Genomic DNA, 112,457 nt, shown 5'->3' with positions numbered 1-112,457 from the left:
TGTCGAAGTGACCGATGTTGCCGACGATGGCCTGGTGCTTCATCCGGGCCATGTGGGAGGCCATGATGATGTCCTTGTTGCCGGTCGTGGTGATGAAGATGTCGGCGGTCTCGACGACCTCTTCCAGGGTGGTGACCTGGTAGCCGTCCATCGCCGCCTGGAGCGCGCAGATCGGGTCGATCTCGGTGACGATGACCCGGGCGCCCTGGCCGCGCAGCGACTCGGCGCAGCCCTTGCCCACGTCGCCGTAGCCGGCGACGAGGGCGACCTTGCCGCCGATCAGGACGTCGGTGGCGCGGTTGATGCCGTCGATCAGCGAGTGGCGGCAGCCGTACTTGTTGTCGAACTTCGACTTGGTGACCGAGTCGTTGACGTTGATGGCCGGGAAGAGCAGGTTGCCGTCACGGTGCATCTCGTACAGGCGGTGGACACCGGTGGTGGTCTCCTCGGTGACGCCCTTGATGGTGGCGGCGACCTCGGTCCACTTGTTCGGGGTGTCCTTGAGCGTGCGGTTGAGCAGCTCCAGGATGATCCGGAACTCGTCGTTGTCCGCGGTGGACGGGTCCGGCGCGACGCCCGCCTTCTCGAACTCGACGCCCTTGTGGATCAGCAGGGTGGCGTCGCCGCCGTCGTCGAGGATCATGTTCGGGGTCTGGCCGTTCGGCCAGGTGAGCGCCTGCTCGGTGCACCACCAGTACTCGTCCAGCGTCTCGCCCTTCCAGGCGAAGACCGGCACGCCCTGCGGGTTCTCCGGGGTGCCCTCCGGGCCGACCGCGATGGCGGCGGCGGCGTGGTCCTGGGTGGAGAAGATGTTGCAGGAGCACCAGCGGACCTCGGCACCGAGCGCGGTGAGGGTCTCGATCAGGACGGCGGTCTGCACGGTCATGTGCAGCGAGCCGGTGATCCGGGCCCCGGCCAGCGGCTGGGCCGCGGCGTACTCGGCGCGGATCGTCATCAGGCCGGGCATCTCGTGCTCGGCCAGCTGGATCTCCTTGCGGCCGAACGGCGCCAGGGAAAGGTCGGCGACCTTGAAGTCACCGGTGATGTCGGTCGACATGCGTCTGCTCCTCGCTGATGGGGTGGGGCATGGCCAAGGTCCTCGGGGTGCGTCACAGCGCGGCGGGCCGCACAGGTGGGCGGCGACGCCGGGACGGTACCGGTCCGGGAGGGACCGGTGCCCCGCTGTTCGCACAAACCGTCGGAGGACCTCTGTCCCTCGACCGGCGCGTGCCCGTGCGGACACGGGCCGCCGATCGACCGCCATCAGCAGCGACGTTCTGGCTCTGAGGACGAATCTACACCGCAGGCCCCGGACGGCGGCCCGGTACGACCGTTTTTCGGCCTCGCCCCCTGCGGCGCGCACGTCCTGTGCACGCCCCGTACGAGCCCCGCACGTGTGCCGCCCGGTCCGGCCCCGCGGCGCTGCGCGGTGGCCGGTACGCGGCGGTCAGTGCGCGGCGTCCGGCACCGGCCCGCCGGGCGTGGCGTTCGGGTCGTCGCCCTCGGCCTCCTTCTCGGCGCTGAAGATGTCCGGCTCCAGGTAGATCACCCGCGCGATCTTCACGGCCCGGCGGACCCGCGCCTCGGCGGCGTCGATGGCCTGGGCCACCTCGGCGGCGGTGACGTCGGCGGGGACGGCGATCTTGGCGGCGACGAGCAGCTCCTCGGGGCCGAGGTGCAGCGTGCGCATGTGGATCACGCGGGTGACGGAGTCGTGGTCGACCAGCGCGTCGCGGATCTCGGCCACGACCTCGGGGTGGGCGGACTCGCCGATCAGCAGCGACCGGGTCTCCAGTGCCAGCACGATCGCGATGGCGATCAGCAGCACGCCGATCGAGAGCGTGCCGATGCCGTCCCAGACGGCGTCGCCGGTGATCACGGTCAGACTCACGCCGAACAGCGCCAGCACCAGGCCGATCAGCGCACCGGTGTCCTCCAGCAGCACGACCGGCAGCTCGGGGGCCTTGGCCCGGCGGATGTAGGCGGTCCAGCCGTGCTTGCCCTTGTCCTTCACGGCCTCGCGGTACGCGGTGTAGAAGGACCAGGCCTCCAGGCCGATCGCGAGGACCAGCACGCCGACCGGCCAGTACCAGTTGTCCAGCTCGTGCGGGTGGGCGATCTTCTCGTAGCCCTCGTAGATCGCGAACATGCCGCCGACGCTGAACAGCACGATCGAGACCAGGAACGCGTAGATGTACCGCTCCCGCCCGTAGCCGAACGGGTGCTCGGGGGTGGCGATCCGCTTCGAGCGCTTGCCGCCGACCAGCAGCAGCACCTGGTTGCCGGAGTCCGCGACCGAGTGGACGCCCTCCGCGAGCATCGACGAGGAGCCCGAGAACGCGAAGGCGACGAACTTGCTCACCGCAATGCCCAGGTTCGCGGACAATGCCGCGACGAGTGCCTTGGTACCGCCTTCGGTGCTCATGCTCGGGGTGGTCCCTCCGTCGGGGGCCGCCCACGCAGCCCGCGCCCAGTCGTTGTCGAGCGCATACGGTACCGGGCCGGGCCGGACGCGTTCAGGACTGTGCCGCGAGCCCGAGGTAGACGGCGGCGAAGTCGGTGAGCGCGACCAGGTCGGCCAGCGCGTGCAGCGGGTCGGCCCGGCGGCTGGCGTACTCGGTGAGCCGGACATCGTGGGCGGCGGCGAGCCGGTGCGCCCGGGTGGCGCCGAAGCTGCGCGGGCCCTCGTCGTCGGCCGGTACCTCGGTCGGGCCGTCGTCCGGCTCGCCGGGCCCGGCCGGAGCCGCGGACGGCTGGTCGCCGGGGATGTGCCGCAGCAGCAGGACCTGGAGGTGCAGCGGGTCCGGCTCCTCCACCCGGTCGCGGAAGAAGTCGTCCGGGTCGGCCCCGGCGCCGAGCTGGCCGGTGAACATGCCGCGGTGCGCGGTGAGCACCTGCGGCAGCGGGCCGGCGAGGGCAGGGCGGCCGGCCCGGTCGGCGAGCTGGGCGGCGAACCGGCCGGCGGCCGCCCCGGCCACCGGGCCCTCGGCCCACAGCAGCGGTACCGTCCCGGCCAGCCGGGCGGCCAGCCCCTTGGCCGGGTTGGTGTACGCGGCGGCGTCCGGGCGGCAGCGGACGGCGCTCTCGTCCAGCAGGTCCGCGGTGGCCGCCAGCGCGTCGTACGGCAGTTGGGTGACGCCGAGCTTCTGGCAGAGCGCGAGCAGCGGCGTGAGGTGGGACCAGAGCGCGGCCGGGTCCTCGGCGGGCAGGTCGGGCTCGGCGGCGTACGCGGCCGCGGGCGGGGTGCCGTCGTCAGGGGAGTCGGACGACAGGGCGGACGGCACGAAGGGCAGCGGCAGGGCGCGGACCTGGAGCGCGGCCCCGGCGAGCGGACTGCCCTCGGGCGCGACGACCACGATCGCGCAGCCGCGCGCGTAGGCCTGCTCGGCGAGGGCGACCAGGCCCTGTTCGCCGCCGTCGGCGGAGCTCACCACCAGCAGGTCGAGCGGCCCGGCCCAGCCGGGGAGCTGCCAGGCCAGGCCGGCCGTGAAGACGGGCGGCGCGGTGGCCCGGTCGGTGCGCGGGACGGGCGCGGCGTCCGTGGGCGGCAGCGGGGAGACCAGGCTCGCGGTCCCGGCCAGGGCCGCCAGCATCTCGGCGGCGGTCAGCGCGCTGCCGTGGCCGGCGACCAGGACGGCACGCGGGCGGCCGTCGGGGCGGAGCCGGTCGATGCCTGCGGCTTCGGCGAGCCGCAGCGCGGTGCGGACCCGGGCGCCGGAACCGGCCAGGGCCAGCAGGGCGCGGTCGTGGTCGGCGCGCCGGAGGGCGGCCGGGTCGTCGAGCAGGGTGTCGTCGAGCATGCGGCGGGCCTCCGGCTGCTGGCTGGGCGCTGAGGGCTGCTGGCTGAGGGGTGTGCGGCGGGGTGGTGCGGCGGAGTGCCACCGCGGGCACTGCCGGTACTGCCGGTACTGCCGGTACTGCGGAGACTGCGAGCAAGGCCGGTACGGCGGGTATGCCGGTACTGCGGGGTGCGGGTCGGGCCCGGTGGCGCCCGACCCAAGGATCACGCGGGGCGGCGGGCCTCGTCCACCAGCAGGACCGGAATGCCGTCCCGGACCGGGTAGGCCAGGCCGCAGCCCTCGCCGGCGCAGACCAGCTCCGGCTGCTCCTCGGTGCCGCCCTCGGTGAGCGCGGACCGGCACTGCGGGCAGACCAGGATCTCCAGCAGGAAGGCTTCGAGCTTCATGGGGTTCGGGCTCCAGTTCAGAGGGGTGGCACGGCGGTGCCCCGGCCGAGAGGAAACCCTACCGGCCGGGGCACGACGGGTGTGCGTCAGGCGCGGACGAGCGCGAGGACGCCGTCGCGCAGCTCGGCCATCCTCGCCGGGTCCTTCGCCTCGACGTTCAGGCGCAGCAGCGGCTCGGTGTTGGAGGCGCGCAGGTTGAACCACCAGTCGGGGCCGGTGACGGTCAGGCCGTCCAGCTCGTCGACGGTGACGTCCTCCGGGCCGGCGTAGGCGGCGCGGACGGCGGCGGTCCGGTCGGCCTGGTCGGCGACGGTGCTGTTGATCTCGCCGGAGGCCGCGTACCGGTCGTACTCGGCGGTGAGCTCGGAGAGGGTGCGGTCCTGTCCGCCGAGGGCGGCCAGCACGTGCAGCGCGGCGAGCATGCCGGTGTCGGCGCGCCAGAAGTCGCGGAAGTAGTAGTGCGCGGAGTGCTCGCCGCCGAAGACCGCGTCGGTGACGGCCATCTCCTGCTTGATGAAGGAGTGGCCGACCCGGGTACGGACCGGCTTGCCGCCGAGCTCGCGGACCACCTCGGGGACGGTCCAGGAGGTGATCAGGTTGTGGATGACGGTCGGCTCGTCCTCGCCGGCGGCCCGGGCGCGGGCGATCTCGCGGACGGCGACCAGCGCGGTGATGGCGGACGGGGAGACCGGCTCGCCGCGCTCGTCGACGACGAAGCAGCGGTCGGCGTCGCCGTCGAAGGCGAGGCCGAGGTCGGCGCCGACCTCGCGGACCTTGGCCTGGAGGTCGACCAGGTTCTTCGGGTCGAGCGGGTTGGCCTCGTGGTTGGGGAAGGTGCCGTCGAGCTCGAAGTACATCGGGACGAGGTCGATCGGCAGACCGTCGAAGACGGTCGGGACGGTGTGCCCGCCCATGCCGTTGCCCGCGTCGACGGCGACCTTGAGCGGGCGGACGGTGGTGAGGTCGACCAGACCGAGCAGGTGGTCGGCGTAGCCGCGCAGGGTGTCCTGCTCGGAGAGGGAGCCGGGCTCGACGTCCCGGACCGGCACGGTGACGGTGTCGTCGGCGGCGGTCCAGGACTCGACCAGCTCGCGGATCTCGGAGAGCCCGGTGTCCTGGCCGACCGGGGCGGCGCCGGCACGGCAGAGCTTGATGCCGTTGTACTCGGCCGGGTTGTGGCTGGCGGTGAACATCGCGCCGGGCAGGTCGAGCGAGCCGCTGGCGTAGTACAGCTGGTCGGTCGAGCAGAGGCCGATCCGGACGACGTCCGCGCCGTAGGCGGCGGCGCCCTCGGCGAAGGCCAGGCTGAGCGACGGGGACGAGGGCCGCATGTCGTGGCCGACCACGATCGCGGTCGCCCCGGTGACCTGCACGAACGCGGCGCCGAAGGCGCGGGAGAGGCTCTCGTCCCACTGGTCCGGGACGACGCCTCGGACGTCGTACGCCTTCACGAGCTGCTTGAGGTCGCGCACTGCGGCTCCACCCTGGTTCTCCGTCTGATCGACGGGTCGGTCGACGGGCTGGTCGCCCATGGTCACGATACGTCCGGGCTCGGCAGCGGCCGGTACCCGGTCATGGGGCAGCGTACCGGGGCCGGTGGAGGCGTTCGTGCGAGGCGGGTGGTGCCCGGGGGGTGGGGACCGGGTGTCAGTTGTCGGGCGAGCGGAGCACCCGGAGGTGGCCGCGGCGGCCGGCCTCGGTGGATTCGCCCTCGGGGCCGCGGCCCTGACGGGGGGGCTGCGGGCGGGCGGCCTCGCGGACGGCGTTGGCGAGCGCTTCGAGGTCGTCACTGCTGCGGCGGAGCGGGCCGGCCTCGGCGACGAGCCGGACCACCTCCCAGCCGCGCGGGGCGGTGAGGCGCTCGGCGTGCTGGGCGCACAGGTCGTAGCAGTGCGGCTCGGCGTAGGTGGCGAGCGGGCCCAGGACGGCGGTGGAGTCCGCGTAGACGTACGTCAGCGTTGCGACGGCCGGCCGGCCGCACGCGGTCCGCGAACAACGACGTACAGAGCTCACGAGGGTGGACGGTACAGCACTCCCCGCCGGGGAGCGAAGACCGCCTGCCCGGAGGGCGTCCCGTGTCGCGGCCGCGCGCCCGTGCGTGCACCCGCCGCCCCTGGCGATTAGGTGCGGGGGTGGTCCACTTCCGACCGCCCAAGGACTACCCTCGGCAGTGATATGGACAGCTCCGCACCGCAGTCATCGACGGGTCCCTCGCGCCGCCCCCGGCACCGTGACCGGCACGGCAGGGGGCTGCGCGGCCCGCTGGCGCCTCCGCAGGTACCGATCTCGCTCACGCGCTCCGAGTTGTTCGACGACTACGTGCGCGAATCGGTGGAGCGGCTCGAACGGCGTTGGCCGCAGTTGATCGAAGTCGAGTTCGCCGTCCAGGAGGTGCCGCTGCACGAGCCTGACGGCACGGCCGATCCCGACGGCGGGGTGCCGTTGGGCCGGGTCTCACCGGGCCGGCAGGGGCGGAAGAGTCAGATCGTGGTGTACCGGCGGCCGGTGGAGATCCGGGCGAAGTCGCGGGAGGACCGCGCGGCGCTGGTGCACGAGATCCTGATCGAGCAGGTCGCCGAGCTGCTGGGCCTCTCGCCGGACGCCATCGACCCGCGCTACGACGAGGACTGACGGTCACCGGCCCGACGGCGGCGGGGGCGGTACCCGAAACCGGGTACCGCCCCCGCCGCCGTCGTCGGGTCCGTCGGTCCGCGCTCAGCGCAGGACCACGCCCGGGTCCTGGGCGGCCTTCGGGACCTGCACGCTGCTGCGGTCGTCGCGGAGTGCCTGGATGGTGAACATCGGCACGTCCTTGGTGGTGATCGCGAGCATCCGGGCGGCGGTGACCGGACCGCCGGTGACGGTCTCCACGGTGAGCGCGTAGGAGCCGTTCAGTCCGGTGGGCTCGGGTGCCGGGAGGGCGACCGTGCCGCCGGCCGGCAGCTCGACGTCCTTGGTGGCGGGCGTGCCGCCGCCGGTGCCCGCCGAGGCGGTGACCCGGACGGTGGCGGCCTCGCCGGTGGAGGTGAGGAAGAGCGTGGAGGCGCCGCCGCCGCGGTTGTCGGCCACGGTGGCGCGGGCGCCGACCGGCACGGTGCCGCTCAGCCAGGCCGCGTCGGACTTGCCGTTGGCCGCGGCGCGGTCGATCCGCAGGCCCGCCACCACCTTGGTGGGGTGCTTGTCGTCGGTGGGCGACAGGCGCAGGCCCGCCACCTCGTCCCGGGTGACCTTGCCGAGGTCGACGGCGACCACCGTGCCGGCCTTGACGTGGACGGACTCGTTGCCGGCCGGGGTGAACCAGCCGTTCTTGCCGGAGAGTTGGATCTTCAGGTCCGCGTCGTCCTCCGGCGGGGCCCACACCACCAGCCGGGCGGCCGAGGTGTCGGCGGGAAGCCCGGGGAGCACCTGGGTGGGCGCCGGATCGGCGGAGGCCGGCACCCAGTCGGCTCCCTTGGCGCCGTCGGCGGCGTGCAGGGCGGCGCCGACCCGGCCGGTGCGGGCGACCACCTGGACGACCAGGTCGGCGACCTGGCCCCTGCTGATCGTGGGCAGCAGCACCGACTGCGAGCTGCCGGGGGCGACGGTGATGCCGTTGGCGGCGTCGTTCTCGATCAGGCCCTTGTCGCCGTAGAGCTTGAGGTCGACCACGGCGGCGGTGGACTCGGCGTTGACCAGGCTGACGTAGTCGGTGCGGTCCCCGGCCGTGGAGGCGCCGGCGAACCAGAAGCCGGTGCCCGCCGGTGTGCAGGTGAGACCGGAGAGGCCGAGGCCGCGCTGCTCGGTGACGGTGGTGGTCTGGGTGACGGTGAAGCCGGGGGCGAGTGCCCCGGTGGCGACGGCTCCGGCGCCCGGGGCGGTGTCGCCGTTGGAGGCCGGGGCGGTCACCGGGGTGCCCGGCTTGGCCAGGGTGAGCCGGGCGTCGGCGGGCGCGGCGTTCTTGTCGACGGCGGGCGCGGCGGTCGCCGGCGCACCGGTCGCGGCCGGGGCCGGGGTGGCCGGGGCCGCAGACGGCGGGGCGGCGGCGGGCGCGGCCGCCTCGGAGATCCAGCCGGCCCCGCCGGCGGCGGGCGCACCGGCACCCGGCGGGGTGTAGGCGGTGAACGCGGTGGAGCCGGTGAGGCCCTGGATCGGCTGCGGGCAGACCACCGAGGTCCGCTCGACCTGCGCCGAGGCGGCGGTGGCGGTGGTCGCGGCCGGGGTCGCCGGCGGGCGGAGCGAGGCGATCCCGAACACCGCCGCCAGCACCACGGCGGCGGCCAGCAGCGACTGGGTGGTCCTCGCCGCGCCGGAGCCCTTCGGAGCGGCGCCGGACTGCCCGGCGGCCCCCTCGGTCTGCGGGTCGGACTTCTTCTTGAACGCGGGCTTCTTCATCGCGGGTCAGCTCCCCGATCCGTGGTGGTGCGGGTACCGGCCCGGCCCGTGCGGATCGTTCGGGTCATTCGGACTGTTCGGGTCGTAGTAGGGCTCGGGCTGCGGCTGCCCCGGCACCCACGGCTGCTGCTCGGCCTGCTGGTACTGGTCGTAGCCGTACGCCGGGTCCTGCGGGTCCTGCTGCTGGTACGGGTCGTAGCCCGGGGTCTGCGGGTAGGACTGCGGCTGGTAGCCGTCCTGCCCGTAGCCCGCCCCGCCGCCGTACGGCGCGGCCACCGGCTGCTGCGCGGTGTAGGGGTCGTAGCTGTACGGGTCGGCCTGCTGGTAGGCCTGGTACGGGTCCGCGTACGGCTCGGACTCCTGGGCGGCGGCGGCCGCCCGGACCGCGCCGCCCGACGGGTCGCCGGCGGCCTGGGCCGGGACCGCGCCCGGCCGGCCCTCGTACACGCCGCCGTCCGGGTCGCCGTGCTCCGGGCCGTCGCCGGCCTCGCCGCCCTCGGCGCGCTCGGCCATCCGGCGGGCCCGGCGGCTGCCGGGAGCGGGGGCCTGCGCCTGCGCCGCGGCGGCCAGTGCGGCGGCGGCCACCACGTCCTCCGGGAGGTCGTCGTCCTTGTGGCTGCGCCGGCCGGGCAGGGCCAGCACCAGGACGGTCAGGCCGAGCAGCAGCTGGGCCCAGATCCAGCCGGTGTGCAGCAGGCTGCCCTCCCGGGTGACGGCCAGCTTGCCGCCGGCCGCCGGGAGCTTGAAGCCCTGCGCCCATCCGTCGACGGTGGTCGCCTCCAGCGCGGTGCCGTCCAGGGTGGCCTGCCACTCGGGGCCGACGGCCTCGGCGAGCCGGAGGACCCGGCCCTCGGGACCGGCCGGGACGGTGGTGGCGATGTCGCGTTCGCCGGACGGGACCACCACCGGGACGGCGCCCGGGGCGGTGATCAGGGCGCGGGTCGCCGGGGTGCCGTCGACCTGCCAGAGCGCGGCTCCACCGTCCTGGTTGGCCTTGACCAGGCCGGGGGTGGTGTCGAGGACGTCCTTGAAGGCGCCGATCAGCGGCTGGTCGACCAGGACGTAGGCGATGCCGTACCCGGCGAGCGCGACCGCCTGGTCGGCGCCGGATCCGGCCAGCAGGCTGCCGACCGTCCGGTCCAGGCCCGCGGTGGTGCCGGTGGCCGGATCGACGGTGGACTCGGCCTGGCCGAGCGTCAGCCCGGCGCCGCGGACCACGGTGTAGCTGACCGAGCCGCCCTTCCGGTCGCCGGTGACGACCAGGGTGCGGGAGCGGTCGGAGGTGCCGGCCTGCTCCGCGATGAAGGCGGGTACCTGGGCGGAGCGGTCCCGGTGCAGCGGTCCGTCGGCGCCGGTGACCGCCCACCAGAGGCCGGTGCCCAGCGGGGCGAGCACCGCGGCGGCCACCACCAGGGCGGCGACGGGCTGGCGCCAGCCGAAGGCGATGCCGGCCACGCGGGTGTTGGCGCCGTCGGCGCCGATCGCGGCGGCGGCGAGCAGGGCGATGCCCGCCAGCAGGGTGGCCGGGCCGGACCACGCGGGGATGTCCGGGCCGCCGGAGGCCGGGGTCACCGAGGTGCCGGCGACCGCGACCGCGAAGAGCAGTCCGGCCCCGGCCGCACCCCAGGCGGCGAGCACCGCGCGGCGGCGGTCGGCCCGGAGCAGGGCGGCCAGCGCGGCGAGCACCACGCCGGCGGAGAGCCAGACCGGCGGCACCCCGGCGCCACCCGGGTTGACCATGAGCAGGCCGGCCGCGGAGGGGACGGCGCCGTGCGGGCCGGGCAGGCCGGCCTCCAGCAGCAGCCGCTGGGGGTGCGACAGCACCTGGAACGACCAGGGGGCGAGCACCGCCACCGGAAGCGCGAGGATCACCAGGACGCGCAGGCCGAGCAGGCGCAGCGCGGCGACGCCGGAGCCGAAGGCACCGCCCCGGACCACCGCGGCGACCAGCATGGCCAGGCAGAGCGGGACGGCCAGGGCCCAGGCCAGCGGGACGAACGCGGTGGCCAGGGTGAGCAGCAGGACGGTCATCCAGACGGGGCGCCAGCCCGGCCGGGCGCCCTTGGCGGCGCTCTCGGCGCGGATGCCGAGGCCGGCGCCGATCGCGGCGGCGCGGGCCAGCGGCGGCAGCAGGACGGCGAGGACGGCGGTGCCGATCCGGCCCTGGGCGAGTGCACCGGTGGCGGCGGGCAGCAGCGCGTAGGTGGCGCTGGCCCAGGCGCGGACCAGCTTGGAGTCGATCAGCGGCCGGGAGACCAGGTAGGCGCTGACCGCCGAGAGCGGAACGGCGAGGACGACCAGCAGGGTGACCGCGAGGTCGGCGTGGTCGAACAGGATCCAGGAGAGCACCGACAGCACCGCGAGGTAGGGCGGCGCCGCGGAGGTGGAGCCGGTGCCGACCGGGTGCCAGGCGTCGGCGTACATCGACCAGAGGCCGGCGGCGCCGTCGGACGCGGGCAGCAGGGCGCCGCCGAAGAGGGCGCCGCCGCCGAACAGGCCGCGGCAGGCGACCAGGGCGAACACCAGCAGGGCGGCGAACAGGACCGGCGCGGGGCGCCGGGCCAGCTTCTTGATCAGCGTGAACTGCTCGACGACCAGGTCCTCGGCGTCCTCGTCGCCGGGGCCGGCCTCGACCGAGCCGTGCCGGCCGGCTCCGGCGTCGTCCGCTCCCCCTATGCCGAGCGAGCCGACCACACTTTCGACGGCGAGGCGGGCGGTGGCGCCGGGTGCGGGGAAGAGCGTCCGGTCGTCCAGGGCGTCGGCGGCGCGGGCCCGGGCCCGGCGTTTGCGGGCGGCCAGCAGACGGGGGAAGCGGACCAGCTCGTGGCCGAGGCCGGCCAGCTCGTCGAAGGCCTGCTTCGGGTCCTTGCCGAGCAGGTTGGCGACCACCCGCAGCACGGTGCCGAGCACCAGCCGGAGCAGGACGTAGGGGAAGAGCACGCCCTTGGAGTTGGCGAGCAGGGTGTAGACGGCGCCGGCCTTGTCCATCCGGTGCGGGTGGGCGGGGCCGCAGTCGATGGCGCGGCGCTCGCGGCTGGCGGCCTCGGCGTGCCGCAGCACGGCGTCGGGGGCGACGACGACCCGGTGGCCGGCCGCGTTGACGCGCCAGCAGAAGTCGGCGTCGTCGCGCATCAGCGGCAGGGCCTTGTCGAAGCCGCCGAGCTCCTCGAAGACGTCGCGGCGCACCAGCATGCCGGCGGAGGAGACGGCGAGCACCGGGCGGACCTGGTCGTGCTGGCCCTGGTCCTGCTCGCGGCGGTCGAGACCGGTCCAGCGGCGGCCGGAGCGCGCGATGCTGATGCCGACCTCCAGCAGCTGGCGCCGGTCGTACCAGCTGCGCAGCTTGGGGCCGACCACGGCGGCGCTGGGGGTGGAGTCGGCGACCTGGAGAAGGCGGCGCAGCGCGTCGGTCTGCGGCTCGCAGTCGTCGTGCAGCAGCCAGAGCCACTCGATCGGCTGGGTCTCCCGGGGGCCGCCTCGGCCGAGGTCGTCGTCCTGGCCGAGCGGGTCGCCGAAGTCGTCCCAGCCGCCGGTGACCGGGTCGTAGCCGGAGGGGTCGAGGCGGTAGGGCAGGTCCTCGGGCCGCAGCGGCGGGCTGTTGAAGACGGCCTCGGCGACGGCGGTGCCGAAGCCCGCCCGGCGGCCGAGGACGGTCGGGCCGCTCTCCGGGAGCCAGTCGGCGAGGGTGTCGGCGAGCAGTCGCGGAGAGTCGTCGGTGGAGCCGGTGTCGACGGCGAGGATCCGCTGGACCTGGCGGTCCTGGCCGAGCAGGCCCGCGAGGGCCTGGGGCAGCCAGCGGGCGCCGTCGTGCGAGACGATCACGGCGGTGACCAGGTGACGCGGATAGGCGGGCGGCCTGCTGGCGGAGAGTCCGCTCTGGTGGCTGTAGACGGTCATCGCGTGCGCGGGCCCCAGTTCTCGGTGGACACAGCCGGTGAACGGCAACCGGATGGCGCACCACACTAACGGCTCCGGGTGGCCGCTCCGTCCACGGAGTCCGTGCGAGCGGTGCAGGGGCCGTGGAGAAAGGGCCGGGAACGCGAAGGCGCCTCACCACCGGGGTGAGGCGCCTTCAGGGCGGTGCGGGTGTCCGGCCGCGGTCGCCGCCGGGGTTCGCGGAGGGTCGGGAGGGTCCGGAGCGGTGGCCGGGCCCGGAGGCCGGACCGGTCAGACGGCGCTCTTCTTGAGCCGACGGCGCTCGCGCTCGGAGAGGCCGCCCCAGATGCCGAACCGCTCGTCGTTGGCCAGGGCGTACTCCAGGCACTCGGAACGGACCTCGCAGGCGAGGCAGACCTTCTTGGCCTCGCGGGTCGAGCCGCCCTTCTCCGGGAAGAAGGACTCGGGGTCGGTCTGGGCGCACAGCGCGCGCTCCTGCCAGCCGAGTTCCTCCTCCTCTTCGATGCCGTCACCGATCAACAGCTCAAAGAGCTCGCTCATGTGGCGCGCCTCCTCTGCCCCTATTGGCGTCCCCGTGGTTGCCGTTGCCTCGTGCGGCCGACGACACGAGTGAAATTACAGTTGCGTCACTCTGGCCCAGTCAAGCCGAGCTCTGGTATTGGGGCCAGGATTCACTCCCCGGCACCAAGCCGTTACGAATAGTGTACATAACCGGACACATGGGACCTGTCGCCTGATTGCCTCGAACGTTCATGAACCGTTCGCCATCAGGGGCCGAATGACGCGCACTCACCTGCACAGGCCGGTCATCGGGCTGCCTTCCCGGCGATCTTCTCATCGAAACATAGAGGGTGATTTATCACCCCATCGGTTAGTTCATGGCCGATATCACCTGAATGTCCGCTCTCCGGAGTTGACACCGCACCCGCGGATGCGGTCTCCTTTCCCCTATGTCAGAGTTCGCCAGCCCCCGGAGCGGTTCCACGCTCCGCCGTGCCGTGAACTCCTGTTGTCGCCTCTGTTCCTGCCGCTGTATCTAGGCGCCCGCCGTCCCACCGCGCGCCGCCCAGGAAGCACAGAGGCCGCCCGCGATTCCCGCCCCAGGACATCCCGGATCCGGCTGATCCCCTGACGAACCAGCCATCCGAGGACGACTCCCGTGCGAATGATCCGCATCCGCAAGCGGAACCGCGACCGCAACAAACTCATCCACCGCGGTCCCGGTGCCGCACACCCGGCTACCCCGGTCCGCCCGACCCATGCCTGGACGGACGGACTCAGCGACGTTTCCATCGCCGGCGACCCGCTGGCCTTCCCGCACCTCGCCCGCACCGACCTGCCCAGCCACCCCACCACCGTCGCCGGCTACGCCCAGCTGGTGCGCGAGATCGCCGCCGACCGCTCCCGCTGGGAGCCGCTCGTCCGCTACGACGCGCTCACCCGCTGGTACGCCCGGCTGGAGACCGGCCCCGGCTACGAGGTCTGGCTGCTCAGCTGGCTGCCCGGCCAGAGCAGCGGCTTCCACGACCACGGCGAGTCCAACGGCGTCATGACCGTCGTCCGGGGCGAGCTGGTCGAGCGCTCGCTCACGCACGCGGGCGAGGGTGCCCGAACGCTGCGCCCCGGCGGGCAGCGCGTCTTCTCCTCCGGCTACCTGCACGAGGTGGTCAACGGCTCGCTGGAGCCGGCCGTCTCCATCCACCTGTACACCCCCGGTCTGACCGCGATGAACCAGTACGGCGGCGCCGCGGTCCCCGAGCAGCACGCCGAGCAGCACGCCGACCGGGAACCGCAGCAGCACCCGCAGGAGCAGGCCGGAGCCCACTGACCCGGGACCCGGCCACGGACGGTCGAGGGTCGGGCTGACGACCCGTCGGCGCGTGGCAGGATGGGCGCATGCGCATCGTGGCACTGGCAGGCGGGATCGGCGGAGCGCGTTTCCTGCGCGGACTCCGGGAGGCCATCGGTCCCGAGGACGAGATCACCGTCATCGGCAACACCGGTGACGACATCCACCTCTACGGACTGAAGGTCTGCCCCGACCTCGACACCGTGATGTACACCCTCGGCGGAGGAATCCACGAGGAACAGGGCTGGGGCCGCACCGACGAGACCTGGTCGATCAAGGCCGAGATGAAGGAGTACGGCGTCGGCCCCGAGTGGTTCGGGCTCGGCGACCGCGACTTCGCCACCCACCTCGTCCGCAGCCAGATGCTCACCGCCGGCTACACCCTCAGCCAGGTCACCGAGGCGCTCTGCGTCCGCTGGCGGCCCGGCGTGCGGCTGCTGCCCATGAGCGACGACCGGATCGAGACCCACGTCCGGATCACCGACGAGCAGGGCACCCGGGCGATCCACTTCCAGGAGTACTGGGTCAGGCTGCACGCCGCCGTCGACGCCGAGGCCATCGTCCCGGTCGGCGCCGACACCGCCAAGCCCGCACCCGGCGTGCTGGAGGCCATCGCCGCCGCCGACGTCATCCTCTTCCCGCCGTCCAACCCGGTCGTCTCGATCGGCACCATCCTCGCCGTGCCCGGCATCCGCACCGCGGTGGCCGCCGCGACCGCCCCCGTGGTCGGGCTCTCCCCGATCATCGGCGGCGCGCCCGTCCGGGGCATGGCCGACAAGGTGCTCGCCGCCGTCGGCGTCGAGGCCACCGCCGAGGCCGTCGCGCTGAACTACGGGAGCAGGGCGGCGCTGCGGGACGGCACGGACGAGGGCGGCCCCGGACACCGGGAGGGCCTGCTCGACGGCTGGCTGGTCGACACCGCCGACGAGTCCTCCGTGGCCGCCGTCGAGGCGGGCGGCATCGCCTGCCGGGCCGTCCCGCTGCTGATGACCGACGTCCCCACCACCGCCGAGATGGCCAGGGCCGCCCTCGCGCTCGCCGAGCAGGTGCGCGCGTGACCCTGACCGTCCTCCCCGTCACCGGACTGCCCGAGATCGACGAGAGCTCCGACCTCGCCGGACTGATCGCCAAGGCCGCGGCGTACGAGGACGGCGACATCCTGCTCGTCACCTCCAAGGTGATCAGCAAGGCCGAGGGCCGGGTGCTCCGGGCCGCCGACCGGGAGGCCGCGATCGACGCCGAGACCGTCCGGGTGATCGCCCGGCGCGGCAGCATCCGGATCGTCGAGAACCGCAACGGCCTGGTCATGGCCGCAGCCGGCGTCGACGCCTCCAACACCGCCCCCGGCACCGTCCTGCTGCTCCCCGAGGACCCGGACGGCTCGGCCCGCGCCCTGCGCGCCCGCCTCCAGCAGCTGACCGGCCGCCGGCTCGCCGTCGTCGTCACCGACACCTTCGGCCGCCCCTGGCGCAACGGGCTCACCGACGTCGCCATCGGCGCCGCCGGGCTGCCCGTCCTGGAGGACCACCGGGGCCGCACCGACTCGCACGGCAACGAACTGGCCCTCACCGTCACCGCCACGGCCGACGAGCTCGCCGCCGCCGCCGACCTGGTGAAGGGCAAGGCCACCGGCACCCCGGTCGCCGTGGTCCGCGGCCTCGGCCACCTCGTCACCGCCGAGGACGGCGAGGGCGTCCGGCCGATCATCCGCCCCGCCACCGAGGACATGTTCCGGCTCGGCACCTCCGAAGCGGTCCGACAGGCCGTCACCCAGCGGCGCACCGTCCGCGCCTTCACCTCCGAACCCGTCGACCCCGGCGCCGTCCGGCGCGCCGTCGCCGCCGCGGTCACCGCACCCGCACCGCACCACACCACACCCTGGCGGTTCGTCCTGCTGGAGACCCCCTCGGTGCGGACCGAGCTGCTGGACGCGATGCTCGCCGCCTGGCGACGCGACCTCGCCGGACTCGACGGCTGGGACGAGGAGAAGATCGCCCGCCGTACCGCCCGCGGCGACGTCCTGCGGGCCGCGCCCTACCTGGTCGTGCCCTGCCTGGTGATGGACGGCTCGCACGACTACCCCGACGCGCGCCGGACCACGGCCGAACGGGAGATGTTCACCGTCGCGATCGGCGCCGCCGTGCAGAACCTGCTGGTCGCCCTGGCCGGCGAGGGCTACGGCTCGGCCTGGGTCTCCTCCACCATGTTCTGCCGCGACACCGTGCGGGAGGTGCTGGACCTCCCCGGTCACTGGGACCCGATGGGCGCCGTGGCCGTCGGCCGCCCCGCGGAGCCGCCGCGCAGCCGCCCGGAGCGCACCGCCGACGCGTTCGTCGAGGTGCGGTAGCCGCACCTCGACACGGGAGCGGCCGACGCCGGGATCAGCTGCCGAGGTCGTCCGGCAGCAGCCGGAAGCGGAGAGTCCGCGTCAGCGGTGGCGGTGGTCGTTGGGGGCGAGGCGGGGGCCGAAGCGGGGTGCGTGGGCGCCGGTGGAGGCGAGCAGGCGGCAGAGCCGGTGGCGGTGCGGACGGTACGGCTCCAGCAGGGCCAGCATCTGGGCGTCGTCGCTGCGCACCCGGCCGGCCAGCGCCCAGCCGACCGTGTTCGGGAGGTGGAAGTCGCCGACCGAGACCGCGTCCGGATCCCCGTTGCTGCGCTGCAGCGTCTCGGCCGCCGTCCAGACACCGATCCCGGGGACGGCGGTGAGGCGGGCGAAGGCGGCGGTGTGGTCCATCGCGGACGCCTCCTCCAGCCGGGGTGCCAGCCGGACGGCCCGCTGGACCGTCGCCGAGCGCTTCGGGTCCACACCCGCACGGTGCCACTCCCAGCTCGGCACCATGGCCCACTCCCGCGCCGACGGCGCCACCCACATGTCCTCGGCCGGGCCCGGCGCCGGGGTGCCGAAGTCGCGCAGCAGGGTGCGCCAGGCCCGGTAGGCCTCCCTGGTGGTGACCTTCTGCTCCAGGATCGCCGGCACCAGCGACTCCATGACCAGGCCGGTCCTGGCCAGCCGCACCCCCGCCGCCGCGCGCTGGGCGTCGCGCAGCGCACCGGGCGGCAGCACCAGGCCCGCCGGGTCGTCCTCGGCGCCGAGCAGGACGGGCAGCCGGTCCAGCAGCCACTCGGCGCCCGGACCCCAGGCGTTCGCCTCGACCGCGCCCTCGGCCGGGCGGGCCAGCACCCGCAGGGTGCCGACACCCGCCGGAGTGCGGGACGCCCGCCAGACCGCGCCGTCCCCCGTGGTCCGGTACGACGGGTCGGCGGGGCCGCGGCGCAGCGGGAGCAGGGTCCGGGCCGCGTCCAGCGGGAAACCGGGCCGCCAGCGGCGGGCGGTGCCCTCCACCGTCGCGACTGCGCCGTTCATCGCCGTGCACCTCCATCGCTCGCCCCCGACCATGGGGGTATGAACGATACGCGGCTGCCGGAGCTCTCCCCGGGGGACCGGAACGCGGTCCGGGCCCTCTACCGCCGGGCCCTGGAGGGGTGGAACCTGCGGGACGGTTCGGCGTTCGCCGGACCGTTCGCGGCGGACGGCGAGGTGATCGGGTTCGACGGGACCCGGCACAGCGGGCGATCGGTGATGGCCGCCGAACTGGGCCGGATCTTCACGGACCACGCCACCCCTGAGTACGTCGCCAAGGTGCGGCGGGTGCGGGCGCTGGGGCCGGGAGTCGCGCAGCTGGACGCGGTGGCGGGGCTGGTACCGGACGACGCGGAGGACCCGGACCCGGCGCTGAACGCGGTGCAGACGGTGATCGCGGTGAACGCGGGGGCGGGGTGGCGGATCGCGCTGCTGCAGAACACCCCCGCCCGGTACGACCTGCGGCCGGACCTCGCGCAGGCGTTGACGGCGGAGCTGCGGGGGCTGACCGGGCAGGGGCCGGGGCCGGAGTGACACCGGGGCGGACCTGATCGCCGTCTCCTTCGCCCTGCCGCCCGCACCCCGGCGGTGGGGCGCGCGGGGGTGCGGGCGGCGGAAGGGTCCGGCGGGCAGCGGGGGGTCAGCGGCCCTGGAGCGCGGCGGCCCGGGTCCGCAGGTCGGGCAGCAGCGGGTAGAGGGCGGCCCCGGGGCACTCGGTGTTGAAGCCGTCGCGGTGGCCGGAGACGGCGTCGAAGCCGACCCTCGTCCCCAGGGGGTAGCGGCTGGCGTTCGACCCGGACACCAGCTGGGTACGGCCGGCGGCGTCCTGGTCGGTGAGACCGAGCTTCCAGGCGGAGATCCCGGCCAGGCCGTCCAGCAGGGGCTGCGGCGGGACGTCGGTGACGTAGGTGCCGATCGCCGCGACGCCGGCCGAGTCGGTGTTGAATCCCAGGGTGTGCGCGCCGTGCACCGGCAGGTCGGTGCCGCCGGCGCGGCCCTCGTAGACGGTGCCGCAGCGGTCGACCAGGAAGTTGTAGCCGATGTCCCGCCAGCCGTTGCCCTGCACGTGGTACTGGTAGATCGCCCGGATCACCCTGGGCGCGTCCGCGCACTCGTACGCGGTGGCCGTGGCGGTGTGGTGGACGAAGACGACCCGGACCGCACCGGTGTACGCGAACTCCGCCTCGCGGATGGACTCGTCGGCGCCCCAGCCGGCCCGGGTGACGATCCCGGGCCGCGGCGCCTGGTGACCCATCCGTCGACCGCCGCCCGGGGGCTCGGCGGGCAGCGTCCGGACGGCCGCGGAGTCGGCGCCGTGCCCCGGGTCGACCAGGTCGACCCGCAGTCCGGCCGGCAGACCGCCGGGACCGGGCAGTACCTCGACGGCCACCCCGTCGCTCGGCCCGGTCCAGAGCGGTGCCGTCGCACCGCGCGGCAGACGGTCCGGGCCGTGGGCCGTGCCGTCCGGACCGTCCTCGCCATCCGTCTCCAGCTCGTGCCAGCCGCTCCACACCCGGGTGGCCGCGTCCCGGGTGCGGACCCGGACGGTACCGCCGGCCAGCGAGCTCGCGGGGCCGTCCCAGCCGACGCCGAGCAGTTCGAACCGCGGGGTGGTGCGCGGCGTGAGGAGATGACCGGCGGTCAGCGGCAGGGTGGTGACCGAGCCGCCGCCCGCCGAGGTCCGGATCCGGGCGGACGGGCCGGCCGAAGCGGCGGATGCCGCCGGTTGGAGCAGCAGGGCGGCGGTGCAGCCGGCGAGCAGGGCGGCGGGGACGGCGCCGCGGAGGGAACTGACGGGTCGGCGGGCGGCACGGGCGGGCGGCGGTCGGTACGCGGACGGGGAACGGCGGGCGGCCGGGGGGTGGTGGGCCGACGGGCGCCGGAGGACCGGCAGGGAACGGAGGCCGGGCAGCGAACGGAGGGCGGCGGGCAGGACGATCGGGGAAAAGATGCGCATAAACGGGATGTTCACCTCAAACCGCCCCGAGCGCCACGCCGCTCCGCACCTGCTCCACCACCCTCCCGGTCGTCCACCCGAAGGCCGTAGGCTGGGGCGCACCATGACTGCGCCTTTCGCTGCCGATGCCCAAACCCCCGTCGAGCTGCTGCACGCATTCCTGCGAGGTGGCACTCCCTCGGTCGACCCTGCGGCCCCGCTGGTCACCTTCTACGACGACGCCACCGGCGAACGGGTGGAGCTGTCCGCCCGGACCTTCGACAACTGGGTGGCCAAGACCGCCAACCTGCTCCAGGACGAGCTGAACGCCGGCCCGGGCGACCGTGCCGCCCTCCTGCTACCGGCCCACTGGCAGAGCGCCGTATGGCTGCTGGCCTGCTGGTCCGTCGGAGTGGTGGCGCTGCCCGCCGGAGACCCGTCGACCACCGACCTGGTGGTCAGCGGACCTGACGGCCTGGAGGCCGCCCACGCGTGCGAGGGCGAACGGGTGGCACTCGCCCTGCGCCCGCTCGGCGGCCGGTTCCCGCAACGCCCGGACGGTTTCCTCGACTACGCCGCCGAGGTGCCGGGCCAGGGCGACCGGTTCGCCCCCTACTCCCCCGTCGCCCCGGACGCACCGGCGCTGGAGACCTTCGTCGACGGTCTGCCGCTGAAGCTGTCCGGGGACCAGACCGTCCGGCTCGCCCGCGAGGGCGCGGCCCGGCTCGGCCTGCAGCCGGGCGACCGGGTGCTCTCCACCCTCTCGTACGACGGCTGGACGGGCCTGGAGGCCGGCCTGCTGGCTCCGCTGGCGGCCGGCGCCTCGGTGGTGCTCTGCCGCAACTCGGACGGCCTGAGCGCCGAACAGTGGGAGAAGCGGGTGGAATCCGAACGGGTGACACTGCGCCTCGGGTAACCGCCGGTCCGGGCCCGGCGGGTAGGGATCCCTGCCATGGCCGAGGACGACACCGAGCACCCCCCGACCGAGAACCCCGACGATCCGGGCCCGGGCACTCCGGGCCCGGACGCTCCTGACACTCCGACCGCGCCCCGGCGACGGCGCCGACGGTGGTTGATGATCACCGCCGGCGCCCTCGCCTTCGTCCTGGTCGCCTGCGGCACCCTGCTCTGGATCGCCTACCGCAAGCTCGACGGCAACATCCGGACCGACTCCACCACCGACCAGCTGCTGGCCCGGCTGGAGGCCGAGCGCCCCAGCCGGACCGCCGGGGCCCGGGGCGCCGAGAACATCCTGCTGATCGGCAGCGACGACCGGACCGGTGCCAACGCCACCTACGGCACGGCCGGCGGCCAGCGCTCGGACACCACGATCCTGCTGCACCTGGCGGCGGACCGGCACCACGCGACCGCCGTCTCCATCCCGCGCGACGTCATGGTGACCGTCCCGGCCTGCCAGAAGCCGGACGGCACCCGCAGCCGCCAGAGCCTGATGCAGTTCAACGCGGCCTTCGAGACCGGCGGCCCGGCCTGCTCGATCCGGACCGTCGAACAGCTCAGCGGCATCCGCATCGACCACTACGTGATCCTCGACTTCGCCGGGTTCAAGCGCATGGTGGACGCCGTCGACGGGGTCGAGGTGTGCGTCCCGCAGGCGATCCACGACAAGGACGCCAAACTGGACCTGCTCGCCGGGCGCCAGACCCTGCGCGGCGAGCAGGCCCTCGGCTACGTCCGGGCCAGGGAGACCCTCGGCGACGGCAGCGACACCCAGCGGATGGGGCGTCAACAGCAGTTCCTGGCGGCGCTGATCCGCAAGGCCCAGTCGCAGGACGTGCTGCTCAACCCCACCAAGCTGTGGCCGGTCCTGGACGCGGCCACCTCCTCCGTCCAGGCCGACGGCGGGCTCTCCTCGCTCGGCGCGCTGTACGACCTCACCCAGGATCTGCGCGGCATCCCGTCGTCGGACGTGGTGTTCCTGACCGCCCCGCGCCGGCCGTACCGGTTCGACTCGGACCGGGACGAGTTCGTGCAGCCGCAGACCACGCAGCTGTTCACGGCCCTGCGGGACGACCGGCCGGTGACCGTCCGGCCACCGGGGTCGACCCCTTCGGCGGGGGCCTCACCGGGGGCCGGGACCGGCCCGTCGGCGGCGGCCCTCGCGTCGGTGACGGCCCTTCCGTCGGCAACGGCCCTTCCGTCCCCGGGGGCCGGCGCGTCGGCGGGCGCCCCGGCCGCTGCGGCGGCGGACTCCGCGGCGGAGGCGGCGGCCGGTGCGGCCGGTGCGGCAGTCGGTGCGGCGGCCGGGGCGGAGGCGGACGCTGCGGCGGCCGGGCCGGGCGGCGGCGCGGAGCGGGCATCCGGGGCGTCGCCGACCGCGACGGCTCCCCCGTCCTTCGAAGGGCGGACCGCCGACGTGGACGCCTGCACCGTGCATTGACCTCGGGTCAGGTCACACTTTCGTGTACGGATCATGATCTTCGCAGGTTCTCCCCGGCAATTCCCAGGACTCGATTTACCTGCGGAATTGCGGTGCGCGGACATGGCGGAGATCACACCAGGAACAATTCCCCCACCCGGCTCGTCTAGGGTGTCCGAGTCGGTCGCGCAATTCGCGAACCGCCGGTGGACCGGTCGGAGGGAGGGGAAAGCCCGTGCAGCAGGACAGCCACGACGTCGACCCCGCCGACCAGTGGGTGCTCGACCCGGACACCGGCCAGTACCGGCTCGACCCGGCCGCAGGCATCCCCGCCCAGCGCCGTCGTGCCCGGCCCGGACCGACCGCGGCGGACGGGGCGGGCGGGACGCCCGCGACCGTCCCGCACCAGGCCCGCACCGGCGGGCGCGCCACCCACCGCCGGGCCGGCGCCAGGAAGCGCAACCGTCGCCGGCGGCTGCTGAAGTGGACCGGCGGGATAGGCGCGCTGGTCCTGGTGGCGGGCTGTGGCGGCGCCTACTACGCGTACCAGCACTTCAACAACAACATCACCGCCGTCAAGGTGCAGCTGGGCGACGAGGCGGAGCGGCCCAAGGCCACCAGTGACGCGCTCAACGTCCTGGTCATCGGCACCGACAGCCGGGAGGGCCTGGGCCGCGAGTACGGCGACGAGGGCAGCGCCGGGCACGCCGACACCACGATGCTGTTCCACGTGGCCAAGGACCGCAGCAATGCGACCGCGATCAGCATTCCGCGCGATCTGATGGTGGAAGTCCCGGAGTGCCGGACCGCGGACGGAAAGACGATCCCCGGCTCTGCGCGCACGATGTTCAACAACAGCCTCGGCCAGGAAGGCCGCGACCCGGGCTGCACCTGGAAGACCGTCGAGAAACTGACCGGGATCCGCGTCGACCACTTCGTGATGGTCAACTTCGACGCCGTGAAGACGCTCTCCACCGCCGTCGGCGGCGTCGAGGTGTGCGCGGCCAAGGACATCAACGACCCGGACTCGCACCTGAGGATGAGCAAGGGCCGGCACGTCGTCCAGGGCGACGAGGCACTCGCCTTCGTCCGCACCCGGCACGCCGTCGGGCTGGGCGGCGACCTCACCCGGATCCCGCTCCAGCAGCAGTTCATCAGCTCGATGATCCGCTCGGTGAAGAGCAGCGACACCCTGACCAACCCGGCCAAGCTGTGGAAGCTCGCGGACGCCGCCACCAAGGCGCTCACCGTCGACTCGGGGATCGGCAGCGTCGACAAGCTGAAGGACCTCGCACTGGACGTCAGCAAGGTCGACACCGAGCACATCACCTTCGCCACGGTGCCGGTGGTGGACGACCCGGCGGACGAGAACCGGCTGGTGGCCAAGCAGCCGGACGCCGGGCAGCTGTTCTCGATGATCGGGAACGACCGGTCGCTGACCGGGGCGGCCGCACCCGCGACTCCGGAGACCGCACCCGCGGCCGGGGCACCGTCCGCCGCCCCGTCGTCCGCTGCCGCGGCGGCTCCCTCGACGGCCGCGGCAGCAGCGGACGCGAAGAACGTCCGGGTGACGGTGCGCAACGGCACCGGGACGCCGGGACAGGCACAGCAGGCCGTGGACCGGCTCCGGACGCAGGGCTTCGCCAAGGCCGCGACAGGTGCCAACGCCACCACCGTGCCGACCACCACGGTCTCCCACCCGGCCGGGAAGGCCGACGAGGCGGCCGCGCTGGCCACCGCGCTGGGCCTGCCGGCCGACGCGGTCGAGGCGGACCCGAAGGCGGGGGCGAAGGACGGGCTGGTGGTGGTGCTCGGCAAGGACCTGCCGACGGCCCAGGCCCAGGTCGGGACCCCGAGCGCGGTGCCGACCGAGGCGCCCAAGGACCTCCAGCGGGTCCAGGCGGACGACACCGACGTCTGCGCGAAGTAGCACTCCTGCGGCCGCGTGGACCAGGACCTGCGCCTGGGCCCGCGTCCTGGCCCTCGCCCGGGTCCGTGCCTGGACCGTCGGGTTGCTCGGCGCTCCCGGAGTGCGGAGCGCCGGGGATGCTGCGGGTGTTACGGCTGATGTGGCGGCGGCGCTTCCGGGGCCGGGTCCGGGTCCGGGTCCGGCTCCGGCTCCGGCTCCGGCTCGCCGGGCGTGAGCACGCCGTCCGTCTCCCGGTACTCCTCACCGGTGCGCGGGCAGCGCCACCGGCCCTCGCCGGCCGGCTCCAGCGGCTCGCCGGCCCGGCCGACCCACTTGATCCGACGGGCCGGGACACCGGCCACCAGCGCGAAGTCCGGGACGTCCCGGTGCACCACCGCACCGGCGGCGACCAGCGCCCAGCGGCCGACCGTCACCCCGGCGACGAGGACGGCACGACCGCCGATCGAGCAGCCCCGGCGGAGCGTCACCCCACGGGCGTCCCAGTCGTCGCCGCGCTTGAGCCGGCCGTCGACGTCCACCGAGCGCGGGTAGAGGTCGTTGGTGAGCACCGCGGCCGGGCCGACGAAGACGCCGTCCTCGACCACCGCCGGCTCGTACACCAGCGCGTGGTTCTGCAGTTTGACCCGGTCGCCGATCCGTACGCCGGGGCCGACGTAGGCACCCCGGCCGATGATGCAGTCGGCGCCGATCACCGCGTCCTCACGCACCTGGGCCAGGTGCCAGACGGTGGTGCCGGGGCCGAGCACGGCCCGGTCGTCGACGTCGGCGCTGGCCTCGACCCGGGCAACGGCGGCGGACCCGCCCTCGACTGTCCCCATGGCGCCCGACGATAGCGCCGGGCGGGGGGACGGGAGGGCGGGTCCGCGGGATTGGCCGGATCACCGCGCGGGGCAGTGGGGCGGTGGGGCGGTGGGGGCCGGCGGCGCGGTCAGCGGCGCTCGGCGACGACGTTGCCGGGAGACGGGGCGCTGCTGCCGATCACCTTGCGGGCCAGCGAGCGCGGCGAGGTGAGGAAGCCGAAGCCCCAACTGAGGTGCATGGTGGCGAAGGCCACCGGAAGCATCGCCTTGGCCTTGGCGGAGAGGCCGCGCCCCTCGACCAGCGCGCCGCCGGTGATGCCCAGCAGGTAGGCGCCGGGCGCCGCCAGGAAGGCCGGGTGGACGGCCGCGCCGAGGACCAGCCCGAGCACCACGCCGAGGAAGGCGGCCGGCGGGGCGAGGTAGCGGAGGTTGACCGAGCCCTTGTGGTACCGGGTGACCACCCGGCGCCAGCGGCCGTAGTCCTTGTACTGCTTGGCCAGCGCCCGGACGTCGGGACGCGGCCGGTAGGTGACGCGCAGCTGCGGGGTGAACCAGATCAGGCCGCCGTCCTGCCGGATGCGATAGTTCAGCTCCCAGTCCTGGGCGCGCACGAACTCCTCGTTGTAGCCGCCGAGCCGCTCCAGCACCTCGCGCCGGAACACCCCGAGGTAGACGGTGTCCGCCGGACCGGCCAGGCCGCCGGTGTGGAAGGCGGCGTTGCCGACGCCGATCTTGGAGGTCATCGCGGCGGCGACCGCGTTCTCCCACTCGGTCTCGCCCTCGGCGTGCATGACGCCGCCGACGTTGGCGGCCTCCATCTCGCCGAGCAGCCGGACCGCCGTGGTGATGTAGCCCGGGGTCAGCAGGCCGTGGCCGTCGACGCGGACCACTATCGGGTGGCTGGAGCCGCGAATGGCGGCGTTCAGCCCGGCGGGCGTACGACCGGTGGGGTTCTCCACGGTGCGTACCCGCGGGTCCTCGGCGGTCAGTTCGGCGGCGATCTCCGCGGTGCGGTCGGAGGACGGACCGAGGGCGATCACCACCTCCATCGGGCCGGCGTAGTCCTGTTCCAGGATGTGCCGGACGGCCGTGCGCAGGTGTCGTTCCTCGTTGAGCACCGGCATGATCACGGAGACCGCCGGCAGCTCCTCAGCAGCCTTGGTGTTCATCGGGGCCAACCGTACCGGTGCGGGCGGGCCGCCGTCCTGTCCCGGTCCGGGCTGCTCCGCAGGCCCCGGGGTCCGGGGCGCCGGAGGAACGTTTCACCGATCGAGGCCCACCGTACTCCCAGGCCACGGCGCGCCCTCACCCGGCCCGGGGGAGGGCGCCCCTACCATCCGAGAGATGCCCGTCTCCCCCCTCTACGCCCGGTCCGGGGCCCAGCCCCGACGGCACCGTCCATGGCCCCGCCGGCTGGCCACGGGCATCGCCCTCAGCGTCCTCGCCACTTCCGGCGGCGGCTGGGCGCTCCTGCACGGCCTCGGCTCGATCGACCGGGTGGACGCCTTCAGCAACGACCAGGCCCGGCCGGCCGACGACGGCTCCACCACCTTCCTGGTGGTCGGCACCGACGAGCGTGACGGCATCCCGGAGCGGACGCTCAAGGACGTGCTGCACGCCGGCGGCGAGTCCTGCCACTGCACGGACACGATGATGATCGTCCAGCTCTCCGGGGACGGTTCGCGGGCCACTGTGATCAGCATCCCCCGCGACTCCTACGTCGACATCCCCGCCCACCGGGACCGGGTCACCCGCAAGGAGGTCCCGGCCGGCAAGGGAAGGATCAACGCCGCGTACGGGCTGGGCGGGCCGCAGCTGACCGTCGCCACCGTCGAACAGAACACCGGGCTGCGGATCGACCACTACCTACAGGTGAACTTCGCCGGGTTCGTCTCCGCCGTGGACGCCGTCGGCGGGGTGCGGGTCTGCACCGCCAAGCCGCTCAAGGACGAGTACTCCGGCCTCGACCTGCCCGCCGGCACCAGCACCCTGGACGGCGCCGGGGCACTCAAGTACGTCCGGGCCCGGCACCTGGACGGCAGCTCCGACCTGGGCCGGATGCACCGGCAGCAGAAGCTCGTCGCCCAACTGCTGCACCAGCTGACGAGCGGCGGCACCCTGCTCAGCCCGGTCCGGCTGGCCCGGGTGACCGACAGCGTCCTCGGCTCGGTCAAGGCCGACAAGGGCCTCACGGCGGACGACCTGATCACCCTGGCGACCCGGATGAAGGACCTCACCGCCGGGCGGGCCGACTTCGCGACCGTGCCGCTGTCCGCGGTGGACCACCAGGTCCCCGGGTGGGGCTCGACGGTGCTCTGGGACCGGGCCGGGGCGCGGGCGCTGTTCGACGCGGTACGGGCCGGACGGCCGCCGACGGAGGCGACGGCCTCCGCCGCGCCGTCCGGCGCTTCCGGGCCGGCCGCGGTGACGCCGCCGGCGACGCCCACGGCGGTGCCGGCCGTCGTCCCCGAGCAGGTGCACGTCCAGGTGTTCAACGCGGCGGGGGTCGCCGGGCTGGGGGCCCGGGCCGACGCCGATCTGCGGCGGGCCGGTTTCGCCACCACCGGTGCGCCGTCCAACGCCCCGGTCGGGACGGCGGGCGGACGGAGCGTGATCCGGTACGACCCGCGCTGGGCCGAGTCGGCCCGGACGCTGTCCGGCGCGCTGCCGGAGGCCGAGCTGACGCCCGTCCCGGGGCTGGGGCCGACGCTGCAGGTGTACGTGGGAGGGGACTACCCGGCGGCCGCAAGCCCGCCGCCCGCAAACCCCTTGCTCGGGAGCCCGCCGCCCGCAAGCCCCTCGCTCGGGAGCCCGCCGCCCGCAAGCCCCTCGCTCGGGAGCCCGCCGCCCGCAAGCCCCTCGCTCGGCGCGAAGGCGGTGAGTCCCTCGGTCGTGAGTCCCTCGGCGGCGGTGCCGGCACCGCCGCCGCCTGCGCCGACTGCCCAGGCGCCCGGCGCGGGAACCGGCGCGGCGGCGGCCGACACGGCCGCGGGGGCCGGGCGGGCGAGCGACATCATCTGCCCCTGAGTCGGGCCCGAACCGCCACTCCCCCGCCCCCCGGAGGTGCGCGGGAGGCAGGGAAGCAGGGCAGCCGCGGACGGACGGGAAGGGGCAGGGTGCGCGTCGGCACCCTGCCCCTTCCTGCCGGGCGTCCCCCCGGCCCCCCGACCGGGGGGACGCCCTCGGGAGTCCGTCCGGGGTCGGACCGGTCCGACCCCGAACGGACCGGGTCAGTCCGTCGCGATGGCCGAGAGGACGTTCATCCGACCGGCCCGGAAGGCCGGGACGAGGGCGGCCAGCAGGCCGATGACCACCGAGGCGGCCAGCGTGGCGACGATCGTCCCGACCGGGACGGCGAGCGCCTCCAGCCCCTGCGACTTGAGCACCTGCTGGCCGGTGATCCCCCAGGCCAGGCCGAGGCCGGTGCCGAGCACCGCGCCGAACAGCGCGATCACCACGGATTCGAGGCGGATCATCCGGCGGAGCTGGCGGCGGGAGAGCCCGATCGCCCGGAGCAGGCCGATCTCGCGGGTCCGCTCGACCACCGAGAGCGCCAGGGTGTTGACGACGCCGAGCACCGCGACCACGATCGCCAGGCCGAGCAGGCCGTAGATCATGTAGAGCAGGGTGTTGACCTGCTCCTGGACGAGCTCCTTGTAGCCGGCCTGGTCGCGGACGGAGGCCTGCGGGTACTCCTTGAGTGACTCCTCCAGTGCGGCGAGCGTCTTGGTGACGTCCGCCCCGGAGACGGCCTTGCCGAAGAGCACCGCGTCGACCGGCAGGTCGGCGGCCGGGACCGCCTTCGTCACGGCGGCGAGGTCGGCGAAGGTGGAGCCGTCGAAGAGCGAGTTGCCCTTGGTCATGACGACCCCGACCGGCAGCGACTGGGTGCGCCCCTTGCCGTAGTCGATCCTGACGGTGTCGCCGACCTTGAGGCCGTGCTCCTTGGCGTAGTCCTCACCGACGGCCAGCGAGCCCTGCTTGAGCGACTCGGCGGTGCCCGCCTTGACCGGCAGGCGGAAGTCGTCGGCGAAGGTGGCGGAGACGGCGGAGATGCCGTCCTCCGTGGTCTTGCCGTCCGGCGTGGTGAAGACCGCCGGGAGGAACTTCTGCTCGGTGACGTGGTCCACGCCCGAGGTCTTCCGCACCGCGTCGACCATGCCCGGGGTGATGCCGGTCTGCCCGGCCGAGATGATGTAGTCGGCGCCCACCGAGCGGTCGATCTGCTGGTTGGTGGACTCGATCACCGACGAGGTGAAGACCGAGGCACCGATCACCAGCGCCAGTCCGATCATCAGCGCGGCGGCCGTGGCGCCGGTCCGCCGCGGGTTGCGCATCGCGTTGCGCTGGGCGAGCCTGCCGGACGGACCGAACAGCGAGGGCAGGAACGCCCCCAGCACCCGGACCACGGTGGTGGCCAGCAGCGGGCCGAGGACCACGAAGCCGACCAGGGTGAGGAACACTCCCAGGCCCAGGTACTGGCCGCCGGTGGCGGCCTTCTCGGCCTTCGCGGCCAGGACCAGCAGGCCCCCGCCGCCCGCCGTCAGCACCAGGCCGAGGACCGCCCGGACGGTGTTGGACCGGGCCTCGGCCGGGGTCCCGTGGTCGCGCAGGGCGGCGATCGGCGCGATCCGGCTGGCCCGGCGGGCCGGGATCCAGGCCGCGAGCACGGTGATCACGATGCCCACCGCGTACCCGGCGAGCGGGACGTTCAGCCCGATCTTCAGGTCCGAGGCGCTGAGGTGCATGCCGGCGGCGTTCATCAGCTGGATCAGCCCGACCGCGAGGCCGAGCCCGGCACCGATGCCGAGCGTCGAACCCACCGCGCCGAGGAGCAGCGCCTCCACCAGCACCGAGCGGTTGACCTGGCGGCGGCTGCCACCGACGGCACGGAGCAGGCCGATCTCCCGGGTGCGCTGGGCGACCAGCATCGAGAAGGTGTTGATGATCAGGAAGCCGCCGACCAGCAGCGAGACACCGGCGAACCCGAGCATGGCGTACTTCATGAAGTCGAGGAAGGACCCGACGTCCTTGGCCCCCTCCTCCTTCTGCTCGGCGGCCGTCTTCGCCTGGTAGCCGCCGCCGAGCTTGGCGAGGGCGTCGGCCTTGAGCTGGTCGTCGGAGCGGCTGCCGTCGCCGAACAGTTCGACGGAGGTGTAGGCGGCCTGCCCGAGCAGGAGGCCCTGCGCCGTCGGGGTGTCGAGGAAGGCCAGTGCCGCGCCCGGGTTGGTGGTCCTGAAGGTGGCGATACCGGCGATGGTGAGGTCGTGCTTGCCGTCCGCGGTGAGCACGCGCAGCTTCCCGCCGAGGGCGAGACCGGCCTTCTTCGCCGTGTCTGCGTCGAGCACGACCTGGTCGGCGCCCTGCGGCGCGTGGCCGGAGGTGATCTCGACCGGGTTGCGCGGGGTGTCCGCCCAGTTGCCGGTCATCGTCGGGGCGCCGTTGGTCGGGCCGACCTTCTTGTTGGTGGCCGGGTCGACCAGGACGGCGTTGGTGACGAAGATCTGACCGATCGCGGACTTCACACCGGGGACGGCGGAGACCTTCTGGACAGTGTCGACGGGTATCGTGCGCGCCTTGCCCCGGGCATCGTCGTCGTCGCCCTCGCCGAACTCGGTCTTGGCGGGCTGGACGGAGAGGTCGGAGGCGGTCGAGGCGAAGAGCTTGTCGAAGGTGCTGGTCGCGGTGTTGGAGAACACCAGCGTCCCGGAGACGAACGCGACCGACAGCACGACCGCGACCAGGGAGAGCAGCATCCGGCCCTTGTGGGCGAAGAAGCTTCTGAGTGACGTCTTGAGCAGCATGGTCCGGTGTCCCCCGCGCTCAGCTGGTGCGCTTGCCGTCGAAGCGACGCATGCGCTCCAGGACGGAATCGGCGGTCGGAGCGTACATCTCGTCGACGATCACGCCGTCGGCGAGGAAGAGCACGCGGTCCGCGTAGCCGGCGGCGACCGGGTCGTGGGTGACCATGACGATGGTCTGGCCCAGCTCGTCGACCGAGCGGCGCAGGAAGGAGAGCACCTCGGCGCCGGAGCGGGAGTCGAGGTTCCCGGTGGGCTCGTCCCCGAAGATGATCTCCGGGCGGGCGGCCAGCGCCCGGGCCACCGCGACGCGCTGCTGCTGGCCGCCGGAGAGCTGGGTCGGACGGTGCTTGAGGCGGTCCGCCAGGCCGACGGTCTCCACCACCCGGTCGAGCCAGGCGGCGTCCGGCTTGCGGCCGGCGATGTCCATCGGGAGCGTGATGTTCTCCAGCGCGTTCAGCGTCGGGAGCAGGTTGAACGCCTGGAAGATGAAACCGATCTTGTCCCGGCGCAGCTTGGTGAGCTGCTTGTCCTTCAGGCCGGTGATCTCGGTGTCGCCGATCCAGATCCGCCCCTCGGTGACCGTGTCCAGCCCGGCCAGGCAGTGCATCAGGGTCGACTTGCCGGAGCCCGAGGGCCCCATGATCGCGGTGAACCGGCCGCGCTGGATGTCGACGTCGACCGCGTCCAGCGCGGTGACCCTGGTCTCGCCCGAACCGTAGGCCTTGGTCACCTGACGCGCCGAGGCGGCGGCGGCAGGGGCACCGCCGGGAAGCTGGGGGTCGTACACGGCTGCTGCTGCCGTCGTCACGTGCGTCTCCTAAGAAGTGGGCCCACCCGTTGCCCCCAGCCTCGTCCTCACCACCTGCCCTGCGACATCGCGCAGGGGATAGTTCTTGACCGGGAGTTAGCCCCACCCTCCCGGTGTACCGGAAGCCCGGACCCGACAGAAGCGGGCCCGTTTCGGACGGGTGGGGACAGGAACCACGTTAGGAGTCGGGGCCCACCGTCCTCGTCATCCGACGGGAGGAAGAGGCCCAACCGTAGTTGTACGGGGCGCGGCACCCCTCCCCCTAGGGGTAGCCGCGCCCCACCTCAGGGTGGGCCCGTACGGGAACGCTTCTGACGCTCGGTCAGTCCGTTTCGGTTCGCATCCGCACCGGCCGCGGGGAGCGGCCCGGGACGCCCGGTCAGGATGCCAGGACCGGCGTGGCGAGCCGCTCCAGCGCGGTGGCGAACCCGTCCACCACCGGGCGGAGCAGCACGTCCGTCTCACGCTCGATCACGGTGGCGCCGTCCTCCCGGACGGTGATGTGGCGGTCGAGCACGAACCAGCCCTGGGTGATGTGACCCGCCCCCATCGAGCTGAGCACCGGACGCAGCGCGTAGTCCACCGCCAGCACGTGCGCGGTGGAGCCGCCGGTGGCGAGCGGCAGGACGGCCTTGTCCCGGAGCGCGAACTGCGGCAGCACGTCGAGCAGCGTCTTGAGCAGGCCCGAGTAGGCGGCCTTGTAGACCGGGGTGCCGATCACCACGCCGTCCGCCTCGGCGAACAGCTCCAGGGCGGCCACTATCTCCGGATGCGAGAAGTCGGCGGTGAGCAGCGCGTGCGCCGGGAGGCTGCGCACCTCGAAGGGGACGACGCGGTGGCCGCGCGACTCCAGCTGTGCGTCCACGTGGCGCAGCAGGCGGGTGGTGCGGGAGGTGGCGGACGGGGAGCCGGAGACGGACAGGACGGTGGCCATGGGTTCACCTCGGGGAGGAAGCGGGCGGAACTGCGGGCGGCACGGCACCTCGGCGGCGTCGGACCCGCCGGCCCGGCGGCGTGCCGGACGGACGGCGGGCCGGGCGGGGCAGCGGTCAGCGCGCTGCGCGGGCAGCGTCGAGAAGGGGGAGAAGAGGAGGGAGTGGCGGGTTCGACGGTCGAGCGTCAGCCACAACAGAGCGAACAGGACACACGCAGAAGGTCGACGTGACGCCGACGCGTGAGGGTCCATCGCTGATCCATGGCATTCATGCAAACACGCAGCGTTCCGGACGGTCAAGGATCGTCCCGGCAGCCGAACACCAGGTGAGACGGATGGTGAGACGGCAGGTGCGGCGGGTGGCGGCCCGGAGGCCCCGCGGGCGGTGCGGCGGACGCCCCGCGAGCGGCTCGGCGGGTCCCGCGGAGGACGGCGCGGCGGGGCCGGACGGTGCATGGCGGGCGAACGACCGGTGCGCGGCGCGGCGGTGGCGTGCGGTGGCGGGCCGGGCACCCCGCGTACGCCCGTCCGGGACCTTGCCGCGGAACGATCCGGCGCGTGCATCAAAACTGCTACAAGGGTCCTGGTGAGGGCCCCGGGGGGAGTCACCGCACCCGGCGTCGGGCATCCTCTCCCACATGAACACGTGGCAGGAGGGCCGCCCCGGTGGCGGCGGGAACTCGTACGGCAGCGGCAACGGTGGCGGTGGCGGCGCGTACGGGCAGAGCGGTGGCGGCGCCCAGGCCGAGCCGCCGCTGCCCTCCTCGATGAACCCGCGGGGTCCGGGCGCCCCGGCGCCCCGGCAGCCGCAGTCCCCGCCCCAGCAGTACGGGCAGCCGGCGGGCGGCGGGCGGCCGGGCGGCGGTCAGCCGCAGCCGCCCGGGTACGGGCCGGCCCAGGGCTACGGCCGGCCGCAGCAGTACGGGCAGCCCGACGGGCGACCGGGGGTACCCCCGCAGGGGACGCCCGGCGGCCCCGGCGCACCCGGGGGGCCGATAACCCCCGGCGGCTCCCAGCCGCCCGCGGCCGCCCGTCCGTCGCGTTGGCCGCGGCGCCGGATCGTCAAGTGGTCGGTCTTCGGCGTCCTGATCGCGCTGATGGTCACGACCGTCTCCACCTGGTTCTGGGCGGACTCCAAGCTCAATCACGAGAACGTGCTCGCCGACTACCCCGGCCGCCCCGCCGCGGGCAAGGGCACCAACTGGCTGATCGTCGGTTCCGACAGCCGCAACGGCCTCTCCGACTCCCAGGAGGAGGACCTTCACACCGGTCACGCGGGCGGCAAGCGCAGTGACTCGATGATGGTCCTGCACGTCGGGGAGAACGGGAACACCCTGATGAGCATCCCGCGCGACTCGTGGGTGCCGATCCCGGACCACCCGGGCGACAACGGCAAGACCGTCAAGTCCGCTCCCGCGAAGATCAATTCGGCCTTCGCGCTGGGCGGCGGGAAGCTGCTGGCGCAGACCGTCGAGATGAACACCGGCATCCGCATCGACCACTACGCCGAGATCGGTTTCGCCGGCTTCGTGGGCATCGTCGACTCGGTCGGCGGCGTGGACATGTGCATCGAGCAGGACGTCAAGGACAAGGACTCCGGTCTCGATCTCAAGGCCGGCTGCCAGACCCTCAGCGGCACCCAGTCGCTGGCCTTCGTCCGCCAGCGCCACCAGATGGCCGACCAGGACCTCGGCCGGATGCGCAACCAGCAGCAGTTCCTCGGCGCCCTGGCCAAGCAGGCGGCCTCCCCCGCCACGGTGCTCAACCCGTTCACCTTCTACCCGCTGGTCTCCTCCGGCCTCGGCACCCTGATCGTCGACGAGGACGCCGGACTGACCGACCTCGGCTCGCTGTTCCTCGCCATGAAGGACGTCAACGGCGGCAGCGGCAAGAGCATCACCGTGCCGATCGCCAACCCGGACTTCAGGACCAGCACCGGGGAGTCGGCGGTCAAGTGGGACACCGCCAAGGCGAAGCAGGTCTTCGAGGCCTTCAAGAACGACACGGCCGTGCCCGAGGTCAAGTGACCGCGGGTCCTGCGTGACGCCGTGTAACACGCCCGACACAATGGGTGGATGTCTCTCGTCACCGCGCTGATCTACCGCCGCCGTCACCGCCTCCTGGGCCGCCTGGTCCAGGAGGCGCTCGCCGTCTACGGGATGGAGGTGCCGGCCGCCGCCGAGATCGGGCCCGGCCTGGTCGTCTTCCACCGCGGCTTCGGCACCGTCCTGCACCCGTACACCACGCTCGGCTCGGGCGTGACGCTGTACAACGGCGTGACCGTCGGCCGGGCCGACCCGTGGGTGCCGCAGGAGCTGAGCCCGATGCGCCGCGTGGTGGTCGAGGACGGCGCGGTGCTCTGCGCGGGCGCCAAGGTGGTCTGCAAGGAGGGCGTGCTGACCGTGGGGGCGGGCACCGTCGTCGGCGCCAACGCGGTGCTCACCCGTTCCACCGGCCCGGGCGAGGTCTGGGCCGGCGCCCCCGCCCGCAAGGTGGGGACACGGGCGGGATGGGACGGTGAGCGACCGCGCGTGGCGCCGCAGGCGGTGGCGGCGGTGACGGGACCCTAGGCGCCGGTGCCCGGTGACCCGGCGGCGCGGTCCGGACCGGACCGGACCGGACCGATCAGGGGACGACGATCTGCCGGAGGTGGCCCGTGGCGCACTCCGCGTACCGCTGGACCGGCTCGCCCTCCCCGTCGCACCCCTCCGTCTCGCCGGCGAACCCGTAGTGGATCTCCGACCCACCGGCGCCGCCGGTCCACCAGGCATCCGCCAGGTGCACCACGAGGGTGGCCGGGTGGTGCGGCTCGGGGCGCTCCAGGACGAGCTCGCGGAGGGTCTCGCCGGGCCGGAAGGCGATCACCGTCTCGCTGGTCCGGACCCGCGCCCGGCCGTCCCCCCGGTCACAGGCCCAGTAGGCGGCCACCTTGACGTCCAACCGGCCCTCGACGCTGCCCTCGCCCGGGCGGACGTACTCCTCCTCGGGCACCCAGCGGGCGTGGTTGCGGATGTCGTCCGGCCCGAACCACTCCGCCCAGGTGACCCAGTAGCCGGCGACCCGTTTGAGCGTCATGCCCTCGCGCACGATCCGCACCGGGATGCGGGTCAGGTTCGCCGGCTCGTCGACGAGCAGCACGCGGCCCTGGCGGTCGACACGGGTGCCACTGTGCGCCTCGAAGGACAGGACGGTCACCTGCTCGAACGTCACCTCGGCGTCGTCCCTGCGTCGACTCGACTGACTCATGGGTGGAACCACCTTGCCGGAGAGCTGAGTTGGTCGGCAGCGGGCACCCCGGAACCGGTGATCCACCCGCGCCAGGGCAGCCTACGGTGCACGGACGGTCGCGATCCGTGATTCCGGCGAACCCGCCCGAACCGGTCGGTGCGCGGCTATTCTGCGCGTGCACACCACGTGGAGGAGGTCGGTCCCGAATGGGCGACGCACACTGGCGGGAGCTCCGCCGGGAGCCGATCCACAGCGCGTACGGACGCGGCACGGACCGGGTGACCTTCGCCCTCCCGGACGGCCGCGAGGGCGTCTACCACCTCGCGAACGAGTACTCGGCCGCCACCGTCGTCGCCCTGACCCCGGACCGGCGGATCCTCCTGACCAGGCAGTTCAGGCCCGGCCCGCAGGCCCTGCTGTACGAGCTGCCGGGCGGTGTGGTGGAACCCGGCGAGGCGCCGGAGCACGCCGCGGCCCGCGAACTCGCCGAGGAGACCGGCTACCGGGGCACCGTCGAACTCGCGGCCGCCGCCTGGCACGACGCCTACTCCAACGCCCGCCGCTACGCCTTCGTCGCCACCGACTGCACCCCCGCGTCCCGACCGGCGCCCGACCGGGACGAGTTCATCGAGGTCGTACCGATGCCGCTGGCGGAGTTCAGGGCCACCGTGCTGCGGCGCGGGCTGCTCACGGACGTCGGGCCGGCCTACCTGGGCCTGGACCACCTCGGATTGCTGTAGGCCGATCCCGCGGAGCTCGCCGGAGGGCCACCGGGCCGTGGCAGGATCGGGCGGACGTTTCCCCACCACTCCCGGAGGCATCCCGTGGCCGAGCAGCTGTACGCCGTCCTCAAGACCAACCACGGTGACATCACCGTCAAGCTCTTCCAGTTCCACACCCCGAAGACCGTGCGCAACTTCGTCGAACTCGCCGAGGGCGCCCGGGAGTGGACCGATCCGGCGACCGGGGAGCCGAGCACCGCCCGGCTCTACGACGGCACCACGTTCCACCGGGTCGTCCCCGGCTTCATGATCCAGGGCGGCGATCCGCTCGGCACCGGCGCCGGCGGTCCCGGCTACTCGTTCCCGGACGAGTTCCACCCCGAGCTCTTCTTCACCAAGCCCTACCTGCTGGCGATGGCCAACTCGGGCCCCAACTCCAACGGCTCGCAGTTCTTCATCACCGTCCGCGCGACCCCGCATCTGAACCGCAAGCACACCATCTTCGGCGAGGTCGCCGACGAGGCCGGCCGGAAGGTCGTCGACTCCGTCGCCGCCACCCCCACCGGCCCGGGCGACCTCCCGCTCGACGCCGTGGTCGTCGAGTCGGTCGTGATCGAGCGCCGCTGACGTCGCACCGTCGCCGCGCCGCTCCGACGACGCACTCTGCTTCGCAATCGACTTCGCGCTCGACGGCTCGCGGGCGGCCCGCCGAAGGCTCCGGAGCGGGGGCCGCCCCGTCCGGCCTCCCGCTTCCCGCTCCCTACGCCGGGCGGGCGAACACCAGCTCCAGCACCGCCCGCGCCAACTCCTCGACGTCCGCCTCGCCCCGGCTCTCCGGCAGGGCACCGTTCAGCCAGAGGGCGGCGAAGCCGTGCGCCAGCGACCAGGCCGCGATCGTCGACAGCCGGTCCGCGCCCCCCGACGGCGACAGCTTTCGGCCACTCGCCGCCAGCACCGCGCCCGCCCGCTCTCTCGCCGCGGCCATCTCCGGGTCGTCCGCCCGGTACAGCTCCGGCCGGAACATCACCTCGAAGTACGCCCGGTGGTCGACCGCGAACCGCACGTACGCCACCCCCGACCCGAACGGGTCCCCCGCCGCGCGCTCCAGGCCCTCCGCGAACAGCTCGAACCCCTCCGCCGCCACCGCGGTCAGCACGCCCGCCTTGTCGCCGAAGTGGTGCGCCGGCGCGGCGTGCGACACCCCCGCCCGCCGCGCCAGCTCGCGCAGGCTCCACCCCGACGGCCCGGACTCGGCGATGGCGGCCAGCGCGGCGTCCAGTACCGCCCGCCGCAGGTTCCCGTGGTGGTAGCCCGGTCGCTCCTGGTCGGTCGCCGCCATGTCCGTTCCTCTCCTGGGTGATCCCCCCACCTTATCTAGTCATTGACAAGTTTACCTCCGGGGGGCAATCTTTCCAGTGACAAGATTGGAGTCCGACCATGGCCCCCCTGATCGCGCTCGTCGGCGGCTTCGCCGTCCTCCGCCTGCTCGGCCTGATCGCCGTCGACGGCCTCGACGCCTGGCAGCCCGCCGTCCGCGGCGCCCTGGCGCTGATGTTCGTCACCACCGGCGTGCCGCACTTCGTCCCGTCCTGGCGCCGCCAGTTCGTCGCGATGGTCCCGCCGGCGCTCCCCGCCCCCGCGCTGCTCGTCACCGTCACCGGCGTGCTGGAGCTGGCCGGCGCCGCCGGACTCCTGGTGCCCCCGCTCGCGCCCTTCGCCGCCGCCGGACTCGCCCTGCTGATGCTCGCGATGTTCCCGGCCAACGTCCACGCGGCCCGCCACCGCCTGACCCTCGCGGGGAGGCCGGTCACCCCGCTGCCCGCCCGCACCGCGCTCCAGGTGCTCTTCGTCGCCGCGGCCGTCGCCGCAGCCGTCTGACGGGCCGGGCGGGGCCGGCCGGGCCGGAAAAAGCGCGGACGCGGCCCGCATGGTGCGGGCCGCGTCCGATTGCGGTGAAAGGGACCGGCCCCTACTCCACGATGCCGGAAGCGGCGATGGTGACCTTGGCCGACGGGCGGCCGCTGGCCGAACCGAGCGCCTCGATCGTCTTCACCAGGTCCAGGCCCTCGACGACCTCGCCGAAGACGACGTGCTTGTCGTCCAGCCAGTTGGTCACGATGGTGGTGATGAAGAACTGCGAGCCGTTGGTGTTCTTGCCCGCGTTGGCCATCGAGAGCTGGCCCGGCTTGGTGTGCTTGAGCTTGAAGTTCTCGTCCGCGAACTTCTCGCCGTAGATGCTCTTGCCACCGGTGCCGTCACCACGGGTGAAGTCGCCACCCTGGAGCATGAAGGCCGGGATGATGCGGTGGAAGGACGAGCCCTCGTAACCGAAGCCGTGCTGGCCGGTGGCCAGCTCGCGGAAGTTCTGGGCGGTCTTCGGGACGATGTCGTCGAAGAGCGTGAAGACGATGCGGCCGGCCGGCTTGTCGTCGATGGTGATGTCGAAGTAAACGTTGGAACCCATGCAGGGATCATGGCATGTCGCGCGCCCGGGCGCGCGGCACCCCCCGGAGCCCGGGCACGCCGCGCAGAGGAGGGCGACGCGCCTCGGGCCGGTCCACGGGCCGTGCCTCAGCCCGGCCTGTGCGCGAGCAGGAACGCCTGCGGGGTCTTGTCCTCGCCCACCGGCTCGCGGACCAGGCGGGCGGCGACCGTCAGGCCCGCCCCGGCGGCCAGTGCCGTGACGTGGTCGGGCTGCCGGCGGCGGAAGTCCAGGACCACCGGGTGGCCGAACGGCCGGTCGACACGCAACGGCCGGTCGCCGACCTGGAAGGCCAGCAGGAGGTGGCCGCCGGGCGCGAGGACGCGGTGGAACTCGGCGAAGACCCGGGGCAGGTGCTCCTCCGGGGTGTGGATGATCGAGTACCAGGCCACCGCTCCGGCCAGCTCGCCGTCGGCGTAGGGGAGTTCCAGCAAGGAGCCGACCTCGAACCGGAGCCCGGGATAGGTGGCCCGGGCCAGCTCGACCATGCGCGGGGAGAGGTCGAGGCCCGAGACGTCCAGGCCCAGCCGGGCCAGGTGATCGGTCACCCGGCCCGGTCCGCAGCCGAGTTCGACCGCCCGACCGTCGCCCACCAGCTCGGCGAAGGCCGCCAGCATCGCCCGGTCCAGCGGCTCGGCCGCCAGCTCGTCGCGGTAGCGGTCGGCGTAGTCGACGGCCACCGCGTCGTAGAACGCCCGGGCCGCGGTCAGAAACTCCGGTTCGGTCATGGTCCCCGACCCTATCGGGGCTAGCATCGCCGCCAGAAACAACCGGCGCGGGGGAAAAGGGACATGATGCGGATCGGGGTCTATCTGGCGCACCCTCGGACGGGCAGCTTCAACCACGCGCTGTTCGGGGCCGTCGTCGACGAGCTGCGGGAACGGCGCGGCTGCGAGGTCGTCGCGCACGACCTGTACGCGGAGGGGTTCTCCCCGCTGCTGACCCCCGAGGAGACGGAGACCGTGGCCGAGCACGGGCCGCAGCGGCCGGGGGCCGGTGATCCTCTACTCGCCCTCCACCGGGCCGAGGTGGCCGCCCTGGACGCGCTGGTCCTGATCCACCCGAACTGGTGGGGCATGCCGCCCGCCGTGCTCACCGGCTGGGTGCAACGGGTGCTCGTCCCGGGAGTGGCCTACAAGCTGGGCACGGCGGACGGCGAGCCGGTCGGGCTGCTGCGGGCCGGACGGGCACTGGTGCTGAACACCTCGGACACCCCGGAGGACCGCGAACGCGAAGAGTTCGGGGATCCGCTGCAACGGATCTGGGCGGCCTGCGTCCTGCCGTACGTGGGCGTCACCGACGTGCGCCGGCGGGTGTTCCGCACCGTGACGGACTCGTCCGACGACGTCCGCGCGCAGTGGCTCCGCCAGGCGCGGCAGGAGGCCGCGGCGCTGATCGGCTGAGGCCGGCCGGAGGAACCGTGCGTCGCGCGTAGACGGCGGACCGGGGAGTGACCGTCCGGACCGGGACGTCCGGGTACCGGTGTGCGCGGGCGTGCTAGAACCGGCATCGGGTGTGAACGCTCACCCTGCACCGCACCCCGGCACCACCGCGCAACCCGCGCCCGTCCGTGGCGCGTCGTGCCACCCGTGCCACCTGCGTCACCCGTGCGATTCCGTGCAACCCCGGCCACCCACCAAGGGAGACCCATGTTCACCGCACACGCCCCCCGCCGCGCCCCCGTGCGCCTGCTGCTCGCCGCCTTCGCCGCCCTGGCGCTGCTGCTCTCCGGCGCCGCCGCCGCGACCACCGCCTCGGCCACCACGACCGGGCTGGACGGCGCCTGGGCCTGCTCCGTCCCGTCCGGGTACACCTACGACCAGGTGTCCATGAACCGGACCTGCAGCTCCGGCAGCTGGAACGCGCCGCAGTTCCACCTGCGCACCCCCGTCGACGGCCTGACCGCCTGTACCAGCGCGCCCGGCTTCGTCTACGACGCCATCACCTGGGGCAGCGCCTGCAGCCAGCAGCCCGGCGTGACCTCCAACGCGTACCGCCTGCGGACGCCGTACGACGGCCTCACCGCCTGCATGGGCACCCCCGCCTTCACCTACGACCTGATCACCTACACGAGCGGGTGCAGCCTCAACCAGGGAACCCAGGCCACGACCTTCCGGCTGCGCAAGCCGGTCAACGGCCTCTGGGCGTGCCAGGTCCCGAACGGCTTCACCTACAGCGCCACCACCCAGAACTGGGACTGCAGCCACATCCAGGGCGTACCGTCCACCAAGTTCCTGCTGATCGGCTGAATACGGCCGTGGGGGCGGGCCGCCCGGCGGACGCCCGGTAGCCTGCCCCCATGGAGAACGACACGACGCCGGACGCCGAGCCGCTGCACTGGCAGAAGGGGACACTCGACCCCGACGCGCCCGTGCCCTGCCTGGAGATCGCCGCCGACGGGGACCTGATCCGGCTCCGCGAGTCGGACGCCCCCGCGCTCGTCGTCACCACCAGCAAGGCGAAGCTGCGCGCCTTCATCCTGGGCGTGAAGGCGGGCGAGTTCGACCACCTGGTCTGAGGGCCGGCACCCGGTCCGGGGGCCGGGGCGGTCGGGCCCGCCCGCCGTCAGGCGAGGTCCAGCTCCGCGACGGCCTGGTCCCCGCTGAACTCGCCGGTCGGCCGGAAGCCGAGCTTCGCGTAGAACCCGCCGGGCCCGTCGTCGTCCGGTACGTAGGTGACGGTGACCCTGCTGCCGCCGCGCCGCCGGATCTCCTCGCCGACCTGCGCGACCGCGAACCGGCCGTAGCCCCGGCCCTGGGTGTCCGCGGCGATGTTGAGCCGCCACAGACCGGAGCGCGGGAGCTCGCCGGGCCGGTCCGGGTGGAAGGTGACGTCGAAGAAGGCCATCACGAACCCGACCAGCCGGTCGCCGTCGAGGATCAGCCGGGGCCAGGCGATCTCCCCGTGCGCGTAGGCCTCGGCCAGCGACTTGGCCACCGGCGAGACGAAGCGCTCCTGGTCGGGGCGGACCTTCAGTTCCAGTGCCGCGTCGATGTTCTGCGGGGTGATCGGTTCCAGGCGCAGCGACGGTGATGACGTAGACATGGCGGCCACCCTAGTGAGCGGTTCCCCGGGCCGTCGCCCGGATTTCACGGCGCCGGCGTGAACACCAGCGACGCGTTGTGCCCGCCGAACCCGAAGGAGTTGGTGAGCGCGGCGGTGAGCCGCCCCCGGCGCGGGGCACCGGCGACCACGTCCAGCTCGACCGCCGGGTCCGGCACCTCCAGGTTGCGGGTGGCCGGCACCACCCCGTCACGCAGGGCCAGTACGGCGGCGAGCGCCCCCACCGCCCCGGCCGCGCCGAAGAGGTGACCGGTCATCGACTTGGTGGCGGTCACCACAGGGTGCCTCCCGATCGCCTCCAGGACGGACGCCGCCTCGACCAGGTCGCCCAGCGGGGTGGAGGTGGCGTGGGCGTGCACGTGGGCGACGTCCCGGGGCGAGAGCCCGGCCTCGGCCACCGCCCGGCGCATCGCCCGGACCTGCCCCTCGGCGGCGGCCCCGGTGATGTGGTGGGCGTCCGAAGTGACCGCCGCGCCGGCGAGGGCGGCATGGGCGCGGGCCCTGCGGGCGGCGGCGAAACCGGCCCGCTCCAGGACGACGACCGCCGCGCCCTCGCCGATCACGAAGCCGTCGCGGCCGACGTCGAACGGCCGGGAGGCCCGCCCGGGCTCGTCGTTGCGGGTCGAGTGGGCCCGGGCCTGGGCGAACCCGGCCAGCGGCAGCGGACAGATGCACGCCTCGGCGCCGCCGGCCACCACCACGTCGGCCCGGCCGAGCCGGATCAGGTCCAGACCGAGCGCGATCGCCTCCGCGCCGGACGCGCAGGCGCTCACCGGGGTGTGCGCGCCGGCCCGCGCGCCCAGTTCGATCGACACCCAGGCCGCCGGACCGTTGGCCATCAGCATCGGCACGGTGTGCGGCGAGACCTTCCGTACGCCGGAGGCTTCCAGGACGTCGTCCTGGCCGAGCATGGTGAGGGCCCCGCCGGTGCCGGTGCCGATCACCACGGCCAGCCGCTCGCCGTCCACCTCGGGCGCCCCCGCGTCGGCCCACGCCTCACGGGCGGCGATCAGTGCGACCTGCTGGCAGCGGTCCAGCCTCCGGGCCTGCACCCGGTCCAGCACCCCGGACGGCTCGACGGCGAGCTGCCCGGCGATCCGGACGGGCAGACCGGACGCCCACTCCGCCTCGATCGGGCGGATCCCCGAGTCGCCGGCCAGCATCGCGGCCCAGGTCGAGGCGACGTCGCCGCCGAGCGGGGTCGTGGCGCCGAGGCCGGTGACGAGCACCGGTTCGGCGACGAGGCCGGGGGCACGGCCGGTGCGGTCGGCGTGGCTAGTGCGGTCGGCGTGGTCGCGGTGGTTGTCGGTACCCATCCAGGACACTCCGTGGTTGTGGTGAATGTTGTGAGGTCGACACAACCCGCCACATCGATGAATGCGGGTCGCTCTCGCCTCTTCAGTCACACTGTCACGGTCGTGACGGGTGTTCAGGCGCGCAAGCCGACCGATTCGACCGGTGGGATTTTGTCAGAATCCTCCACATCGGCACGGATGTCCCCATGGCCGGCGGAGGTCAGTCGACGTCCGTCCCGAGGAGGTCGCCGGTCCGGTGCTCCTGGAAGTACTGCGCCGTCCGGTCGTTGCGCACCGCCTCCCAGAGCTGGGCGGCCGGGCCTTCGTCCAGCAGCACGACGCTCTGCCCGTCCCGGGTGTCGAAGCCGCCGAAGGGCGCGTTCATGAACCGCACGTCGTCGGCGCGCAACGAGCGCAGGCTCCAGGCGAGCTGGTACAGGTCGGTGTTGGAGAGCCGGTCGTCGACGCCGACCACCTCGCCGACCGTGCCCAGCAGGCCGCCGAGCCTGGACGGGCTGGTCAGCGTGCCGGAGTCCATGACCTTCAGCATCAGCGCGCGCAGGAAGTTCTGCTGGCGCTTGGTGCGGTCGAGGTCGCCGCCGGGGAGGCCGTAGCGCTCGCGGACGTAGAGCAGCGCCTGCGCGCCGTCCATGTGGTGGGTACCGGCCTCCCAGGCCCGGGCCTCGCCGACGCCCTCGATGGTGCGCGGGACGGTGATGTCCACGCCGCCGACGGCGTCGGTCAGCGCGCGGAAGCCATTCCAGTCGATCACGGCGACGTGGTCGATACGGATGCCGGTGAGGTTCTGCACGGTCTCGGTCATCAGCGCCGGGCCGCCCCAGGAGTAGGCGGCGTTCAGCTTGGCTTCGCCGTGGCCGGGGATCGGCACCCAGGTGTCGCGGGGGAGCGAGACCAGGGTGGCGGAGCGGCGGTCGTCGGAGAGGTGCAGCAGCATCATGGTGTCGCTGCGGGCCGCACCCGCCTGCCAGGCCGGGCCCTTGGCGGCGCTGCCGGTGGTCGGTGCGTCGGAGCGGGCGTCCAGGCCCACCAGCAGCAGGTTGAGGCCGCTCGCCGGGACCGGCCGGGGCTGGGCGGACTCCGGCGCGGTGGGGAAGGCGTCCGGGATCCGGTGGACGGAGGAGGCGTAGTGCTCGGCGGTCCAGTACAGGGCGCCGCACCCGCCGACGACGAGGACCAGCAGCATGGAGAGCGTCCAGAGCAGGACGCGCCGGGTACGGCGGCGCCGGGCCGGCGGCTCGGGAGTCTCAGGGCTCTCGGGGCTCTCGGGACCGGAGGCAGACGCGTCAGCCTCCCGGGCGTCAGGATCCCGGGCGTCGGGACCGGGGGGACCGGTCGGCGGGGCGGTGGAGGCGCGCGGCTCGAACAGGCTCAGCCCGGACGGGGCCCGCACCTCCCCCGGACGCTCCGCCCCCGCCCCGCCCGTCACTTCGTCGTCCGTCCGACCGCCCACCCGTTCGCCATCCGCCGCCATGCGCGCATTGTGCCGCCGGTCACAGTCGCCGCGCGGGGTTTCCGCCGAGCCCGCGCCCGCGTACGCGCCCCCTGCCCGGAAAGTGAGGCTGCGGCGGCCGAAACCGGAGGTCACACGGGACGGCATGGGCCCGGCTCGTGCGGCCGGATAGCATCGGTGGGCGCGGCCCCCACCGGGACCGTCACCCTCAGCTCGTTCCGAAGGGGAAACCGTGACCCTCCGCATCTCCGTGATCGGCACCGGCTATCTCGGTGCCACCCACGCCGCCGCCATGGCGGAGTTCGGCTTCGAGGTGCTGGGCCTGGACATCGACCCGGAGAAGATCGCCACCCTGACCGCGGGCCAGGTGCCGATGTACGAGCCGGGCCTCTCCGAGCTCCTGCTCAAGCACGTGGCGGGACACGAGGGTTCGACCGGCCGGCTGCGGTTCACCACCTCCGCGAAGGAGGCTGCCGAGTTCGGCGACGTGCACTTCGTCTGCGTCAACACCCCGCAGCGCAAGGGCGAGTTCGCCGCCGACATGTCGTACGTCGACGCGGCCGTCGACGCGCTCGCGCCGCACCTGACCCGCCCGGTGCTGGTGGTCGGCAAGTCCACCGTCCCGGTCGGTTCGGCGAGCCGGCTGGCCGAGCGGCTGGCCGCACAGGCACCGGTCGGCGAGGCCGCCGAACTGGCCTGGAACCCGGAGTTCCTCCGTGAGGGCTTCGCCGTCCAGGACACCCTGCGCCCGGACCGGATCGTGATCGGCACCCGCGACGGCCGCGCCGAACAGCTGCTGCGCCAGGTGTACGCGGAGCCGATCGCCGCCGGGGTTCCGTTCCTGGTCACCGACTACGCCACCGCCGAGCTGGTGAAGACCGCCGCCAACTCCTTCCTCGCCACCAAGATCTCCTTCATCAACGCGATGGCGGAGGTCTGCGAGGCGGCCGGCGCCGACGTCACCCAGCTGAGCAAGGCGCTCGCGCTGGACGAGCGGATCGGCGGCAAGTTCCTCAACTCCGGTCTCGGCTTCGGCGGCGGCTGCCTGCCGAAGGACATCCGGGCGTTCATGGCCCGGGCCGGCGAGCTGGGCGCCGATCAGGCGCTGACCTTCCTCCGCGAGGTCGACTCGATCAACATGCGCCGCCGCTCCCGGATGGTCGAGCTGGCCCGCGAGCAGTGCGTCGGTGGCTTCCTGGGCCGCCGGGTCGCCGTCCTCGGCGCCGCGTTCAAGCCCAACTCCGACGACATCCGGGACTCCCCCGCGCTCAACGTCGCCGCCCAGATCCAGCTGCAGGGCGCACAGGTCACCGTCTACGACCCCAAGGCGATGGACAACGCCCGCAAGATGTTCCCCGGCCTGACGTACGCCGGCTCGCCGCTGGAGGCCGCCGAGGGCGCGCACGTCGTCCTGCACCTCACCGAGTGGCAGGAGTTCCGCGAGCTCGACCCCGCCGAACTGGGCGCGGTGGTCGCCGAGCGCCGCCTCCTGGACGGCCGCAACGTGCTCGACGCCGACGCCTGGCGTGCCGCCGGCTGGACCTACCGGGCCCTCGGCCGCCCGAGCTGACCCGACCGGGACGGCGCCCCGGTCAGTGGGCCGCCCCGGTCAGTGCCCGATCGGCGCCCCGCCCGCATCCGGACGGGGCACCGGCTGCTGCTACAGGTAGACGTCCGAGACCTCGAACGTCTGGACGCTCAGCGCACCACAGCCCGACCAGAAACGGCCGCCCTGGATCAGGGTGTCCTCGTAGTACCGGTAGCGCTGGCCGTCACCGACGCCGGTGACCCAGCGCTTGACGAGGGCGCCCTCCACCCCGGGCCCGCCGAACCGGGACAGGTCGAAGGTGAGCCACTGCGCGTTCTGGTAGTTGGCGGCGACGATGACCAGCTTGTGGTTGACGCCGTCGTACGCGGCGACCGCGTCGGGGTGCCCGGCGTCGATGATCCTCATACCGGGGCGGATGTGCCGCATGTACTGGGCGAGCACGTAGTACTTGGGGTTGACCTCCACGATCACTCCCTCGTCGAAGTTGATCGCACCGTGGCCGCGCCAGTCGAGGATCTGCCAGGCGACCCACGCGGTCGGGTGGAGCAGGCGCAGGTCGGCGTTGAGGTTCTGCGCGAGGGCCAGGCCGTGCCCCCACTCGTCGCCGTACTCCGAGAGCCAGATCCGCTTGCCGTCGGCCGACACGGCGTCGTACAGCCCGGCCCGGTCGCCGCCGAGCGCGTCGTAGCCGTGCACGTTGACCCGCCCGGTGGCCGCCTTCGTCGCGGCGTCGAAGGACGGGCTGGTCCAGGTGTTGAGCGCCAGCGCGGTGCCGTTCTCGTCGAGTCCCGCCACCAGCGTCCCGGTCAGGCCCCGGGCGTCGAGCTGGGCCCGCGTCAGCCGGATGAGCTCGGCCTGCTGGGCGTGCGTGTAGAAGCAGCCCTCCTGGATGGTGTCCATCAACGGCTTGTACCCCCAGTTCAGGCCGGGCTCGTTGACCGGCTGGACCGAGGCGAAGTCGATGCCCCAGTGGTCCCGCGCGTAGCGGGCCACCGTCGCCAGGTAGGCCGCGTGACGGTCGAAGTTGCCGTCCTGGAGGTTGCAGAGGCCGTCGGCGGCACCCTCGGGGTTGTCGTTCTTGAGCATCCACCACTGCGGCGAGTTGGCGAAGAGCTCGAAGGTGTCCACGCCGCGCTGCTTGGCCTGCTGGAGCACGGCCCGCTGTCTGGCGTCCACGGTCCAGTCGAAGCTGGACGAGTCCGGGTCGGCGGAGGACCAGTCGCGCTGGAAACCCTCGATCTTCTTGAGCCCGTCGAGCCCGCTGGTCGACTGCATCTGCCGACCGCCGACCGCGTAGTCGCCCGAAGCCCCGGCGCAGTACCGGACGATGTTCATGCCCAGACCCGGCAACTGCTGTCCCAGGTACGGGACGGTGTTCCGGGTGAACAGGACGTCCGCCAGGTCCTCCCGCGGGCCGAGCTTGTTCGCCCACCAGGCCAGACTGGTGCCCCAGCCCTCCCACGTCCCCCACTGGACCGTCGGGTCGACGGTCGTACTGAAGTCCGCCCAGGCCCGGCCGGTTCCCGCCGCCATGGCCATCGCACCGAGTGGCGCTGCCACGAGACCGCGCAGAATCGTACGACGCTCCATCAAATCCCCCCAAACGTGCGCGCACGGACCCCCGGCGCGATCTGCATCGTGCACTACCGAAACCGCTGGAGCCTAGCCCACCGGAGAAGGCGGACGGGCGAGGGGCCGGTGAACGGGCGGAGAGCGTTCGACCGGCTCGCGCCGCCAGGTCGGCCGCCTTGTGCCGGGCCGTCACCACTCCCACACTGTGGAGGCGGCGGCCGGCCGGGCCGCCTCGGAGCGGGGGTGCCGTGGGAGCCGTGACCGTCCTGTTCATCGCCTCCGTCGTGGTGGTGGGCTACAACGTGTTCAGGGCCGCCACGGCCGTGGCGGCCCTCCGCCGGGCCGAACGGACCCCGAGGCGCTCGGGCTTCACCACGGGGCCCTACGAACTCGCCTACCTGGCGGAGCACCTGGCCGAGACCGCGATCGCCGTGATGCACCAGGAGGGCCGGCTGACGGCGTCCCGCTCGGGCACGGTCACCGTCACCGATCCGGCCACCGCCGCCGAGATCGAGGTGCCCGCCGAGGCCACCGTGGTCCTCGCCGTCGGCCCGACCCGGACCCGCGGCCTGGCCGACCTGCTCGACGACCGGCGGCTCTCCGGGTGGCAGCTCTCCGAGGCGTCCGCGGAGCTCCACGACCGCCTGGTGGCGTCCGGTCTGCTCCGGGACCAGCGGCTGTACGCGAAGGCGCGGGCCGGTTACCAGTCGGCGCCCTTCGCGCCGGTCCTGGTCGGGCTGGCAGGGGCGGTCGCACTCTGGCAGGCGGATCTGCACGAGGGTCCGGTGCGACTGGTCCAGGTGGGCTTCGGGGTCGTGCTCGCGGCGGCCCTCGCTGTCGCCCTGTGGCCGCGGCCCCGGCCGAGCCGCACCACCGAGCTCGGCCGGAAGGTGCTGGCGCGGGCCCGGTCCTCCTCCGCGGGGGACTCCCCCGCCGTCCTCGTCGCGCTCGGCGGGCTCGCCGCGCTCCCGCCGGACCACCCGCTGGCGACGGCCGGGGCGGCCACCTACGTCCCGCCCGGGACCGCCCGGTAGGGGCCGGACGACCGGGGCCGAAAGGGCAGGGCCGGAAGGTCAGAGCCGGAAGGTCAGGGCCGGACAGGGCCTATCGGGTGGCCGGGCCGAGCCTCGGGATCTCGATGGCGGGGCACCTGTCCATCACCATCTCCAGCCCGCCGGCGCGCGCCCGCTCGTACGCGCCCTCGTCGATCACGCCGAGCTGGAACCAGACGGCCTTGGCGCCGATGGCCGCGGCCTCGTCCACGACCGGCCCGGCGAGGTCGGAGTTGACGAACACGTCGACCACGTCGACCTCGAAGGGGATCTCCGCGAGGGAGGCGTACCCCTGCTCGCCGTGCACCGTCTCCGCCTTCGGGTGCACGGGCACGATCCGCTTGCCGAAGCGCTGGAGCACCTCGGCCACCCCGTAGGCCGCGCGCCGCCGGTTGGACGAGAGGCCGACGACGGCCCAGGTGTCGCCCGTCTCGGTCAGGATCCTGCGGACCGTCTCCGGGTCGCCGTACATGCCGTGCCTCCTCGTGTCCCGCTGTGCCGGTGCTCTCGGGCTGTACCCGGCGCTCCGGGCGCCGGGGCCTCGTCATGCCCAGCGCAGCCCGGCGCCGGGTCATTCCCGCTCGCGGACGCCCGGGAGCCGGGCACGGCGGGCGGACCCGCCAGGACCCGGCTCCCGGGCACGGGCCCGGGCCTGGGCACGGGCCCGGCGCGGGGTCAGGAGCCGTCGAGCTGCCCGATGGTGGCGATCGACGGCGTCCGGCCGGCTGCACGCAGCCGGGCACCGGCGGCCTCGGCGTCGCGCAGGACGCGGACCGCGTTGTGCCAGGTCAGCTTCCCGAGATCGGTCTCCGACCAGCCGCGGCGCAGGAGCTCGGCGATCAGGTTCGGGTACCCGGCGACGTCGTCGAGGCCGGACGGGAGGAAGGCGGTGCCGTCGAAGTCGCCGCCGATGCCGATGTGGTCGATGCCGGCGACCTCGCGCATGTGGTCGAGGTGGTCGGCGACGGTGGACGCGGTGGCGATCGGACGCGGGTAGGTCTCCTCGAACGCGCGCTGGCAGGCCATGCCCGCGGGCGTCGTGTCGAGGTGGTCGAAGCCGTGGGCAACCATGTTCTCGTCGGCGGCGAGGGTCCAGTCGATGGCGGCGGGCAGGATGAACTTCGGCACGAAGGTGGCCATCGCCACGCCGCCGTTGCCGGGGAGCAGGCCGAGCACGTCGTCCGGGATGTTGCGCGGGTGGTCGCAGACCCCGCGGGCGGAGGAGTGCGAGAAGATCACCGGCGCCTCGGCGACCCGCAGGGCGTCGCGCATGGTGTCGGCGGAGACGTGCGAGAGGTCGACCAGCATGCCGAGCCGGTTCATCTCCCGGACGACCTCCTCGCCGAAGGCGGTGAGGCCGCCGGCGACCGCCTTGTCGGTGGCCGAGTCGGCCCACGGGGTGTTGTCGTTGTGGGTGAGCGTCAGGTACCGGACGCCGAGCGCGTACAGCGCGCGCAGGGTGGCGAGCGAGCAGTCGATGGAGTGGCCGCCCTCGGCGCCCATCAGGGAGGCGATCCGACCCTCGGCGCGCGCGGCTTCGAGGTCGTCGGCGGTGACGGCGAGCCGCAGCCGGTCGGGGAAGCGGTCGACCAGCGCGTGGACGAAGTCGATCTGCTCCAGGGTCGCGCTGACGGCGTGGTCCCCGGCGAGCCGGGAGGGTACGTAGACGGACCAGAACTGCGCACCGACCCCGCCCGCGGTGAGGCGGGCGAGGTCGGTGTGCAGACGGGCGCTCTGGTCGGCCGCCAGGTCGAGCGCGTCGAGGTCGTAGCCGACCTGCTCGCGCATCGCCCACGGGAGGTCGTTGTGACCGTCGACCACGGGGGTGTCACGGAGGACGGCTCCGGCGCGCTCCAGCAGGGCCGGGGAGGCGGTGGAGGCGGAGGGATCCAGCAGCTCAGAGGTCATACGAGCTGTTGTATCCGATTTGCCTACTTCCCAAAGCCGAAGGAGGGGGAACCCGCCACCTTGGCCCGAAGCTTCCGGCCCTTCTCGGTCGCCTGGTTGTTCAGCTCGGCCTGGAAGTCCGTCATCTTCTCGGCCAGCTCCGAGTCGAACGCGGCCAGCATCCGCACCGCCAGCAGGCCCGCGTTGCGCGCGCCCGCCACCGAGACGGTGGCCACCGGCACGCCGGCCGGCATCTGCACGATCGACAGCAGGCTGTCCATGCCGTCCAGGTAGCGCAGCGGCACCGGCACGCCGATCACCGGCAGCGGGGTGACGGAGGCGAGCATGCCCGGCAGGTGGGCGGCGCCGCCGGCCCCGGCGATGATCGCCTTCAGCCCGCGCCCGTGGGCGCTCTCGCCGTACGCCACCATCTCGCGGGGCATCCGGTGCGCCGAGACGACGTCGACCTCGTAGGGGATCTCGAACTCGTCGAGGGCCTGGGCGGCGGCCTCCATCACGGGCCAGTCGGAGTCGGAGCCCATGACGATGCCGATCAGGGGCGCGGTGGGGGAGGTCATTCGGTGATCGTTCCTCGCAGGTAGGCGGCCGCGTGACGGGCGCGCTCACGGACGTCGTCGAGGTCGTCCCCGAAGACGTTGACGTGGCCGACCTTGCGGCCGGGCTTCACGTCCTTGCCGTACATGTGGATCCGCAGGCCGGGATCGCGGGCCATGCAGTGCAGGAAGGCGTGGTACATGTCCGGGTAGTCGCCGCCGAGGACGTTGACCATCACGGTCCACCGGGCGCGCGGGCGGGGGTCGCCGAGCGGCAGGTCGAGGACGGCCCGCAGGTGGTTCTCGAACTGCGACGTGACCGCGCCGTCCTGGGTCCAGTGGCCGGAGTTGTGCGGGCGCATGGCCAGCTCGTTGACCAGGATCCTGCCGTCCCGGGTCTGGAACAGCTCGACCGCCAGGTGGCCGGTGATGTCCAGCTCGCCGGCGATCCGCAGGGCCAGCTGCTGGGCCTCGTCGGACAGGGCCGGGTCGAGGTCGGGCGCGGGGGCGGTGACCTCGGCGCAGACGCCGTTCTCCTGGACGCTCTCCACCACCGGGTAGGCGACCGCCTGGCCGCTGGGCGAGCGGACCACGTTGGCGGCCAGCTCGCGGACGAAGTCGACCTTCTCCTCGGCGAGCACCGGGACGCCGGCCCGGAACGGGGCCGCGGCCTCCGTCTCGTCGTCGACGACCCAGACCCCCTTGCCGTCGTAGCCGCCGCGCACGGTCTTCAGGACGACCGGGTAGCCGGCGCCCTCCGCCGCGAACGCGGTCACGTCGGCCGGGTCGGCGACGAGCCGGTGCCGCGGGCAGGGCACGCCGATGGAGTCGAGCGTCGCCCGCATCACGCCCTTGTCCTGGGCGTTGACCAGCGCCTCCGGGCCCGGCCGGACGGCGATGCCGTCGGCCTGCAGGGCCCGCAGGTGCTCGGTCGGCACGTGCTCGTGGTCGAAGGTGATCACGTCGCAGCCGGCCGCGAAGCGGCGCAGGGTGTCGAGGTCGCGGTAGTCACCGAGGACGGTGTCGGAGACGACCTGTGCGGCCGAGTCCTGGGGGGTGTCGGCGAGGAGCTTGAACCGGATCCCGAGCGGGATACCCGCCTGGTGCGCCATGCGGGCCAGCTGCCCGCCTCCGATCATGCCGACCACTGGAAAATTCGCATTGCCCGGAGAAGTCACCCCGCCAGGATATCCGGGCCGGTCGGAGGGTGTGGAACCGCTCCGGCAGTCGGGGCGTCTACGGTTCGGGGCCCTTCGATACCGTACGGAGGGGCTGAGCCGATCGGCGGAACCGGGTAGCCTGGACGGCCAGGTCCTGGTACGCGTGATCCGATCATGTGCGTGCACGCAGGGCTCAAGGGGCCGACCGCGTTCACGCGCCGGGCCCCTTTCGTCCGCAGGCACATGGAGGCAGCCCGGTATGGCGACGACCACGGCGTCGAACCCCTCACTGGCGCAGAAACTGCGCGGCATGTCGGGCGAGGTGGTGAAGTTCGGCCTCGTCGGCCTCAGCGGCGTGGTGGTCAACTTCGTCGTCTTCTGGGTCTGCCTCAACGGCCTGCACCTCGCCTCGCTGCGCTCCAACATCGCCGCCACGCTGGTCGCGATCGCCACCAACTACCTGGGCTACCGCTACTGGCTGTACCGGGACCGCGACGCCGCCTCGCGCAAGCGCGAGATCACGCTCTTCCTGGTGTTCAGCGGCGCCGGCATGCTGATCGAGACCGGGGTGCTCGGCATCACGGTGTACGCGCTCGGGTTCTCCTCGCACTTCGAGCAGCTGGCCGCCAAGGTGGCCGGCCTCGCGCTGGGCACGGTGTTCCGCTTCGTCTCGTACCGGACCTGGGTGTTCAAGGCCGTCCCCGAGTCGACGACCGCGCCGTCGGCCGCGCCCGGGACCGTGCCCGCGCCCCTGGCCGAGGCGCTGGCCGAGACCGTCGCCGGGACGGCTCCGGCGGCCGGTGTGGTCGCCCAGGCCGAGCTGATGCTGGCCGCCCAGGAGATCCGGTACGCCAAGGCCGAGTAGCGGCCACACCCGGCCCGCCCGGGTCCCGCTCGCCCGCCCGCGTCTCGCCCGCCCGGGTCCCGCTCGCCCGCCCGGGTCCCGCTCCTCCGCTTGCCCCGCCCGCTCCGGCAAGAGGAGAGTGGTGACCGAGGGCGAGCACGGCCGGCGAACGATCGAGTCCGAGGGGGAACCCAGGAGGCTCGTCATGGCGTTCGTCCAGATCATCGACTGCAGGACCGACAGGGTGGACGAGCTCAACGGTCTGCTGGACCGCTGGGCCGAGCAGACCGAGGGCCGGCGGACGGTCGACCACGCGGTGCTGGCCACCGACCGGTCGGACCCCCGGCACGTCGTGGAGATCGTCGAGTTCGCGTCGTACGAGGACGCGATGCGCAACTCCCGGCTGCCGGAGACGGACCGGATCTTCCGCGAGATGGTCGCGCTCTGCGACGAGCCGCCCGCGTTCACCGATCTCGACGTGGTCCGGGAGGCCCGGTTCTGACCCGCCCCGTTCCCCGGGTCGCCGCCGCCGCCCGCCAGGCCCCGTCCGGGCCTAGACGTCGCGCCGGCTGCGGCCGAGGAAGAGTGCGAAGACCGCAGGCCGCAGCGAGAGCAGCTCCAGCCGGCCGCCGTCGGCCTCCGCGAGGTCGCGGGCGACGGCCAGCCCGATCCCGGTCGAGTTGCGGCCGCTGACCGCGCGTTCGAAGACCCGGTTGCCCAGTTCGGCGGGCACCCCGGGGCCCTCGTCCTGCACCTCGACCACCGCCGACGTCCCGGACGGCCGGACCCGCAGGGTGATCGTCCCGGCGCCGTGCATCAGCGAGTTCTCGATGAGGGTGGCCAGCACCTGGGCGACCGTGCCGGGGGTACCGACCACGGTCACCCCGTGCAGGCCCTCGACCTGGAGCACCCGTCCGGTGCCGCGCAGCGACGCGCCCCACTCCTCCACCTGCTGCTTGACGACGTCGTCGAGGTCGAAAGCCACGGCGGTGGGGCTGCGCGGGTCGCGCTGGGTGGTGAGCAGCCGCTGGACGACGTCGGTGAGCCGCTCGACCTGCTGGAGGGCGATGGTGGCCTCCTCCTTGACGGTGTCCGGGTCCTCGGCGAGCGCGGTGATCTCCTCCAGCCGCATGGAGAGTGCGGTCAGCGGGGTGCGCAGCTGGTGGGAGGCGTCGGCGGCGAGGCGGCGTTCGGCGGTGAGCATCCGGGCGATCCGCTCGGCGCTGACGTCGAGGACCTCCGCGACCCGGTCGAGTTCGGGCACGCCGTAGCGGCGGTCGCGCGGGCGCGGGTCGCCGGAGCCGAGCCGTTCGGCGGTCTCGGCGAGGTCGGTGAGGGGGCGGGCGAGCCGTTTGGCCTGCCAGACGGCGAGGGCGACGGCGGCCTGGACGGCGAGCAGCGCGACCACGCCGAGCAGCAGCAGCATGTTGGCGATCTCGTGGTCGACGGCGGCCCGGGACTGCTCGACGGTGACGGTCTCGCCGCTGACGCCCCGCTCGACCGCCTTGAGCAGGTGGTTCCCGTCGGGCCGGTGTCCGCTGGAGACGGTCGACTGGCCGGGGATGTCCACCTCGACGTACTGGCCCTCGGAGACCTGGTTGGCGAACTTGTCGCCGGTGACCGGCTCGTTGGCCGCCAGCCGGTTCTCCACCAGGGAGAGCACCCGGACGGCGGCCGCGTCCACCCGGTCCTGGGCGGAGCTGACGATGGTGCGCTTCTCCACCAGGGCGAGCGGGACGCAGAATACCACGACCACCACGAGGACGACGCCGAGCAGCGAGTTGATCATCCGGCGTTTCACGCTGGCGCTCCCCGTGGTGGTGCGAAGTGGTGGTGCCTGCCCGGGTGCCGGGGCATCGCGCCCCCCCGGGCCCTAGTTCTTCTCGAAGCGGAAGCCCACGCCGCGCACGGTGGCGATGTAGCGGGGGTTCGCGGCGTCGTCGCCGAGCTTCTTGCGCAGCCAGGAGATGTGCATGTCGAGGGTCTTGGTGGAGGTCCACCAGGTGGTGTCCCAGACCTGGCGCATGATCTCCTCCCGGGTGACCACCCGGCCGGCGTCGCGCACCAGGACCCGCAGCAGCTCGAACTCCTTGGCGGAGAGGGTGAGCTCCTCCTCGCCGAGCCAGGCGCGGTGCGACTCGATGTCGATCTTGACCCCGTGCGCCCCGGTGGTCAGCTGGTCGACGTTGCCGCGCCGGAGCAGGGCGCGGACCCGCGCGAGCAGTTCGGCGAGGCGGAACGGCTTGGTGACGTAGTCGTCGGCGCCGGCGTCCAGGCCGACCACCGTGTCGACCTCGTCGGCGCGGGCGGTGAGCACCAGGACGGGGCAGCTGCGGCCGTCGGCGCGCAGCCGGCGGCAGACCTCCAGCCCGTCCATCTCGGGCAGGCCGAGGTCGAGGACGACGAGGTCGACCTCCTCGCCGAGTCCGGCGGCGAGCGCGGAGGGGCCGTCCTCCCGGACGAGCACCTCGTAGCCCTCGCGGCGCAGGGCCCGGGCGAGCGGTTCGGAGATCGCCGGGTCGTCCTCGGCGAGCAGCACACAGGTCATGTGGTGATGGTAGTCCGCCCGGGTACGGCCGTTGCGGCCGTGAGGTAGTTCACAGTGCGTGATCGTTATACGGAGTGCGATCAAGCCTCAACCGACACGCCCGGCCCGGTCGTTCGGCGAAGATTCTGCTCTTGGATCTTGCAACTGAAGGAATTAAGGCTGGTCTACCATGGATAGATCCAGCGAATCTGTCGCCGCCTTTGCTATCGGCATACCTAATTGCCATGTTTTGTCAGCTGATGACGCCAAATATCGCCACGTAGAGTGGTTCCGTCCACGTCCGCCGCCACCCCCCTTGGCGGACGCTGTCAGGCAAGGAACCCACTACACATGGCGTCTACGACCCTGGAGTCCGGCGTACAGCCGGCCTCTCCCAGCGGCAAGACCTTCCTCGGGCACCCCCGGGGCCTCGCCACGCTCTTCATGAGCGAGATGTGGGAGCGCTTCAGCTACTACGGCATGCGTGCCCTGCTGGTGCTCTACATGACCGCCTCCGTCACCGACGGTGGCCTCGGCATGAAGCTCGCCGTCGCGAGCGCCGTCTACAGCGTGTACACGGCCATGGTCTACCTGCTGGCTCTCCCGGGCGGCTGGATCGCCGACCGCTTCCTCGGCGCCCGGAAGACCGTCGCCCTCGGTGGCTCGATCATCATGATCGGCCACTTCATGCTGGCCCTTCCGGCGAGCGTGTCGTTCTTCGCCGGCCTCGCGTTCATCGCGGTCGGCTCCGGTCTGCTCAAGGCCAACATCTCGACGATGGTCGGCCACCTCTACGACGGTCCCAACGACCCGCGTCGTGACGGCGGCTTCACCATCTTCTACATGGGCATCAACCTCGGTGCCTTCGCCGCCCCGCTGATCATCGGCACCATCGGCCAGGAGGTCGACTGGCACCTCGGCTTCGCCCTCGCCGGCGTCGGCATGGCCCTGGGCCTCACCCAGTTCCTGCTCGGCACCCGCCACCTGAGCGCCAAGAGCGACGTGGTGACCTCGCCGATCCCGCCCGCCGAGAAGAGCGCCATCTTCAAGAAGGCCGGCCTCTGGCTGGCGGTGGCCGCCGTCTTCTACGCGGTCGTCGCGCTGACCGGCCACTTCACCATCAACTGGGCGATCTGGCCGCTGTCGATCGCGGGCATCGCGCTCCCGGTCTTCGTCTTCGCCAAGGTGAAGCGGGACAAGGACCTCGACGAGACCGAGCAGTCCCGGATGAGCGGCTACATCTGGTTCTTCGTCGCCGCCGCCGTCTTCTGGATGATCTACGACCAGTCCGGCTCGACGCTGAACATCTTCGCCCAGGACAACACCTCGTCGACCCTGTTCGGCTTCGACTTCCCGTCCAGCTGGTTCCAGTCGCTCAACCCGCTGTACATCATGGCGCTGGCCCCGGTCTTCGCCTGGCTCTGGGTCCTGCTGTCCCGCAAGGCCAAGAACCCCAGCACCACCATGAAGTTCGCCTTCGGCCTGCTCATGATCGGTGCCTCGTTCATGGTCATGATGCTGGCGATGGCCGCCGCCTCGGGCGGGGCCAAGGTCACCCCGCTCTGGCTGGCGATGGTCTACCTGATCCAGACCGTCGGCGAGCTCACCCTCTCCCCGGTGGGCCTCTCCGTCACCACCAAGCTGGCCCCGGCCAAGTACGCCAGCCAGATGATGGGCGTCTGGTTCCTCGCGGTCACCGCGGGCGACTGCGTCGCCGCCATCTTCCAGCTCGTCCTCGGCGACGGGGTGGTCGGATCCACCTGGTACTTCGCGGTCCAGGGCGGCATGGCGATCGTCGCCGGCGTGGCCCTCGCGATGTACCGCAGGAAGGTCGTCCGGCTGATGGGCGACGTCCACTGACGACGCCCGGCCGCACCGCCTGACCGTCTGCCTCCGGGGCCGGCACGGAGTCCCGAGCTCCGTGCCGGCCCCGGTAGCCGTTCCGGACGGCCCCGGGTGACCGGACCGGCACCGGCGTGTCAGTGTGCCGACCATGACCCATGGCCCCGTACACGAACGCCCGCCGACCCTCCCCCGCCAGCTCGCGCGCACCCGGCGCTTCACGCTCGGCGCACCCGCCCGGCCGACGATCTCCGCCGACGGCCGGACCGTCCTCTTCCTGCGCAGCCGCTCCGGCGACGACCCGGTCTCCTGCCTCTGGACGCTCGACACCGGCAGCGGCGAGGAACACCTGCTCGCCGACCCCGCCGCGCTCGGCGTCGACGAGAGCGACCTGCCCGACGCCGAACGCGTCCGCCGCGAACGCGCCCGCGTCCTGACCGGCGGCATCACCGCGTACGCCACCGACACCGCCGGCCGGCTCGCCGCCTTCGCCCTCGGCGGCACCCTCTGGCTCGCCGACACCGGGACCCGCGAGGTCCGGCCCGTCCCCACCGGCGGAGGGGTGTACGACCCGCGCCCCGACCCCACCGGCCGCCGGATCGCCTATGTCCGCGCCGGCGCCCTGCGGGTCGTCGAGGCCGACGGCACCGGCGACCGCGCGCTCGCCGAACCCGAGCACCCCGAGGTCGGGTACGGCGTCGCCGAACACGTCGCCGCCGAGTCCATGCACCGCAGCCGGGCCCACTGGTGGTCCCCGGACGGCACCCGGCTGCTGGTCGCGCGGGTCGACGAGCGCCCGCTGCGCCGCCTGCACCTCGCCGACCCGTCCGACCCGGCGAGTCCCCCGCGCACGATCCGCTACCCGCTGGCCGGCACCGCCAACGCGGACGTCTCGCTCCTGCTGCTCGGCATCGACGGCTCCCGCACCGACGTCCCCCGGGACGGCGCCGCCTCCGAGTACCTGACCGCCGCGGGCTGGGACGGCCACGGCCCGTTCGCCGCCGTCCAGAGCCGCGACCAGCGGACGGTGCGCACCCTCGCGATCGACCCGGCCGACGGGTCCACCCGGGTCCTCGCCGAGCGGCACGACGAGCACTGGGTCGAACTCGTCCCCGGCCTGCCCGTGCGCACCGCCTCCGGCCGCCTGATCGACGCCGCCGACATCGGCGACACCCGGCACCTCACCGTGGACGGCCGGCCCGTCACCCCGCCCGGCCGGCAGTTGCACGCGGTCCTCGGCGTCGACGGCGACGAGGTGCTCCTCACCGCCTCCGAGGAGCCGGTGGAGTCCCACCTCTGGGTCTGGAGCCCCACCACGGGCGCCCTCCCGCTCAGCGACGAAGCCGGCGCGCACACCGGCGTACGGCGGGCCGGCACGCTGGTCCACACCGCGCGCACGCCCGGCGCCCCTGGCCCGGTCACCACCGTCCGCCGGGACGGGCATCCCGCCCTCACGATCGCCTCCCGCGCACAGACCCCGGTCCTCACCGCGCGGCCCGAACTGCTCCGGCTCGGCCCGCGCGAACTGCGCGCCGCGCTCTTCCTGCCCGCCGGCCACCGCCCCGCGGACGGGCCGCTGCCCGTCCTGCTCGATCCGTACGGCGGACCGGCCGGCACCAAGGTCTCGGCCGGCGGCGGGTGGCCCGACCTGGTCTCCCAGTGGTTCGCCGACCAGGGCTACGCCGTGCTGGTGGTCGACGGCCGCGGCACCCCCGGACGCGGCCCGCGCTGGGAGAAGAGCGTCTTCGCCGACGTCGCCACCCCCGCCCTCGACGACCAGGTCGAGGCGCTCCACGAGGCCGCCGGCGCCCGCCCCGGTCTGCTCGACCTCGACCGGGTCGGCATCCGCGGCTGGTCCTACGGCGGCTTCCTCGCCGCACTCGCCGTCCTGCGCCGCCCCGACGTCTTCCACGCCGCCGTCGCCGGGGCGGCCCCGACCGACCACCGGCTCTACGACACCCACTGGAAGGAACGATTCCTCGGCCACCCGGACGAGCACCCCGACCGGTACGACGCCTGCTCACTCCTCCCCGACGCCCCCGGACTGCGCCGCCCCCTGCTGCTGATCCACGGCCTAGCCGACGACAACGTGCTCCCCGCCCACACCCTGCGCCTCTCCGCCGCGCTCCTGGCCGCCGGGCGCCCGCACGAAGTCCTCCCGCTCGGCGGCACGGCCCACTCGCCGAGCGACGAGACGGTGTCGGAGAACCTGCTCCACCACCAGTTGGACTTCCTGAAGCGGTCGTTGAAGCGAGCCTGAGCGGCAGGCCCGGGCAGCGGACCCGAACGGCGGCAGGCCCCGGACACGCCGGAGGGGCCGGCGCGTGAGCACCGGCCCCTCCCCCGCCCGGCCGCCCGTCGGGCAGGCTCTCGGGCGGCCCGTCAGACCTCCCGGACGCCCGCCCGCCAGACCGCCGCCGTCAGCGGCACACCCGGACGGTACGCCAGGTGCACGGGAGAGGGTGCCTCCAGCAGCTGGAGGTCGGCCCGGGTCCCCACCCGCACCGTGCCCACGTCCGACCGCCGCAGCGCCCGCGCACCGCCCGCCGTCGCGGCCCAGACCGCCTCGTCCGGCGTCATGCCCATCTCCCGCACCGCCACCGCGATGCAGAAGGCCATCGAACTGGTGAAGCTGGAACCGGGGTTGCAGTCGGTGGAGAGCGCCACCACCGCCCCCGCGTCCAGCAGCCGGCGCGCGTCCGGGTAGACGGCCCGGGTGGAGAACTCGGCGCCCGGCAGCAGCGTGGCGACCGTCGCCGAGCCGGCCAGCGCGGCCACGTCCTCGTCGGTGAGGTGGGTGCAGTGGTCGGCGGAGGCCGCCCCCAGCTCGACAGCCAGCTGCACGCCCGGCCCGTAGGTGAGCTGGTTGGCGTGCACCCGGGGGGTGAGCCCCCGCTCGATGCCGGCGGTCAGGATCGCCCGGGCCTGGTCGCCGTCGAAGGCGCCCTTCTCGCAGAACACGTCCACCCAGCGGGCGTACGGCGCGCAGGCGTCCAGCATCGGCCCGGTGACCAGGTCGACGTACCCGGCCGGGTCCTCCGCGTACTCGGGGGCGACCACGTGCGCGCCCAGGTAGGTGGTCTCCGGCGTGTACGAGGAGGCGATCCGCAGCGCCCGGGCCTCGTCGGCGACGGTCAGCCCGTACCCGGACTTGCACTCGACCGTCGTGGTGCCCTGCCGCAGGGCCTCCCGCACCAGCCGGGCCAGGTTGGCGTCGAGTTCGGCGTCGGCGGCGGCCCGGGTGGCGGCGACCGTGGTGCGGATGCCACCGGCGGTGTAGGACTGGCCGGACATCCGGGCGTTGAACTCGGCGGTGCGGTCGCCGGCGAAGACCAGGTGGGCGTGCGAGTCGACGTAGCCGGGCAGCAGGGCGCGCCCCGCCGCGTCGAAGCGCTCGTCGGCGGCGGGCGCCTCTGCGGCCGGACCGACCCAGGCGACGGTCGCGCCGTCGATCACCACGGCCGCGTCGGTGAGCAGGCCGAGCGGCCCGGTCCCGTGCGCGGGGTCGTTGGTGACCAGGCTTCCGATGCCGGTGATCAGCGTGCTCGGGATGCTCGGGGTGCTCACGTCGTGCCTTTCGGGAACGGGGCCGGGGGAGCGGGCCGAAGCGGCCCGCTCCCCCGGCGTCGACAAGGAGGCGACGACCGGGAGAGGACTCCCGGTCGTCGGCTCGGCGGTCCAACGGCTCAGCAGTTCAGCAGTTCAGCAGTTCAGCGCGGTGATCGAGGTGTGCAGCGCACCCGGCACGTCCGGCACCAGCTGGTGCACGCCGTCCTTGACCACGTGCCGCCCGCCGACCACCACGTGCCGCACGTCGGCCGCCGAGGCGGCGAAGACGGCGATCTCGGCACCGAGCCGGAACGCCGGCCCCGCGGTCCGCACCGAGTCCAACGCGATCACCGTGAAGTCGGCGAACGCACCGGCCTCGATCCGCCCGGCCTCCGGCCAGCCGAGCGAGGCGTGCCCGTCCTCCGTCCCCGCCCGCAGCAGCGAGTTCGCCGTCCAGTGGCCCCGGGTGCGGGTCCGCAGCCGCTCGTTCAGCTCCAGCGCGCGGGCCTCCTCGAACGGGTCGATGACGGCGTGGCTGTCGCTGCCGAGGGTGACCGGGCAGCCGCCGGAGGCGAGGGTCCGGGCCGGGCCGATGCCGTCCGCGAGGTCCCGCTCGGTGGTGGGGCACATGCAGATGGTGGTGGAGGAGTCGGTGAGCAGCTTGACGTCCTCCTCGGTGAGGTGGGTGGCGTGCACGGCCGAGGTGCGCGGCCCGAGCGCGCCGTGGTCGGCGAGCAGCCGGGTCGGGGTGACACCGTGCGCGGCGAGGCAGGCGTCGTTCTCGGCGGTCTGCTCGGAGAGGTGGACGTGCAGCGGGGCCTCGCGCTCCGCCGCCCAGCGCGCGACGGTGCCGAGCTGCTCCGCGGGGACCGCCCGCACCGAGTGGATCGCGGCCCCGATCCGGGCGTGCTCGCGGGCCTTCAGCCCGTCGGCCCGGGCGGCCCAGGTCTCGGCGTCGCCGTCACCGAACCGGAGCTGCGGCCTGGTCGGTTCGGCGCCGAAGCCGGACGACAGGTAGCAGGTGTCGAGCAGGGTGATCCGGATGCCGGCCCGGGAGGCGGCCTCGATCAGCGCCTCGCCCATCGCGTTGGGGTCGTCGTAGCGGGCGCCGCCGGGCGCGTGGTGGAGGTAGTGGAACTCGCCGACGGCGGTGATCCCGGCGAGCGCCATCTCGGCGTAGACGGCGGTGGCGAGCGCCAGGTAGCTGTCCGGGTCGAGCGCACCGGCGAACCGGTACATGGTGTCGCGCCAGGTCCAGAAGGTCCCGGAGCCGACCTGGACGTGGCCGCGCAGCGCCCGGTGGAAGGCGTGCGAGTGGGCGTTGGCCTGGCCGGGCAGCAGCAGGCCGTCGAGCCGGACGGCGCCGGGCGGGCAGGGGCCGCTGTCCGGCTGTACCCGGGCGATCTTGCCGCCCGCGCCGGTGCTGATCAGCACGTCCTGCTCGACCACCGGCCCGTTGGCGTGCGGCAGCCAGGCGTACCGCGCCCAGTAGGTCACTGACACGCCAGGTCCTCCAGTACGTCGGCGAGGGCGGCCACGCCGGCCAGGCAGTCGGCCGTCTCGGCGTGCTCGGCCGGGGAGTGGGAGACGCCGCTCGGGTTCCGCACGAACAGCATGGCGGTCGGGACGGCCGATGCCAGGATCCCGGCGTCGTGTCCCGCACCGGTGGGCAGCACCGGGACGGCGCCCGGTCCGCGCTTGCCGAGGACCTGCGCGAGGCGGTCGCGCAGCGGGCCGTCGAAGTCCACCACCGGGGTGTAGGACTCGCGGGTCAGCTCGACCCGGACGCCGTCGCGCTCGCCCCGCTCGTACGCCGCCCGCCCGATCTCCTCGACGAGCGCGGCCAGCGTGGCCTCGTCGGCGGCCCGGGAGTCCAGCCAGCCGCGGACCAGGGAGGCGATCGCGTTGGTGCCGTTGGGCTCGACGGCGACCTTGCCGAAGGTGGCGAGCGCGTCGGCGAGCTTCGCCTTCTTCCGTGCGGCGAGCACGGTGTTGGCGTAGGTGAGCATCGGGTCGCGGCGGTCCTCGATCCGGGTGGTCCCGGCGTGGTTGGCCTCGCCGTGGAAGTCGAACCGCCAGCGGCCGTGCGGCCAGATCGCCGAGGCCACTCCGACCGGCCGGTCCTCGTCGAGGTAGCGGCCCTGCTCGACGTGGAGTTCGACGAAGGCGCCGATCCGGGCCAGCCGGTCGGAGTCCGCGCCGATCGCGGTCGGGTCGTAGCCGGCCCGCTCCATCGCGTCGGGCAGCCGGACGCCGTCCGCGTCGCGCAGCTCGTGGGCGGCCTCGCGGTCCAGCACCCCGGCGGTGAGCCGGGAGCCGATGCAGGCCACGCCGAACCGGGCGCCCTCCTCGTCGCCGAAGTTGACGATCGCCAGCGGCCGGGTGAACCCGGCGCCCCGCGAGCGCAGTTCGTCCAGCGCGGCGAAGGAGGAGACCACGCCGAGCGGGCCGTCGAAGGCGCCGCCGTCCGGGACGGAGTCCAGGTGCGAGCCGGTGACGACCGCGCCCTCCCCGGCCGGGTCGCCGAGCCAGGCCCACTGGTTGCCGTTGCGGTCCAGCTCGTAGGTCAGGCCGCGGCTGCGGGCCTGCTGCTCGAACCAGGCGCGGCACTCGGCGTCGGCGGAGTTCCAGGCGAACCGGCGGTAGCCGCCGGAGGAGGCGGAGCGGCCCACGGGGAGCAGCTCCGCCCACATCCGCTCGAAGCTGTCGGAGCCGGGCTCGGTCACAGCTCGCCCATCGGGACGCGGACACCGCGCTCGGCGGCGACCTCGTCGGCCCGGTCGTAGCCGGCGTCGACGTGCCGGATGACGCCCATGCCCGGGTCGTTGGTGAGCACCCGGCGGATCTTCTCCCCCGCCAGCGGGGTGCCGTCGGCCACGGTGACCTGGCCGGCGTGGATCGAGCGGCCGATGCCGACGCCGCCGCCGTGGTGGATGGAGACCCAGGACGCGCCGGAGGCGACGTTGACCATGGCGTTGAGGAGCGGCCAGTCGGCGATCGCGTCGGAGCCGTCCAGCATCGCCTCGGTCTCCCGGTACGGGGAGGCGACGGAGCCGCAGTCCAGGTGGTCGCGGCCGATCACGATCGGGGCGGACAGCTCACCGGAGGCGACCATGTCGTTGAACCGCTCGCCGGCCTTGTCGCGCTCGCCGTAGCCGAGCCAGCAGATCCGCGCGGGCAGGCCCTGGAAGTGCACCTTCTCCTGGGCCATCTTGATCCAGCGGTGCAGCGACTCGTTCTCGGGGAAGAGGTCGAGCACGGCCTTGTCGGTCTTGGCGATGTCCTGCGGGTCACCGGAGAGGGCCGCCCAGCGGAACGGGCCCTTGCCCTCGCAGAACAGCGGCCGGATGTACGCCGGGACGAAGCCGGGGAAGGCGAAGGCGCGGTCGTAGCCGGCCAGCTGGGCCTCGCCGCGGATCGAGTTGCCGTAGTCGAACACCTCGGCGCCGCGGTCCTGGAAGCCGACCATCGCCTCGACGTGCCTGGCCATCGACTCGCGCGAGCGCTGGGTGAACTCGGCGGGCTTCTCGGCCGCGTACGTCGCCATGTCGTCGAAGGCGACACCGAGCGGCAGGTAGCTCAGCGGGTCGTGGGCGCTGGTCTGGTCGGTCACGATGTCGATCGGCGCGTCCATCGCGAGCAGCTGCGGGAACAGCTCGGCCGCGTTGCCCAGCAGGCCGATGGAGAGCGGCTGCTTCCTGTCGCGGGCGGCGGTGGCCAGCTCCAGCGCGTGCGCGAGGTTCTTGGCCTCGACGTCCAGGTAGCGGTGCTCGATCCGGCGGGAGATCCGGGACGGGTCGCAGTCGATACAGATCGCCACGCCGCCGTTCATGGTGACGGCCAGCGGCTGGGCGCCGCCCATGCCGCCGAGGCCGGCGGTGAGGGTGATCGTCCCCGCCAGCGTGCCCTCGTAGCGCTTGTTGGCGACGGCGGCGAAGGTCTCGTAGGTGCCCTGGAGGATGCCCTGGGTGCCGATGTAGATCCACGAGCCTGCGGTCATCTGCCCGTACATGGTGAGCCCGAGGGACTCCAGCCGCCGGAACTCCTCCCAGTTGGCCCAGTCGCCGACCAGGTTGGAGTTGGCGATCAGCACGCGCGGCGCCCACTCGTGGGTCTGCATGACGCCGACCGGACGGCCGGACTGGACCAGCATGGTCTCGTCCTGCTTCAGCCCCTCCAGCGTCCGGACCATGGCGTCGAACGAGCGCCAGTCCCGCGCGGCCTTGCCGGTGCCGCCGTAGACGACCAGCTTCGACGGGTGCTCGGCCACCTCCGGGTCGAGGTTGTTCATCAGCATCCGCAGGGCGGCCTCCTGCTGCCACCCCTGCGTCGTCAGCGCGGTTCCCCGTGCCGCCCGCACCTCGCGCGGCCCGCTCGCCTGCTGCACCATGTCCAGCCTCCCTACGGATGAATTCATTCAGTCTCTACTCGGCTGAATATATCCAAACATTCAGCCTCCGGCCAGACCTGCGCACATCCGATCAACACCCGCACGGCCGACCACCGAGCGCTACCCCGAACCCGGCGAACACCAGCCACTCGGCCCAGCGACGGAGAGCGGAGGAGACGACGACGGCCGCCACCGGGCAGCCCGACGGACTCCGCGACACGGCGGAGGAGGTCGAGCGGAGCACCGGCCTTCGCGTCCGGACCGTCGGAGGCACCCCGGTGACGTCACCGCCTCCCCGCGGGAAGCACGCGGGGACCGTCGGACGGCTCTCCCGCCGCGCACCCGTGCCGCTCGCCCGGCCGCTCCCGGGCGAGCGAGCGGCACGGCCGGTCTCCCGGTCCACGCCCCGTGTCGCCGGCCGCCGTCAGGCGGCGGCGTCGCCGTCCCAGTCGATGCCGATCTCGGCGAGCCAGCGGCGGTCGTCGGCGTCCGGGTCTGCGGGGCGGGGCGGGCGGGGGATCTCCTGGACGGGGCCGAGACCGTAGCGTTCCGCGGTGGCGGCCGCGCGGGCGTCGGGCTCGATGACACCGACGTGTACGGCGGTGTCGTCGCCCGGATCGAGGACGGTCAGTTCGGGCTCGGGCAGACGGCGCAGGGTGACGCGGCGTCCACAGGTCGGGCAGGACCACTCGTCGGCGCCCGAGGCGAGGCGGCCGACGAACTTCATCTCGTGGATCACGCGCATGGCGGCACCCCCTGTACAGAGGGATGCCCGGGTTTGTGACGACTACTCCAGAAAGAGCCCGCGCGCCGCGGCCGACTGCTCGATGGATTCCAAACGGGCCTCGGCGCCCGGGAGTTCGTCACACATGGTCTGCAACAGAACGCGCCCGAGCATCATCGGCGCGCAGGCGGTGTCGAAGACCAGGTTGGTCCCGACGGCGGCGGGGAGCATCAGGTCGGAGAGCTTGGCGACGGGGGCGAACGCGCTGTCCGCCACGGTGAGCACGGTCAGCCCGCAGTCCCGGGCGACCGTCAGAGCCTCCATGAGCTCGCGCGGGTAACGCGGCAGGGCGAAGCAGAGCAGTGCGGTGGCACCGGCGGCGGCGGCCTGTTCGAGGCGGTCGGCCAGCATGCTGCCGCCCTCGTCGAGGAGCCGGATGTCGGGGTGCACCTTGGCCGCGAAGTACGCGAAGCCGCGCGCCTGCGCCGAGGCGGCGCGCAGGCCGAGGACGGGCAGCGGGCGGGAGGCCGCGAGGAGCCGGGCGGCGCGGGCGATGGGTTCGGGGTCGGCGAGCAGGTCGGCGAGCAGGCGCAGGTGCTCGATCTCGGCGAGGACGGCCTGCTGGTGCTCGTTGCGGACGGCGTCGGCGGGGGTCTCGGGCGCGGCCGGTTCGCCGGCGCCGAGTTCGCGCAGCTGCTTGCGGAGCGCGGGGTAGCCGTCGTAGCCGAGGGCGACCGCGAAGCGGGTGACGGAGGGCTGGCTGACGCCGGCGAGTTCCGCGACCTCGACGCTGGAGAGGAACGGGGCCTCGGTGGCGTGCCGGACCAGGGAGTGCGCGATCCGGCGCTGGGTGGGGGTGAGCCGGTGTCCTTCGAAGAGCTGGAGCAGCCGGGCGGAGGGGCCGACCGTGCCGGTGTCCTCGGTGGCGGTCATTGCGGTACCTCCGGATGCGAGCTGTTCGGATGACTGTGCAGCAGCGGGCTGCCGCTGGCAAAGACGTCTCGTACGCCGGAACACCGGGTGAGACCTCCGGCGGCCGGCCGGACGGCGGTCCGACCGCCGCCCCCGTGTCCGATCCGGCGGCCGATCCGACCGCCGCCCCCGTGGTCGGTCCGGCGGCCGCGCGGCGACCGGTCGGACCGGCGACCGGGTCGGCCTCCCGGGGGTGACCCTGATTTCCCCCCTAGTCCTCCCGGATTACGGTGCGAACCGATGGACCGACACGCCCTCGTGGGCGCACCCTGGTTGCCATGGACACTCGCCAGGACGACATGCGGCGCGATCTCGATGCCTCGCTGCAGGCCCGCAAGGAGCTCGGCAAGGAGTACGAGTCGGAACTCGTCGATTCCTTCCTCTCCCGGATCGACGCCCGCCTCGACGCCCGGGTGGAGCGCCGGGTCGCGGAGCGGCTCGGCCCCGCCGGTGGCTACGACCCGGCGGAGGGGCACCGGCCGCACGGTCCCGGACGCCGCCCGCACCGCCCGCACGGTTCGGGCGCCCGGGTGGTGCCGATCGTCTCGATGGCGCTGGGCATCCCGCTGTCCGGCATCGCCGGCGGCACCAGCGGGATCTGGGGACTGGTGGTCTGCTGGGCCGGCATCGTCGGCGTCAACGTGTCCGCCGCGCTGGCCGAGCGCCGGCTGGACCGGGCGGAGCGGCGCGCCGCGGAGAGCGTGCGGAGCGACTGGGACTGATCCTCCCCCGGACCGACCACGCCGGGGGACCGGCCGCCTCGGGCGGCCGGTCCCGTCCGGCGCCGGGCCCGTCGCGGAGCCCGCCACAGGGCCCACGGCGGGGTCCGGAGCAGCGCACCGTGCGCTCCGCACGACCGGTCGTCAGGCCAGCGGGCCGGTGACCCGCTCCACCGCGCGCACCAGGTCGCCGGAGGCGACCAGCGCCGCGGCGGCCTCCAGGTCCGGCGAGAGGAAGCGGTCGCGGCCGGCGCCGCCGACCCCCGCCTCGCGGGCGGCGGCCATCGCCGCGGCACTGGCGGGCGCCACCGTGCCGCTGGCGTCGGCCTGCCGGCGGATCTCCAGCGCCCTTGCGGCGGCGGTGAGTTCGACGGCGAGGATCCGGCCGAGGTTGTCGACGGACTGGCGCAGCTTGCGCGCGGCGGACCAGCCCATCGAGACGTGGTCCTCCTGCATGGCCGAGGAGGGGATCGAGTCGACCGACGCGGGCACGGCGAGCCGCTTGTTCTCGCTGACCAGCGCCGCCTGGGTGTACTGGGCGATCATCAGGCCGGAGTCCACGCCCGGGTCGTCGGCGAGGAAGGCCGGCAGGCCGTGCGAGCGGGACTTGTCGAGGAGCCGGTCGGTGCGGCGCTCCGAGATCGAGCCGAGGTCGGCGGCGGCGATGGCGAGGAAGTCCAGCACGTACGCGACCGGGGCGCCGTGGAAGTTGCCGTTGGACTCCACCCGGCCGTCCGGCAGCACCACCGGGTTGTCGACGGAGGCGGCCAGCTCGCGGGAGGCGACGAGCGCGGCGTGGGCGAGGGTGTCACGGCCGGCGCCGGCGACCTGCGGGGCGCAGCGGATCGAGTAGGCGTCCTGGACGCGCGGGGCGTCGTCCTGGTGGTGGCCGGTGAGGCCGGAGTCCTTGAGCACGGCCAGCATGTTGGCGGCGGAGAGCGCCTGGCCGGGGTGCGGGCGGATCGGGGCGTGCAACTCGGGGGCGAGCACCTTGTCGGTGCCGAGCAGCGCCTCCAGGGTCATCGCGGCGGTGATGTCGGCGGTGGTGAACAGCCGCTGCAGGTCGGCGATGGCCATGACCAGCATGCCGAGCATGCCGTCGGTGCCGTTGATGAGGGCGAGGCCCTCCTTCTCCAGCAGCTCGACCGGTTCGATGCCGGCGGCGGCGAGCAGCTCGGCGGCCGGCTTCTCGACGCCGTCGGGGCCGGTCGCGACACCTTCGCCCATCAGGACGAGCGCGCAGTGCGAGAGCGGCGCGAGGTCACCGGAACAGCCGAGCGAGCCGAACTCCCGGACCACGGGGGTGATGCCGGCGTTGAGGATCGCGGCCATGGTCTGCGCCACCAGGGGGCGGACCCCGGTGCGGCCGCTGGCGAGCGTCTTCATCCGCAGGAACACCAGCGCGCGGACCACCTCGCGCTCGACCGCCGGGCCCATCCCGGCGGCGTGCGAGCGGACCAGCGAGCGCTGCAGCTGGGCCCGGAGTTCGGGGCTGATGTGCCGGACGGCGAGGGCACCGAAGCCGGTGGAAACGCCGTAGACGGGGCGGGGTTCGGCCGCCAGGGCGTCGATCCGGGCGCGCGCGACCGCCATCTCGGCGAGCGCGTCCGGGCCGATCTCGACCCGGGCGTTCCCCCGGGCGACGGCCAGCACGTCCTCGGCGCCGACGTCGGCCTTGCCGACCTGGACGAGCGGCGTGTGGGGGGCCGCAGCACTGTGCATATCCATATACACCATCTCACCAGGTGAATGAAGATATGACAACACCTGAGCCCTTCCGGGACTCCGGCGCCGGACCGGTCGGTCACCTGGATTTTCGGATACCGCAGCCGGTGCCGCACGCTGTGGGGGTGACGGGCGCCCCACGGCGCACGCCACGACAACGGACCGGCCCCGGCCTGCACGGACGGCGCAGACCGCGCGGACGGCACGGACCGACAGGCAGACCGACGGACACAGGAGGCGGCGACACGATGACGCGGGCGACTGCGCGGCGGCGGGTGGTCCGGCTGCGGGGGGACGGGCGGAGCACCCGGCCGGATGCGCTGGCGGCCGAGGAGCCGCTGGAGATCCGGCTCGGCGGCGAGCCGCTCACGGTCACCATGCGCACCCCGGGCCAGGACTTCGACCTGGTGGCGGGCTTCCTGGTCGGCGAGGGTCTGGTGCACACCTCCGAGGACCTCGCGGCACTGCGCTACTGCGCCGGCACCGACGAGGCCGGCGCCAACACCTACAACGTGGTGGACGCGACGCTGCGCGGCGCCGGGGCGCTGCCGCTCTCCGCCCACCGCAACCTGCTCACCACCAGCGCCTGCGGCCTCTGCGGCCGGGACACCGTGGACGCCGTCCGCACCCACGTCCGCCACCCGGTCGCCGACGACCCGCTGACCGTCCCGCCCGCGCTGCTGTACGGGCTGCCGGACCGGCTGCGGGCCGCCCAGCGGACCTTCGACTCCACCGGCGGCCTGCACGCGGCCGGCCTGTTCGACGGCGTCAGCGGCGAACTGCTCTGCGCCCGCGAGGACGTCGGCCGGCACAACGCCGTCGACAAGGTGGTCGGCTGGGCGCTGCGCGCGGGACGGCTCCCGCTGACCGGGCACGTGCTCCTGGTCAGCGGCCGGGCCTCGTTCGAGCTGACCCAGAAGGCGGCGCTGGCCGGCGCCCCGCTGCTGGCCGCCGTGTCGGCGCCGTCCTCGCTGGCGGTGGACCTGGCGGAGGAGCTGGGCCTGACCCTGGTGGGCTTCCTGCGCGGCGAGGGCGCCAACGTGTACACCCGCCCGGACCGGATCGCCTGAGGCCCCGGGCCCGCCCGCGAGGGCGCGCCCGGGGCCCGGATCCCGCCCCCGCGTCAGCGCAGCTCGGCCTCGACCAGGTCGGCCGCGCGGGCGGTGCCGCCCTCGGCGCGCGCCTCGGCGCGGAGCACGTCCAGGCGCGCGGCCACCTCCGGGTCGCCGGTCAGTTCCAGCAGGGCGGCGCGCAGCGCCTCCCCGGTGGCCTGTTCCGTGTCGAGGCGGCGGGCGACGCCCAGCTCCACCAGCTTGTCCGCGTTGCCGAACTGGTCGACGGCCTGCGGCACCGCGATCATCGGCACCCCGTGGTAGAGGCCCTCGCTGCTGCCGCCCATGCCGGCGTGGGTGACGAAGGCGTCGGCCTTCGCGAGCACATCGAACTGCGGCACCCACCGGTGCACCTCGACGTTGGCCGGCACCTCGCCCAGCTCGGCCAGGTCGGTGTGCTTGCCGATCTGGAGCACGACGTGCCAGCCGGGCAGGTCGCCGAAGGCCCGGACGCACTCCCGGTAGAAGGCCGGCTGGTGGGTGAAGGCGGAGCCGAGCGAGACCAGCACCACCTTCTCGGCGCCGTCCGGCCGCTGCCAGCCGCCCTGGTGCGAGCGGTCGCCGAAGCACTGGCCGACGAAGGTGTACCGCGCGGGGTCGACCCGGTCGGCGTTGGGCTGCAGGGCCCGCGGGATCAGGGCGAGGGCGCGGGCCGGGAGGGCCTTGAACTCCTCCGGGTCCCGGACGACGGTGCCGTTCTCGGCCAGCCAGTCGGCGAACCGCCGCAGGTACGCGGGCCCGCCGGGGCCGCTGCGGATCGCCTCGAACACCTCGGCCATGTCCTGCTCGAAGCCCTGCCAGGCGACGTAGGTCGGGGAGAGCTGGAGGGCCGGGACGCCGTGCCCCTCGGCCACCGCCCGCCCGGTGAACCCGGCGATGTCGTACAGCACGAGGTCGGGCCGGTCCTCCTCGAAGAGCCGGCGGACCACCGGGGTCATGGCGACGGCGTCGTCGAGGAAGAGGTTCTGGATCGCCACCGGGTCCTGCAGCCACACCTGGGAGTCGTCGGTGAGGGGCAGCGCGGTCGGGTACGGCACGAGCGTCGCCCCGGTCGCCTCGACGGTCCCGGCGAACGAGGCGTCGTTGACGTAGCTGACCCGGTGGCCGCGGGCGACGAGCTCGGCGACGACGGCGAGGCTCGGGTTGACGTGCCCGTGGGCCGGGATGGAGACCATGGCGATGTGTGCGGAGCGGGTCATGGTGGAGCCCTTCGTCGAGATGGTGAGACGAGACGATCCGTCTCGTCGGAACGCCCTCATCATGGCCTGACGACCCGCCACCTGTCAAGACGAGACGGTTCGTCTCGCTGTAGCGCTAGGATGGCCCCATGTCCCGACAGACCGCGCCCGACCCCAGCCGCCGCAGCCAGCAGAGCCGCGCCGCGATCCTCGCCGCCGCCGCCGACCTGGTCTCCGAGGTCGGCTTCGCCAAGCTCACCATCGAGAAGATCGCCGCCCGTGCCGGAGTCGGCAAGCAGACCATCTACCGCTGGTGGCCGTCGAAGGGCGCGGTCGTCTTCGACGCCTTCCTCGCCGTCAGCGAGGACGCCAGCGGCAGCCTCGCGCTGCCCGACACCGGCGATCTCGCCGCCGACCTGCGCGCCGTCCTGCGCCCGACCGCCGACGAGCTCACCGACCCCGCCTTCGACAACACCGGCCGGGGTCTGATCTCCGAGTACCTGGTCGACCCGGACCTGCTGCGCGAGTACCGCGAACGGCTGCTGGACCCCCTGCTGGAGGTCACCCGCGACCGCCTGCGCAGCGCCCGCACCGCCGGACAGCTCCCGGCCGACACCGACCTCGACCTCGCCGTCGATCTGCTCTACGGGCCGATGTACTACCGCTGGCTGCACGGTCTCGGGGCGGTCGACCACGCGTACGCGGACCGCCTGGTCGCCGCGGTCCTGCGCGCGCTCGGAGCGACGGACGGAGCGGCCGACGGAGCGGCCGACGGAGCGCCGGACGGTGGCTGACCTCAGCGGCGGTTGCGGCGGCGGAGCACCAGCACGACCACGATGATCACGGCGATCACCGTCAGCACCAGCACGGCGCCGATCAGCAGGCCCATCATCCGGCCGAGGCCCTTCTTCTTCTTTTTCTTCTTCTTGGACTTGTCCTTCGACGACTCGGCCAGCCGCGACGCCCCGTGCCGCTCCGCCGACACGCCCGCCGGCCCGGCCGCCGCGGGCACCACGGGGGCGGGCGCCTGCCGGGCCCCTGGGGCTTCCGGGGCCGCGGGGGCCGACCGCACCACCGGGGCCGCCGAGGCCGCCGGCGCGGCGGCGAGCGCGCCGCCGCCGAAGGCGAGCACCGCGGAGAGGACGAGGCCCGTCAACCGAGCGCGCATAGGAGTCAACCCCCGAGAATCCGATCCGGCGCGGCCCCGACGGCCCGCCGACCGCGGACACCATCCCACGCCCGCCCCACCGCGCCCAGTCCCGCAACGCCCTCGCCACCGGACCGCGACCGGCTCGGAACAGACCGGTCACCGAACCGCCACACCGCGCCGACGGCCCGGCCCCGCCCGCCCTTCGCCCGCCCGCCGATCCCCCGCCTCCGGCCCTCAGCTCACCGGGGGCGAGGCCGGGCCGGCGAGGGCGACGGCGACCAGGGAGCGCAGCGCCGCGGCGACCTGGCCCAGCGGGAGGGTGGCATCGTCCGCGAACAGCTCCAGCAGCCACCCGCCGGCCGCGTTCTGGCCGCCGGCCGCGACCATCCCGCGGTAGCCGGAGACCACCAGCATGGCCTCCTCCGCCGGGTCGTTGCCCGCCGCGCCGGCCCGCAGGGCGAAGGCCCCGCCGCGTACGGCCCGGCGGGTCATCGGGTAGTGGCGCAGGTCGAAGACGGCGTCCGGGGCCTCGATCTGGGCCCGCTGCGTCTCCGCCCGGGTGCTGCTCGGCCCGCTGGTCATCCGGTAGACGGCGTGCTGCGCGGTGCGCATCAGCTGCGAGCCGGGCGGCACGTACGAGATCCACCAGCCGACCGCGTCCAGCAGCCGGGCCGAGATCTCGGCGACGACGGCCAGCTTGCCGATGGTGTCCGCGGGGTGCACGGAGCGGGTGGTGCCGTGCTGGTCGAGCGCGGCGAGCACCGCGGTGAGCAACTGCCCCGGGTCGGCACTGTGCGCGGCGCCGCGGAAGCGCCGCCGGTCGCCGGAGCCGGCCCGGCCGCCGGGTCGGCCGCGCCCGTCGGCACGGTGGTGCGGGTCCGCGGCGTCGGCGAGCAGCACCGTCGGGTCGGGCGAGAAGCCCGGGCCGTGGCTGCGTCCGGCGACCACCGGGTGGGCGGCGCGGGCGGCCTTGGCCCGGTACTGGGCGGCGTCGGCGAGCCGGAAGAGCCGGTCGGGGGTGGTGACCGGGCCGATCGAGTCACCGGTGGAGGCGACCCCGCAGGCGACGCCCTCGCCCTCGGCCAGGGCGAGCGCCCGGGCGCACAGCTCCTCGGCGACGGCGACCACCTCGTCCGCCTTCTGGCCCTCGGCGAGCAGGCAGAACTCGTCACCGCCGAGCCGGGCGGCGAGGCTGCCGGGGAGCTTGGCGGCGGCCAGCGACAGCTGGTGGGCGAAGCGCTCCAGCAGCCGGTCGCCCACCTCGTGGCCGAGCTGGTCGTTGACCCGCTTCAGGCCGTTGACGTCGCAGACCACCAGCGAGACCACGGTGTTGCCCCGGTTGTGGGCCTCCAGCGCGCTCTCCAGCCGCGCGTCCACCGCACGCCGGTTGGCCAGACCGGTGAGCGGGTCGGAGAAGGCGAGCTTGCGCAGGTCGGCGAGGCGTTCGGTCTGGGCGAGGCCGGCCGAGATCTGGGCGGCGAGCAGGGTGGCGTAGTCGGCGTCCGCGTCGGTGAACTCGGCCGACCCGGTGGCCCGGGCGAGGTAGAGCTCGCCCCAGGCCTGCCCGTGCAGGACGATCGGCGCGACCACGCAGCAGGCCCGCCCGCGCCGGCGCAGCGCGGCGGCGCGTTCCTGGCAGTACGCGCCTGCGGTCGGGTGCGCGTGCCCGGGGTGCGGCTGGCTGTTGTCGGCGGTCTGGACCCAGGCGCGCGGCAGCCGGCCGGTGGTCCAGCGCTCCTCCAGGTAGGTGACGATCTCGGGGAAGTCGGCCACCGGGTAGGACTCGTCCTCGGGCAGCTCCTCCTCCCCCGGCGAGAGTTCCCCGTGGTTGACCAGGACCCGCAGCCGGCCGGACTCGCGGTCCCAGACCGAGACGGCGGCCATCGTGGCGCCGAGTGCCTCGGTGGCGCGCGCGGCGGCGGCCCGGACGGCCTCCAGCGGGGTGAGCGCCCCGGCCATGTCCTGGGCGAGTTCGACCACGGAGGTCAGCCGCGTGTCGGGGGCCCCGGGGGCCGGCGGCTGCTGCGTCCGGTCGCAGTCGCAGCCGCGGTCCGTCATGATCGCCTCACTGCTCACCGGCTCGCCTCGCTCCCTGTGCTCGGTCCTGCTCGGTCCCCTGCGACGGGCCGCCCGGCCCGCGCCCCGGGGACCCCGCCCCCGGGAACCGCACCCATTCGGCCGCTTGCACCAAGACTATGGCGGTTTCCTTCGGTTATGCCCCGTTTGTCGAAGAGGATCCGCAGGGCAGTACGACTTTCAACCGTTCGGCTTGCGGCAAGACCGTGCCCGGCCCGGGCAGGTTCTACTCCGCCGGGCGGCGCCCCGCTCCGCCCGTACGGCGCTCGACGGCGTTCCGCGCCACCCCCGCACCACCCGGCCACGCCCCACGGGCACCCACGACGGCCGTTCTCCCGAACCGTTCAGGCAGCTCCGAAAGCCTCCGCCCGCTCCGAAAGCGTCGGACAGCTCCGGCAGCTCCGGCCACTGCGCATCGTCACGGCCGCGCCGAACCCGTTCCGGCCTGCCGAACCGGGCCCTACTCCGCCCGCAGCCGCCGGGAGAGCAGCCACGGCTCGACCAGCCCGAGCCCGCGCACCGGACGGCGCCACATCGGCTGGAGGTTGAACCGGTGCCCGGTGTCCGGGGCGCCCGCCGGCCGCGAACCGGCCGCCGCCGCGAGCGCCTCGGCCAGGCCGGGCCCGTCGACGTCGGCGGGCGCGACACTGCCGTTCTGCTCCAGCGCGACGGCGAACTCACCGTCGATCAGCACCGCGTCCTTCGGGGCGATCGAGGTGAGCCGGCTGGCCAGGTTGACCGTGGTGCCGAAGACGTCGCCCATCCGCGAGGTGACCGTGCCGAACGCCATGCCCACCCGCAGCGCGGGAATGCTGTCGTCCTCGGCCAGCGCCTCGATCAGGCTGAGCGCGATCTCGGCTGCCGTCACCGGGTCCTCGGAGACGTAGAGGATCTCGTCGCCCAGCGTCTTGATCACCCGGCCGCCCTGGCCGGCGATCAGGTCGGAGCAGGTGTTCTCGAACGTCTCGACCAGCTCGCCGAGCTCCTCCTCCTCCAACCGCCGGGAGAGCCGGGTGAAGCCGACCAGGTCGGCGAAGCCCACGGCGAGCCGGCCGCTGGTGATCTCGTTGTCCTCCGCGGCCTGCACCACACGGCCGGTGACGGCGGCCAGCTGGCGGCGCCAGACGTACACCAGGAACTGCTCCAGCTCCGGAAGCAGCAGCTCGACCAGCGGGTACGCGACGTCGGCGCGGGTCAGACCGGGTTCGACGGACTGGGTGAGGTTCTCCAGGAAGGTGTCCATCTGCCAGCCGGCCAGCCGGGCCGTGGTCTGACCGGTGGAACGCGCCACCTGGATCGCCATCGCCTCGCTCAGCAGCCCCGACTCGACCAGCCCGGACAGCCTGCGCAGAGCGATCACGTCACCGTCGGTCAGCGCCCGGGACTGCCCGATGTCCGGGAAGCCCATCGCCCGCCAGAACCGGGTGGCCAGGTCCATCGGGACGTCGGCCGCCCGCGCGGCCTGGTACGGGGTGTAGCGTCGCGGCGCGTCCAGGATCAGGCGTTCCAGGTCGAGGGCGACCGTCTGGTCGTGGGGGCCCGTCTGGTCGTGGGGGCCCGCCGCGCCGCCGTTGCTGCCGTCCTCTGCCACCGGTCCGTCCCCGTGCGGTCGCCGCACTCGCCTCGTGTCCTGCCTGTCCGGGCGCGCCCGCCACCCCGGCGGGCAGTGGCGCGCCTCACACTGCTGCCAGGTGGAATATTCGCACGGAATCCCGCGATCCGGGGCATCCGCCCGGGTCAAGGGGTGGTGAAGACTCCCGTCGGCCCGGGCGGTTCCGCGCTCCGGCGCCGCTCCCCGGCGCCGGACCGGCCGGCCGCCGTCAGCGCGGCTCCGGCCGCACGTGGACGACGTCGCCCGCGCCGACCGGCCGCCGCGAACCGTCGGGCGTCCGGACCACCAGCCGGCCGTCCCCGTCGATCGCCACCGCCTCGCCGGCCAGTTCGCGGTCGCCGGGCAGCAGCACCCTGACCTCCCGGCCGAGCGTGGTGCACCGGTCCGCGTACGCGCTCAGCAGTCCGCTGGCGTGCGGGTCGCCGGCGGCGTCCGTCCACTCCCGGTACAGGCCGGCGAACTCGCGCAGCAGCGCGCGCAGCAGCGTGGACCGGTCGGTGACGGCGGCACCGGCCAGGACCAGCGACGCGGCGGTGGGGACGGGCAGCTCGGACGCGCGCAGCGAGACGTTGACGCCCAGACCGGCGACCACCGCGCCGCCGCCGAGCTCGGTGAGGATGCCGCCCAGCTTGCGCTCCGCCCCGTCGATCCCGACCTGGAGGTCGTTGGGCCACTTCAGGCCGACCTCCACCTCGGCGACCCGGCTCAGCGTGCTCGCCGCCGCGACACCGACCAGGATCGGCAGCCAGCCGTACCGCTCGACGGGTACCCCGTCCGGGCGAAGCAGGACGGAGAAGAAGAGCCCCGAACGGGCGGGCGCCGTCCACTGCCGTTCCAGCCGTCCGCGCCCGGTCCGCTGCGCCTCGGCGACCAGCACCGCGCCCTGCGGGGCGCCGTCCCGGGCCCGGGCGGCGAGGTCGGTGTTGGTGGAGCCGGTCTCGTCGACGACGTCCAGCCCGGTCCACAACCCGCCCGGGACCAGCAGGTCCCGGCGGAGCGCCTCGGCGTCCAGCGGCGGGCGGTCCAGGTCGGTCCACGGCGACGGCCCGGCATGGCCGAAGCCGCGCAGTCCACTGCGGCGGGGGGTGTCGGAGGTCATGCGGCACACCCTAGAGGCCCTAGGCCGCCCCATTGTCCCGCAGAACGGCGGCCGACCACACTGTGTCGCTGGCCATAACGGGAAACCGTCAGCGATGACTACGCTACCCAACGGTAGTTCGTAGCGCCGCCCTGCCCTCATCCGCGCGGATCCCCACCCGGTCCGCGCGACCCCGAAACAGGTCGCGGCCAAGGAGCAGGGAGAGCCACCGGATGACCGAGGCGCCGTACGACCCGCACACCACCGCCGGCAAGCTCGCCGACCTCCGGCGCAGGCTCGACGAGGCGGTGCACTCCGGTTCCGCCAAGGCGGTGGAGAAGCAGCACGCCAAGGGCAAGCTGACGGCCCGTGAGCGGGTCGCGGACCTGCTGGACGAGGGGTCCTTCGTCGAGTTCGACGAGTTCGCCCGGCACCGCTCGACCAACTTCGGCCAGGAGCGGACCCGCCCGTACGGCGACGGCGTGGTCACCGGGTACGGCACCGTCGACGGCCGTCAGGTCGCCGTCTTCGCGCAGGACTTCACCGTGTTCGGCGGCTCGCTGGGCGAGGTGTTCGGCGAGAAGATCGTCAAGGTCATGGACTTCGCGCTGAAGACCGGCTGCCCGGTGATCGGCATCAACGACTCCGGCGGCGCCCGGATCCAGGAGGGCGTGGTCTCGCTCGGCCTGTACGGCGAGATCTTCCGCCGCAACGTGCACGCCTCGGGCGTGATCCCGCAGATCTCGCTGATCATGGGCCCCTGCGCGGGCGGCGCGGTCTACTCCCCCGCGATCACCGACTTCGTGGTGATGGCCGACCGGACCTCGCACATGTTCATCACCGGCCCCGACGTGATCAAGACCGTCACCGGTGAGGACGTCGGCATGGAGGAGCTGGGCGGCGCGCACACCCACAACACCAAGTCCGGCAACGCGCACCACCTGGCCGCGGACGAGAAGGAGGCGGTCGAGTACGTCAAGAGCCTGCTCTCGTACCTGCCCTCCAACAACCTCTCCGACCCGCCGTCCTTCCCCGAGGAGGCGGACCTCGCGATCACCGACGAGGACCTCGAACTCGACACCCTGGTCCCGGACTCGGCGAACCAGCCGTACGACATGCACCGGGTGATCGAGCACATCCTCGACGACGGCGAGTTCCTGGAGACCCAGCCGCTGTACGCGGGCAACATCATCACCGGCTTCGGCCGGGTCGAGGGCCACGCGGTCGGCATCGTCGGGAACCAGCCGATGGACCTGGCCGGCTGCCTGGACATCGCCGCCAGCGAGAAGGCCGCCCGGTTCATCCGCACCTGCGACGCGTTCAACGTCCCGGTGCTGACCTTCGTCGACGTGCCCGGCTTCCTGCCCGGCACCGAGCAGGAGTGGGACGGCATCATCCGCCGCGGCGCCAAGCTGATCTACGCCTACGCCGAGGCCACCGTCCCGCTGATCACCGTGATCACCCGCAAGGCCTTCGGCGGCGCGTACGACGTCATGGGCTCCAAGCACCTGGGCGCCGACCTCAACCTGGCCTGGCCGACCGCGCAGATCGCGGTGATGGGCGCCCAGGGCGCGGTCAACATCCTGCACCGGCGCGAGCTGGCCGAGGCGGACGACGTCGACACGAAGCGGGCCGAGCTGATCGCCTCCTACGAGGACACCCTGCTCAACCCGTACCTCGCGGCCGAGCGCGGCTACGTGGACGCCGTCATCGCGCCGAGCGAGACCCGCCGGCACATCGTCCGCGGCCTGCGCGCGCTGCGCGGCAAGCGCGAGACGCTGCCGCCGAAGAAGCACGGCAACATCCCGCTGTAGTCGCCCGCTCCGAGAGGATCGCGAGAGGATTGAGCATGGCCCCGATCCACGTGCTGCACGGGCAGCCGACCCCCGAGGAGCTGGCCACCGTCCTGGCGGTGGTCCAGGCCCGGGCCGCCGCCGCGCAGGCCGCCGCCGAGGCGACCCGCCGGGCCGGCGCCGGCCCGGACTCCCCCTGGAACGACCGCGCCCGCCGGCTCCGGACCGCCCCGCGCCCGGGCGCCAACGCCTGGCGCACCTCCGGCTGGGCCGGATAGCAGCACCGGGCGCGCCCCGGGCGGGGCGGCAGGTGCCGGCGAAGCACCTGCCGCCCCGCCCGGCGGCACGCCCGGCGAACGTCCGGATTGCCCCGAAACCTGAGTACGGATACTCAGGCGTCCCGGCAGCCCCGCGGAGCACCCTGGAGGAGTGCTCTGGTCAGATCCCCGCGACGAGCCGTCCCCGGAAGCCCAGCGAATGCAGCGCAGGCTGCACCGGGCCGGCCACGTGCTCGCCGCCCTCACCCTGCTGATCGCCGTTCTGCTGATGCTCTGAACGCGACGCTCCGCCCGGCCGACCGGACCGCCCCTCTACGCTGGTGGGCATGACCGACCGCCGCACCCTCGTGCTCGCCTCCGCCTCCCCCGCCCGCCTCGGGCTGCTGCGCCAGGCGGGCCTCGACCCGCGCGTGGTGGTCAGCGGCGTCGACGAGGACGCCCTCACCGCCGCCACCCCCGCCGAGCTGGCCCTCGTCCTCGCCGAGGCCAAGGCCAAGGCCGTCGCCGCCACACTCACCGACGGCGAACTGGTGATCGGCTGCGACTCGGTGCTGGAGCTGGACGGCCTGGCGCTCGGCAAGCCCGCCGACGCCACCGAGGCGCTGGCCCGCTGGCAGTCGATGCGCGGCCGCGCCGGCGTGCTGCGCACCGGCCACTGCGTCATCGACACCGTCACCGGGCGACAGGCCGCCGCCACGGCCTCCACCACCGTCCGCTTCGGCACCCCCGACGACGCCGAGGTCGCCGCCTACATCGCCACCGGCGAACCGCTGCACGTGGCCGGCGCGTTCACCCTGGACGGCCGCTCGGCGCCGTTCGTCGAGGGCATCGACGGCGACCCGGGCAACGTCATCGGCCTCTCGCTGCCGCTGCTGCGCGGCCTGCTCGCCGAACTGGACGTCCGGATCACCGACCTCTGGGTCTGACGTCGGCCGCCGGCCGGGGCGTTGGCGCCGGAAAGCCCCGGAAACCCGGGACGTCCGGCGACGCGCCGGCCCCAGCAGCTCGGCGCCGCACTTCGAGCCGGGGTAGGGCTTCGGCTGCCTGACCGGGGAGGTCGCGGCGGCGGGCGCCTGCTCGGCATCCGCGCCGAAGCGGGCCGGGCCGCTGAGCGGGACCACGGCGGCGACCGGCGGCGGGCCCGCCGCTCCGCCCGTGCCCGAACTGCTGCACCCGGCCGTCGTCAGTGCGCCAAAGACGAGTGCTATTAACGCCAACTTCCCCGTTGCTTGCCTCATCTGATGCACGCTAGAAGTGCGCTCCGGCACCGTCGACGGTCCGGACCGGGGCCACCGGCCTGCCCACCGCTAGGCTGACCGGCACCGTTCGAACGGGGAGGTGATGGGCGGATGACCGACAGTCTGCTCAACGTGCTGCTGGGGCTGGTCGCCAGCGCACTCAGCGCCACGATCGGGTGGCTCGGCCAGAGCCTGCGCCGAAGACGGCGGCTGGAACGGACCAGGGCCTTCCTCGGCCTGCCGGCCGGCGGCGAGTGCCTGATCGTGGTCAACCGCAGCATCGGCACCGGCGCACATCCCCGCACGGTCACCCGGCGCGACGCCTACGCGCTGATGGAGCTGGCCGCCCTGGTGAAGGAGTGCGGCTCGCAGGCCGACCTGGTCGCGCACGACGCCGCGCCGCGCAGCCTCGGCGCCAAGACCGAACTCTGCTTCGGCGGCCCCGTCTCCAACGACCGGATGGCCGCCCACCTCGCCTGGGGCCTGCCCGGGGTGACGATATCCAGCGGCCCCGAAGCGGCCGACAACGTGATCACTGTCGGCGGCCGCTCCTACACCGCCGACTGGGAAGCCGGGGTCCACGTCCTGCTGGCCCGGCTGGCCACTCCCGGGGGTGGCCGCCCGGTCTTCCTGATCTCCGGCCAGACCGGGGTCGCCAACCAGGCCGGAGTCCGCCACCTCGTGGCGCACCACCGCCGACTGGCCCGCCGCCACGGCGCGGACGGCACGTTCGCCCTCCTCCTGCGGGTGGTCAACCCCCAGGCGTACGGACCGGACGTGGTCGAGCAGGTCGCCGACGTGACCGCCCAGGCCCTGGAGCGCGCGCCCACCCCGGCCGCGCCCGCCGCGACCGCCGGCGCCCCCGCTTCCGCCGCCCCGGCCGCCGGTGCCCCCGCCTCCACCGCCCCCGCCCCGGCGCCGACTCCCTGAGGAACGCCCGGGCGCGGCTCGCGAACCGCCGGAGTGTGGCCAAGCCCACCGCCCCGCCACCGCCCCGCCGGGACACTGCGTCACCGTCCGCAAGCACCGGACGCCCTCCGACCCACCTGCCGTCACCTGCAGAGACTTCCGCCGGGCCGCCCACCACCCGTCCGGACGCATCACCCTCCGTGTGGGATAGTTCACAACCTGGGGCTACTCGCCGGTACTGCCCAGGAATCCATAAACTCAACGAGGTTCAAGAAGGGAGCCACAGTGCGCAAGGTGCTCATCGCCAACCGCGGGGAAATCGCCGTCCGCGTCGCCCGTGCCTGCTCGGACGCCGGTATCGCCAGCGTCGCCGTCTACGCCGAGCCGGACCGGGATGCGCTGCACGTCCGCGCGGCCGACGAGGCTTACGCGCTGGGCGGCGACACCCCCGGCACCAGCTACCTGGACATCGCGAAGGTCCTCCAGGCCGCCGCCGACTCGGGTGCGGACGCCGTCCACCCCGGCTACGGCTTCCTGTCGGAGAACGCCGACTTCGCCCAGGCCGTCCTCGACGCGGGCCTCACCTGGATCGGCCCGCCGCCGCAGGCCATCCGCGATCTCGGGGACAAGGTCACCGCCCGGCACGTGGCGCAGCGCGCCGGTGCCCCGCTGGTGGCCGGCACGCCCGACCCGGTCGCGGGTGCGGACGAGGTCGTCGAGTTCGCCCGGGAACACGGCCTGCCGGTCGCCATCAAGGCGGCCTTCGGCGGCGGCGGCCGCGGCCTCAAGGTCGCCCGCACCCTGGAGGAGATCCCGGAGCTGTTCGAGTCCGCGGTCCGCGAGGCGGTCGCCGCCTTCGGGCGCGGCGAGTGCTTCGTCGAGCGCTACCTGGACAACCCCCGGCACGTCGAGACCCAGTGCCTGGCGGACAAGCACGGCAACGTCGTGGTCGTCTCCACCCGTGACTGCTCGCTGCAGCGCCGGCACCAGAAGCTCGTCGAGGAGGCGCCCGCGCCGTTCCTGACCCCCGAGCAGAACGCCGAGCTGTACCGGTCCTCGAAGGCCATCCTCAAGGAGGCCGGCTACCAGGGCGCCGGCACCTGCGAGTTCCTGGTCGCGCTGGACGGCACGATCTCCTTCCTGGAGGTCAACACCCGTCTGCAGGTCGAGCACCCGGTGACCGAGGAGGTCACCGGCATCGACCTGGTCCGGGAGATGTTCCGGATCGCCGACGGCGAGGAGCTCGGCTACGACGACCCGGAGGTCCGCGGTCACTCCTTCGAGTTCCGGATCAACGGCGAGGACCCGGGCCGTAACTTCCTGCCGGCGCCGGGCACCGTGACGCTGTTCGCCCCGCCGTCCGGCCCGGGCGTCCGACTGGACTCGGGTGTCGAGACCGGTTCGGTCATCGGCCCGGCGTGGGACTCCCTGCTGGCCAAGCTGGTCGTCTCCGGCCGCGACCGCAAGCAGGCGCTGGAGCGGGCGCGGCGCGCGCTGGCGGAGTTCAAGGTCGAGGGCATGGCCACCGCCATCCCGTTCCACCAGGCCGTGGTCACCGACCCCGCGTTCGCCCCCGAGGTGCACGGCGGCGAGGGCCCGTTCCAGGTCTTCACCCGGTGGATCGAGACCGAGTTCGACAACACCATCCCCGCGTTCGCCGGTGCCGCCGGTGACGGCGAGGAGGCCGAGGGCCGGGAGACCGTGGTCGTCGAGGTCGGCGGCAAGCGGATCGAGGTCTCGCTGCCGTCCTCGCTGGGCGTCTCCACCGCCCCGGCGGCCGGTGCGGGGGCCGCGAAGGCCAAGCGCCGGGTGGGTGCCAAGAAGGCCGGTTCGGCCGTCAGCGGTGACACGCTGGCCTCGCCGATGCAGGGCACCATCGTCAAGGTCGCCGTCGAGGAGGGCCAGGTCGTCGCGGAGGGCGAGCTGATCGTCGTCCTGGAGGCGATGAAGATGGAGCAGCCGCTGAACGCCCACAAGGCGGGCACCGTCGTCGGCCTCAAGGCCGAGGTGGGTGCCAGCGTCTCCAGCGGCGCCGCGCTCTGCGAGATCAAGGACTGACGTCCACCCGTTGCGTCACCGGTCCGTACGCCCCCCAGGGTGTGCGGACCGGTGCCGTTTCCGGCGGCGGGTCACCGCCCGCGCGGCAGGCCCAGCTCGGCGAGTCTGGCCGGCAGCGGGCCGCCCGGACCGCCCGGACCCCCGGGGCCGTGGGTGCCCGGGCGGCGCTGGCCGGGCAGCGGGGCGCCGCCCGGGGGCGGGGCCGCCCGGCGGGCCATCGGGCCCGGCTGGGTCTGGTGGACGGGACCGCTGCCGGTGCCGTGCACCGGGGCGTCACCGGTCGGCGGGGTGCCGAGCGGCGCGAGGTCGATCTGCACCCCGCAGTCGGCCAGCGCGTCCAGCTCCCGCGCGGTGGCGTCGTCGGCGGTCGCCTGCTCGTCGGTGACCAGCCGGGTGATGGTCTCGGTCGGGACGGTCTGGAACATGGTGTCCGCGCCGAGCTTGGTGTGGTCGGCGAGGACGATCACCTCGGCGGCCGACTGCACCAACGCCCGGTCCACGCTCGCGGAGAGCATGTTCGTGGTCGAAAGGCCTCGCTCGGCGGTCAGTCCGCTGCCCGAGATGAACGCCTTGGACACCCGCAACCCGTGCAGCGACTGTTCGGCGCCGCTGCCGACCAGGGCGTAGTTGGAGCCGCGCAGCGTACCGCCGGTCATCACCACCTCCACCCGGTTGGCGTGCGCCAGCGCCTGGGCGACCAGCAGCGAGTTGGTGACCACCGTCAGCCCGGGCACCCGGGCCAGCCGGCGGGCCAGCTCCTGGGTGGTGGTACCGGCGCCGACGACAACGGCGTCACCTTCCTCCACCAGGCCCGCTGCGAGATCGGCGATGGCGCTCTTCTCTGCGGCGGAGAGGTGGGTCTTCTGCGGGTAACCGGGTTCGCGGCTGAAGCCGCCGGGGAGCACCGCGCCGCCGTGCCGGCGGTCGAGGAGCCCTTCTGCCTCCAGTGCCCGTACGTCGCGGCGCACGGTCACTTCGGAGGTCTGGACGACGCGGGCCAGTTCCCGGAGCGAGACCGCTCCGTTGGCGCGCACCATTTCGAGGATCAACTGGCGACGTTCTGCTGCAAACACAGAACCGACGGTAACGTGCGTGACCGTCTGCTTTCAGGCGTTTGCTGCTAGTAGCGGGAATTGCTCACGCAAGAGCGGCGCGTGACCGTACAATACGCGCCGTCAGCAACCCGGAACTGCGCCCGCCGTCCGGGTGACGCCCCGGCCTGCGCAAAGGGCGGCCGCCGAACGGCGACCGCCCTCAACTGGGCCCCGGGTGCTCAGGATTCGCCCGCGTCCCGCTTGCGGATGTGGAGCTGACGGGCGGCCTCGGCGGTGGAGCCGGAGACCGACGGGTAGACGGTGAAGGCGCTGGCCACCTGTTCGACGGTCAGATTGGCGTCCACCGCGAGCGAGATCGGGTGGATCAGCTCGCTCGCCCGCGGGGCGACGACCACACCGCCGACCACGATCCCGGTGCCCGGGCGGCAGAACAGCTTCACGAAGCCGTCCCGGATGCCCTGCATCTTGGCCCGCGGGTTGCCGCGCAGCGGCAGCTTGACCTCGACCGCGTCCATCTTGCCGCACTCCACGTCGGCGGCGGTGTAGCCGACGGTGGCGATCTCCGGGTCGGTGAAGACGTTGGAGGCCACGGTCTTCAGGTTGAGCGGCTGCACCGCGTCGCCGAGCGCGTGGTACATCGCGATCCGGCCCTGCATGGCCGCCACCGAGGCGAGCATGAAGACGCCGGTGCAGTCCCCGGCCGCGTACACGCCCGGGGCGGAGGTGCGGGACACCCGGTCGACCTGGATCTGGCCCCAGTCGTTGAGCTTGACCCCGGCCTCCTCCAGGCCCATCTCCGCCGTGTTGGGGATCGAGCCGACGGCCATCAGGCAGTGCGTGCCCTCGATCACCGTGCCGTCGGAGAGGGTCACCTCCACCTTGTCGCCGATCCGCTTGGCGCTCTCGGCCCGCGAGCGGCTCATCACGTTCATGCCGCGACGGCGGAAGACCTCCTCCAGCACCTCGGCGGCGTCCGGGTCCTCGCCCGGCAGCACCCGGTCGCGCGAGGAGACCAGGGTGACGTTGGAACCGATCGCCTGGTACGCACCGGCGAACTCGGCGCCGGTGACGCCGGAACCGACCACGATCAGCTCGCGCGGCAGCTCCTCCAGGTCGTACACCTGGGTCCAGGTCAGGATCCGCTCGCCGTCCGGCTGGGCGTCCGGCAGCTCGCGCGGGTGCGCGCCGGTGGCGATCAGCACCGCGTCGGCGCGCAGCGACTGGACGCTGCCGTCGGGCGCGTCGACCAGCACCTCGCGGGAGCCGTCCACGGCCTGGCCCCCGGTGCCGAGACGGCCGCGGCCGCGCAGCACGGAGACGCCGGCCCGCGTGACGGACTGGGTGATGTCGTGGGACTGCGCGATCGCCAGGCGTTTCACCCGGCGGTTGACCTTGCCCAGGTCCACGCCGACCACCCGGGCCGGGCTGTCGATGTGCGGAGTGTCGTCCGCGACGATGATGCCGAGTTCCTCGTACGAGCTGTCGAAGGTGGTCATCACCTCCGCGGTCGCGATCAACGTCTTCGACGGCACGCAGTCCGTGAGCACCGCCGATCCGCCCAGGCCGTCGCGGTCGACGACGGTCACCTCCGCGCCGAGCTGGGCCGCCACCAGGGCCGCCTCGTATCCGCCGGGTCCGCCACCGATGATCACGATCCGAGTCACGTCCACCATTGTCCCGCACGCCGGGAGCGCTGCCACGCCGGGGTCGGGGCTTCTGCCCGATCGCCCGAGGAACGTAGTCTTCCCCCCATGCCCCTTTACGCCGCGTATGCCACCAACCTCGATGCCCGGCAGATGACCCGCCGCGCCCCGCACTCACCGCTGCGCACCACGGGGTGGCTGTCCGGCTGGCGGCTCACCTTCGGCGGCGAGCAGCTCGGCTGGGAAGGTTCGCTGGCCACGGTGGTGGAGGACGAGAAGGACCAGGTCTTCGTCTCGCTCTACGACGTCGCGCCGATGGACGAGGAGGGGCTCGACCGCTGGGAGGGCGTCCAGCTCGGCATCTACCGCAAGATCAAGCTGCGCGCGCAGACCCTGGACGGCGACGTGCCGGTCTGGACGTACGTGCTCAACGACTACGAGGGCGGCCTGCCCGCCGCCCGGTACCTGGGGCTGATCGCGGACGCGGCGGAGAGCGCCGGCGCCCCCGACGACTACGTCCTGGACCTGCGCCGCCGCCCCTGCTGACCGCTTCCGGGGGCGCGGCCCGGGCACCCCGCCCGCCGGCCGCCTCCCCCCGGGCCCCCGGGGTGGCGGTTCCCCCGCCGCCCGCACTACTCCTCCGGACCGCCCCCCGACCCCTTCGCGGGGCCCGCCCCACCGGCCCGCCGACCGGGCCCGCGGCCCGCTCCGCCCCGCGGCCCGCCCGCCCGTGACGCCCGCCGGGCCCGCGGCTCGCCACCGGGTTTGTGCCTTGCTCCGGGTCGCACCCCCCGCCAGGTGTCCCGGAGCTGTACGTTCACGCCATCCGGGTAACGATCCGGCACGTCGTACCAGGATTTTCTACGCGCGTAGCCGTTTCCCGTCTATCCTCGGTCGTGTGAACGCATCTCCTCAGTCGGTCGTCTCCGCCGACCCCTACGCCGCCGCTCAGGCCGCCGCCGAGCGCCTCCGCGAGCTGACCGGTGCCGAGCGCCACGACGTCGCCCTGGTGATGGGCTCCGGCTGGGTGCCGGCCGCCGAAGCCCTCGGCGAGACGGTCGCGGAGTTCCCGGTCACCGACCTGCCGGGCTTCCCCGCCCCCGCCGTGGCCGGCCACGCCGGCACGATCCGTTCGGTGAAGATCGGCGAGAAGCGCGCGCTGATCTTCCTCGGCCGCAACCACTACTACGAGGGCCACGGCGTCGCCACCGTCGTCCACGGCGTGCGCACCGCCGCCGCGGCCGGCTGCGGGATCATCGTGCTGACCAACGGCTGCGGCGGCCTGCGGCACGGCTGGGTCCCCGGCCAGCCCGTCCTGATCAGCGACCACATCAACCTGACCGCGGACTCCCCGATCGTCGGCGCCAACTTCGTCGACCTCACCGACCTCTACGCCAAGCGGCTGCGCGACCTGTGCCGCGAGGTCGACCCGACGCTCGACGAGGCCGTCTACGTCCAGTTCCGCGGCCCGCACTACGAGACCCCGGCCGAGGTGAACATGGCCCGGGTGATCGGCGGCGAGCTGGTCGGCATGTCGACCACCCTGGAGGCCATCGCCGCCCGCGAGGCCGGCGCCGAGGTGCTCGGCATCTCCCTGGTCACCAACCTGGCGGCCGGCATGACCGGCGAACCGCTCAACCACGCCGAGGTGCTGGAGGCCGGCAAGGCCTCCGCCGAGCGGATGGGCGCGCTGCTGGCGAAGGTCCTCGACCGGATCTGAGCCGCTCCGGCCCGTACCGGACGCCCGCCCCACACCGGGCGTCCGGCGTACGCCGCCCGGGCGACGGGGTCCGCGAGCGACCGTGATCCGTTGATCGACCGATCCGCTGATCACGTCCGCCCGCGGGCCCCGTCCGCATGCGCCCCTCCCCCCGCACGTCCGGCAGAACCCCAGGCACGTCACGCGGAACCCTCCGGCCCCCCGGCCTCGCTCGCCCCTCCGGCCGTACCACCGACGCACTTCCCGATGGAGCTGCAGCCATGACGCAGGCAACCACCACCGACCTCCTCGCCCGGGCCCGGACCTGGCTGGCCGAGGACCCGGACCCGCAGACCCGCGAGGAGCTGTCCGCGCTGCTCGCCGACGCCGAGGACCCGGAGGCCGAGTCCCGGGCGAAGCTCGCCTGGTCCGATCTCGCCGACCGCTTCGCCGGCCGCCTCCAGTTCGGCACCGCCGGGCTGCGCGGCGAACTCGGCGCCGGCCCGATGCGGATGAACCGCGCCGTGGTCATCCGGGCCGCCGCCGGCCTGGTCGCCTACGTCAAGCAGCAGGGCCTCGGCGACCTCGTCGTCATCGGCTACGACGCCCGTCACAAGTCGTACGACTTCGCCCGCGACACCGCCGCCGTGGTGGTCGGAGCCGGCCTTCGCGCCGCGCTCTTCCCGCGCCCGCTGCCCACCCCGGTGCTCGCCTACGCCGTCCGCCACCTCGGCGCCGCCGCCGGCGTGACCGTCACCGCCAGCCACAACCCGCCGCAGGACAACGGCTACAAGGTCTACCTCGGCGACGGCTCGCAGATCGTCCCGCCCGCCGACGCCGGCATCGCCGCCGAGATCGACGCCATCGGCTCGCTCACCGACGTCCCGCTCGCCGGGAGCGGCTGGGAGACCGTCGACGAGTCCGTCGTCGGGGCCTACCTCGACCGGGCCGCCTCCATCGTCGACCCGCACGGCGCGCGCGACCTCGACGTCGTCTACACCCCGATGCACGGTGTCGGCCGCGACACCTTCGTCGCCGCCCTGCGCCGGGCCGGCTTCCCCGCGCCCACCGTGGTCGCCGAGCAGGCCGAGCCCGACCCCGACTTCCCGACCGTCGCGTTCCCCAACCCGGAGGAGCCGGGGGCGATGGACCTCGCCTTCCGCACCGCCTCCTCGGTCGGCCCCGACCTCGTCATCGCCAACGACCCGGACGCCGACCGCTGCGCGGTGGCCGTCCCGGCCAACGGCGGTGCCGGCAGCGGCACCAACGGCTGGCGGATGCTCCGCGGCGACGAGGTCGGCGCGCTGCTCGGTGCCGCACTGGTCGCCAAGCAGGCCGCCGGCACCTTCGCCACCACCATCGTCTCCTCCTCGCTGCTCGGCCGGATCGCCGAGGCCGCCGGGCTCGGTTACGCCGAGACCCTCACCGGCTTCAAGTGGATCTCCCGTGCCGAGGGCCTGCGCTACGGCTACGAGGAGGCGCTCGGCTACTGCGTAGACCCCGAGGGCGTCCGCGACAAGGACGGCATCACCGCCGCCCTGCTGGTCGCCGAACTGGCCGCCACCCTCAAGCGGTCCGGCCGCACCCTCACCGACCTGCTGGACGACCTGGCGCTGGAGCACGGCCTGCACGCCACCGACCAGCTCTCCGTCCGGGTCCAGGACCTCGCGCTGATCGCCGACGCCATGCGCCGCCTGCGCGAGCAGCCGCCCGCCGAGCTGGCCGGGCTGACCGTCACCCGCGCCGACGACCTCACCGAGGGCTCCGCCGACCTGCCGGCCACCGACGGCCTGCGCTACTACCTGGCCGGGGACGCCGTCCGCTCCGCCCGCATCGTGGTCCGGCCCTCCGGCACCGAACCCAAGCTCAAGTGCTACCTGGAGGTCGTCCTCCCGGTCGCCACCGCCGCCGACCTCGCCCCGGCCCGGGAGCGGGCCGCCGCCCTCCTCGCCGCCGTCAAGCGCGACCTGGCCGCCGCCGCCGGCATCGACGCCTGACCGACCGCACGCACGACCGAGCGCCTCCCGGCACGGGCCGGGAGGCGCTCGTCGCGTCCACCCGCCGCGCCCCGCCGGGACGGCGCCGTCCCGGCGGTACGACGAAGGGCCCGCCGGATCGGCGGGCCCTCTCGGTCGGGGGGCGCGGTCAGACCGCGATGATGGTGATCAGGGCCACCAGCCCGGCCAGGGTCGGGGCGATGATCCACCAGCACCAGCGGACCTGCACCGGGCCGGCCGCGTCCGGACGGGAGGCGTTGCGCTCGGCCGTCTCCTGGAGGACGCCGACCACCTGGTCGGACCAGGCCCGGTTCGGGTCCGTCGAGCCCTGCACCGCCGCCCCGGAGGACGCCTGGCCGAAGACCATCCCGAGCCGGGACGCGTGCTGCCGCCCGCCGTGCTCGCGCGCCCGGGCGGCCCGCTTGCGCTGCCGCAGCGACACCGGCACCGCCCACACCTGGAACTTCCGGCCGTCGGCGAGCAGCTCCACCGAGTACCCGGCCCGCAGCGCGTCCACGGCGGCCCACGGCGCGATGATCGTGCGCAGCGGGTTGCGCACCACCAGCCGCCGCTCGTTGGCCAGCACCGCCGGCCGCAGGGTGTACGCGATCACCGGGAGCACGAACACCGGCACGGCGGCCAGGGACACCCACGGCGTCTTGCCGCTCCCGTTGATCGCCGCGTCCCCGATGAGCCACGCCGCCACGGCCAACAACAGCACCCCGGAGATCACGCCGGGAACGGAGCGGTACACGCGGTCGGCGTACACGGGCTCCCCATCGGAGCCGGCCGAGCCCTGGTGGGGCTTGCCGTCGGATTCGGTCATGCCGACGATTCTGCCCCATGCCCCCCGCCGCCCACAGGGTCCGCGATCACGGTTCGGCCCCGGTCACTCCTCCCGGCATCGAGTGGCCCCGCCGCAATCCACCCCCGCGTCGGGCCGGGTGGGCGGTCAGATCTCGGTCCGGCATCGATAGGTCTCCGGTCTAGCGGTTGGCTACGCGCGTAGATATGCTGGTGTGGTGACTATGTCCACTCTTGCAGCCAATGCCCCCGGCGTTGCGGGCAGCGGTCTCCAGGACGTCGCGACGTCCGAGACCTCGCTCCGTCGCTTCCTGCACGGCCTGCCCGGTGTCGACCAGGTCGGCCTGGAGGCGCGTGCCGCCACTCTCGGTACCCGCTCGATCAAGACCACGGCGAAGGCGTACGCCATCGACCTGGCCATGTCGATGATCGACCTGACCACGCTGGAGGGCGCGGACACGGTCGGCAAGGTGCGCGCGCTGTGCACCAAGGGCAGGAACCCCGACCCCACCGACCCGACCGCTCCCCGTGTCGCCGCCATCTGTGTCTATCCGGACATGGTCGCCACCGCGAAGGCCGCGCTGCAGGGCACCGACATCCAGGTCGCCTCCGTCGCGACCGCCTTCCCCGCCGGACGCGCCGCGCTCCCGGTCAAGCTCGCCGACACCGCCGACGCGGTGGCGGCCGGCGCCGACGAGATCGACATGGTGATCGACCGGGGCGCCTTCCTCTCCGGCCGGTACCTGGACGTCTTCAACGAGATCGTCGCCGTCAAGCAGGCGTGCGGGCGCGCCGACGGCAGCTCCGCCCACCTCAAGGTCATCTTCGAGACCGGCGAGCTGCAGACGTACGACAACGTGCGCCGCGTCTCGTGGCTGGCGATGCTGGCCGGTGCCGACTTCATCAAGACCTCGACCGGCAAGGTCGCCGTCAACGCGACCCCGCCGGTCACCCTGCTGATGCTGGAGGCGGTCCGCGACTTCCGCGCGCAGACCGGCGTCCAGGTCGGCGTGAAGCCCGCCGGCGGGATCAAGACCACCAAGGACGCGATGAAGTACCTGGTGATGGTCAACGAGACCCTCGGCGACGACTGGCTGACCCCGCACTGGTTCCGCTTCGGCGCCTCCAGCCTGCTCAACGACCTGCTGATGCAGCGGCAGAAGCTGACCACCGGACGGTACTCCGGTCCCGACTACGTGACGGTGGACTGAGAATCATGGCCAAGAACACCAAGAAGACCGCGGGGCCCGCGACCGGGCAGGCCGGACAGGCGGCGCAGGCCGCACCGGCCGGACAGGCGGCGCAGGCTGTCAAGCCGGCCGGCCTGTTCGGCTACGCCCCCGCCCCCGAGTCGCCCGCCGCGGCCGGCGACATCGCCACCTCGTACGGCCACTTCATCGGCGGCGAGTTCGTCGACTCCTCCGGCAGCGAGGCCCTGAAGACGGTCAACCCGGCCACCGAGCAGGTGCTCGCCGAGTTCGCGCGGGGCACCGCGGAGGACGTGGACCGCGCGGTCGCCGCCGCCCGCCGGGCCTTCACCGACTGGTCGGCGCTGCCGGGCAGCGAGCGCGCGAAGTACCTGTTCCGGATCGCCCGGATCATCCAGGAGCGCGGCCGCGAGCTGGCGGTGCTGGAGTCGATCGACAACGGCAAGCCGATCCGCGAGACCCGCGACTTCGACATCCCGACCGTCGCCGCCTGGTTCTTCTACTACGCGGGCTGGGCGGACAAGCTGGACTACGCCGGTTACGGCGCGAACCCGAAGCCGCTGGGCGTGGCCGGCCAGGTCATCCCGTGGAACTTCCCGCTGATGATGCTGGCGTGGAAGATCGCCCCGGCGCTGGCCACCGGCAACACGGTCGTCCTCAAGCCGGCCGAGACCACCCCGCTGACCGCGCTGCGCTTCGCCGAGATCTGCCGCCAGGCCGGTCTGCCGAAGGGCGTCGTCAACATCGTCACGGGTGACGGCACCACCGGCGCCGCGCTCACCGCGCACCCGGACGTCAACAAGGTCGCCTTCACCGGCTCCACCCCGGTCGGCCGGGCGATCGCCAAGCAGCTGGCCGGCAGCCGCAAGAAGCTGTCGCTGGAGCTGGGCGGCAAGGCCGCCAACATCGTCTTCGACGACGCGCCGATCGACCAGGCGGTCGAGGGCATCGTCAACGGCATCTTCTTCAACCAGGGGCACGTCTGCTGTGCGGGCTCGCGCCTGCTGGTCCAGGAGTCGATCCAGGACGAGCTGCTGGACGCGCTGAAGCGCCGGATGTCCACCCTGCGGGTCGGCGACCCGCTGGACAAGAACACCGACATCGGTGCCATCAACTCGGCCGCCCAGCTGGCGCGGATCACCGAGCTGACGGACGCCGGCGAGGCCGAGGGCGCGGACCGCTGGTCGCCGGAGTGCGAGCTGCCGGGCACCGGCTTCTGGTTCAAGCCGACCATCTTCACCGGCGTCAGCCAGGCCCACCGGATCGCCCAGGAGGAGATCTTCGGCCCGGTGCTGTCCGTGCTGACCTTCCGCACCCCCGCCGAGGCGGTCGAGAAGGCCAACAACACGCCGTTCGGCCTCTCCGCCGGCATCTGGACGGAGAAGGGCTCGCGGATCCTCTGGACCGCCGACCGGCTGAAGGCCGGCGTGGTCTGGGCCAACACCTTCAACAAGTTCGACCCGACCTCGCCGTTCGGCGGTTACAAGGAGTCGGGCTACGGCCGCGAGGGTGGCCGGCACGGTCTGGAGGCCTACCTCGATGTCTGAGACCACCATCGCGCGTCTTGACGTCCTCAAGACCTACAAGCTGTACGTCGGCGGGAAGTTCCCGCGCTCCGAGAGCGGGCGGGTGTACGAGGTGACCGACTCCAAGGGCGAGTGGCTCGCCAACGCCCCGCTCGGCACCCGCAAGGACGCCCGCGACGCCGTCCTGGCCGCCCGTGCGGCGGTCAAGGGCTGGGCCGGCACCACCGCGTACAACCGCGGCCAGGTGCTCTACCGGGTCGCCGAGATGCTGCAGGGCCGGCGCGAGCAGTTCGCGGCCGAGGTGGCGCTCTCCGAGGGCATCGGCCCGAAGAAGGCCGCCGCCCTGGTGGACGCGGCGATCGACCGGTGGGTCTGGTACGCGGGCTGGACCGACAAGGTCGCCCAGATCGCGGGCAGCGCCAACCCGGTCGCCGGGCCGTACTTCAACCTCTCCACCCCGGAGCCGACCGGCGTGGTCGGGATCGTCGCCCCGCAGGCCGGCTACGGGCACTCGCTGCTCGGCCTGGTCTCGGTGGTCGCCCCCGCCATCGCCACCGGCAACACCGTGGTGGTGGCGGTCGCGGCCGACGCCCCGCTGCCGGCCCTGTCGCTGGGCGAGGTGCTGGCCACCTCGGACGTGCCCGGCGGCGTGGTCAACCTGATCTCCGGCAGGACCTCGGACATCGCCCCGACCCTGGCCTCCCACCAGGACGTCAACGCGGTGGACCTCACCGGCGCGATCGCCGACGACGGTCCCGGCGCGGCGGCCTCGCTGGAGGCACTTGCCGCGGATACCCTGAAGAGGGTGATCCGCCCGGAGCTGGACCCGTTCGCCCAGGACTGGACCAATGCGCCCGGTACGGACCGGCTACTCTCGTTCCTGGAGACCAAGACGGTCTGGCACCCGATGGGGATCTGACCTCCCGGTCGGCCCTACGGTTACGTTGAGTAGCCACGAGTAACAACTCCACAGACTGGCCGTCCCCAGTGCCCTCACCCCCCCAGGGCCCGGACGGTCACAGGACGGACCCGCGCCTCTCCCCCCCTGGCGCGGGTCCGTCGGTTTTCCGGGCCGGGCGCGGCCCCTTCCCGGCCCTCGCCCTCCCGGCTCGCCCTCTTCCCGGCCCACCCCTCCGTTCGCGCGACTTTCGTCGCGGGACGTCGAGCCGTTCGGTGGTCCCCGCCCGGTCTCGCCCCGGGCCAGAATCGCCCGTACCGGAAACGATCAAGGGGGACGCTGCCGTGGGTGAATTCGTGGCGGAGATGATGGCGCTGTTCGCGGACGGGTTCCTCCGCAAGCTGTTCGTGGCCCGTGCCCGCCGCCGCCTCGCGGCCGGCCGCACCGCGAAGGTCCCCTGCTCGGCCCGCTCCGAACGTCCCGGCTGGCAGCCCGTCTACGTCAACGGCAAGCTCCGCATCACCCCCGGAGCCGCCGTCGTGACCTTCGGCTCGTCCGAGGGCGGTCGCACCGAACTGGCCGCCGGGGGCACCTTCCACGACCCCGAGCCCGGCACCTGGCACGACCAGGACTGGGCCGCCACCGCCTACCGCCCGCCCGGCGACGGCCACCCCGTCTACCTCCAGGTCGACAGCCGCTACCTGCCGCTGGTGCACGCCGCACTCACCGCGCCGGAGGTCCTCAAGACCGTCTGACCCGACGGATGCGGACAGTTCGGTCCGACCGGTTTCGGCATCCGGCCCGGATGCGTCAGACTGGTGTCCCGTGAGTGACTCCCCGCTGAACCCTGTGCCGATAGCCCGCGCCCGGGTGGTCCTGCTCTCCGGGCCCTCCGGTTCGGGGAAGTCCTCGCTCGCCGAGCGCAGCGCCCTGCCGGTGCTCCAGCTCGACGACTTCTACAAGGACGGCGACGACCCCACCCTCCCGCTGCTGCCCGACGGCGCGGTCGACTGGGACTCCCCGCTCTCCTGGCACCGCGAGCAGGCCGTCGCGGCCATCCGCGACCTGTACGGGACCGGCCGGGCCGAGGTGCCGGTGTACTCGATCCCGGACAACGGACGGATCGCCACCCGGGTACTGGACCTCGACGGGGCCGGTGCGTTCGTCGCCGAAGGCATCTTCGCCGCCGAGATCGTCGGCGAATGCGCCGCCGAGGGCCTGCTGGGTGACGCCCTCTGCCTGCGCAACGGTCCGCTCACCACCGCCTGGCGGCGGCTGCGCCGGGACGTGCGCGAGGGCCGGAAGTCGCTTCCGGTGCTGGTACGGCGCGGCTGGCGGCTGATGCGCGCCGAGCGCACCATCATCGGCCGGCAGGTCGCGCTGGGCGCGCACCCCTGCGCCGGGCCGGAGGCCGAGCGCCGGATCCGCGTGGCGGCCTCCCAGGAGCTCTCCGCCGTCTGACGTCCGGACAGGCGCCGGGCCGGACCCGCTGCGGCCGCCCACGGCGGCCCGGAGCCCCGGACGGCCGGCTTCACGGCTTCGCGGCACGCCCGGCCTTCGCGGCACGCCCGGCTCCACGTCACGGCCGGCCACCGCGCGGTCTGCCTCACGGCGCAGCCCGAGAACGGGAAGACGGAAACGGCGGGCCCGGTGCGTCTCCCCCGCACCGGGCCCGCCGCCTTCCCCGGACGGTCCCGGCCTCCCCCGGCGGCGCCGCTCCCCCGAGCCGGCGCCTCCGTGCCGTGTCCGTCCTGCTACCCGTCCCCCGACGGGAGTCATTCCCGGGGCCGCCCTCGGCGGCCCCTGCGACCGCCCTGGAGCGGCCCCTGCGGCCGTTACGCGACCAGCTCGCCGAAGGCCCGGCCGGTGTCGCCCGAGGTGTTCAGCTGCTCGTCGTCGCGCAGCCGGCGCAGCGCGCGCCAGATGCTGCTCTTGACCGTGCCGACGCTGATGCCGAGCACGTCGGCGATCTCCGGGTCGGTCTTGCCCTCGTAGTAGCGGAGCACCAGCATGGTCCGCTGGTTCTCCGGCAGCTTGGCCAGCGCCTGCCAGAGCACGGCGCGCAGCTCGGTGCCGCCCATCGCGTCGGTGTCGCCGACCGTCTCCGGCAGCTCCTCGGTCGGGTACTCGCTGACCTTGCGGCGCCGCCAGGCGGAGATGTGCAGGTTGGTCATGGTGCGGCGGAGGTAGCCCCCGACCGCCGCCTTGTCGGTGATCCGGCCCCAGGCCCGGTAGGTGCTGAAGAGCGCGCTCTGCAGCAGGTCCTCGGCCTCGTAGCGGTCACCGGTGAGGTGGTACGCGGTGGCGTACAGAGAGGCGCGACGCTCGCGCACGTACGCGGTGAACTCCGTGATGTGGTCCTCCGCGACGGCCGGGCGCTCCTCCCGCGCGCCGCCCTGTGCCACTTCGGTGGTGCGCGCCGCCGCGGGGTTCAGCCGCAGCAGCGTCGCACCGGCGGCCTCGCGGCCGGCCGACTCCCCCGAGTCGGCCTTCCGCAGGCCGGTCCCCCCGATGCCCCGGTTCCCCCCCGGGGCGTCCGTGCCCTCGACGCGGACGGGGAGGATCCCCCGCAGCGTGAGGGTGTTGCCGGAGTCGGCCGCGTTCCCCCGACGGCCGATCCCGTACATCTCCCCCGTCCTGCCGCCGCCGCTCACCCGGCGTGCCGCAGTACTTCCACCGGTGCTGTGTGCGCACCCCCGTACGATCACGGCACCGGAGGTCTCGTCGGTCCTGACCTCGAACCGGGTCCTGTGGGTGTTCGCTGACGAACGCGCGGTGCCGACAGCCGGGTTGGTCCGGGTCTGAAGCATGGCGTTCATCGTGCGCCCCCTTGTTCGGTACGAGCGGTTCCGTTGCCGCCTTCCAGCCGGCCAGTTGGCCCGCTGTCCTGCGGCGACATCGAAAATCCTGCCCGCCGGTTGTGATGACGCTGTCCGTCGACTGTCACAGGGCTGTCACAGGGCCGGGCCTTCTGTCGTGCTCGGCCTCCCGCCGTTGACGGACGCCGGTGGCTCGGGTTCCGGTTCCCGGTCGGGCGGTGGGGGACGGGGGCGGGTGACGGCAGGGGCGAGTGGGGGGTGATTCGCCGCTCCGGGTGAGCCAGAATGAGCCCGTGCCTTTCCTCCTTCTGATCGAGGACGACGACGCCATCCGGACCGGCCTCGAACTCGCCCTCACCCGCCAGGGCCACCGCGTGGCCACCGCCGCGTCCGGCGAGGACGGTCTGAGGCTCTTCAAGGAGCAGCGGCCGGACCTCATCGTGCTGGACGTGATGCTGCCCGGAATCGACGGCTTCGAGGTCTGCCGCCGGATCCGCCGGACCGACCAGCTGCCGATCATCCTGCTCACCGCCCGTTCCGACGACATCGATGTGGTGGTCGGCCTGGAATCGGGCGCGGACGACTACGTGGTCAAGCCGGTGCAGCCACGGGTGCTGGACGCCCGGATCCGGGCCGTGCTCCGGCGCGGCGAGCGGGAGAGCTCGGACTCCTCCGTCTACGGCACGGTGGTGATCGACCGGGCGGCGATGACGGTCACCAAGGACGGCGCGGACCTCCAGCTCACCCCGACCGAGCTGCGGCTGCTGCTGGAGCTCAGCCGGCGACCCGGGCAGGCGCTCTCCCGGCAGCAGTTGCTGCGTCTCGTCTGGGAGCACGACTACCTGGGCGACTCCCGGCTGGTGGACGCCTGCGTCCAGCGGCTGCGGGCCAAGGTGGAGGACGTGCCCTCGGCGCCGACGCTGATCCGCACGGTGCGCGGGGTCGGCTACCGGCTGGACCCACCGGCGTGACCGCCACCCCGACCAGCGCACCGATCGCCACTCCGACCGCCACTCCGACCGCCGCCCCCATCGGCGCCACCGCAGGTGCCTTCACCGGCACCCGCCCCGCCGGGCACTCCACCGGGCACCCCACCGGCCCGGCGATACCCCGACCCCCGCACTGAACTTCCGCAACGACAGGCTCCCGTGACTGACCATCAGACGACGACCCGGCGGTTCTCCTCGGGCCCGTGGCGACGGCTGCGCTCCCTTCGGGTGCGGCTGATCGCGGTGTTCGCCGCGGTCGCCCTGCTCACCGCCGTCTCGGCCTCCGGCATCGCGTACTGGCTGAACCGGGACGCGGTGCTCAAGCGCGCCCAGGACACCGCGCTCAACGACTTCCGGGTCTCCCTCAGCCGCAACGTCTCGAACCTGCCGCTGAAGGCGACCTGTCACGACCTGATCGACCTCGCCGGCTACGTCGCCAGTTCCGGACTCACCTACGACGTGGTCGTCGTCGACCCCGCCCTGCCGGACTGCATCGCCTCCTCCGATCCGGCGCGGTACTCGCTCGCCAACGTCCCGACCCCGTTGCAGACCGCCGTCGCCAAGCCGCGCGAGATCACCGAGTCCAACCCGTACACGTACCACCTCTACTGGCAGCGGCAGAACCTCGACGGCCGGCCGTTCGTGATCGGCGGGACCAAGGTGGTGTCGACCGGTCCGACGGCGTACATGTTCAAGTCGCTGGAGAACGAGCGGGCCGACCTCAACACCCTCGGCTGGTCGCTGGCGATCGCCACCCTGCTGGCGCTGATCGGCTCGGCGCTGCTCGCGCAGGCCGCGTCGGCGACGGTGCTGCGGCCGGTCAAGCGGCTCGGCGACGCGGCACGGCGGCTCGGCGAGGGCCACCTCGACACCCGCCTGGAGGTCGAGGGTTCGGACGAGCTCGCGGATCTGGCGCGCACGTTCAACCGGACGGCCGAGTCGCTGCACGAGCAGGTCGAGGAGCTGAGCGCGCGCGAGGCGCAGAGCCGGCGGTTCGTCGCCGACATGTCGCACGAACTGCGCACCCCGCTGACCGCGATGACCGCCGTGACGGACATCCTGGAGGACGAGGCGGAGTCGCTCGACCCGATGATCGAGCCGGCCGTCCGGCTGGTGGTCAGCGAGACCCGGCGGCTGTCCGACCTGGTGGAGAACCTGATGGAGGTGACCCGCTTCGACGCCGGCACGGCCAAGCTGGTCGCCGACGAGGTGGACATCGCCGACCTGATCATGTCCTGCATCGACGGCCGGGCCTGGTACGACGCGGTCGAGCTGGACGCCCCGCGCGGGGTCCGGGCCGTGGTCGACCCGCGCCGGCTGGACGTGGTGTTCGCCAACCTGATCGGCAACGCGCTCAAGCACGGCGGCTCGCCGGTGCGGGTGCGGGTGCGGGAGACCCCGGACTCGGTGGTCGTCGAGGTGTCCGACAGCGGCCCCGGCATCCCCGAGGACGTGCTGCCGCACGTGTTCGACCGGTTCTACAAGGCCGACAAGGGGCGGGCGCGGTCGGAGGGCAGCGGTCTCGGCCTCTCCATCGCGATGGCCAACGCGCAGATCCACGGGGGGACGATCACGGCCGCCAACGGGGAGGTGGGTGCGGTGTTCACGCTGACGCTGCCGGTGTCGCCGCCACCCCCGCCGCCGGCCGACGCCCCCGAGGAGAGTGCCCCGTGAGACGTCCCTTCGACCGGCGGTCCTTCGGTGCCGCCGCCCTGCTGGGCCTGACCGTACTGGCGGCGGGCTGCGGCATCCGCCCCACCGCCGTCCCGGTGGACGCGGGGGCGCCGGCCAGCCGGACCGCCTGCCCCACGGTCGCGCAGATACCCACGGCGCCTGGCACGCCGTCCGCCGCCGCCCCCCCGGCGGCGGTGACGCCGACGCGGTCCCCCGAGCCGGGGAAGGTGTCGGCCCCGGCGCGCGCGGGGGTGGCCTCGCCGTCGCCGGTGGTGGTGACGCCGTCCACACCCCCGGCCGACAACGCGTTCAGCGCGGTGCCGTCCGCCTCGCCGTCGACCGCGGCACCCTGCCGCTGAGGGGCGCCCGGCGGGCCTGCGGGTCCACCGGGCATCCCCTCGGCCGCCCCCGCCCCCTGCCCGCGCGCCCCTTGCCACCATTCGCGCCCCGGAGCGGCTCCGGGTTCGCTCCGGCGCGCGGCTCCGGCGCGCCGTCCCGGACCTGCTCCGGCGTGCAGCACAAAGTTCGCACCGGCCGTGGAACCGTCGCGCCGTCGGCCCACGTCCTTCCTCCCGTGCAGCGAGATGGCACCAGGACACGCGCAGAGCGTGCCGGCGTGCGGACCGAGACCGGGCGGCCGACAGCCGCCCACACCGGGCGTGCGACGGCCGTCCACCACCCACTCCGGATGGTGGGCCTCCTCGGCCTCACCCTCCATCTCGTCCTGGTCGGCTGGCTGGTGCTGCGCCCGCTGCCGGTGGCCTGGGTGTACGACGCCAACCTGACGCCGCTGGCCTCCCTGCACTCCTCCAGCCTGGGACAGGTCCTCGGCGAACTGCTCCTGCCCGCCCCGCTCGGCCTCCTGCTCCCGCTCGCCGGAGGTCGTCTCCGGGCACCCTGGCTGCTGTCCTTCCTCCGCACCACCGGCGCCTCGGCCCTGCTGGCCACCGCCCTGGAGTTCCTCTCCTCCTGGGCCCCGGGCCACGTCCTCAACGTGGACCACATCCTGCTCGCGGTCGTCGGCGTCGGCATCACTCACCTCGCCCTGGTCCCCGCCGGACGCTCCCTCCTCCTCCGCCGCGCGACGGCCTCCCGGGCCCCGGCACCGAGGTCCACGACGTCACGGGCCACGACGTCACGGGCCACGACGTCACGGGCCGCAGCGTCACGGCCCACGGTGTCCGCCCGGGTTCAGGCCCCGGCAGCCGCACCCACCGCCGTGCCCACCTCTACGCCCGCCGTCTACGCGGAGCCCGTCGCGGGCCGCGGTCACTGAAGTCCGACGCCGCCCGCCGGGCACCCCGCGAACTGCGTCTCCTCCGACAAGACACCCTCCTCGGCAGTCGGTCCGACCCCGGCCCGCCCCACCTCGGTCCGCCCCACCCCGGCCCGCCCGAGCTCAGTCCGCCCGGCGGACCCGGCCGCCGACCTCGATCAGGCCGCCGTCGCGGATCCCGGTGACGATCTGCGAACCGCGCCCCTGGGCGATCGTCAGATCACGGCCCAGCTCGGCGGTGAGGAGGAGGGCGGCGGCGCCGGTGGCCTCGTCCTCGTCGATGCCGTCGTCCCGGCCGGGGAAGGCGCGGGCGCGGACGGTGCCGGCCGCCTCGTCCACCCAGGCCCAGGCGTAGATCCACTCACCCGGCGGCGGCACCGCCAACCCGTCCACCTCGGCCGGTGTGCCGTGGCACCGGAGCGTGCGCGGCGGCGCCCAGGCGGCGGGCGCCGCGATCCGGGTGAACGCGCCGTCGTGCCGGACGTCGACCACGCCGGCCCGGGTGACCAGCCGGTCCACGCCGAGCAGCCACGCGGCGCCGACGCACGGGTGCCCGGCGAAGGGCAGGCGGAGGGTGGGCGTGTAGATGTCGACAGCGCCGCGCTCCGGGTCGTCGACGAACACGGTCTCGCTGAAGCCGAGCTCGCGGGCGAACGCCTGCCGGTCGGCCTCGGCGGGAAGGGCCGCCCCGTCGCGGACGACACCGAGCAGGTTGCCGTACCCGCCGTCCGGTCCGCAGAACACGTGCAGCACTTCGTGGTCGGTCATCTGCTCACCCTCGTCCGATCGGACCCCGCTCCGGAGCCGAATTCGTTATCGAAATACCGCCTGAATAAACTTCTGAAATATTTAATTTTGTGATATACTGTCAAAATCTATCGGTAATGTCCGCTTTCATGGTGAACAACGGACAACCGAGCCGGACGGCTCTCATGGCGGCTGCGGCACGCGCGGCGCATCTCCTCGTCGACGACGCCCCCGCAATCCTCTCCGACACCGTGGCCCACACGTTTCTCGCGGAGCACGCCGACGAACTCCTCGGCTATCACCGGTCCTACGGCAGCCACCCCGTCCTGGCCGGCGCACGGACCACGGCCGTCACCCGCAGCCGCTACACCGAGGACCGGCTCGCCGGGCTCGTCGCCCTCGGGATCGACCAGTACGTGATCCTCGGCGCCGGGCTCGACTCCTTCGCCTACCGGTCCGAACTCGTCGGCCGGGTCGGGGTGTTCGAGGTCGACCGTCCTGCGGCCCAGGAGTGGAAGCGGGAGCTGCTGCTCGCGACGGGGACGCCGGTGCCGCCCTCCACCGCCCTCGTCCCGGTCGACTTCGAGCAGATGTCCGCCCGGTCACTGACCGACGGGCTCGTCCGGTCCGGCTTCGACCTCGACCGGCCCGCACTGGTCGGCTGGCTCGGGGTCACGATGTACCTCACCCGGGAGGCGATCGGCCGGACCCTGGACGCCGTCGGCGGCTTCGCCCCCGGCACCGAACTCGTGGTGGAACACCTCCTGCCGCCCGAACAGCGCGACGAGACGGGTGCGGCGTACGCGGAGGCGGTGATGGCCGCGACCGCCGAGCAGGGCGAGCCCTGGCGGACCTTCCTCGGCATCGAGCAGATGGACCGCCTGTTGTGCGCGCACGGGCTCCGCCCCGTCGAGTACGTCCGGCAGCACGAGACGGTCGGCCCGGCGGAGTGGGAACGCACCGACGCGCTCCGCCCCTTCGAGCTGTCCGTACTCGCCCGCGCGACCGTCCCCGCCCGGTAGGCCCCGGCAGGTCCCGCGCAGGTCCCGGCAGGTCCCGGCAGGTCCCGGCAGGTCCCGGCAGGTCCCGGCAGGTCCCGGCAGGTCCCGGCAGTGCTCGAAGCGGGCGCGCCGGACGTACCGGACGCGCCCGCCGTGCTCAGCCCCCCGTCGGCCCGCCGGGACCGGGCCTGCCGACCGGACCGGCCGGACCGGGCGGACCCGCAGGACCGGCCGCCGGGCCCGCCGCCGGGCGGGACGGCCGGGCCGCCGGGCGGAGCTGCTGGCGGCGGTGGGCCACGAGCAGCGTGCCGATGCCCATCGCTATCGCGGTGCCCCCGGTGATCGCCATCGGTGCGTTGAAGGAGTCGCCGCCCGTCGTCGCCAGGTCGGCGGGCGGCAGCGGGGCCGCCGCCACGGTCACGGTGACGGCCGGGGCCGGTGCGGCGGGCGCGGTCGGCGTGGCGTCGGCCGCCTGCACGACCGGCGCGCTGGTCGACGGCGCCGGAGACGTGACCGCCGCGAGGCCGACCGCGGGCGCGGTGGCCGCGGGCGGGCCCGCCGGGGCGACGGGCGGCGTGGTCGGCTCGGCGACCGGGGCGGTGCCCACCGTGCTGGGCGCCGCCTGCGGGGCCTGCGGCGTGGACGGCGCGGCGCCGGCCACCGTGATGTCGACCGCCGAGCTGGTGGCCGTCGCCCCGGACCCGTTCCCGCCGCCCTGGGGGAGGCTGAGACCGGTGAACACCAGCGACAGCACGCCGGCCGGCACGTCCTGTGCGAACGCCAGCCGGACGTTGACCGTCCGGGACTCGCCGTCGCGCAGCCGGACGAGGCCGCTGTCCTTGTCCCCCGTGCGCAGGGTGAGCGTGAGCCGCCCCGCCGCGGACGAGCCCTGGTCGACCGCCGGGAGCCACTCGCCCTCGGCCGTCTGGAACTCCAGCCGGGTCCCCTCGGCGGTGGGCAGGGCCCGCCCCCGGAAGGTCAGCTCGGGCAGGAAGGCGATCTCCTTGCCGCTGCGGTTGGTGAGCGACAGGCGGAACGGCTTCGCCTCGCCGCCCGCGGTGAAGGAGACCGGCACCGCGTCCAGGGCGAGGAACGGCACACCGGGCGCGGGGGTGGGCGTGGGGGTCGCGCTGCCGCCCGCCGCCGTGGTGACGAACTCGGAGAACGGGCTGCTCGCGCTGGAGATCCGGTTCTCCGGCGGCAGCGTCGGGTCCGAGACGACGGCGTTCAGCGCGGCGGTCGCCCGACCGGCGGGAGCGTCGGCGGTGACGGCGAGACGCAGCCGGTACGTCGCCGAGCCCCCGGCGGGCAGGCTCAGCCGGGAGTTGAAGGCGTCGAGCGTCCAGGTCCCCCCGACGGCGGCCCCCGGGTTGGGCGTGGCGGGCTTCCACTGCGCTCCGCCGGGCGGCTGGAACTCCAGCCGGAGCTGGGTCTCGCGGATCCCCGAGTCGCCGTTCGCGACGGTGAACCCGGTGGTGACGTCGACGGCGTGGTCGGCGGAGTTGCGGAGCGTGGCGGTGAACTCCGCCGCGAGCCCGCCCGCGGTGAAGCCGCGGGGGAAGCCGTCGAGGGTGACCGTGACGGGGCTGCGCTGTTCCTGGACGCCGGGGCCCGGAACGCCCTGTCCCTGGGCGCTGCGGACCGTGTCGGCCTTGGCGGGGCGCGGAAGTGCGGAAGCGGCGGGCGCGGCGGCGAGGGCGGCACCCGAGACCAGGGTCGCCGCGGCGGCCAGGGCGAGGGATCTGCGGTGCTGAGTACGCAAGGGGACCTCATGGGAGGAAGGCGGGCGAACCCGACGGAACCCGGCAGCAGGCGGTTCGCCGAGGTGGGAGGCCGCACCGGGACTCTCACCCGGGTCGCTGCTTCGCCCCCCAACCACCAGCGACGGCCGCATCATATCCGAACGCACTGACGCTTCCTGAGCGGTTTTCAAGGGGTGAACGGCGGGTTCGCCGGGTGGATTCGGCGATGACACCGTGGCGAAATCGTGAGGACGACTGTCGGTGGACTCCAGTACTGTGCGCACTCGTCCCCATCAGCCGCTCTTCCTCACTCACCCACAGGAACCTCCCTTGAATTTCGACTTCGACGCCGAGCCCCTCTTCTCCTGGTACGTCGTGCTGCTGGCCGTCAGCGGCATCGCCATGGTGGTCCTCGGCGCCATCAACCTCGGCGGGGTGAAGCTCGGCTGGCGCATCCTCAACATCGTCGCCGGCATAGCCTTCGTCGGGTACGCGTACTACCTCGGGTTCGTCTTCGAGGGTGGCGAGTACCGGATCTTCTTCCAGGCCTTCATCCTGCCGGTGGTGCTGATCGCCAATTCGGTGAAGGCCCTGGCCGAGCGCTCCAACGCGACCGCCCCGCAGCCGTTGCCGGTGCCGAACGCCCCGCAGTACAACCCGACCGCACGTCAGCACCAGGCCGCTCCGTACCCGCCGGCCGCTCCGTACCAGCAGTCCCACCAGCAGACCGCCCCGCAGCAGCAGGCCCAGCCGTACCAGCCCGCCGCCCCCTACCAGCAGGCCGCCCCGTACCAGCCGGCCCAGCCGCAGGGCCCGCAGCAGGGCTGACCCACCCGGCCCACCGCCGTCCGCCGGGCCGCGCCGTTCGGCGCCCGGCGGGCGGCGCGGTATTCCGGTGGTCTCCCCGCCCGCCCCGCCCCACCATCCGCCCATGACCAGCACCCGCGCGCCCGAGGCCACCACCCCCGCCATCGCCCTCGTCCCGCTCGACGTGGACGACGCCGAGTTGCTGTACTCCTGGCGCTCCGACCCCGTGGCGGCGCACGAACTCGGCCACTGGCCGCGCCCCTTGTCGGCCGTCCGCGAACGGATCGAGCAGGACATCGAGGACTCCGACCACGACGGCTTCCTCGTCGTGCTCCCGGACGGCACCCCGGTCGGCTCCGCCGTCCTGGCCGACCAGGACATGGTGGACGGCCTGGCCTGCGTCCGCTTCCTCGTCGCTCCCGAGCACCGGGGCCACGGTTACGGCGCCGCCGCCCTCGACGCCCTGGTCGACCTCGCCTTCGGTGAACTCCCGCTGCACCGCCTCGAAGCGATTCCCCACACCACCAACGCCCCGGGGCTCGCGACCCTCGCCCGCGCCGGCTTCGTCCAGGAGGGCGTCCGCCGCTCCGCCTGCCTCCACCGGGGGCGACGCCACGACATCGCCATGCTCGCCCTCCTCCGCCCGGACTGGGAGGCCCGGGACCGGCCCCGGTCCTGGGAGCGCTGAACTTCCCCCGCAACGGCCGGAAGCCCCCGCGACAAACGCCCCGGCACACGATGCAATGGCACCCGGGACACAGCCGTGCCGGGGAGGGCGCATCGGATGTCGGGCGAGAACCAGCGGACCAACCGCACGCTGCCGGGATTCGAGAGGTGGATGCTCGTCACCGTCCTCGCCTCCTTCCTGCTGTTCGTCGGATTCCACCTGAGGGGAACGGTGGAGCCGCTCACCGACTGGCGCTCCCTAGCGGCCGGGGCCCTGTTCCTGACCATCGGCACCACGATGTCGTACGCCTCGGACCGGAAGGTCGGCATCGCCGTGGTCATCGGAATCGTCAACGGGTACGCGGCAGCGGGCATCGTCCATCAGTTCCTGTAAGGGTGTATGCGCGACGGTCGGTGACGGCGGAGGAGTTGGTCGGACAGTGCTGACAGGAGCGCCGGTGACGCCGGAGGCGGTGACGCACGACCTGGTGATCGTCGGTGGTGGACCGGCGGGCTGCGCGGCGGCGGTGATGGCGGCGAGCGTGGGGCTGCGGTCGGTGCTGATCGAGCGGCACGAGCCGGCGCACACGCTCCGCCGGGTGCCGGCGGTGGAGAACGTCCTCGGCTTCGCGACCGGCGGGGCGTTCGCGGACGCCGTCGCGGCGGACGTTCGGCGGGTGCACGAGCTGTGCGAGGTCCGCACGGGCTACGCGGCGGAGGAGTTGCAGGCGGACGACGGCGGGGTCACCGTGCGCCTGGCCTCGGGGACTTCGGTCCGCGCGCGGTACGCGGTGGTCGCGACCGGCGTCCGGGCGGCGCTCCCGGAGGAGGCGGAGTGGATCACCTCCGACGCCGGCCCGATCCCTCCGGTGTGGGAGGCGGACGCCGCCTCCCTCTCCGGTCGCCCCGCCCTCGTCCTCGGTGCCGACCGCCCCCTCGGCACGCTGCTGCGCGCCCACCCGGACGTCCCGCTCCGCCTGGTGGTGCCGCACCCGCCGGCGGACGGCTACAAGGCCGACGAGGTCCGCGGGGAGGGCCGGGTGACCCTGCGGGAGGTCGCTTCGCTCGACCTCCGTCGGACGGTCGACGGCCGTTTCACGGCGGGCGAGTTGGGCGCCTTCGACGCCGACGCGGTCTTCGTGAACCTCGGCTGCCGCCCGGCCGCCGTGCCCGGAGCGTTGGTACGGGGCGAGGACGGTTACTGCCCGCCCGAACGGCAGCACCCCCGTGTCCTCACCGCCGGGGACCTCCGGTCCGCGCGGGGCCAGCGCATCATGACCGCCACCGGCTCGGGTGCGGAGTCCGCCCTGAACGTCTACTACGCGCTGAGGCTCAACAGTTGAGCTGAGGACCAGCACCCCGCAACGTCCGAGTCCGCCGGTCGGCGGACATCGGCGGCGGCGGTGGCTGCGCAGGAAGTCGGATCGGCCGACTTCCTGCGCAGAGAGCGAGGACCGTGACGTTCGACCTCAGGCGAGTTCGGCCCACGTGCCCATCGTGGCTTCCAGTGTCCAGATACGGACGTCGGCCTGCACCCGGGATGCGTACAGGTCCCGCTCGGCGACGATGCTCAGATCGCCGGTGCCGAGCTGTTGACGAACCGCATGATCCGCCAGATCCATGCCGGTGGCCTCGCCCCCGCATAGCAGGCTGAGAAAGGCGCCGTCCCAGGTCCGCTCGTGCAGCTTCCAAGGGGCCTCGCCGGACGCTGTCTTGCGCAGCATGCTCATGAAACTGGTGGCGCAGGCCCGACGGGCCGTCCCGTCCTTGATCTGGAAGACGTGGTTACCGGTCTCGATCACCGTCGCGGTCGGCAGGACGAAGCGCACCCTGGCCTTCAGCCGGACATCCATCTGCGCCAGGATCTCGGCGCGATGGCCGTTCATGTGAGGCACGTCGAGGATCTCGACAAGGATCGAGGTGTCGAGGAAGTCGACGACAGGCAGTTGGAGCCCTGACCTGCGCTGGTTGCTCACGGGCTCACAGGCTCCTCAGGAAGTCCTCGACGCTGGTCATGCCGTCCCGGGGACGGATCGCTTCCGGCAGTCGGCCCTTGGTGATTGCATCGCCCAGGTCTCCGGCCGCCAACAGATCGACGTAGCCCGGCAGATCCGTGAGGCGAGTCAGAATGTTCTCCCCGGACTCCTGGTCACGGCTGCACACGACCACACCTGAGTGATCCTGCGCGGCAAGGGAATTGAGCAGTGCCGGGCTGTGGGTGGTGAAGAGAACATCGACGCTTCGCCGCACCGATTCCTCCTTCATCAGCCGTAGTACGCGCGCGGCCTGCGTGGGGTAGAGGCCGTTCTCGATCTCCTCGATCACCAGATGCCGCTGGGCCTGCGCAGACTCCTCGCCATCGCAGGAGACGGGAGCGCTGAGCAGCGCGGTGCCGAACGCCAGGAACCGCAGCATGCCGTCACTGAGGAGTCGCGCCGGAACATCGTGCTCCTCGCCGTGATAGCCGGACTCGCGCAGCACCAGTTGGACATCGCCGATCCGTGTGTCGACGCTGCTGATGCCCATCACCGGGTACTCGGGCATACCCGCCACGAGTTCCGTGAGCCGTCCGAAGGCTTGGAGATCGGTCTCGGCCAGGTTCTCCACCACTGCGCTGAGGTTGTTGGCGCTTCGTCTGAGCTCAGTGTCACGCCTGTTGACGTACTGCCGCATGAGGTGTGGAACCGGATCCAGTAGGAACACTTCCCGCAGGACGGAAAGAACGTCCTGCGCAGCGCGGTGTACCAGCTTGGTCGCTTCCGTCGTCGCAGGCAGCCTCACCGGGACCTGACTCGTCAGCAAGCGGTCGGCGGCGAAGGGGATCCCCGGATCAGCACCTCGCAGTCCGTTGAAGTAGCGGACTTTCAGGTCGCTGCGGCGCGGGTCCGGAGGGCTACTGGCCAGCAGCGAACGGCCGGCGGCGAGTCGGCGGCTGCCGTAGCGCACTCCCTCCACAGCCGTCAGCTGCTCGCTCAGGATCCGCACCTCGGGGTGCACAGCGATCTCCACATCGAGATCGAAGACCGCCTCACCGGATCGCACGCGGCAACCGAGCGCGAAGCTCTCCGCCCCGAGCGGCGCGCACCCCTCGGCGCCACCGCGGATCGGTTCCTCACCGCCGCTCCGTGGCCCGTCCAGGGCGTCATGCACCGGCTCGCCCAGAGCAAGACGGGACAGCACCACCAGCCCGTCCAGCGCGTTGGACTTCCCGCTGCCGTTGCGGCCGATCAGTACCGTGAGGTCGCGGAGGGGCAGGCACTGGCCGGTGAAGCTCTTGAAGGAGGTCAGGCGTACCTCCTCCAGACGGGGAGTCTCCACCGGGCACCTCTCTCTCGCTCGCTCCGACCTGGAACTGTCGTCACCCCAGCTAAGCAGTAGCGATTACAGGCCGTCCAACGGTGAGCGGTGGCGCCACGGGAACAGTCGCTCGTACGCACCACCACGACGAAAGCGCTGTTCACTGCCGCGTGCACCGGGGCGGAGGGTGCGGACGGCGAAGTGGAAGGCGGCGGCCGCGAGGACGGTGGAGAGGACGAAGAGGGAGGCGACGCCGACGCGGAAGAGGACGTGCGGCACGTCGAGGACGTGGGAGAGGACGAGGTAGCCGGCGGTCCCGGTGAGGACGGCGCCGAGGGCGGGGGCGGAGAAGTGGTGGAAGGCGAGGCGCTTGGGGAGGGCGGAGAGGAGGGAGCCGGTCGGTATGGAGATGAAGGTGCCGACGAGGAGGCCGACCATGGCGCCGAGGGGTACGGAGGTGAAGCGGAAGGCGATGAGGGCGACGAGGGCGCCCCAGAGGGCCCCGCCGATGACGCCGACCTGGGTGGTGCGGACGATGAGTCGGATACGCCAGGTGTCGGCGTTCATCAGTGAGATCCTCCGGGGCGGGGAGAAGCGCGGTTCAGATGAGGTGGTCGAACTCGCCGGCCTTGGCCGCGAGGAGGAAGGCGCGGAGCCTAGTGGCATCACTCGTCAGCGTTGTGCCCGGGTCATCGGACTCCCGAACATGCCTCAGGCCGTCAGCACCTCGGGCCAGTTCGAGGCAGTTGTCAGCGCCGTCTGCGCCGCTGAAGGAAGACTTCTGCCAGGACAGGTGGAACATCGGACGCCTTTCAGGTCTGCAGCAGGTAGAGGAGATGTTGGACCAGGCCCCAGGAGTCTCGCGAGGGGAGTTCACACAAGTCTCTCCGCCCGTCGACGGCAGGCAAGGCGTTGTCGGCCAACCGCTGGAACGCGTGGCGATAGTCGCCGACGTCCGTCGGATCGCCGAGGTGTTCGGCCCGTTTGGGGCCGGAGAGAACGATCGTGGAGAGGTCGGAGCATCCCGGGTCGCAGACCAGGAACGAAGCCGAGATCGGTCCGTGCTTCGGGGCGGTGAACGGCAGCACCTGGATGGTGACGTTGGGCAGTTCCGCCACGTCGAGGAGGTGGCGCAGTTGCGCCCTCATCACGGCATCCCCGGCGAAGCGCATGCGTAGAGCTGCTTCGTGGATGACGAACCGGAACTGCCGATCCTTGCCATCGGTCAGGATCCGCTGCCGTTGCATGCGGAAATCGACCGCTGTCGAGATGTCCCAACTGGCGCCGACCTTGTAGGCATCCTCGTAGATGGTCTCGGCATACGCGGGAAGTTGAAGCAGCCCGGCGATGTACAGCGTGTCGTAACCGTCCAGCCGAACGGACCGGTCCTCCAGCTCCGCGAGATCGAGAGCAAGGTCCGGGACCTTGTTGGCGAAGGCGCTCCACCAGCCCTTGCCCGAACCCCGCCCCATGTCCGCGAGCCCGGCGCGATACGCCGGATCCTCGCAGCCGTAGGCGTCCAGCCACACGCTCAACCGCTCCTGGTTGAGGCTGATCCGGCCCGCTTCTGTGTGGCTGACCGCCGGGCTCTTCATCCCCACCAGCGCGCCGGCCTCCGGAGCCGACAAGCCCGCCGCCGACCGCAGACGGCGAAGCTCGTCTCCGAAGCGGCGCTGCCGCTGACTGATCTCTCCCCTGAGCCCCACAGCGTCCCTTCCTTCTTCCCGCAGTGTTCCGCATCGACGCGACCCGCCGCCACCGGCGGCCCGTCACTCACAAGGGTCAACCTTGCCGTTTTGGTTGCAACAATATGACTCGCAACCCTACTGTCAGTGTTGCACCGATCACACGACGGAGCGTCAGTAACGCTTTTCTCCACGGCAGTAGGCGCCTGCTGCCTTCACGCACCGCAGAGCAACCGGGTCCGGTCCGGCCTGGCTCACGGCGACGCGCGTCGACTCCTCTCCTCCCCACCTCTCCCCTCGGAGGTCTGCCATGCGCACCTTCAACCCGCCCGACTGGTCGGCCGCCCGCAACGAGCTGCGCGCCGCCCTCACCTCCTCCGGCTGGCACCCGGACGCCGTCCACGATGCCGAACTCGCCCTCCACGAGCTCTACTTCAACGCCTGGCGGCACGCCGGCTGCCAGGCTCCCCTCGTCATCGTCGCCCTCCTCCCCCGTACCCTCCGCGTCTGCGTCTGCGTCTGCGACGACAGCCCCGCCCTCCCCGAACCGCGTATCTCCGCCGACCCCTACGAGGTGTCCGGCCGGGGCCTCCACCTCGTCCGCGCCCTCACCCACCGCTTCGGCGCCGACTCCCACAAGAACGGCAAATCCGTCTGGTTCGAACTGGACTCCGCCGCGTGAACCACGACCGCACCCCCCTCACCCCCCACGACCCCGTCATCCGCACCTACACCGAGTCCGAGGTCGCCGCGCTCCTCCGCGAACTCCACGAAGCGGGCCGCCCGTTCGGCATCCAGTGGGGATCGGCCGCCACCAACGGCACCACCGTCGACGGCCGCCTCCTCGTCGACTTCGGCAACG

The 112,457-nt window shown here is 73.5% G+C and carries 104 protein-coding genes and 2 pseudogenes (1 of these 106 running past the window's edge); 52 read left to right on the top strand and 54 right to left on the bottom strand.

Annotated elements, in window-relative coordinates:
• The 6 genes from ahcY to PUR61_RS30775 form a co-directional block, all read right to left on the bottom strand.
• A protein-coding gene (ahcY, locus tag PUR61_RS30800) for an adenosylhomocysteinase (protein WP_329882781.1) crosses the window boundary here: on the bottom strand, positions 1-1,057 show its 5' portion. It extends 392 nt beyond the left edge of the window; only the first 1,057 of its 1,449 coding nucleotides appear in the window; the start codon lies at positions 1,055-1,057; its stop codon lies off the left edge, out of view.
• A gap of 390 nt (positions 1,058-1,447) precedes the next feature.
• Positions 1,448-2,425: a cation diffusion facilitator family transporter gene (locus PUR61_RS30795; protein WP_329882780.1), complete on the bottom strand. Its 978-nt coding sequence runs from the start codon at positions 2,423-2,425 to the stop codon at positions 1,448-1,450.
• A 91-nt stretch (positions 2,426-2,516) separates the two neighbouring features.
• Complete coding sequence (locus tag PUR61_RS30790; RefSeq protein ID WP_329882779.1) at positions 2,517-3,800, bottom strand: SIS domain-containing protein; 1,284 nt, start codon at positions 3,798-3,800, stop codon at positions 2,517-2,519.
• 203 nt (positions 3,801-4,003) lie between these two features.
• Positions 4,004-4,186: a Trm112 family protein gene (locus tag PUR61_RS30785; protein WP_329882778.1), complete on the bottom strand. Its 183-nt coding sequence runs from the start codon at positions 4,184-4,186 to the stop codon at positions 4,004-4,006.
• A gap of 86 nt (positions 4,187-4,272) precedes the next feature.
• On the bottom strand, positions 4,273-5,718 hold the full coding sequence (locus tag PUR61_RS30780) for a phosphomannomutase/phosphoglucomutase (protein WP_329882777.1): 1,446 nt from the start codon (positions 5,716-5,718) through the stop codon (positions 4,273-4,275).
• Between the two features lie 115 nt (positions 5,719-5,833).
• A complete protein-coding gene (locus PUR61_RS30775) occupies positions 5,834-6,199 on the bottom strand; it encodes a DUF3499 domain-containing protein (protein WP_329882776.1) in 366 nt (121 codons plus the stop codon).
• Between the two features lie 162 nt (positions 6,200-6,361).
• Between PUR61_RS30775 and PUR61_RS30770 the strand changes: the two genes are divergently transcribed.
• Positions 6,362-6,817, top strand: coding sequence for a metallopeptidase family protein (locus PUR61_RS30770; protein WP_329882775.1), 456 nt, complete (start codon positions 6,362-6,364; stop codon positions 6,815-6,817).
• A gap of 84 nt (positions 6,818-6,901) precedes the next feature.
• Here the strand turns inward: PUR61_RS30770 and PUR61_RS30765 are convergent, their stop codons facing one another.
• From PUR61_RS30765 to PUR61_RS30755, 3 genes are all read right to left on the bottom strand, one after another.
• A complete protein-coding gene (locus tag PUR61_RS30765; protein ID WP_329882774.1) occupies positions 6,902-8,557 on the bottom strand; it encodes a DUF5719 family protein in 1,656 nt (551 codons plus the stop codon).
• 6 nt (positions 8,558-8,563) lie between these two features.
• A complete protein-coding gene (locus PUR61_RS30760; protein ID WP_329882773.1) occupies positions 8,564-12,454 on the bottom strand; it encodes a glycosyltransferase family 2 protein in 3,891 nt (1,296 codons plus the stop codon).
• 270 nt (positions 12,455-12,724) lie between these two features.
• Entirely contained in the window at positions 12,725-12,994 is a 270-nt protein-coding gene (locus PUR61_RS30755) for a WhiB family transcriptional regulator (RefSeq protein ID WP_030310813.1), read from the bottom strand.
• A 619-nt stretch (positions 12,995-13,613) separates the two neighbouring features.
• On the opposite strand from PUR61_RS30755, the gene PUR61_RS30750 reads away from it, so the two are divergent.
• The 3 genes from PUR61_RS30750 (at position 13,614) to PUR61_RS30740 (ending at position 16,650) form a co-directional block, all read left to right on the top strand.
• Positions 13,614-14,282 (top strand): cysteine dioxygenase, encoded by a 669-nt coding sequence (locus PUR61_RS30750; RefSeq protein ID WP_329882772.1) that lies wholly within the window; start codon positions 13,614-13,616, stop codon positions 14,280-14,282.
• 68 nt (positions 14,283-14,350) lie between these two features.
• Positions 14,351-15,361 carry a 2-phospho-L-lactate transferase gene (gene cofD, locus PUR61_RS30745; protein ID WP_329882771.1) on the top strand — a complete coding sequence of 337 codons (1,011 nt, stop codon included), beginning with the start codon at positions 14,351-14,353 and terminating at the stop codon, positions 15,359-15,361.
• Positions 15,358-16,650, top strand: coding sequence for a coenzyme F420-0:L-glutamate ligase (locus PUR61_RS30740; RefSeq protein ID WP_329882770.1), 1,293 nt, complete (start codon positions 15,358-15,360; stop codon positions 16,648-16,650). Before cofD ends, PUR61_RS30740 begins: the two co-directional genes overlap by 4 nt.
• Positions 16,651-16,731: 81 nt before the next feature.
• On the opposite strand, the gene PUR61_RS30735 is transcribed toward PUR61_RS30740, so the two are convergent.
• The gene (locus PUR61_RS30735; RefSeq protein ID WP_329882769.1) at positions 16,732-17,667 is read right to left on the bottom strand and encodes a DNA-3-methyladenine glycosylase family protein; all 936 of its coding nucleotides are present in this window, start codon (positions 17,665-17,667) and stop codon (positions 16,732-16,734) included.
• A gap of 39 nt (positions 17,668-17,706) precedes the next feature.
• Here PUR61_RS30735 and PUR61_RS30730 point away from each other — a divergent pair, with 39 nt between their 5' ends.
• Positions 17,707-18,198 carry an SgcJ/EcaC family oxidoreductase gene (locus tag PUR61_RS30730; RefSeq protein ID WP_329882768.1) on the top strand — a complete coding sequence of 164 codons (492 nt, stop codon included), beginning with the start codon at positions 17,707-17,709 and terminating at the stop codon, positions 18,196-18,198.
• Between the two features lie 106 nt (positions 18,199-18,304).
• On the opposite strand, the gene PUR61_RS30725 is transcribed toward PUR61_RS30730, so the two are convergent.
• Complete coding sequence (locus PUR61_RS30725; RefSeq protein WP_329882766.1) at positions 18,305-19,621, bottom strand: peptidoglycan recognition protein family protein; 1,317 nt, start codon at positions 19,619-19,621, stop codon at positions 18,305-18,307.
• 103 nt (positions 19,622-19,724) lie between these two features.
• On the opposite strand from PUR61_RS30725, the gene PUR61_RS30720 reads away from it, so the two are divergent.
• The 3 genes from PUR61_RS30720 (at position 19,725) to PUR61_RS30710 (ending at position 23,907) form a co-directional block, all read left to right on the top strand.
• Positions 19,725-20,516 (top strand): TIGR03089 family protein, encoded by a 792-nt coding sequence (locus tag PUR61_RS30720; protein WP_329882765.1) that lies wholly within the window; start codon positions 19,725-19,727, stop codon positions 20,514-20,516.
• Positions 20,517-20,552: 36 nt separating this feature from the next.
• The gene (locus tag PUR61_RS30715; protein ID WP_329882764.1) at positions 20,553-21,998 is read left to right on the top strand and encodes an LCP family protein; all 1,446 of its coding nucleotides are present in this window, start codon (positions 20,553-20,555) and stop codon (positions 21,996-21,998) included.
• Between the two features lie 214 nt (positions 21,999-22,212).
• The gene (locus PUR61_RS30710; RefSeq protein WP_329882763.1) at positions 22,213-23,907 is read left to right on the top strand and encodes an LCP family protein; all 1,695 of its coding nucleotides are present in this window, start codon (positions 22,213-22,215) and stop codon (positions 23,905-23,907) included.
• A 128-nt stretch (positions 23,908-24,035) separates the two neighbouring features.
• Here PUR61_RS30710 and PUR61_RS30705 read toward each other — a convergent pair whose 3' ends face one another.
• The gene (locus PUR61_RS30705) at positions 24,036-24,725 is read right to left on the bottom strand and encodes an acyltransferase (protein ID WP_329882762.1); all 690 of its coding nucleotides are present in this window, start codon (positions 24,723-24,725) and stop codon (positions 24,036-24,038) included.
• Positions 24,726-24,835: 110 nt separating this feature from the next.
• Positions 24,836-25,876, bottom strand: a complete 1,041-nt coding sequence (locus tag PUR61_RS30700) for a glycosyltransferase family 2 protein (protein WP_329882761.1) — start codon at positions 25,874-25,876, stop codon at positions 24,836-24,838.
• A 175-nt stretch (positions 25,877-26,051) separates the two neighbouring features.
• Here PUR61_RS30700 and PUR61_RS30695 point away from each other — a divergent pair, with 175 nt between their 5' ends.
• Positions 26,052-27,734 (top strand): LCP family protein, encoded by a 1,683-nt coding sequence (locus PUR61_RS30695; protein WP_329882760.1) that lies wholly within the window; start codon positions 26,052-26,054, stop codon positions 27,732-27,734.
• 203 nt (positions 27,735-27,937) lie between these two features.
• Here the strand turns inward: PUR61_RS30695 and PUR61_RS30690 are convergent, their stop codons facing one another.
• The 4 genes from PUR61_RS30690 to PUR61_RS45555 form a co-directional block, all read right to left on the bottom strand.
• Complete coding sequence (locus PUR61_RS30690; RefSeq protein ID WP_329882759.1) at positions 27,938-30,511, bottom strand: ABC transporter permease; 2,574 nt, start codon at positions 30,509-30,511, stop codon at positions 27,938-27,940.
• A gap of 19 nt (positions 30,512-30,530) precedes the next feature.
• On the bottom strand, positions 30,531-31,319 hold the full coding sequence (locus PUR61_RS30685) for an ABC transporter ATP-binding protein (protein WP_380361762.1): 789 nt from the start codon (positions 31,317-31,319) through the stop codon (positions 30,531-30,533).
• A gap of 379 nt (positions 31,320-31,698) precedes the next feature.
• Entirely contained in the window at positions 31,699-32,253 is a 555-nt protein-coding gene (gene ssuE / locus PUR61_RS30680) for an NADPH-dependent FMN reductase (protein ID WP_329882758.1), read from the bottom strand.
• 185 nt (positions 32,254-32,438) lie between these two features.
• Positions 32,439-32,516: a putative leader peptide gene (locus tag PUR61_RS45555; protein WP_376098469.1), complete on the bottom strand. Its 78-nt coding sequence runs from the start codon at positions 32,514-32,516 to the stop codon at positions 32,439-32,441.
• 375 nt (positions 32,517-32,891) lie between these two features.
• Between PUR61_RS45555 and PUR61_RS30675 the strand changes: the two genes are divergently transcribed.
• Both PUR61_RS30675 and PUR61_RS30670 read left to right on the top strand, forming a co-directional pair.
• Positions 32,892-34,280, top strand: a complete 1,389-nt coding sequence (locus tag PUR61_RS30675) for an LCP family protein (protein ID WP_329882757.1) — start codon at positions 32,892-32,894, stop codon at positions 34,278-34,280.
• A 48-nt stretch (positions 34,281-34,328) separates the two neighbouring features.
• On the top strand, positions 34,329-34,823 hold the full coding sequence (locus tag PUR61_RS30670; RefSeq protein WP_329882756.1) for a hypothetical protein: 495 nt from the start codon (positions 34,329-34,331) through the stop codon (positions 34,821-34,823).
• 55 nt (positions 34,824-34,878) lie between these two features.
• Here the strand turns inward: PUR61_RS30670 and PUR61_RS30665 are convergent, their stop codons facing one another.
• Positions 34,879-35,499, bottom strand: coding sequence for a hypothetical protein (locus tag PUR61_RS30665; protein ID WP_329882755.1), 621 nt, complete (start codon positions 35,497-35,499; stop codon positions 34,879-34,881).
• A gap of 188 nt (positions 35,500-35,687) precedes the next feature.
• Between PUR61_RS30665 and PUR61_RS30660 the strand changes: the two genes are divergently transcribed.
• A complete protein-coding gene (locus PUR61_RS30660; protein ID WP_329882754.1) occupies positions 35,688-36,221 on the top strand; it encodes an NUDIX hydrolase in 534 nt (177 codons plus the stop codon).
• Positions 36,222-36,305: 84 nt separating this feature from the next.
• The gene (locus PUR61_RS30655; protein ID WP_329882753.1) at positions 36,306-36,830 is read left to right on the top strand and encodes a peptidylprolyl isomerase; all 525 of its coding nucleotides are present in this window, start codon (positions 36,306-36,308) and stop codon (positions 36,828-36,830) included.
• A 133-nt stretch (positions 36,831-36,963) separates the two neighbouring features.
• Here the strand turns inward: PUR61_RS30655 and PUR61_RS30650 are convergent, their stop codons facing one another.
• Complete coding sequence (locus PUR61_RS30650; protein ID WP_329882752.1) at positions 36,964-37,542, bottom strand: TetR/AcrR family transcriptional regulator; 579 nt, start codon at positions 37,540-37,542, stop codon at positions 36,964-36,966.
• 98 nt (positions 37,543-37,640) lie between these two features.
• Here PUR61_RS30650 and PUR61_RS30645 point away from each other — a divergent pair, with 98 nt between their 5' ends.
• Positions 37,641-38,081 (top strand): DoxX family protein, encoded by a 441-nt coding sequence (locus PUR61_RS30645; protein WP_329882751.1) that lies wholly within the window; start codon positions 37,641-37,643, stop codon positions 38,079-38,081.
• A 91-nt stretch (positions 38,082-38,172) separates the two neighbouring features.
• Here PUR61_RS30645 and PUR61_RS30640 read toward each other — a convergent pair whose 3' ends face one another.
• Positions 38,173-38,667: a peptidylprolyl isomerase gene (locus PUR61_RS30640; RefSeq protein ID WP_329882750.1), complete on the bottom strand. Its 495-nt coding sequence runs from the start codon at positions 38,665-38,667 to the stop codon at positions 38,173-38,175.
• 107 nt (positions 38,668-38,774) lie between these two features.
• Complete coding sequence (locus PUR61_RS30635) at positions 38,775-39,413, bottom strand: class I SAM-dependent DNA methyltransferase (protein WP_329882749.1); 639 nt, start codon at positions 39,411-39,413, stop codon at positions 38,775-38,777.
• A gap of 63 nt (positions 39,414-39,476) precedes the next feature.
• On the opposite strand from PUR61_RS30635, the gene PUR61_RS30630 reads away from it, so the two are divergent.
• From PUR61_RS30630 to PUR61_RS30620, 3 genes are all read left to right on the top strand, one after another.
• On the top strand, positions 39,477-40,088 hold the full coding sequence (locus PUR61_RS30630; RefSeq protein ID WP_329882748.1) for an NAD(P)H-dependent oxidoreductase: 612 nt from the start codon (positions 39,477-39,479) through the stop codon (positions 40,086-40,088).
• A gap of 246 nt (positions 40,089-40,334) precedes the next feature.
• Positions 40,335-40,934 (top strand): hypothetical protein, encoded by a 600-nt coding sequence (locus PUR61_RS30625; protein WP_329882747.1) that lies wholly within the window; start codon positions 40,335-40,337, stop codon positions 40,932-40,934.
• Between the two features lie 50 nt (positions 40,935-40,984).
• On the top strand, positions 40,985-41,203 hold the full coding sequence (locus PUR61_RS30620) for a DUF397 domain-containing protein (RefSeq protein WP_329882746.1): 219 nt from the start codon (positions 40,985-40,987) through the stop codon (positions 41,201-41,203).
• Positions 41,204-41,250: 47 nt separating this feature from the next.
• Here the strand turns inward: PUR61_RS30620 and PUR61_RS30615 are convergent, their stop codons facing one another.
• The 3 genes from PUR61_RS30615 to PUR61_RS30605 form a co-directional block, all read right to left on the bottom strand.
• A complete protein-coding gene (locus tag PUR61_RS30615; protein ID WP_329882745.1) occupies positions 41,251-41,730 on the bottom strand; it encodes a GNAT family N-acetyltransferase in 480 nt (159 codons plus the stop codon).
• A 44-nt stretch (positions 41,731-41,774) separates the two neighbouring features.
• Entirely contained in the window at positions 41,775-43,064 is a 1,290-nt protein-coding gene (locus PUR61_RS30610; protein ID WP_329882744.1) for a beta-ketoacyl-[acyl-carrier-protein] synthase family protein, read from the bottom strand.
• A gap of 199 nt (positions 43,065-43,263) precedes the next feature.
• Complete coding sequence (locus tag PUR61_RS30605; protein WP_329882743.1) at positions 43,264-44,535, bottom strand: LCP family protein; 1,272 nt, start codon at positions 44,533-44,535, stop codon at positions 43,264-43,266.
• A gap of 211 nt (positions 44,536-44,746) precedes the next feature.
• On the opposite strand from PUR61_RS30605, the gene PUR61_RS30600 reads away from it, so the two are divergent.
• On the top strand, positions 44,747-46,084 hold the full coding sequence (locus PUR61_RS30600; RefSeq protein ID WP_329882742.1) for a UDP-glucose dehydrogenase family protein: 1,338 nt from the start codon (positions 44,747-44,749) through the stop codon (positions 46,082-46,084).
• Between the two features lie 90 nt (positions 46,085-46,174).
• Here the strand turns inward: PUR61_RS30600 and PUR61_RS30595 are convergent, their stop codons facing one another.
• The gene (locus tag PUR61_RS30595; protein WP_329882741.1) at positions 46,175-47,623 is read right to left on the bottom strand and encodes a glycoside hydrolase; all 1,449 of its coding nucleotides are present in this window, start codon (positions 47,621-47,623) and stop codon (positions 46,175-46,177) included.
• 269 nt (positions 47,624-47,892) lie between these two features.
• Between PUR61_RS30595 and PUR61_RS30590 the strand changes: the two genes are divergently transcribed.
• On the top strand, positions 47,893-48,669 hold the full coding sequence (locus PUR61_RS30590) for a TIGR04222 domain-containing membrane protein (RefSeq protein WP_329882740.1): 777 nt from the start codon (positions 47,893-47,895) through the stop codon (positions 48,667-48,669).
• A 70-nt stretch (positions 48,670-48,739) separates the two neighbouring features.
• Here PUR61_RS30590 and PUR61_RS30585 read toward each other — a convergent pair whose 3' ends face one another.
• The 4 genes from PUR61_RS30585 to PUR61_RS30570 all read right to left on the bottom strand — a co-directional run bounded on the left by PUR61_RS30585 (position 48,740) and on the right by PUR61_RS30570 (position 52,306).
• Positions 48,740-49,159, bottom strand: coding sequence for a CoA-binding protein (locus tag PUR61_RS30585; RefSeq protein WP_329882739.1), 420 nt, complete (start codon positions 49,157-49,159; stop codon positions 48,740-48,742).
• A gap of 203 nt (positions 49,160-49,362) precedes the next feature.
• The gene (locus PUR61_RS30580; RefSeq protein ID WP_329882738.1) at positions 49,363-50,595 is read right to left on the bottom strand and encodes a dipeptidase; all 1,233 of its coding nucleotides are present in this window, start codon (positions 50,593-50,595) and stop codon (positions 49,363-49,365) included.
• Positions 50,596-50,618: 23 nt separating this feature from the next.
• A complete protein-coding gene (gene purE / locus PUR61_RS30575; protein WP_329882737.1) occupies positions 50,619-51,152 on the bottom strand; it encodes a 5-(carboxyamino)imidazole ribonucleotide mutase in 534 nt (177 codons plus the stop codon).
• Positions 51,149-52,306, bottom strand: a complete 1,158-nt coding sequence (locus tag PUR61_RS30570; protein ID WP_329882736.1) for a 5-(carboxyamino)imidazole ribonucleotide synthase — start codon at positions 52,304-52,306, stop codon at positions 51,149-51,151. The genes purE and PUR61_RS30570 overlap by 4 nt, the downstream gene beginning before the upstream one ends.
• A gap of 241 nt (positions 52,307-52,547) precedes the next feature.
• Between PUR61_RS30570 and PUR61_RS30565 the strand changes: the two genes are divergently transcribed.
• Positions 52,548-53,153, top strand: a complete 606-nt coding sequence (locus PUR61_RS30565; RefSeq protein WP_329882735.1) for a GtrA family protein — start codon at positions 52,548-52,550, stop codon at positions 53,151-53,153.
• Between the two features lie 184 nt (positions 53,154-53,337).
• Positions 53,338-53,622: pseudogene (locus PUR61_RS30560) on the top strand (ester cyclase); the annotation flags it as partial.
• Between the two features lie 63 nt (positions 53,623-53,685).
• Here PUR61_RS30560 and PUR61_RS30555 read toward each other — a convergent pair.
• On the bottom strand, positions 53,686-54,933 hold the full coding sequence (locus PUR61_RS30555; RefSeq protein ID WP_329882734.1) for an ATP-binding protein: 1,248 nt from the start codon (positions 54,931-54,933) through the stop codon (positions 53,686-53,688).
• Positions 54,934-55,005: 72 nt separating this feature from the next.
• Positions 55,006-55,680 (bottom strand): response regulator transcription factor, encoded by a 675-nt coding sequence (locus PUR61_RS30550; protein ID WP_030300686.1) that lies wholly within the window; start codon positions 55,678-55,680, stop codon positions 55,006-55,008.
• A 330-nt stretch (positions 55,681-56,010) separates the two neighbouring features.
• On the opposite strand from PUR61_RS30550, the gene PUR61_RS30545 reads away from it, so the two are divergent.
• Complete coding sequence (locus PUR61_RS30545) at positions 56,011-57,519, top strand: peptide MFS transporter (RefSeq protein WP_329882733.1); 1,509 nt, start codon at positions 56,011-56,013, stop codon at positions 57,517-57,519.
• Between the two features lie 133 nt (positions 57,520-57,652).
• Positions 57,653-59,761, top strand: coding sequence for a S9 family peptidase (locus tag PUR61_RS30540; RefSeq protein WP_329882732.1), 2,109 nt, complete (start codon positions 57,653-57,655; stop codon positions 59,759-59,761).
• Between the two features lie 122 nt (positions 59,762-59,883).
• On the opposite strand, the gene hutI is transcribed toward PUR61_RS30540, so the two are convergent.
• The 6 genes from hutI to PUR61_RS30510 all read right to left on the bottom strand — a co-directional run bounded on the left by hutI (position 59,884) and on the right by PUR61_RS30510 (position 67,097).
• Positions 59,884-61,053 carry an imidazolonepropionase gene (hutI, locus tag PUR61_RS30535; RefSeq protein ID WP_329882792.1) on the bottom strand — a complete coding sequence of 390 codons (1,170 nt, stop codon included), beginning with the start codon at positions 61,051-61,053 and terminating at the stop codon, positions 59,884-59,886.
• 150 nt (positions 61,054-61,203) lie between these two features.
• Positions 61,204-62,553 carry a formimidoylglutamate deiminase gene (locus PUR61_RS30530; protein ID WP_329882731.1) on the bottom strand — a complete coding sequence of 450 codons (1,350 nt, stop codon included), beginning with the start codon at positions 62,551-62,553 and terminating at the stop codon, positions 61,204-61,206.
• The gene (locus PUR61_RS30525) at positions 62,544-63,743 is read right to left on the bottom strand and encodes an allantoate amidohydrolase (protein ID WP_329882791.1); all 1,200 of its coding nucleotides are present in this window, start codon (positions 63,741-63,743) and stop codon (positions 62,544-62,546) included. The genes PUR61_RS30530 and PUR61_RS30525 overlap by 10 nt, the downstream gene beginning before the upstream one ends.
• Positions 63,744-63,772: 29 nt before the next feature.
• Positions 63,773-65,440 (bottom strand): urocanate hydratase, encoded by a 1,668-nt coding sequence (gene hutU, locus PUR61_RS30520; protein WP_329882730.1) that lies wholly within the window; start codon positions 65,438-65,440, stop codon positions 63,773-63,775.
• A gap of 424 nt (positions 65,441-65,864) precedes the next feature.
• The gene (locus tag PUR61_RS30515; protein ID WP_329882729.1) at positions 65,865-66,185 is read right to left on the bottom strand and encodes a hypothetical protein; all 321 of its coding nucleotides are present in this window, start codon (positions 66,183-66,185) and stop codon (positions 65,865-65,867) included.
• Between the two features lie 42 nt (positions 66,186-66,227).
• Entirely contained in the window at positions 66,228-67,097 is an 870-nt protein-coding gene (locus tag PUR61_RS30510; RefSeq protein ID WP_329882728.1) for a MurR/RpiR family transcriptional regulator, read from the bottom strand.
• A 317-nt stretch (positions 67,098-67,414) separates the two neighbouring features.
• Here PUR61_RS30510 and PUR61_RS30505 point away from each other — a divergent pair, with 317 nt between their 5' ends.
• Positions 67,415-67,858, top strand: coding sequence for a hypothetical protein (locus tag PUR61_RS30505; protein ID WP_329882727.1), 444 nt, complete (start codon positions 67,415-67,417; stop codon positions 67,856-67,858).
• A 141-nt stretch (positions 67,859-67,999) separates the two neighbouring features.
• Here PUR61_RS30505 and hutH read toward each other — a convergent pair whose 3' ends face one another.
• The gene (gene hutH, locus PUR61_RS30500; RefSeq protein ID WP_443035264.1) at positions 68,000-69,583 is read right to left on the bottom strand and encodes a histidine ammonia-lyase; all 1,584 of its coding nucleotides are present in this window, start codon (positions 69,581-69,583) and stop codon (positions 68,000-68,002) included.
• A 245-nt stretch (positions 69,584-69,828) separates the two neighbouring features.
• Here hutH and fdhD point away from each other — a divergent pair, with 245 nt between their 5' ends.
• Positions 69,829-70,650 (top strand): formate dehydrogenase accessory sulfurtransferase FdhD, encoded by an 822-nt coding sequence (gene fdhD / locus PUR61_RS30495; protein WP_329882726.1) that lies wholly within the window; start codon positions 69,829-69,831, stop codon positions 70,648-70,650.
• Positions 70,651-70,703: 53 nt separating this feature from the next.
• On the opposite strand, the gene PUR61_RS30490 is transcribed toward fdhD, so the two are convergent.
• Positions 70,704-71,891, bottom strand: a complete 1,188-nt coding sequence (locus PUR61_RS30490; RefSeq protein ID WP_329882725.1) for a macrolide family glycosyltransferase — start codon at positions 71,889-71,891, stop codon at positions 70,704-70,706.
• A 128-nt stretch (positions 71,892-72,019) separates the two neighbouring features.
• On the opposite strand from PUR61_RS30490, the gene PUR61_RS30485 reads away from it, so the two are divergent.
• Positions 72,020-72,664, top strand: a complete 645-nt coding sequence (locus PUR61_RS30485) for a TetR/AcrR family transcriptional regulator (protein WP_329882724.1) — start codon at positions 72,020-72,022, stop codon at positions 72,662-72,664.
• A 2-nt stretch (positions 72,665-72,666) separates the two neighbouring features.
• On the opposite strand, the gene PUR61_RS30480 is transcribed toward PUR61_RS30485, so the two are convergent.
• The 4 genes and pseudogenes from PUR61_RS30480 to PUR61_RS30465 form a co-directional block, all read right to left on the bottom strand.
• Positions 72,667-73,026 carry a hypothetical protein gene (locus tag PUR61_RS30480; protein WP_329882723.1) on the bottom strand — a complete coding sequence of 120 codons (360 nt, stop codon included), beginning with the start codon at positions 73,024-73,026 and terminating at the stop codon, positions 72,667-72,669.
• Between the two features lie 816 nt (positions 73,027-73,842).
• Positions 73,843-74,979 (bottom strand): annotated as a pseudogene (locus tag PUR61_RS30475) (diguanylate cyclase domain-containing protein); the annotation flags it as partial.
• Positions 74,980-75,556: 577 nt separating this feature from the next.
• Positions 75,557-76,714, bottom strand: a complete 1,158-nt coding sequence (locus PUR61_RS30470; RefSeq protein WP_443035263.1) for an adenylate/guanylate cyclase domain-containing protein — start codon at positions 76,712-76,714, stop codon at positions 75,557-75,559.
• A 202-nt stretch (positions 76,715-76,916) separates the two neighbouring features.
• Positions 76,917-77,807 (bottom strand): biotin--[acetyl-CoA-carboxylase] ligase, encoded by an 891-nt coding sequence (locus PUR61_RS30465; protein WP_329882721.1) that lies wholly within the window; start codon positions 77,805-77,807, stop codon positions 76,917-76,919.
• A 212-nt stretch (positions 77,808-78,019) separates the two neighbouring features.
• On the opposite strand from PUR61_RS30465, the gene PUR61_RS30460 reads away from it, so the two are divergent.
• The 6 genes from PUR61_RS30460 to PUR61_RS30435 all read left to right on the top strand — a co-directional run bounded on the left by PUR61_RS30460 (position 78,020) and on the right by PUR61_RS30435 (position 84,062).
• Complete coding sequence (locus PUR61_RS30460; RefSeq protein WP_329882720.1) at positions 78,020-79,600, top strand: acyl-CoA carboxylase subunit beta; 1,581 nt, start codon at positions 78,020-78,022, stop codon at positions 79,598-79,600.
• A 35-nt stretch (positions 79,601-79,635) separates the two neighbouring features.
• Positions 79,636-79,857, top strand: a complete 222-nt coding sequence (locus PUR61_RS30455) for an acyl-CoA carboxylase subunit epsilon (RefSeq protein ID WP_329882719.1) — start codon at positions 79,636-79,638, stop codon at positions 79,855-79,857.
• 151 nt (positions 79,858-80,008) lie between these two features.
• Positions 80,009-80,134, top strand: a complete 126-nt coding sequence (mmpB, locus tag PUR61_RS30450) for a morphogenic membrane protein MmpB (RefSeq protein ID WP_329882717.1) — start codon at positions 80,009-80,011, stop codon at positions 80,132-80,134.
• A gap of 49 nt (positions 80,135-80,183) precedes the next feature.
• The gene (locus PUR61_RS30445; RefSeq protein ID WP_329882716.1) at positions 80,184-80,783 is read left to right on the top strand and encodes a nucleoside triphosphate pyrophosphatase; all 600 of its coding nucleotides are present in this window, start codon (positions 80,184-80,186) and stop codon (positions 80,781-80,783) included.
• A 423-nt stretch (positions 80,784-81,206) separates the two neighbouring features.
• Positions 81,207-82,025, top strand: a complete 819-nt coding sequence (locus tag PUR61_RS30440) for a hypothetical protein (RefSeq protein ID WP_329882715.1) — start codon at positions 81,207-81,209, stop codon at positions 82,023-82,025.
• 264 nt (positions 82,026-82,289) lie between these two features.
• Positions 82,290-84,062: an acetyl/propionyl/methylcrotonyl-CoA carboxylase subunit alpha gene (locus tag PUR61_RS30435; protein ID WP_329882714.1), complete on the top strand. Its 1,773-nt coding sequence runs from the start codon at positions 82,290-82,292 to the stop codon at positions 84,060-84,062.
• Positions 84,063-84,133: 71 nt separating this feature from the next.
• On the opposite strand, the gene PUR61_RS30430 is transcribed toward PUR61_RS30435, so the two are convergent.
• Positions 84,134-85,099 (bottom strand): DeoR/GlpR family DNA-binding transcription regulator, encoded by a 966-nt coding sequence (locus PUR61_RS30430; protein ID WP_329882789.1) that lies wholly within the window; start codon positions 85,097-85,099, stop codon positions 84,134-84,136.
• A 236-nt stretch (positions 85,100-85,335) separates the two neighbouring features.
• Positions 85,336-86,790: an NAD(P)H-quinone dehydrogenase gene (locus tag PUR61_RS30425; protein ID WP_329882713.1), complete on the bottom strand. Its 1,455-nt coding sequence runs from the start codon at positions 86,788-86,790 to the stop codon at positions 85,336-85,338.
• A gap of 78 nt (positions 86,791-86,868) precedes the next feature.
• On the opposite strand from PUR61_RS30425, the gene PUR61_RS30420 reads away from it, so the two are divergent.
• From PUR61_RS30420 to PUR61_RS30410, 3 genes are all read left to right on the top strand, one after another.
• Entirely contained in the window at positions 86,869-87,306 is a 438-nt protein-coding gene (locus tag PUR61_RS30420; protein WP_329882712.1) for a gamma-glutamylcyclotransferase, read from the top strand.
• A 352-nt stretch (positions 87,307-87,658) separates the two neighbouring features.
• Positions 87,659-88,480, top strand: coding sequence for a purine-nucleoside phosphorylase (locus PUR61_RS30415; protein WP_329882711.1), 822 nt, complete (start codon positions 87,659-87,661; stop codon positions 88,478-88,480).
• Positions 88,481-88,740: 260 nt separating this feature from the next.
• Positions 88,741-90,456 carry a phospho-sugar mutase gene (locus tag PUR61_RS30410; RefSeq protein WP_329882710.1) on the top strand — a complete coding sequence of 572 codons (1,716 nt, stop codon included), beginning with the start codon at positions 88,741-88,743 and terminating at the stop codon, positions 90,454-90,456.
• A gap of 148 nt (positions 90,457-90,604) precedes the next feature.
• Here the strand turns inward: PUR61_RS30410 and PUR61_RS30405 are convergent, their stop codons facing one another.
• Positions 90,605-91,282, bottom strand: a complete 678-nt coding sequence (locus PUR61_RS30405) for a PH domain-containing protein (RefSeq protein ID WP_329882709.1) — start codon at positions 91,280-91,282, stop codon at positions 90,605-90,607.
• Positions 91,283-91,478: 196 nt separating this feature from the next.
• Here PUR61_RS30405 and deoC point away from each other — a divergent pair, with 196 nt between their 5' ends.
• The 5 genes from deoC to PUR61_RS30380 all read left to right on the top strand — a co-directional run bounded on the left by deoC (position 91,479) and on the right by PUR61_RS30380 (position 96,353).
• Entirely contained in the window at positions 91,479-92,471 is a 993-nt protein-coding gene (gene deoC, locus PUR61_RS30400; RefSeq protein ID WP_443035262.1) for a deoxyribose-phosphate aldolase, read from the top strand.
• Between the two features lie 5 nt (positions 92,472-92,476).
• Entirely contained in the window at positions 92,477-94,015 is a 1,539-nt protein-coding gene (locus PUR61_RS30395; protein ID WP_329882707.1) for an aldehyde dehydrogenase family protein, read from the top strand.
• On the top strand, positions 94,008-94,913 hold the full coding sequence (locus PUR61_RS30390) for an aldehyde dehydrogenase family protein (protein WP_329882706.1): 906 nt from the start codon (positions 94,008-94,010) through the stop codon (positions 94,911-94,913). Before PUR61_RS30395 ends, PUR61_RS30390 begins: the two co-directional genes overlap by 8 nt.
• Before the next feature lie 323 nt (positions 94,914-95,236).
• Positions 95,237-95,647: a hypothetical protein gene (locus tag PUR61_RS30385; protein ID WP_329882705.1), complete on the top strand. Its 411-nt coding sequence runs from the start codon at positions 95,237-95,239 to the stop codon at positions 95,645-95,647.
• Positions 95,648-95,717: 70 nt separating this feature from the next.
• A complete protein-coding gene (locus PUR61_RS30380; protein WP_329882704.1) occupies positions 95,718-96,353 on the top strand; it encodes an ATP-binding protein in 636 nt (211 codons plus the stop codon).
• Positions 96,354-96,727: 374 nt separating this feature from the next.
• Here the strand turns inward: PUR61_RS30380 and PUR61_RS30375 are convergent, their stop codons facing one another.
• Entirely contained in the window at positions 96,728-97,519 is a 792-nt protein-coding gene (locus PUR61_RS30375; RefSeq protein WP_329950708.1) for a SigE family RNA polymerase sigma factor, read from the bottom strand.
• Positions 97,520-98,004: 485 nt separating this feature from the next.
• On the opposite strand from PUR61_RS30375, the gene PUR61_RS30370 reads away from it, so the two are divergent.
• The 5 genes from PUR61_RS30370 (at position 98,005) to PUR61_RS30350 (ending at position 101,650) form a co-directional block, all read left to right on the top strand.
• Positions 98,005-98,682, top strand: coding sequence for a response regulator transcription factor (locus tag PUR61_RS30370; protein ID WP_327677620.1), 678 nt, complete (start codon positions 98,005-98,007; stop codon positions 98,680-98,682).
• Positions 98,679-98,837: a hypothetical protein gene (locus PUR61_RS30365; protein WP_329882703.1), complete on the top strand. Its 159-nt coding sequence runs from the start codon at positions 98,679-98,681 to the stop codon at positions 98,835-98,837. Before PUR61_RS30370 ends, PUR61_RS30365 begins: the two co-directional genes overlap by 4 nt.
• A gap of 22 nt (positions 98,838-98,859) precedes the next feature.
• Positions 98,860-100,374 (top strand): HAMP domain-containing sensor histidine kinase, encoded by a 1,515-nt coding sequence (locus PUR61_RS30360; RefSeq protein ID WP_329882702.1) that lies wholly within the window; start codon positions 98,860-98,862, stop codon positions 100,372-100,374.
• Positions 100,371-100,733, top strand: a complete 363-nt coding sequence (locus PUR61_RS30355; RefSeq protein ID WP_329882701.1) for a hypothetical protein — start codon at positions 100,371-100,373, stop codon at positions 100,731-100,733. The genes PUR61_RS30360 and PUR61_RS30355 overlap by 4 nt, the downstream gene beginning before the upstream one ends.
• A 257-nt stretch (positions 100,734-100,990) precedes the next feature.
• Entirely contained in the window at positions 100,991-101,650 is a 660-nt protein-coding gene (locus PUR61_RS30350; RefSeq protein ID WP_329882700.1) for a VanZ family protein, read from the top strand.
• A gap of 123 nt (positions 101,651-101,773) precedes the next feature.
• Here the strand turns inward: PUR61_RS30350 and PUR61_RS30345 are convergent, their stop codons facing one another.
• Positions 101,774-102,418: a PhzF family phenazine biosynthesis protein gene (locus PUR61_RS30345; protein ID WP_329882699.1), complete on the bottom strand. Its 645-nt coding sequence runs from the start codon at positions 102,416-102,418 to the stop codon at positions 101,774-101,776.
• A 164-nt stretch (positions 102,419-102,582) separates the two neighbouring features.
• Here PUR61_RS30345 and PUR61_RS30340 point away from each other — a divergent pair, with 164 nt between their 5' ends.
• Complete coding sequence (locus tag PUR61_RS30340) at positions 102,583-103,419, top strand: class I SAM-dependent methyltransferase (RefSeq protein ID WP_329882698.1); 837 nt, start codon at positions 102,583-102,585, stop codon at positions 103,417-103,419.
• Positions 103,420-103,555: 136 nt separating this feature from the next.
• Here PUR61_RS30340 and PUR61_RS30335 read toward each other — a convergent pair whose 3' ends face one another.
• On the bottom strand, positions 103,556-105,160 hold the full coding sequence (locus tag PUR61_RS30335; protein WP_329882697.1) for a hypothetical protein: 1,605 nt from the start codon (positions 105,158-105,160) through the stop codon (positions 103,556-103,558).
• Positions 105,161-105,470: 310 nt separating this feature from the next.
• Here PUR61_RS30335 and PUR61_RS30330 point away from each other — a divergent pair, with 310 nt between their 5' ends.
• The 4 genes from PUR61_RS30330 to PUR61_RS30315 all read left to right on the top strand — a co-directional run bounded on the left by PUR61_RS30330 (position 105,471) and on the right by PUR61_RS30315 (position 107,956).
• Positions 105,471-105,968, top strand: coding sequence for a hypothetical protein (locus PUR61_RS30330; protein WP_329882696.1), 498 nt, complete (start codon positions 105,471-105,473; stop codon positions 105,966-105,968).
• Positions 105,969-106,071: 103 nt separating this feature from the next.
• Complete coding sequence (locus PUR61_RS30325; RefSeq protein WP_329882695.1) at positions 106,072-106,635, top strand: GNAT family N-acetyltransferase; 564 nt, start codon at positions 106,072-106,074, stop codon at positions 106,633-106,635.
• Between the two features lie 96 nt (positions 106,636-106,731).
• The gene (locus PUR61_RS30320; RefSeq protein ID WP_329882694.1) at positions 106,732-107,007 is read left to right on the top strand and encodes a hypothetical protein; all 276 of its coding nucleotides are present in this window, start codon (positions 106,732-106,734) and stop codon (positions 107,005-107,007) included.
• A gap of 64 nt (positions 107,008-107,071) precedes the next feature.
• On the top strand, positions 107,072-107,956 hold the full coding sequence (locus PUR61_RS30315; RefSeq protein WP_329882693.1) for an FAD-dependent oxidoreductase: 885 nt from the start codon (positions 107,072-107,074) through the stop codon (positions 107,954-107,956).
• Between the two features lie 126 nt (positions 107,957-108,082).
• On the opposite strand, the gene PUR61_RS30310 is transcribed toward PUR61_RS30315, so the two are convergent.
• From PUR61_RS30310 to PUR61_RS30290, 5 genes are all read right to left on the bottom strand, one after another.
• Entirely contained in the window at positions 108,083-108,589 is a 507-nt protein-coding gene (locus PUR61_RS30310; protein WP_329882692.1) for a hypothetical protein, read from the bottom strand.
• A gap of 4 nt (positions 108,590-108,593) precedes the next feature.
• Positions 108,594-109,931: an AAA family ATPase gene (locus PUR61_RS30305; protein ID WP_329882691.1), complete on the bottom strand. Its 1,338-nt coding sequence runs from the start codon at positions 109,929-109,931 to the stop codon at positions 108,594-108,596.
• A gap of 63 nt (positions 109,932-109,994) precedes the next feature.
• Positions 109,995-110,477 (bottom strand): hypothetical protein, encoded by a 483-nt coding sequence (locus PUR61_RS30300; RefSeq protein WP_329882690.1) that lies wholly within the window; start codon positions 110,475-110,477, stop codon positions 109,995-109,997.
• A gap of 34 nt (positions 110,478-110,511) precedes the next feature.
• Positions 110,512-110,712, bottom strand: a complete 201-nt coding sequence (locus tag PUR61_RS30295) for a DUF397 domain-containing protein (RefSeq protein WP_329882689.1) — start codon at positions 110,710-110,712, stop codon at positions 110,512-110,514.
• 10 nt (positions 110,713-110,722) lie between these two features.
• A complete protein-coding gene (locus PUR61_RS30290; protein ID WP_329882688.1) occupies positions 110,723-111,616 on the bottom strand; it encodes a helix-turn-helix domain-containing protein in 894 nt (297 codons plus the stop codon).
• Between the two features lie 289 nt (positions 111,617-111,905).
• Between PUR61_RS30290 and PUR61_RS30285 the strand changes: the two genes are divergently transcribed.
• A complete protein-coding gene (locus tag PUR61_RS30285; RefSeq protein ID WP_329882687.1) occupies positions 111,906-112,277 on the top strand; it encodes an ATP-binding protein in 372 nt (123 codons plus the stop codon).
• Positions 112,274-112,457 (top strand): hypothetical protein (locus PUR61_RS30280; protein WP_329882686.1); only part of this gene is annotated, 184 nt, incomplete at its 3' end. The genes PUR61_RS30285 and PUR61_RS30280, both read left to right, overlap by 4 nt.

This window comes from Streptomyces sp. BE20 (genome assembly GCF_036322525.1).
Taxonomy (GTDB): domain Bacteria; phylum Actinomycetota; class Actinomycetes; order Streptomycetales; family Streptomycetaceae; genus Kitasatospora.
This window is presented reverse-complemented; position numbering and strand designations above follow the sequence as displayed.

What these genes read in the sequence shown, in the direction of transcription:
- PUR61_RS30795 (WP_329882780.1), bottom strand. Translation starts at nt 2,425, where the DNA reads ATGAGCACCGAAGGCGGTACCAAGGCACTCGTCGCGGCATTGTCCGCG.
- PUR61_RS30790 (WP_329882779.1), bottom strand. Translation starts at nt 3,800, where the DNA reads ATGCTCGACGACACCCTGCTCGACGACCCGGCCGCCCTCCGGCGCGCC.
- PUR61_RS30785 (WP_329882778.1), bottom strand. Translation starts at nt 4,186, where the DNA reads ATGAAGCTCGAAGCCTTCCTGCTGGAGATCCTGGTCTGCCCGCAGTGC.
- PUR61_RS30780 (WP_329882777.1), bottom strand. Translation starts at nt 5,718, where the DNA reads ATGGGCGACCAGCCCGTCGACCGACCCGTCGATCAGACGGAGAACCAG.
- PUR61_RS30770 (WP_329882775.1), top strand. Translation starts at nt 6,362, where the DNA reads ATGGACAGCTCCGCACCGCAGTCATCGACGGGTCCCTCGCGCCGCCCC.
- PUR61_RS30765 (WP_329882774.1), bottom strand. Translation starts at nt 8,557, where the DNA reads ATGAAGAAGCCCGCGTTCAAGAAGAAGTCCGACCCGCAGACCGAGGGG.
- PUR61_RS30760 (WP_329882773.1), bottom strand. Translation starts at nt 12,454, where the DNA reads ATGACCGTCTACAGCCACCAGAGCGGACTCTCCGCCAGCAGGCCGCCC.
- PUR61_RS30755 (WP_030310813.1), bottom strand. Translation starts at nt 12,994, where the DNA reads ATGAGCGAGCTCTTTGAGCTGTTGATCGGTGACGGCATCGAAGAGGAG.
- cofD (WP_329882771.1), top strand. Translation starts at nt 14,351, where the DNA reads ATGCGCATCGTGGCACTGGCAGGCGGGATCGGCGGAGCGCGTTTCCTG.
- PUR61_RS30735 (WP_329882769.1), bottom strand. Translation starts at nt 17,667, where the DNA reads ATGAACGGCGCAGTCGCGACGGTGGAGGGCACCGCCCGCCGCTGGCGG.
- PUR61_RS30730 (WP_329882768.1), top strand. Translation starts at nt 17,707, where the DNA reads ATGAACGATACGCGGCTGCCGGAGCTCTCCCCGGGGGACCGGAACGCG.
- PUR61_RS30725 (WP_329882766.1), bottom strand. Translation starts at nt 19,621, where the DNA reads ATGCGCATCTTTTCCCCGATCGTCCTGCCCGCCGCCCTCCGTTCGCTG.
- PUR61_RS30720 (WP_329882765.1), top strand. Translation starts at nt 19,725, where the DNA reads ATGACTGCGCCTTTCGCTGCCGATGCCCAAACCCCCGTCGAGCTGCTG.
- PUR61_RS30715 (WP_329882764.1), top strand. Translation starts at nt 20,553, where the DNA reads ATGGCCGAGGACGACACCGAGCACCCCCCGACCGAGAACCCCGACGAT.
- PUR61_RS30705 (WP_329882762.1), bottom strand. Translation starts at nt 24,725, where the DNA reads ATGGGGACAGTCGAGGGCGGGTCCGCCGCCGTTGCCCGGGTCGAGGCC.
- PUR61_RS30700 (WP_329882761.1), bottom strand. Translation starts at nt 25,876, where the DNA reads ATGAACACCAAGGCTGCTGAGGAGCTGCCGGCGGTCTCCGTGATCATG.
- PUR61_RS30695 (WP_329882760.1), top strand. Translation starts at nt 26,052, where the DNA reads ATGCCCGTCTCCCCCCTCTACGCCCGGTCCGGGGCCCAGCCCCGACGG.
- PUR61_RS30690 (WP_329882759.1), bottom strand. Translation starts at nt 30,511, where the DNA reads ATGCTGCTCAAGACGTCACTCAGAAGCTTCTTCGCCCACAAGGGCCGG.
- ssuE (WP_329882758.1), bottom strand. Translation starts at nt 32,253, where the DNA reads ATGGCCACCGTCCTGTCCGTCTCCGGCTCCCCGTCCGCCACCTCCCGC.
- PUR61_RS45555 (WP_376098469.1), bottom strand. Translation starts at nt 32,516, where the DNA reads ATGGATCAGCGATGGACCCTCACGCGTCGGCGTCACGTCGACCTTCTG.
- PUR61_RS30675 (WP_329882757.1), top strand. Translation starts at nt 32,892, where the DNA reads ATGAACACGTGGCAGGAGGGCCGCCCCGGTGGCGGCGGGAACTCGTAC.
- PUR61_RS30670 (WP_329882756.1), top strand. Translation starts at nt 34,329, where the DNA reads ATGTCTCTCGTCACCGCGCTGATCTACCGCCGCCGTCACCGCCTCCTG.
- PUR61_RS30665 (WP_329882755.1), bottom strand. Translation starts at nt 35,499, where the DNA reads ATGAGTCAGTCGAGTCGACGCAGGGACGACGCCGAGGTGACGTTCGAG.
- PUR61_RS30660 (WP_329882754.1), top strand. Translation starts at nt 35,688, where the DNA reads ATGGGCGACGCACACTGGCGGGAGCTCCGCCGGGAGCCGATCCACAGC.
- PUR61_RS30650 (WP_329882752.1), bottom strand. Translation starts at nt 37,542, where the DNA reads ATGGCGGCGACCGACCAGGAGCGACCGGGCTACCACCACGGGAACCTG.
- PUR61_RS30645 (WP_329882751.1), top strand. Translation starts at nt 37,641, where the DNA reads ATGGCCCCCCTGATCGCGCTCGTCGGCGGCTTCGCCGTCCTCCGCCTG.
- PUR61_RS30640 (WP_329882750.1), bottom strand. Translation starts at nt 38,667, where the DNA reads ATGGGTTCCAACGTTTACTTCGACATCACCATCGACGACAAGCCGGCC.
- PUR61_RS30635 (WP_329882749.1), bottom strand. Translation starts at nt 39,413, where the DNA reads ATGACCGAACCGGAGTTTCTGACCGCGGCCCGGGCGTTCTACGACGCG.
- PUR61_RS30630 (WP_329882748.1), top strand. Translation starts at nt 39,477, where the DNA reads ATGATGCGGATCGGGGTCTATCTGGCGCACCCTCGGACGGGCAGCTTC.
- PUR61_RS30625 (WP_329882747.1), top strand. Translation starts at nt 40,335, where the DNA reads ATGTTCACCGCACACGCCCCCCGCCGCGCCCCCGTGCGCCTGCTGCTC.
- PUR61_RS30620 (WP_329882746.1), top strand. Translation starts at nt 40,985, where the DNA reads ATGGAGAACGACACGACGCCGGACGCCGAGCCGCTGCACTGGCAGAAG.
- PUR61_RS30615 (WP_329882745.1), bottom strand. Translation starts at nt 41,730, where the DNA reads ATGTCTACGTCATCACCGTCGCTGCGCCTGGAACCGATCACCCCGCAG.
- PUR61_RS30610 (WP_329882744.1), bottom strand. Translation starts at nt 43,064, where the DNA reads ATGGGTACCGACAACCACCGCGACCACGCCGACCGCACTAGCCACGCC.
- PUR61_RS30605 (WP_329882743.1), bottom strand. Translation starts at nt 44,535, where the DNA reads ATGGCGGCGGATGGCGAACGGGTGGGCGGTCGGACGGACGACGAAGTG.
- PUR61_RS30585 (WP_329882739.1), bottom strand. Translation starts at nt 49,159, where the DNA reads ATGTACGGCGACCCGGAGACGGTCCGCAGGATCCTGACCGAGACGGGC.
- PUR61_RS30580 (WP_329882738.1), bottom strand. Translation starts at nt 50,595, where the DNA reads ATGACCTCTGAGCTGCTGGATCCCTCCGCCTCCACCGCCTCCCCGGCC.
- purE (WP_329882737.1), bottom strand. Translation starts at nt 51,152, where the DNA reads ATGACCTCCCCCACCGCGCCCCTGATCGGCATCGTCATGGGCTCCGAC.
- PUR61_RS30565 (WP_329882735.1), top strand. Translation starts at nt 52,548, where the DNA reads ATGGCGACGACCACGGCGTCGAACCCCTCACTGGCGCAGAAACTGCGC.
- PUR61_RS30550 (WP_030300686.1), bottom strand. Translation starts at nt 55,680, where the DNA reads ATGACCTGTGTGCTGCTCGCCGAGGACGACCCGGCGATCTCCGAACCG.
- PUR61_RS30545 (WP_329882733.1), top strand. Translation starts at nt 56,011, where the DNA reads ATGGCGTCTACGACCCTGGAGTCCGGCGTACAGCCGGCCTCTCCCAGC.
- PUR61_RS30540 (WP_329882732.1), top strand. Translation starts at nt 57,653, where the DNA reads ATGACCCATGGCCCCGTACACGAACGCCCGCCGACCCTCCCCCGCCAG.
- PUR61_RS30525 (WP_329882791.1), bottom strand. Translation starts at nt 63,743, where the DNA reads ATGTGGGCGGAGCTGCTCCCCGTGGGCCGCTCCGCCTCCTCCGGCGGC.
- hutU (WP_329882730.1), bottom strand. Translation starts at nt 65,440, where the DNA reads ATGGTGCAGCAGGCGAGCGGGCCGCGCGAGGTGCGGGCGGCACGGGGA.
- PUR61_RS30515 (WP_329882729.1), bottom strand. Translation starts at nt 66,185, where the DNA reads ATGCGCGTGATCCACGAGATGAAGTTCGTCGGCCGCCTCGCCTCGGGC.
- PUR61_RS30510 (WP_329882728.1), bottom strand. Translation starts at nt 67,097, where the DNA reads ATGACCGCCACCGAGGACACCGGCACGGTCGGCCCCTCCGCCCGGCTG.
- PUR61_RS30505 (WP_329882727.1), top strand. Translation starts at nt 67,415, where the DNA reads ATGGACACTCGCCAGGACGACATGCGGCGCGATCTCGATGCCTCGCTG.
- hutH (WP_443035264.1), bottom strand. Translation starts at nt 69,583, where the DNA reads ATGGATATGCACAGTGCTGCGGCCCCCCACACGCCGCTCGTCCAGGTC.
- fdhD (WP_329882726.1), top strand. Translation starts at nt 69,829, where the DNA reads ATGACGCGGGCGACTGCGCGGCGGCGGGTGGTCCGGCTGCGGGGGGAC.
- PUR61_RS30490 (WP_329882725.1), bottom strand. Translation starts at nt 71,891, where the DNA reads ATGACCCGCTCCGCACACATCGCCATGGTCTCCATCCCGGCCCACGGG.
- PUR61_RS30485 (WP_329882724.1), top strand. Translation starts at nt 72,020, where the DNA reads ATGTCCCGACAGACCGCGCCCGACCCCAGCCGCCGCAGCCAGCAGAGC.
- PUR61_RS30465 (WP_329882721.1), bottom strand. Translation starts at nt 77,807, where the DNA reads ATGACCTCCGACACCCCCCGCCGCAGTGGACTGCGCGGCTTCGGCCAT.
- PUR61_RS30460 (WP_329882720.1), top strand. Translation starts at nt 78,020, where the DNA reads ATGACCGAGGCGCCGTACGACCCGCACACCACCGCCGGCAAGCTCGCC.
- PUR61_RS30455 (WP_329882719.1), top strand. Translation starts at nt 79,636, where the DNA reads ATGGCCCCGATCCACGTGCTGCACGGGCAGCCGACCCCCGAGGAGCTG.
- PUR61_RS30445 (WP_329882716.1), top strand. Translation starts at nt 80,184, where the DNA reads ATGACCGACCGCCGCACCCTCGTGCTCGCCTCCGCCTCCCCCGCCCGC.
- PUR61_RS30440 (WP_329882715.1), top strand. Translation starts at nt 81,207, where the DNA reads ATGACCGACAGTCTGCTCAACGTGCTGCTGGGGCTGGTCGCCAGCGCA.
- PUR61_RS30430 (WP_329882789.1), bottom strand. Translation starts at nt 85,099, where the DNA reads ATGGTGCGCGCCAACGGAGCGGTCTCGCTCCGGGAACTGGCCCGCGTC.
- PUR61_RS30425 (WP_329882713.1), bottom strand. Translation starts at nt 86,790, where the DNA reads ATGGTGGACGTGACTCGGATCGTGATCATCGGTGGCGGACCCGGCGGA.
- PUR61_RS30420 (WP_329882712.1), top strand. Translation starts at nt 86,869, where the DNA reads ATGCCCCTTTACGCCGCGTATGCCACCAACCTCGATGCCCGGCAGATG.
- PUR61_RS30410 (WP_329882710.1), top strand. Translation starts at nt 88,741, where the DNA reads ATGACGCAGGCAACCACCACCGACCTCCTCGCCCGGGCCCGGACCTGG.
- PUR61_RS30405 (WP_329882709.1), bottom strand. Translation starts at nt 91,282, where the DNA reads ATGACCGAATCCGACGGCAAGCCCCACCAGGGCTCGGCCGGCTCCGAT.
- PUR61_RS30395 (WP_329882707.1), top strand. Translation starts at nt 92,477, where the DNA reads ATGGCCAAGAACACCAAGAAGACCGCGGGGCCCGCGACCGGGCAGGCC.
- PUR61_RS30390 (WP_329882706.1), top strand. Translation starts at nt 94,008, where the DNA reads ATGTCTGAGACCACCATCGCGCGTCTTGACGTCCTCAAGACCTACAAG.
- PUR61_RS30375 (WP_329950708.1), bottom strand. Translation starts at nt 97,519, where the DNA reads ATGTACGGGATCGGCCGTCGGGGGAACGCGGCCGACTCCGGCAACACC.
- PUR61_RS30345 (WP_329882699.1), bottom strand. Translation starts at nt 102,418, where the DNA reads ATGACCGACCACGAAGTGCTGCACGTGTTCTGCGGACCGGACGGCGGG.
- PUR61_RS30340 (WP_329882698.1), top strand. Translation starts at nt 102,583, where the DNA reads ATGGCGGCTGCGGCACGCGCGGCGCATCTCCTCGTCGACGACGCCCCC.
- PUR61_RS30325 (WP_329882695.1), top strand. Translation starts at nt 106,072, where the DNA reads ATGACCAGCACCCGCGCGCCCGAGGCCACCACCCCCGCCATCGCCCTC.
- PUR61_RS30320 (WP_329882694.1), top strand. Translation starts at nt 106,732, where the DNA reads ATGTCGGGCGAGAACCAGCGGACCAACCGCACGCTGCCGGGATTCGAG.
- PUR61_RS30300 (WP_329882690.1), bottom strand. Translation starts at nt 110,477, where the DNA reads ATGAACGCCGACACCTGGCGTATCCGACTCATCGTCCGCACCACCCAG.
- PUR61_RS30295 (WP_329882689.1), bottom strand. Translation starts at nt 110,712, where the DNA reads ATGTTCCACCTGTCCTGGCAGAAGTCTTCCTTCAGCGGCGCAGACGGC.
- PUR61_RS30285 (WP_329882687.1), top strand. Translation starts at nt 111,906, where the DNA reads ATGCGCACCTTCAACCCGCCCGACTGGTCGGCCGCCCGCAACGAGCTG.